This window comes from Enterovibrio litoreus (assembly GCF_045679545.1).
In the GTDB taxonomy this organism is placed as follows: Bacteria; Pseudomonadota; Gammaproteobacteria; order Enterobacterales; family Vibrionaceae; genus Enterovibrio.
Window position 1 is genome coordinate 1,381,630 of the sequence record NZ_CP166195.1, and the last position, 101,102, is coordinate 1,482,731.

Consider the following 101,102-nt stretch of genomic DNA (forward strand, 5'->3'; position numbering starts at 1 on the left):
TAAGTGATTGATGGCCACCCGGTTGATTGCTATAACCTGCAGCTATAAGGATTTATTCAGAGGCATTACCATGGCGATTGAACTTACTCCCTACGAAGCGCGTGTTATCGGTTGCTTACTTGAGAAAGAAGTAACGACACCCGAACTTTATCCACTCACGCTGAATAGCTTAACCACAGCGGCGAATCAGAAAAGTAATCGTGACCCTGTTTATTCGCTCACTGATGCAGAAGTGATGGATACGGTTGAGCAGTTGAAAACCAAACGTATGGTCAGTGATGTGGAAGGCTTTGGAAGCCGAGTTACCAAGTATCAACATCGATTCTGCAATACAGAATTTGGCACCCTGCAATTTACAGATCAGCAGAAGGGCATCATTTGTGTCCTTTTGCTTCGAGGTCCACAAACGCCTGGTGAGCTGCGCACTCGTACTAATCGATTGTGTGAATTCTCTGATATGAAAGACGTTGAATCAGCGCTGGTAAGCTTGATTGAAAAAGGGTACGTTGCGCAGCTTCCGCGCGAACCGGGTAAACGTGAAAGCCGCTATACCCATCTTTTCGGGTCTGACACTCCAGAGACAACTACGTTTGTTGCCCCTAGTGACGCAGCCGTAGACTCGTCACTTACTGCTCGTGTTGATGAGTTGGAGCGTGAAGTGGCGGAGTTGAAAGCACTGGTTAATGAACTGCTTCAATAGCTGCCAAAAGATGGCGAACAGCGAACTCATTTAATCTGATGGAATCATCACTGACAGATCAAACGCCGGACACTCTGCCTACTTGGTCTGTTTACCTCATCCGCACTCGAGATAATGCGCTCTACTGTGGGGTAACCACTGATGTAGAGCGTCGATTCAACGAGCACCAAAAAAACGGCACGAAAACTGCTAAGTATTTAAGAGGTAAACAACCTCTCACGCTTGCTTGGTCTTACGAAGTAGGGGACAAACAAAAGGCCATGTCGCTTGAGTGGAAGATAAAGCGGCTGACCAAGCGAGAGAAGGAGCGCCTTTGCAAAGAAAGCGACCTTATCACGGTCTTATTTAACGACAGCATTTAATAATCTAGGAAATACCATGGCACTTAAAGCAACGGTGTATAAAGCGTCAATTAACGTAGCAGATATGTCGAGAGGGGTTTACCTCGACCACGCTGTTACCTTGGCGCAGCACCCGTCCGAAACGGATAAGCGTATGATGCTTCGTCTTCTAGCGTGGACCTTATATGCGGATGAGCGTTTGCAGTTCACCAAAGGCCTGTGTGACGAATCAGAACCCGAGCTGTGGATTAAAAACTACAGCGATGAGATTGAACTTTGGGTTGAACTCGGTTTGCCTGATGAAAAGCGCTTGAAGAAAGCCTGTTCTTTGGCGAAAGAAGTGGTGTTGTTCACCTATGATGATCACGCTGCGAGAGTTTGGAAAACACAAATGCTCAACAAGTTACATCCATTTAAGAACTTAACCATTATTAATGTCATGGATGAAGTGTTGGATGCGGCGGCAGCGAGTTTGTCTCGAACTATGTCTATTCAAGCGACGATCGAAGATGGCCAGGTATGGTTTTCTATTGGTGACACGGTAGTGGCAATCCAGCCTGAAATTTGGAAAACCGCATCAAAATAACCAGAATGCTTTGCATTTTGCGACTAAATAATCAGACAGCCAATTAAGAAGCCGGGTAGAGGCGCCCGGCTCTCTGTTTTTTGAGCAACACCATCAAATCATCTGTGCTCATTGGCTCATAGTAAAAATGGCCTTGGGCAAAATTACAGCCAATATTTCTCAGCAATTCTTGCTGATCTATTGTTTCCACTCCCTCCGCCACCACTTTCAGTTGAAGTAGATTCGCCATGCTAACTACTGCCTGGCATATGACCAAGTCATCTTTTGACTGAGGCAGATCTTTGATGAATCCGCGGTCTATCTTAACGGTGTTGACTGGGAAGTGTTTTAGGTAGGCCAAGGAAGAATACCCTGTACCAAAATCATCAATGGCGAGACTGATACCAGACGCTGTGAGTCTATTCAGAATATGCTGATTGCGTTCAAGGTTTTCGATAAATACCTGTTCGGTGAGTTCGATTTGCACCCGTGAGGCAGGAATGTCATAGCGATTAACCGAACGTATGACGTAGTCTGCCAGATACCCATCTTGAAACTCATGACCAGACACATTGATGGCGATGCATTTTGGTGCGCAACGTTCATCTAGCATGCGAGAGAATTCCTTGAGTGCGGTATCAACCACCCAATGGCCAAGCCGCTGCATTAATCCCGTTTCTTCAGCGGTTTTGATGATGATGTCAGGGCTAATTGCAATCCCATTTTTAGATTCCCAACGCACTAAGGCTTCAGCACCGACAATTTGCCGTGTTCGGAGATCCACTTGAGGTTGGAAATGTAGCTTTAACTCATCGTTATTGATCGCTTGTCGAATAGCGCGCTCAAGCTCTTTCTTTTGATTGAGTTGCTCTTGCATGGTTCGGTTGTAAGCAACGACCTTTCGGCTGCCCAATGCTTTTGCTTTGTTGGCTGCGGTGTCAGCGTGGCGTAGCATGTCATCGGCCCGCAGGTCATTGCTGTATCGGTAAGCGATACCGATAGCGCATGACGTGAGAATGTCGTTGTCTTCAATGTAGAATTCTTCCTCAAGACACATTCTCAGCTGGTTGGCTTGCATTTCCGCTTCCAACTGCGACATGCCGGCACAGGCAACCATGAATTGGTCATTGGTGATCCGAGCAAGGATGGCATGTGGCGGCAATACGGACTTAAAACGCTTAGCGGCACCGAACAAAAGTTGATCCGCGACCAAATGGCCATACATGTCATTAATTTCTTGGAATTTATCTAGAGAAACACACATCAATACCATGTCGTGGTCTGAACGAAGGTTTCTATCTAAATACTGCTCCATGGCAAAGCGGTTTGGCAGATGCGTTTGTGGGTCGTGATTGGCGGTAAATTTGAGCTGTGCCTCGGCTTCTCTGCGCTGTGTGATTTCCTCTTTAAGCATCGACACCATGCTCGATTCAGCACGTCTTCCTATGATATTGACTTCAAGTAAATAAAGAGCCATCGCAACTAACGTCGTGACGACTATACCCGCAATGAAAATCAACATGGGCAGAGTAAAGTAACTGTGTTCTGTGTCGTTGCGCTGCCAAACAGTCAGTTGCCACTGGCCATCGAGGGCATTGAGTTCAACGGTGTTTACCATTGCATCAACACCATTGGGAAGCTCGCCAATAAAGGGTTTGGTTTCATCACTTAGCACTAAGTGTTGCCCAGGGCGAAGGAACTCAGTTGCGATGGCTTCAACCATCATCTTGATGTTGTAACTGGCACCGAGATGACCTGCGATTTCACCATTAAATATAACCGGATGAAGCATTTCAATCGCCAATCTATCGTTCGGGGCAGGATGAACATTAGAAATCGATAGCTTTGAGAGAACAGGCATGGCACTGAGTTTTGCAGCGTTCGACGATTCCCAATTCGCATTTTTTGGATAAGGGGTAAAGTCGGTTGGCGTTGCCCATCGGACGGTGTCTTCAGCATCAAGCCAATACACGCCGGAGAAAAACGGAAACGTTGATTGGATGCCCGCTGTGGTTCGTCTCCACACACTGTCATCAACCTTTCCCTTATTTTGTAAGGTATTGGCCAGCCAAACTAGAAAGTAGGCTTCTTTTTGTAGATTGACTTCAATAGCACGTTGCACACGATTTATTTCAACGTTGAGCATTTGATTTTGAAGTTCATATTGTCGCGTTTGTGCGCTGTTAAATAGTGTGAAAGTTGATATCAATATGAGCACGCAAACCAACGAAATTGCCGCTAAGGAGGATAAGCGAGGAGAGTAAGGGGATTGCTCGGAGGCTTGCTCAGTATGGCGCATTGCTGTTTGCAAAAGTCATAACCTTAATTAGGAGTCAATGGTCTCATTAATAAGTCTATGTCAAAACAGTCAAACCGCAACGTAGATAGCCGAAAAGTCCTTTATTTTGAAGATGTTTATCTGTGTAGTGACTCAAATAATGACGGGACGAAAATGAACCACCTTTATCTTGCTCATTTACTCCCTAAAATGTTGCAAGGGCCCATGGCCTTTACCTAGTTTGAGCTGGCTTGCATCCGCGATTGCACGCGTGACATAGTCTTTTCCAAGCTCTACCGCTTTTGGCATTGGTGCCCCTTTGGCGAGAAAGGTGGCAATCGCTGAAGATAGCGTGCAACCCGTACCGTGTGTGTTGCGTGATTGGATGCGTGGCGTGGAGAAGCAATGAGTGCTGTTATGTCCGATCAGTTTATCGGTTGATTGTGCAGCGTCGACGCTGTGTCCACCCTTTATCAGCAACCATTCACAGCCCAAATGCGCTCTGGCTATTTCGAATGCATGGTGATTATCGGGTGTACCTTGCCCTTCAACGCCATTGCCGTAACCCGTTAGAGCCTCGAACTCGGGCAGGTTGGGAGTCAGCAGGGTCGTCAGAGGGTACAAGTGCGCTTTGCAATAGGATACTGCTTGTTCGCACAGTAATCTCTTGCCACTGGTGGAAAGCATAACAGGGTCGACAATGATATTGTTTGGCTGGTAGTGCAGCAGTTTTTCAACGACAACTTTCACTATGTCTATGTTCGCTAGCATGCCAATTTTGACCGCCGCAATATCAAAATCATCAAAAATAGCATCGATCTGCGCTGAAACGATGGTAGGTGAAAGCGGGAGCACATCTTTAACACCTTGTGTATTTTGCGCCGTAATTGCCGTAATTACAGTACATGCGTAGCCGCCAATTGCAGAAATGGTTTTGAGGTCAGCTTGAATACCTGCGCCTGCAGAGCTGTCTGATCCGGCAATGGAAAGAACAATGGGTGGAGAATGTCGGTTATGGCTCATGGTCGCTATTCATCTTATTTGTTGAGCATATGTATGTGAAAAATGAAGGCATATAAACAGATTTGATATTACCACACGCTCGCCGGTTAAATATCACCTAAAAATGGGCTGTCAGATGGGAAACTTATCCGTTAGTCTCGATTATTTGCATATTCAGTTGTGTCAATTGTCCTATTCTTAGAGTCAACGCATAGGGATTAAACGGTAGCCTCAGTGGATTGGCTTAAAAAACACAGCAAAGCGCTAACTATAATATTTGTATCGATACTTTTTGCATACTTTTCGCAAGCTGCGGTTTCCAACTGGCTTGTGCAAAAAAAAATACGAGAAGATGTTTCTGTTCTTTCGCAGCTATACACAGAGCTATATCGACAAAGCTTCGAACAAATGCGCACGTTATCTGACCAATTGCTTTTTCGTTGTGATAATGACGATATTGAGTTGATGAGTCAGGTGAAAACGAGCAATATTTTTATCGAATATGTCGATCTGCACCTGAAAAATGGACGATCCTGCTCAATTTACAACAATGAAAAAGCAGGGCGCGCCTTAATGGATTTTTCACCGGAAAATCAAATCGCCTTCGAAAAAGTCTCCCTTATTTTACGTGACAGCCAATTTGAAGAAATGCGCATGCAGAATGAGAAGGGGGTGTTGAGGTTTGTTTTCCAACAGCCCAGAAACTTCTTGTCAAATTGTGATAAGTGCCTGTTTATGGTCACTAATGTCAATGGTCGTGACATTACACTTTATGAACGAAATTCGTTGCCGTATAGAGAGATATTTGAAGGGGATCTAGGCAATAACGTTGGCGTGAAGCTTTTTATTAATAAAGATGGCGTGGAGTATCTAGTTGGTCATCTCGTTGACTTGTTTTCCATTCTTGTCGTTTTGATCGGTGCTTTGATTGCCATTGGTGTGGAGCTTAATCAATCAGACAGGAAAGGGCTGAGTGGTTTGCTTAACGAGGCCATTGAATCTAATGCGTTGATCCCGTTTTACCAACCTATAGTACGCCCCGTCGATGGTGGCTATCGTATTGTGGGGGCAGAAGTGCTGGTGCGCTGGCGATCGAGCAATGGTGAATACATACCTCCAGATACCTTTATTCCGCTGGCTGAACAGAATGGTTCGATTGATAAAATCACGGATCAGCTGGTAGACAATGTTTTGCATCATATTAAGACATTGAAATTGCCAAAATCCTTTTTCGTCAGTGTTAATGTGTCACCCAGTTATCTTGAAAAAACGGACACGGCCGCCAAGCTACTAGACAAAATGGCGGAAAATGGATTGGACCCACATTTACTATCGCTTGAAATCACGGAACGAACTAAATTTGGTGATCTTAGCAAAGCCGCTATTTGTATCGAAACGCTGACTGAAAAAGGTATTTCGATTAAGTTAGATGATTGTGGCACGGGTTATGGTGCTTTTTCGTATTTGCATATTCTGAATATCGACACCATCAAAATTGATCGAATGTTTGTTGATGGTATTGGGTTAGAAGAGTTTAAAAATACCATTTTGGATTCGATATTAGCCTTTGCTCGAGAGTCAAAATTGCATGTGGTCGCTGAAGGCATTGAAACCAAAGTGCAGGCAGATTACTTGATTCGTGCTGGTGTTGAAATGCTACAAGGCTCTTATTTCGGTGACCCAGTGCCGTTTGATGTGTTTAAGAAACGCCTTACTGAAGAATCATTAGATGATGATTTTCCTTTCAGCACTAACGCTTCTATATCTTAAGTACCATCCAAGAGACTGACTCTAATCTGTGTCCTTTCCTGCCACTACCAGTGCGGTAAATTACTTGCATTTGATAGTTTAATCAATAAAATCAATTCGTTATCTTTCAGTAAAATTCTGTTTATGTGACTAGACTTAAAACACCTTAGTACAACGCGGATGTATAAATAAACTCTTTTTGGATTGAGCACTCAAAGAGCTGTATGAACAAAATCTTGAGGATATGTTTTCATGTTTAAATCTTTTTTTCTAGATAGACGTTGGCTACCCTGGTCTATCTTGGGGACCGCTTTGATCCTTTACGTCACTTGGTACAAAGTTCAAATTGATGTTCAAGTGAATGAGTGGTTTGGTTCTTTCTATAACCTTGTTCAGAAGGCGCTAGCTACGCCTAATGCGGTTCAGTTTGACGAGTTTCTCGCGGGTTGTATCGAATTTTTCAACATCGTTTCCATCTATATCATTATCGCTGTTGCGCTGGAATTCTTTGTTCGTCACTACGTCTTTCGCTGGCGCACCGCGATGAACAACTACTACATGTCTCACTGGAGCAAGATCCACCACATAGAGGGTGCGTCACAACGTGTTCAAGAAGACACGATGCGCTTTGCTCGCATCGTTGAAGGCTTGGGTGTCAGTTTTATGCGCTCCCTCATGACGTTAGTTGCATTTCTACCCATTCTTTGGACTTTGAGCGAGAATGTTACTGAACTCCCTTGGATTGGGGCGGTGGATCACTCTTTGGTGTATCTTGCTCTTATGTCGGCCATTTTTGGTACTGTGCTATTGGCCGTCGTTGGAATTAAGCTTCCGGGTTTAGAGTTTAAAAACCAAAAAGTTGAAGCAGCCTACCGAAAAGAACTCGTGCTCGGTGAAGACCACGAATCTCGCGCTGAGCCTGAAACGGTCAAAGAACTTTTTATCAACGTACGTCGAAACTACTTCAATCTTTATCGTCACTACCTTTATTTCGACGTCGCCAAATGGTCATACATTCAGTACACGGTGATTATGCCGTATATCTTTATGGGCCCAACTATCGTCTCCGGCGCAATCACGTTGGGTGTGTTGCAGCAGATTCTGCGTGCGTTCGGCAAGGTGGAAGAATCCTTTCAGTTCTTGGTCCATTCGTGGAGCACCATTGTTGAGTTGTTGTCGATTTACAAACGCCTTAAAGGTTTTGAAGTGCAAATCGAAGTGGCGATTGCCGCAGAGAAAGCCGCGGTGACCGATCAATAAACTACTGAATTATCAATAAACACATGGCGCACCGTCAATTTCATGATGGTGCGCCTTTTTTTTAACTTGTACGTAAAAAAATATTTGTACAACTGTGATCCTTTCTTATAGTTAGGTTGTACAAACAATAAAGAATGTACAACAGGGAGAAAGCCATGAGCATAAAATTGGGTGTTAGTGCGTGTGTCATTGGAGACAATGTCCGTTTCGATAGCGGTCATAAGCGCAATCATTTCATTTGTGAAGAATTGTCACCGTTCATCGAATTTGTACCTGTTTGTCCTGAAGTAGGTATCGGCCTGCCAGTTCCTCGTCCTACGATTCGGTTGTTGGATCGTGGTGAAGAAATTGGAGTGCGTTTGGTTGAAACCAAAAACGCCGATGTCGATTACACCGAGAAAATGGACGCATTTAGCCGCAAGAAAGTCGATCACCTTGCCACGATGGATCTTTGTGGATATGTGGTTTGTGCAAAATCGCCAACTTGTGGCATGGAGCGTGTGAAGGTTTATCGCGAAAATGGCTACGTGTCGGCAGAAAAGATTGGCGTTGGTTTGTACACCAAACACTTGATGGAACGAATGCCATGGTTGCCGATTGAAGAGGATGGCAGACTTCATGATCCTGTTTTACGTGAAAATTTCGTATTCCGAATCTTTGCTTTAAGAGATTTGTACGATTCGATGGCAGAAGGCATTACTCGCCGTGCCATTGTTGAATTCCATTCGCGCTACAAACTTGTGCTTATGGCACACAGTCCGTTGGATTATAAAGCTCTCGGCAAGTTTGTCGCCGGTATTGCCGACCATGACATCGAGGAGTTTTACCTCGAATATCGCACCCGCTTTATGCAGGCCATCGCAAACCGCGCTAGCCGAAAAAACAACACCAATGTGCTTATGCATTTACAAGGCTATTTCAAGCGTGATTTGGATAAAAAAGAAAAGGAAGAGCTGTCGGATCTTATCCACTCCTACCGCCAAGGCATCATGCCATTGCTTGTGCCCTTAACCCTAATAAATCACCATCTTCAACAACACCCGGATGACTACTTGCTACAACAAAGCTATTTGAATCCGTACCCGAAAACATTGAGGTTGCGTTATGGCCTCTGACGAAGCGCTATTGGCGATCGGTGAGGTTTCAGATCGTACAGGCGTGAACACTGTAACACTGCGCGCTTGGCAAAGACGTTACGGGCTACTTAAGCCTCAGAGAACGCCGAAAGGGCATCGTTTATACAGCGAGCAGGATGTCCAGCGCATTAAAGAAATCTTGTCTTGGCTGGACAAAGGCGTTGCTGTTAGCCAAGTGAAGCAATTGCTTGGGCAGGGTGATGTGGTTGATGCGGCAAGCGTACAAAATCTGCCGGAAGTGGCAGCGCTAAAAGATGCCGTGATGCGTTTTGATGCCCGAGCGGTGAAAAGTCGCCTAGCTGAGTTAACGAAAAACTACCCAATATCGACGCTTGAAATGACCGTCATTAACCCGTTAAGTGATTGGTTTCGTAGCCAGAATACGGATGTGATGAAAGTGTGCGATAGCTTTTGGCATACCACGTTGGCACACGAGTTGGTGCATCGTTTGCATAACAACTCAAAAGTCCCCTCGAAAAAGCAGTGCTGGTTAGTCGCAATGCAAGGTGACCAACCACACCGTGCGTACTTACAAGCGTTGTTGCTTCAATCTGAAGGTTACAACGTCACGATTATTGAAGGGCTAGATTCAGGTTTGGGCATTCTCCATAAAGCGCTAACGGATCAGCACGTAGAGAAGCTTGTTATTTATTCTGACTCGTCATTCTCCGCATCCGTAAAACGTGAAGTCGAAAACTTGTTATCAAAGACAGAGCTGAACACTGACTTATTGGGACAGTGTAGATTGATCCACCCTGAATTGGTGAACTCAGCAACACCATCAGTCAATGCAAATCTGGAGCGTCAACAATGAAACTAGTTTGGTTCAGAAGAGACCTTCGAGTGAAGGACAATATTGCACTTTCTGAAGCGTGCAAAAGTGGTGAGCCTGTTATGGCAATCTACTATGAAACGCCCATTCAGTGGAAAGCTCATGGTATGGCACCTATTCAGGCGGATTTAATCCGACGTCGACTACAGGTGCTGCAACAGGAGTTGGAGGCGCTCAATATTCCGCTGCTGTTTCGTACCGTGAATACTTTTAGTGATATTAATCCGTCATTGGCACAGCTTTGTCAGCAATATCAAATCGCAGATATTTATTGCATCCGTGATCATGAACTCGATGAAGTTAACCGAGATAACTCGATTTCAGGTTTGCTTAGTTTGACCAGCACTAAGCTGAATGTCTTTGACTATAAATGCGTTTTCTCGCCAGGGTCAATCACCAATGGTGCGGGTAATATCTATCGTGTATTCACACCGTTCAAGAAGGCTTGGTTAGCGAGACTGCAGCGTGAGAATGTATCACCAATAGGCACTCCCCAGCCTGTGCAAATTAATGCCACAGTGCAAGCTTTGTTAAGGCAACCAAGTACCATCGAATTTCATTATCCCCAAGACGATTCTGTTGGTTGGCCCATCGATGACAGTGCCATTATTCAGCGAATGCGAGATTTCTGTCGCTATCGTGTAGAGCAGTACGAAGCCTCACGAGATTTTCCGGCTATTCCAGCAACAAGTCAGCTTTCTCCCTACTTGGCAATCGGCGCGATATCACCTCGTCAGTGTCTAGCTAGGCTAATTACCGAAAGCGAAAACTGCCTCGACAAAAGCGGTGGTGGTGCGCATGTGTGGTTATCAGAGCTTATTTGGCGCGAGTTCTACCAACATATTACGGCTTCGTATCCAGAGCTCAGTAAAGGGAAAAGTTTCCTCAGCTGGACAGACTCCATCACATGGAATGGCGACGAGTTGCAGTTTGAACGTTGGAAGCAAGGGCGCACAGGGTTTCCTATCGTTGATGCGGCTATGCGCCAGCTGAACGAAACAGGCTGGATGCACAATCGACTAAGGATGATTGTGGCGAGTTTCCTCGTGAAAGATTTACACATCGACTGGCGCTGGGGTGAAAAATACTTCATGTCCAAGCTCATTGATGGGGATTTTGCCGCGAACAATGGTGGTTGGCAGTGGTCTGCATCAGTAGGCACGGATGCCCAACCTTATTTTCGTGTTTTTAATCCCACTGCGCAGAGCAAAAAGTTTGATCCTAACGTGCGATTTATTCGTAGATGGTTGAAAGAATTAGAATCAGTTCCTGATGAAGCATTGCATGAGCCTTATCGTTGGGCAGAGAAACAGGGAATTGATTTAGCGTACCCGCGCCCGATTGTTGATCATAAGGCCGCACGAGAGACTGCCATCTCTATGTTTGAAATGGCGAAGTCGCAACAGAATACCCAAAGGGCCGAATCATGATGCACACTGCAGAGACCCCACAGCAACACACCCTTGAGCGATTTATTTCGATATATACGTCGTTACGAAAAGACAATTTGCACTCGTTAAACACAATTTACAGCCCTGATGTCGTTTTTGAAGACCCTGCGCACCGTATCGAAGGGTATGACAACTTGGCGCGTTACTTTGAATCTATGTACACCAATGTGACAGATTGTCGCTTTGAGATTCACCAACACGCAGTGAATGGCGATGCTGCTTTCATCAGTTGGACCATGACCCTGTCTCACCCAAAGCTCTCTGGTGGTGCAGAGAGATCGGTAGAGGGCTGTTCAAGGTTAATTCTGAAAGAAGGCCGAGTTGCGCTACACAGAGATTATTTTGACCTTGGTGAAATGCTGTATGAAGCGCTGCCTGTATTGGGCGCCGCTGTGAAAATGATCAAAAAGAGATTAGGGCAATGAAGCGCGTATTGATTACTGGTGCCTCGTCAGGTATTGGATTTCAGCTTGCAAAAGACTACGCGGATGATGGCTGGCATGTGGTGGCGTGTGGACGCAATGTCGAACAGCTAAAAAGCTGGTCAAAAGGTCGTGACACTGTCACAATACTGAGCTTTGATGCAACGAATGATTCTGAAACTAAAGAAGTTTTAGGAAAAATCGAATCCCCTTGTGATTTGATCATTCTCAATGCAGGAACGTGTGAATACATAGACAATGGCCATATCGATGTGGCGCTGTTCAAGCGTGTATTTGATATCAACTTTTTTGGTCTTCTTAATTGTATTCAAGCATTACAGGACACTTTTTCAGCGCAAACGCATTTGGCATTAATGGGTTCAACGGCGGCGTATTTGGGCTTACCTCGCGCCGAAGCCTATGGGGCATCTAAGGCCGCGGTTGCTTATCTAGCTAAGTCTCTGACGGTTGATCTTGAGTATAAGGGTGTGACAGTGTCACTTGTTTCACCTGGTTTCGTAAAAACACCGCTCACAGACAAGAACGATTTCCCGATGCCGATGCTTATCACACCTGAAGAGGCGTCGTTGGCTATTCGTCAGGGGTTAGAAAAGAAGAAAGCTGAAGTTCATTTCCCTAAGAAGTTCACCTATTTCCTCAAGCTAATCGCATCGTTGCCAATGGCATTTCAACTTGCGCTGGTAAGAAAAATAACAAGGAAAGCACAATGAAAATTGCAATTATAGGTTCTGGAATTTCGGGCCTGACGTGTGCGCATTATTTGCACAAAGAGCATGACATCACGTTATTTGAAGCTAATGACTACATAGGCGGTCATACCGCGACGGTTGATGTGGAAGTTGCCAGCGGCAAATATGCGATTGATACGGGTTTTATCGTCTTCAACGACCGTACCTATCCAAACTTCCGAAATCTGATGGCAGACATAGGCATGGGCGCGCAGGAATCAGAAATGAGCTTTAGCGTGCGCAATGAAGACAATGGCCTTGAGTATAATGGCCACAGTGTAGGTTCTTTGTTCGCTCAAAAGCGAAATCTGCTGAATCCAAAGTTCTATAAATTCATTTCAGAAATCCTGCGATTCAACAAAGAAGCGCGCGAGGCATATACCATTGCCACGCATGGCGATCCCTTGATTGAGCAAACGCTGGGTGATTTTCTGTCACGTCGCCAATTCAGCGAATATTTTTGCCAAAACTATATATTACCAATGGGCGCAGCGATTTGGTCATCGACCTTGTCTGACATGCGCGCATTCCCGTTGAAGTTCTTTCTCCGTTTCTTCCAAAACCACGGACTGCTGGACGTCACAAATCGCCCGCAGTGGTATGTGATTCCAGGTGGCTCACGTGAATACGTACGTAAGATGGTTCCTGCTTTTGAAGATCGTATCAAACTCAATGCTGGCATCAAACATGTTGAACGCTACTCGAACCATGTCGTGGTCGTCACTGAAGATGGCGATTACACCTTTGATCAGGTGATTTTTGCATGCCACAGTGATCAAGCCTTGGCCCTGTTGAATAACCCGACCAAAGACGAGCAGGCTGTCTTAGGCAGTATTGATTATCAAGACAATGATGTGGTTCTTCATACTGATATCAGTGTGTTACCGCGTCGAAAAGCGGCGTGGGCGAGTTGGAACTATCACCTTGGTGAAAGCACAGGTCGAGAAGAGCGACCAGCAGCTCTGAGCTATAACATGAACATTTTGCAAGGTATTGATGCGCCAGAAACCTTCTGCGTGACCTTGAACCAGTCGGACCATATTGACCCTTCAAAGATCTTGCGCAAATTCGTTTATGCCCATCCCGTGTTTGACCAAAAATGCATTGATGCTCAGAAGCAACGTGAGCTTATTTCGGGCGACAACTTGAGCTGGTTCTGTGGTGCTTACTGGTACAACGGCTTCCATGAAGACGGCGTGCGAAGTGCATTGGATGTAGTGAAGGGTATCCACGCGATGCCGATTCCGCTGCGGAGCGCTTCATGAGTCCCGAATCACTCAGTGGCTTGTATGTGGGCAGTGTTCGCCACCGTCGATTCACGCCGGTAAAACATGGGTTTACGTATCCTATGTTCATGCCTTTGATTGATTTGGATGAAATTGAAGAACTGTCTCAGACAGTGAGAGGCTTTTCCCTAAAGAAATGGGGGGTCGCGAGCTTCCATCGTCCTGACTATATGGAAGGGCGAACAGACACACAAAAAGCGGTGCAGGACAAAGTGTTCGCACTGACGGGTAGTAGGTATACCGGAAAAGTATTGGCCTTGTGCCACTTACGTTATTTCGGATTGTATTTCAGTCCCGTCAATTTCTATTACTTGTACGACGAAGACGGCAACTGGTGTTACATGCTGGCGGAAGTCAGCAACACACCTTGGAATCAGCGCCATTACTATGCGATTCCTGCCGGTAAACATTGGGAGAATGATAAGGCATTCCACGTTTCTCCCTTTAACCCTATTGAACAGAAATATGTTTGGAAACTGCGTCCGATTAATAAAGTCGCGTTTATTCATCTCGAAACGCATCGAGATGACCGCGAATTTGACGCCACGCTCGCGATGTCGAAGAAGCCTTTTTCTTCCTCAGAGCTTGCCAAACTTATCGTGAAAACGCCCGTGATGACGGTAAAAGTTGTCGCCTCAATCTATTGGCAAGCTTTAAAGCTATGGATCAAAGGCACGCCATTATATACCCATCCCGCGCAAGCAAAGGAGTGACTATGTATTCCAGCGAAATCGAATCGACAACGTGGCCTGTAACGAAAAAAGACACGTTCGCCCGCAGTATGCTTTTGTCCACGTTTGGGCACATAGAAGGCGTGGCCCTGACATTGGTTGATTATGATGGGCAAACACAGCAGCTTGGCGACATGAATGCTGAGCTGCATGCAGAGATCATAGTGCGCCACCCAGGATTTTACCGTCGTGTGTTGAGCGGCGGAAGCATTGCAGCCTCTGAGGCTTATGTTGATGGCTGGTGGGACTCTCCAGATCTCACCAATGTGATTCGTGCCGTGTGCCGTAACTTGCCTGCACTAGATCGTCTAGAGAGCAAAGTGGGCTGGATAGCGAATATTGCGCAAAAGTTTGGCCATTGGAAAAACAGAAACACGAAAGAAAATTCTCGCAATAACATTTCCGCGCATTACGACCTTGGTAACGATCTATACGAACGCTTCCTTGATAAAGAGATGCTCTATTCCGCTGCTATCTATGAAAACGATTCAGATACGCTGGAAAGTGCGCAGTTTGAAAAAATGGACAGACTGTGTCGTGAGCTCAGGTTGCAGCCAAGCGATCATCTTGTCGAAATCGGCACGGGTTGGGGTGGCATGGCCATTCATGCTGCTAAGCATTACGGATGTAAAGTGACGACGACGACGATCTCTAATGAGCAATACGAATGGGCAAAGAGTCGTGTTGAGCAGGAAGGGTTATCTGATCAAATCACGCTGCTTAAAGAAGATTATCGTGACCTCGAAGGGCAGTACGACAAACTGGTGTCCATTGAGATGATTGAAGCGGTGGGGAAAGCCTACCTGACGACGTATATCAAAAAGTGTCAGTCCTTGTTAAAGCCGAATGGCTTGATGGCGATTCAGGCCATTACCATTGCTGATCAACGCTATGACTACTACAGCAGCAATGTGGATTTTATCCAGAAGCATATTTTCCCCGGTGGCTTTCTTCCGTCCGTCAATGTACTTCTCGATCACTTTACCCGTGAGAGCGATTTGGTCGCGCGTGATCTAAAAGACATTGGCTTGGATTACGCACGCACGCTGCAGGATTGGCACGAGAGATTTAACGACAAGCAGGCCGAGCTTGCAGAACTTGGCTATGACGAGCGTTTCTCTCGGCTTTGGCGTTACTACTTCTGTTATTGCGAAGGTGGTTTTCGTGAGCGCACCATCAGTACGGTACAGCTTGTATTGAGCCGTCCTGACTGGCGAGATTAGTTCAACAAAGTTAATTCAACAACACGGGGCGGGACGAGGTAGAAAGTATGCGAATTATTCTGATTTCACTGGCATTCAACCTGTATTGGTTCGCTGCTGTCGTAGGGCAAAACAGCTTTCTTCCCCTCCTTGTGTTGGCTTTGATTGCATCGATGTTTATCGACCGTGGCGTGATCATTGCCATTCCTCTGTTTGCATTGATCGGCATCTCGGGCGACGCAGTATTGATGTCTAACCAAATATTGATGTTCAACACGCCCTTCTTGCCATTGTGGCTTTGTTTACTGTGGGCAGGTTTTGGTGCGTATCTATGGCTGATCAAAGATTGGGTATTGGAAAAGAACATTGGCTTACTGATTGTGGCTGGTGCTTTCGGTGGCGCAATGAGTTATCTCGGCGGTGAACGTTTAGGCGCTGTGTCATTTGGACAGCCCTATTGGGTCACGGCTGCCGTGTTAGCGGTGGGTTGGGCAATGTACAGCGTGGTGTTTCTGGCATTGTTGAAGTACTTTCAGTCTAAGGGGGGAGCATGGCTACCTACGCGTTCGGTTTCAGTAAAAAAATGACGATTCAACGCTTCGCTGGCGCTGTGGCATTGCTGACATCGTTGTCGTCTTTTGCCTTCACTGGTGCTAGCACTGGTCAGCCTGTCAGCGTCGCTGCGCCTGTTGCGGGAGCCGTGACGAATGCCTTATCGCAAGAATCTTCGGAAAAACTGTCAGAAACAAAAGACCAGTGGATGTGGTGGAAGCCTGTTGGATCGGCATCACTCACGTGGGGGTTTTGGAAAATTTACGACAGCGAATTGCGCACCCCAAGCGGTGTATACAACGCCGATTCCCCGTTGCCTTTAGCCCTGGTGATAACCTACGACCGAGACATTGATGCGGATGATCTCCTCGATGCAACCGTTGAGCAATGGGAGCATTTAGGGTTCAGTGCCGACATCATAGCGAGCTGGAAGCCTCAGATGAAAAATGCTTGGCCGGATGTCAAAGAAGGGGATCGACTGATTTATGTGTTGGACAGAAAAGATGGGGCTTTCTTTTACCAACCTAAACAAGGTCAGCTCACCGCTTATGCAGCGTTGACCAATATGCCTTTGGCTACAGCGTTTGCTGATATATGGCTCTCACCAAAAACCGCTTACCCGTCGCTTCGTTTAGCTCTCATTGGAGGAAAATAAGTGTGAGAAAACTTGCCATTATAGGAGCATTTTTACTGGCTCTCGTCGGCTGCTCAAGTTCAATTGACGATTACAAAAATACCACCCCGACTTTTAATCTCTTTGAGTATTTTGAAGGAGACGTAAAAGCATGGGGTATGGTGCAAGACTACACCGGTAAGCAAACGCGCCGATTTGATGTGGATATCAAAGGCACGGTTGAAGGCAACGTGATCACCCTTGATGAAGACTTTTTGTTTGATGATGGTGAGATCCAAAAGCGTATTTGGAGCATTACTCGGTTAGAGGATGGCACGTATCAAGGGGCTGCGGGTGATGTGGTTGGCATGGCCTCTGGGCGTGAAGAAGGGAATGCACTCAACTGGGTGTATGATCTTAGCGTGGAAGTGGGCGACAGCACCTATGTACTGACACTCGATGATTGGCTATTCCGCCAAGATGAGAAAAGGGCATTTAACCTGACATCAATGAAGAAATTTGGTGTAGAAGTAGGGCGACTTTCGATATTTTTTGAAAAGCAGGACTAAGTTTTAGGTTTTGTTGATAGGTTTCACAACGAAAAAGCAGGATTAGTCCTGCTTTTTTGGTTCTTCTATCCGTCTTCCAGTGCCAGTGGTCAGCCTGCACCTCTCGCCATGCCGATCACGCGTTGCAGTATCCGACGTAATAGCAGAGGAATATCATCGTCATGATGCTGCTCGGTGTAAGCAATGATAGCGAGGGCTGCATCTGGTTTTGCATACTTTTTCAGCGCCTTTGTGATGATTTTCTTCGGCGATATATGGTGTGTCGCCTCATCAATGTTCGCCATCTCTCTAAACAAGGGCTCGTAGCCATGATGGAATAGGTAATGCTCAATGTCGCGATCAGGTAACATGGTTAATCGGTGACTCTCTTGGTCGCCTTTGAGCATTTTTCGTGCGGCATAGGCATACTTTTGTCCGGCCATATCGCCATCGGCAATTAAGTGCCATTCAATGCCCAATATGGTGGCGAGTTTTATTAGGGGTTTAAGGCCACTTTGCGCAAATTCAATCAGCTGAACCCCTTCAGCCGACAAATCGTAACCTTGGATACGAGCCAACTCACTGAATAGCCATATCTCGGTTTCACCTTCTACCAAAAGCCAGCAGCGGGCAAACAGCGCGCTGGGGCGATGAAAGCGAACATGAAAAGAGACCCTACGCTCTTCGTCTTTGCTCAAACATCCTTTAGGGACTTGGAATGTTTCTGTATGTGCGGAACCACGCTCCAAACGCCGAATACTTGTCAAAGGCACGGCTGACAGTAAATCACCGCTGTTAGTTGTTATGATTTTCTGCATCGGCATTAATGCAATGAGACGCCATGCTTGATTGAGTAAAGTAGGGTGCAACCGACTTTCTGGATCTTCAAATATCACAATGGGTCGCGCATTCGGCTTGAGTTGTTTTGGCCCGCGAGCGCGGACAAAGGTGCTGAGTAATCCCATGAGTAGCAAACGACTTTGATTGGACGTGTTACGAGCAACAAGCTCTAGTGGGTGGATATAGTTAGTTCGCATGTTGAGGTGACGAGCAGGCTCAATGTTGAATGGGGAGCGATTATGGCTATCGAAAGCGAAGTAGTGGTCTAGCAAAGTTCGCATCGCTTTAATGCCGCTGCGCACTTCACCCTTGTTAACGTGACCAGGCATTTGCTGCAATCGCTTAACGGTGTTTTCTAGCCGCTTCTCAAGTCGCGTTTTGTTGCCATTCACCGCGAGTTCGACATCGCGTAAACGGCGGGCGTCCTGCATTCGGATAATGGGGTGAAGCAGCGCGAGCTGTTTAGCGAGATGTTCTTGGTTTTCCAGTTCAATGACATTGCCGCATTCGTCTAGAAAATCTCGCGTGACGGTTATTTTCCCGTCGTCATGCAGGGCGTTGATATGGAAATCGAGCTGTCGAAGGCCTTCTTCGTTTGTTTTGTTCCACACCTGACTGAATTGGCGATAACGCCGGGCGCGATGTTCACCAGAGAAGCTTTCAGACCAGCGTAGGATGATCTGGATTTGGTTGGTTTGCGCGTTGCCTAGGGTATGGTCAATATGGAAATCTGTTCGCTCGAATTCGTAGGTTTCACCCGAGGAGGGCAAACTGAGCGATAGTGCATCCAGCAAGGAGCTTTTGCCCCATGCATTTTCGCCAATAAGTACCGTTACCTTGTCAAGACTGAGCGAAAGGCGTCGAATACCGCGAAAACCTGATATTTCAATACGATCTAACTTCATAGCCACCTCATTCCTAAGCGTAAGACAGATGAGGACACAGTGGCGATGTATTCATCACGATTTTGCGGATCAGCGAAAAATTTCTGTTCTCTTTCAGTGGATTGTGCAAGATTGAGAGACGATCAATATTGACACGCTATGTTAAGACGAATACGTAGTGAAAGAAGTTAGGTCATGTACTTATGGCTGCAAGGAGCTTATCTGCAATAAATCTAGTCGAGTATTGATTGTGTTTTCGTTGTTATTCTAAGAGCAAGATGAATCACTGTTTGCCACTGACACTGACTCTATAAAAGGAACGAGTACCCTTATGTTATCTTTCGAAGCATTGCAGGTTTTAGATGCTATTGACCGTAAAGGAAGTTTTGCTGCTGCCGCTGATTCGCTCAATCGTGCGCCATCATCCTTGAGTTATCAGGTTCAAAAACTAGAACAAGAATTGGATTTGGTGATCTTTGATCGTTCTGGACATAAAGCCGTGTTTACTGATGCAGGGAAACTGTTGTTAGAGCGAGGCCGCATACTGATCAATGCTGCAGATGAAATGGTGGCAGATGCCAAATCCCTTGCCCACGGTTGGGAGCTAGATATCACCATTGCGTTTGATGGTTTGTTAACCGCTCGACAATTCTTTCCGCTGGTGGAGCAACTGGGGCATGAATCCAATACACGTGTGCGGCTTCAAGAAGAAATACTCGCTGGGGCGTGGGAAGCATTACATGAAGATCGTGCTGACATCCTTATTAGCCCTAAACCACCCACCATCCCGTTAGGGGTTAAGGTGAAAGAGCTGGGCTATTCTGAAGGCTACTGGATAGCAGCCTCTGATCACCCTATCCATAAGCACAAAAACCCGTATGACCCTGAAACGCGACGTTTATATCGCAGTATTTCTGTGGCGGATACCGCAAGGAGTGCTAAGACTTTCACCTTCAATATTTTAGATGAGCAGCCAAGATTGACGGTGAGTTCTATGACAGAGAAGTATCACGCGATTCTTGATGGCTATGGTATTGGCACTATGCCTTTATCGTGGATAGAAAAAGACATTGAGGAAGGCCGCTTAAAAGTCATTGAAGGGAGTGAGATCTACCAGCTTCATTGGGTAATGGCATGGAAGAGAAATCGAATGGGAAATGCGAAAGGCTGGTTGGTCAGGCATCTGCCGAAAGTACTAAAAATGATTCAACCTGTAGTTCAAGAAAACGTAGATTAGACTCTTAGTGAGAATTGATGGAGTAACAACACAATGATCAGACACATCCTGCTGGTAAAGTTTAAGCCCGAGTCTAATGAAGCTGACTTTGGCGAGATCCGTGAAGAGTTCGCATCAATGACAGATCGTGTTGAAGGTGTGGAATCTGTCGAATGGGGTGAGAACGACAGCCCTGAGGGAAAGAATCAAGGATTCACGCATGTGATTCTCATGACCTTGAAAGATGAAGCCGCCCGCCAGCGTTACTTGGTTGACCCAGAGCATGAAGCACTTAAAGCAGTGTTTGGCCCACACATAGAAGATATTATTGTGGTGGACTACACCCTCACGTCCGAATTAAGAGATTAGTCTCAAAGGTTTCAGTATGTTCCGAAGTTTCTACCGCCGTTTTTGGGTGCTTTTCTCTATTGGTTTGATGCTTCTAAATGTCGCGACAGTGCTGAACGCAAAGGTGTATGATTTAATGCATGGTGCATTCTCTTCGCTGCCTTTCAGCAGCATTGTGTCCAAAAGTAAGGCCACACAGCTAGCCAGTTTAAAGAAAGAAAACATCAAATTAGCGCGTAATAATTCTGAATATGAATTACTTAAAAAGTCCAGAAAGAGTCGTGCTCTTAAGGCGAAGACAATATCGAAGCGAATATCGCGTCGAGTGGTAAGGAACATAACCTTAAACACATCTTCAGTTGTTGGACAATCCATCCCTTACTTGGGCGTTGCAGCAATATTATCTGTAACTGCGGCCGATATCTACGATGGTTGCCAGACAGTAAAAGATACGAATGAATTACTTCAGCTTTTTGATGAAGTACCTGATGTCGAGAAAGAAGATGAGATCTGCGGTGTTACACTGCCGACGATTGAAGAGATTCAATATAGCTTTTCGAACTATCAAGAAGATACCTTGTCAACGTTAAGTGAATATTTTCAATAAAGGTCAAGTCAACCGGAATCAAAATTGGCGCACAATAATGCGCGCCAAAACGCTAAAGCATCATATCCATATCAACGATCCCATCTTGTATTTGGACATCAATACTGAACCCGACTTTTTGTGCCAGTGCAATCATCCCTGAGTTAGAAGGCATGGTCATACCGTTGATACGTTTTAAGCCGCTTTGGCGTCCGTATTCAATGACCTTGTCCATTAAAATCCTGCCTAATCCCATGCCTTTCAGATCCGAGCGTACCAATACCGCAAACTCAGCATCTGTATGTGATGGATTTGCTAGCGCACGAACTACGCCAAGAATCTCATCTTCGCCATTGGGTGCGCGGAATACCGCTACGAAGGCCATTTCACGGTCGTAATCAATCTGTGTGAGATTGGCTAGTGCTTCATGGTTGAGTTCTCCGACATCAGAGAAAAATCGCTTATACAGGTCTTCCACAGATACCCGTTCCACAAAGGATTTATGGTTAGGCTCGTCTTCAGGAAGAATAGGGCGCAGTAGTATTTTTCGCCCGTCCTTGAGGGTTGCGGTTTGTTCCAACTCTTTAGGATAAGGCCGAATCGCGAGACGGGTATTGGCGTCTCCTTCAAACGGAGAAAGCTTTATGGAGGCATCCAGAACGGTAAAGCTGTCACCAGTAACAAGCAAAGGATGGATGTCCAACTCGGTGATTTCGGGGTAATCAATCACGACTTGTGACAGTGTCACTAAAAAGTGACAAAGTGAATTCACATCAATGTTATAGGGATGACCACGTTGGCGTAATTTGCCGGTTTTGAGCGCACCAATAACAAGATAACGTGCCAATGCCATGTTTAGCGGTGGAATTGCCACTGCAGCATCGCGATTCACATTCCATTCACTGCCGCCTTCACCCAGTAAAATCACAGGGCCAAACACAGGATCGTGTCGTACACACACTCTGAGTTCTTGTGAGCCAGCGCGGTTTGCCATGGCTTGAATTTGTAACCCTTCGATACGTGCTGTTGGATAAGAAAGTGACACGCGGTTAAGCATCAGCTGGGCGGCATTGGCCACCTCTGTGGCATTGTTTAGATCTAGCATCACGCCGTTAACATCAGATTTATGTGCGATGTCAGGGGAGCGGAGTTTAACAGCAACTGGATAACCCACTTGTTCCGTAATTTGTGCCGCTTCTGCAGCGTCTGCTGCTAGCCATGTCGACATGACATTGATGCCGTATTTTGAGAGAAACGGCCTCGCTTCATGAGTGGTCAGGGAAGTTAATTGGTTGTCCAGCGCTTGTTGAATGAATGCACGGCCACCTTCTATGTCGTATTCGATCTGACCAATCGAGGTCGGTGTCTCCATAAGTTGTTTCTGGTTTCGACGGTATTCGACCAAGTGCATGAAGGCGGTTACGGCGCTTTCTGGTGTGCGATAAGCAGGGAAGCCAGCATGTGCAAATGCCAAACGCGCAACGGTTGCGTCATCACTTTCGCCTTGCCAGTTGGTCAAAATGTTAAAACGTTTGGCGCGGGGGTTTTTCTTCAGCATTTCTGCCAACGCTTTAGCGGTTTTTAACCCTGGAGCAGTGACAGACGGTGAATGGAGTATTAACAGTGCATCGGCTTCATCACTTTCTAGTAAGATCTCCGTGGCTTTTTTATAGCGCTCGATATCCGCGTCCCCAACAATATCGAGTGGATTACCTTGTGACCAACTAACAGGAAGCACTTTGCTTAGTTTGTCTATGGTTTCTTCGCTTAACACGGCCAATTTACCGCCCATTTCCATCAATGTATCCACCGCCATGACGGCTGGGCCACCGCCGTTAGAAATGATCGCCAATCGCTCACCGCGGAGTGGCACAGAGTGGGAAAGTGTTTCTACTGCGGCGAACAGTTCGTGAGTTGTATTTACGCGAAGCATACCTGAGCGTCTAATTGCCGCATCGTAAGCGCCATCAAGTCCCGGCAAGGTTTCTGACAAGTGGGGTAGTGCAGCTGCACCTTCCGGCGTTCGGCCACTCTTTAGCACCAGTACACGGCGGTTACGAGACGCAGCTCGGGCAGCTGAAATGAATGCCCTCGCGTCTTGAATATTGTCGATATAAAGCAAGATCGCATCGGTTTTACTTTCACGACTCAGGTAATCCAGTAATTCAGGGAAATCAATATCACTTGCTTCACCTAAAGAGATAAAGGTAGAAAAACCAATACGTCTGTTTCTTGCCCAGTCCAAAATTGTGGTACACACAGCGGCTGATTGAGAAACGAATGCAATGTTGCCACGGTTAGCAGGGATGGGAGAGAACGACGCATTTAAGTTCAACCAAGGTAGGATTAAACCAAGGCTGTTTGGTCCAATCACACGCATGTCATACTGCGATGCAATATCACGCATGATGTCGAATTCAGTGCGCCCGTCTTGGTTAATGCATTTTTTCATGCCAGCCGCCAAAATGATCGCGACTTTCACGCCTTTTTCCCCGAGTTGACGGATAAGCTCACTGTTTTTATCGGCTTGAGTACAGAGCACTGCCATGTCAGGAACAAGCGGCAAGGCGTCTATGGTTGGATAGGCGAGAATACCGGCGACGGCTTGGTACTTCGGCGTAACAGGCATGATTGGGCCTTGAAAACCACCCGATTGTAGGTTGCGGATAATCACATTGCCAGCGCGGCCAGGTGTATCTGAAGCGCCGACGACAGCGATGGATTTTGGTTTAAAAAGCATATCTAGGCCAAGCATTTGCGTCTCCCGAGGCATCAAGCAAGTAGAAATATATTACCGTGTTTCTGTTCGCGCATCTTGACCCATTAAGTCTGGCTGTGATCCGTAGCGAAAAGACATGCACGAAAAGCGAAACCCTTGTCACCTCGATCATTTTTGTAAAATGATGTGTGACACGTGGCAGATACTTATTAGCGTGCGCATCGTTTAAGTTGAATGAATGGTTAGGTGCGTTCAGAATAGAAGACAGTGGCTCCTAAAAGTAGAATAATCATGAAGAAAATCCTTTCTATCGCGTTTACCTTTGTGCTTGCTGGTTGTGCTGGTGGAACCAGTACAACACAAATTTTGACGCAGTCTGTCGAAGAAGAAGTCTTTCCGGCTACACAGTCAGCATCTATTCCTGCGCCTGCAAAAAAAGCAGAGGTGAGTGCTGTAAAACCAATGCCGAAACCAGCGCCTAAACTGGCAATGACAGAAAAGTCGATGAAAGTGGCTGCGGCGAAACCGGCCGCCAAAAAGCAACCGACAAAAAAATCGGCCGCAACCAGCGGGCATCAATACACGATTCAGGTCATCGCACTCAGCCACAACAAAGGCTTTAGCGAATACATGAATAAGCTACCGTCAGATAAGCCTGTTTGGTCGAACAAGAAAATGGTCGATGGTTTGCCTTGGTATACCTTGTTGTATGGTGATTTTACTTCAAAAACTGACGCGCAGAAGGCACTAAGCGCCTTACCAAAAGACATCAAACAATATGGGCCTTTCATACGTTCGCTTGCATCGATCAAATCATCAGCAAATCCCGAGATGAAACCCCTTAACTAGCGTGTCCAAGCAACGGAAAAGAGAGCAAAGGCTCTCTTTTTTCTTATAAAATTCGCGTAACGAAGAGCAGATATGCCTTTACCTGCATGAATGCGATGAGTTTTTGCGCGATCACACAAAAATAGGCTGATATTTGCTTTTCATTGGATGAAAGGCGTTAGGTGATTGTCTACTATAGGTGTCTCACCTTCCATGCGATGCACCGGATTGTGCAATTGAATTATGTTATCCCTGAGCAACGCATCAGGGCGAAGTAGGAATGGTCATGAACCCAACACAAGTATTGCTACTTTGTGGCGGCGGCAGCGCTGAACATGAAGTGTCTCTGGTATCTGCGAATTATCTGGAATCTCAACTCAAATCACTGCCATCAGTGTTAGTTGTTCGCGTCGAAATCACAAAAGATGATGGCTGGAAAGACAGCGAAGGCCGAGACTGCAGGCTGAACTTAGACAAAACACTCAAGGTTGGCGATGAACTGATTGCCATCGATTACGTGGTTCCTTGCATTCACGGCTACCCTGGTGAAACGGGGGATATTCAATCACTATTAGAATTGGCTGGTTTGCCTTACATGGGTTGTGACCCATCAGCAAGCATTGTTTGCTTCAACAAAATCACGTCAAAACTTTGGTTTGACGCGATTGGTATTCCCAACACGCCGTACGTATTTTTAACCGAGAATAACGCTGACAGCGTATTGAAAGCGGAAGAGGCATTTGACCGCTGGGGCGCAATCTTCGTTAAAGCCGCCTGTCAGGGTTCGTCAGTGGGTTGCTTTAAGGTGTCAGATAAAAATGCAATCAAAGATGCCATCGAGGAAGCATTTAGGTTTTCTAATCAGGTATTGGTTGAGAAGGCGGTTCGTCCTCGCGAATTAGAAATTGCGGCTTATCATTTTAACGGTGAAGTCGTCGTTACCAATCCTGGCGAGATTCGCTGCCCTGAAGACACTTTCTACACCTATGATGAAAAATACAGCACAACAAGCCACAGCTTAACGACGCTAGAACCGGACAATTTAACAGAAGAACAGATCGCTAAGATGCGTGACTACGCAGAAAAAGCATTTGTGCACTTAAAGTTGAAAGACCTATCACGCATCGATTTTTTTCTGACGGCTGATGGTGAAGTGCTATTGAATGAAATCAATACGTTTCCGGGAATGACGCCAATTTCAATGTTTCCGAAATTGGTTGAGCACAATGGACACACCTTCTCAGATTATCTGGAAAGCTGCATCCAAACGGGTGTTAATGCCAATTAGTCTTTGTCTATTTTACGTTTAAACTGATCCATCGCCTCGTTCATTGCCTGCTTATTTCCCACATACTGTGCAGGCATGGCGGGGCTTTTCCATCTGCCTTGCTGTTGAATTTCCTTAATCGACTTTCCCGAATCTGACAAATCCACACTCGCCCCAACGCGTGGTGATTGCCCCGAAAATGTTAGCGTATTATCTAACCCAAGCTCAGTGGCGGCTCGTCGAAAAACGCGGTAAATAGAAGAATGATCCATGGGTAAATCCCCCAGTTGTTCATGCTTGTTAATTCGCCGCAGCAAAGGGCCATCGATAATGCAGGAGACGAATAGCCATTGGTCAATCAGCTCGCCAGCTTGTGGGCTTAGTTCGATGCGCTGATCATCAACCACCAGTAAATATCTCTCCGATTCTTTCTGTACTGAGGCACAAGTTAGTGACGCGAGTTCACTTCTTTTTAGCATACCTTCAAAACAGAGTGTCCAAATCAGAAGGTCGCGGATATCTTTGAGGCGATCACTGCTTCCCAGTTTTTGATGTAACGCATTTAAATGTGAAAGGTGAAATGCATTGGCCTGCGCGGAATCATCCGATTTTTCTGAATACAGACGATTAAGGGTAAATCGTACTTCGCGGTGGCGAGTAGGATCTGGCTGGCTATGAACACGGTGCAGCAGAGATATGGTGATCACGTAGCGCTTAATGCTCGATATCTTGCGCGTCTTTGATGTGTGCTCAATAAAGCGACGAACTGCAGTGACGGCAGAAGGCAGGGGCGAAACATTGACCTGTTTGCAATAGTCGACAAAGGTTTGCCAGTCATTTTGGAAACTTAGTAGGGAGTTATGACTGTACAGATTCATTGTCAGCGATTTCCAGCTCTCTAAATCTACCTGACCAAGCTTGAACAACGCCATGCTGCGTTTAATCATGTCTGGATCTGCAATGGGTTCAATCTTTTTCATTACTTAATGCACTATAACTTATAGTTGTTGCCCATGATTATTCCACTAAATAGAGGAATAAAGAAGAGGAAAGATCACATAAGCCACTAATGCTATGTCAATTTTTCTAGTTATCCAAAGGTCGGAAATTTGGCACTTGCTGTTAATCTGGTCTAATTTACATAGTGAAACTCATTTTTGTTGCAGTTGTTTCTATTTAATATCAACGAACAGAGGTATCGCTAGTGAAAAAGCGCCTATACCATCGTGGTTATAACGTCGAATTGAACGACGAGAGCATCGAAGAGTACAGCGCCCGAGTCGGAGGGAAGCGAATACTCGGCACACTTTTAGGCGTCAAACAATCGATTGATTGGTGGTGCGATACCAATATTTTGCGGATGCCTGATGAATTTGATAAGCAAGACTTCGTTGATGCCAAAGAGAAAAAAATCGAAGAGTACAAAGGCATCCAAATCATGAATGACTCGGAAGATGACGACAAAGCCTGGTACATGATCATCAAAGGAAATCTGTTAAAAGGCTCACTTCCGGCGCTCAAGCAGTTTGTGGATAAGAAAGTCGTTACTAAGACTTAACCAACTCGCTATCAAGGCGTTAGCGTTTCGTGTAAAAATTAAAATTTTGGGTCGAACTCACAATTATTGTCGTCAAATTCTTCTGTATTTATTATTATCCCCTCCATAAGAAAAGTATTGATAGATACAGGAAGCCAATGAAAAAGCGGTATTCACATCGTGGACATTCTATTGAATGTAAAGGTGAAGTTTATACATCTCTTGTAGGTGGCCGAACCGTTTCGGGAAGCATGCTCGGTATTAGGCAGTGCATTGATTGGTGGTGCGATACGCGCATTTTTCGTCGCCCAGAAGAGTTTGAGCGTCAGTCTTTCAACTCCGCGCAATCACGGTCAGCGGAAACGTATCGCGGCATACAAATCATGAGTGATGAAAAGCAACCTGGCCTTTGGTATATCCTTGTACGTGGTCAACTTCTTAAAGGCCCATTACCTAAAATTAAGCAATACATCGACACTAACGCACTATCTCGTTGATTGCGAAATCACTTACGTGTTCAATCCCACCACTTTTGATACCATACGCGCATTGTGACGCGTCAAAGAGTGAAATATGAAAAACGATAATAGCCGTTTGGTGTATTCGACAGAAACCGGACGAATTAAGGAAGAAGAACAAGCGCCACAGCGCGAAAAAGGTGACGGTATTGTACGTATTCAGCGTCAAACTAAAGGCCGAAAAGGAAAGGGGGTTTGTTTGATCACTGGGTTAGACATGGATGATGCCCAATTGAAGTTAGTAGCGGCGGATTTGAAAAAAGTGTGCGGCTGCGGTGGATCAGTAAAAGATGGCATCATCGAAATTCAAGGTGACAAGCGCGATCAAATCAAAGCTTACCTTGAGAAAAAAGGCCACACAGTAAAACTTGCTGGCGGTTAAATTGTGATTGCTTAGCTGCTTAGCGAGCGACGAGAGTCAGTAACATATACCGAACAAAAGAAAAGAGATGCCAATTGGCATCTCTTTTTACGTTGTAGCGTGTCGTTATTGTGACATTACTAAGCCATATAACGACAAACGGAAAACGAATTATGCTTTGTGACGAACGATTGCACCGCTTTGCAGGCGAGCAAGGTAATCGTTCATGTCTGTTTTGATTTCAGGAACCAAACGGTACAGACCGATGATATTTACCAGTGCCATCGCGAAGATCATTGCATCAGAGAAGTCGATAACTGGACCGAGGTTCATAGAAGCACCAATCACAACGAATGCACAGAACATCACTTTGAAGATCATTTCCGCGCGCTTGCTTTCACCAAACAGGTAAGTCCAAGCTTTCAGACCGTAGTAAGACCAAGAAATCATGGTAGAGAAAGCGAACAGAATAACGGCAATAGCAAGAACATATGGGAACCAAGAAATGGCACTTTCAAATGCTGCTGAAGTCAGTGCAACGCCTGTCAAGCTCTGTCCTTCATGCAGTTGACCAGTGATGATAATCACTAGGGCAGTCATGGTACAGATAACAACGGTATCGATGAACGGTTCAAGCAGGGATACGAAACCCTCTGACATATGTTCATTGGTTTTTACCGCTGAGTGAGCAATTGCTGCAGAACCAACACCCGCTTCGTTCGAAAACGCCGCACGTTTAAAGCCCTGAATCATCGCACCGATAACACCGCCGGCAACACCTTCACCAGTAAATGCGCCGTTGAAGATTGCTGCAAATGCATCACCAACATGGTTGAAGTTGAGTAGAATGATAACCAGAGCAGCACCCACATAGACAACAGCCATTAGTGGAACGACTTTCTCAGTCACTTTCGCAATTGACTTGATACCACCGATGATGACCACACCGACGATAATTGCCATGATTAAGCCAAACAACCAGCCTTTATCTGCGAAGAATGACATGTCGCCGCCAGTGACACCAACCACTTGTTTGAATGCTTGGTTTGCTTGGAACATGTTACCGCCACCCAAAGCACCGCCGACCGCACAAACTGAGAACAAAACGGCGAGGGTACGACCTAGTGCTGGGTTGCCACGGTTAGCTAGACCCTTACTCAGGTAGTACATTGGACCACCGGATACAGAGCCATCAGGGTTTGTATTACGGTATTTTACACCGAGCGCACATTCCACAAACTTGGTTGACATGCCGAGTAAACCAGCAAGAATCATCCAGAATGTCGCGCCTGCACCACCAATGGAAATGGCCACTGCCACACCGGCGATGTTACCTAGACCAACAGTACCCGACAGGGCGGTGGTAAGTGCCTGGAAGTGGGATACCTCACCTGGTTCATTAGGGTTGGTGTAATCACCTTTGACAAGGCGGACGGCGTGAGCGAAGCCTCGAAAGTTGATGAAGCCAAGATAGAGGGTGAATACGATTGCAGCTACTACAAGCCAAAGAACAATCCATGGCGCTTCTGCATCTAAAAATGGGAGGGGAATGGTGGAGAAAATCATACCCACGAATGGGTTTACAATTGGCGCAACTATTTCATTGATTGCTTCGTCGATCCCTGCCGCAGAGGCTGAGCTCGCAAACAACGAAAGTCCAGCAGTCGTCATTATACGTTTCATTACCGAGTCCTTTTCTTATTTTATATTGCTTTCAGTATTACCTGTCAGCAAGTGTGTTGCATACTTGTTAAAAAGTATTACGCTGCGGATTATTTCACGTATAAACATATTTGCAATATATTTCGGGTCCCACTTTTTGGCTTTTGTAATTGGTTTTATAGGGCTCACACTTTTCTACTTTTATAATTATCAAATATTTTTTGGCGCGAATTTTGTTGCTGTGCATCTTATTGGGCAAAATATGCACCACAATGTATGCATGCCTATTTTCTCATTTTCATGAACTTCCTTAATGCCTTGCTGTGTATGGGATTAAAGAGTTTTACTGTGAAAGTGTAAAATTGTACGAGAGGTCTTCTATTTTATATTTGAAATATAAGGACTAATTTCTCGCACCATTACTGTGCATCATGTATTGATATTGAGACCGATCGTAAATGATAAGAAATTAGCACTGTAATTAGAAAAGTACCACGAGGTTATTAATTATTTATTTCTCATAAATGAGTCAAATGAAGCGTGGGGTTTTAGTCTGACGCAAGTAAACTAATATTCACTACAGTGTGTTTGATATAGGCATGTTCGCTCGGCTTATAGATATACATGACAATAAGAATATAAATCTAACATTAAGCTCACTCTAAGCATATTTAGTCAGTCGGTGGCATTCCTTTAATCATGACATTAATTGAAAAACTGAACTCGACATCCACACTATCAAAAGCGGCAATTGTGCTGGCTTTTATCGTTGCTGCGCTTGCTATTCGCGATAACACGGCCTCCAATGACGACCAACTCCATAAGTATCTGCAAATGCTTCCCTCTGTGGCGCTCGCAATGGTTAAAACACAAAGCTCGTTAGAAGCCTCTGATGGAAAAGTGTTGCTTGAGACTCAAATAACGATGCTTGAAAATTCATTTTCTAAGCTTCTTGCAAGACAATCATCCAGTTTTGAACAACGCCGATTAGCAATGAAAATAGAGATTATCCGGAAAAGGACTCTCGTCGATGGTGCATTCGATAGCGAGCTACATCGTTTTGGCTACATTGAATGCGAGCCCGACGTCGTTTTGGGTTCGCCGATGATGGCTCTGATGGAAACAAACCTTTCGATCCCGAATCACTACCCAAAATACCAAGTCACACTTTGTTATCTAAATCGTGACGGCTCAATTCTTAAAACCAGTGCATCATCAGCAGTGAAACAATAGCGCCGACTCTGTATGTAATATGTATGGCTATGGGCGGATCGCAGAGATAGGCAAAGGTACGACATCTAAATATCTACAAGTTGCTGAGCGACAAATGACGCTTTACAATACGAAAAATGGCGCACATACTTTAACCATTGTCGATGGAGGTGTTTATGTACGCACAACAGTTGATGTCGCTCGGCCTTGTAAAAAAAGGGCAGGTGGTTAACCAAGACACTGAGTTGGAAATAATCCGACACGGTTTAACAGTGAAGCAAGCGCGTAAAGTCATGACTGAAATGGCGATGACCAGCGGTGAGTGGGTATCATTAATTGGTTTAAGTCCTCGTAGTCTTCAGCGTAAAAGTGACACCGATTTATTGACTCCCTCTCAATCTGAAAAGACCCTGGCCATTAGACGTGTTGTTGATCTTGCTATCGACTATTACGGCGACAAGCAAACCGCACTGGATTGGCTCAAAACACCTCAAGTCGCATTTGGTGGTAATGCCGCAGTTGATTATTTGGATACCAACACGGGTATTCAATATGTAGAAACCATACTAAATCGACTCATGCATGGCATGACGGCGTAATGGAAGTCTATCGATTATCGGTCAAGAAATTTGCTGATTTGAGTGGGATGGGGGGCATGTTTGGTTCTGGTCGCTGGCATCATAAAGGTCAGCCAATCCTCTATACAGCAGGTTCACGATCATTGTCAGCACTCGAGCGTTTTGTGCATGAAAGTCCAGTACAAATGCCAAACCTTGTCATGATGACTATCTATATTCCCGATGACATGGCCATTAAACGCGTCAGCGAACAAGAGCTACCAACCGGTTGGGATGCCGTTCCCGATGCGGATATCTCTCGAAACTACGGAACAGAATGGCTGCGCGAAGGTGACACTGGTGTCATTCAACTTCCGTCAGCCATCATTGCCAGCGAATACAACTTCCTCATCAATCCCACACATCCAGATTGCACCAAAATCAAGGTTATCGACCAGCGTGATTTTTACTACGACAGTAGACTCAAGCGAATGATGCGATAAACAATGGTCACATAAATTTCAATGCTAAGCGATTGAATTTATTTGGTTAGTACGAAGAAGCAAGAGCAGAATGTCGAGTCATGAATTCAACGGATTCTGCCCTTAAACCTGACTGCTTATCTGTTGTAAAACCCAGTGAAGTGCATGAATGTTACTTCTTCAACATATCCTTTAAATTGGCAAAAGGGTTATGAGTCGCCACTTGGTGGTCGTCTTGTCCCGCTTTTATCTCTGTGCCGAATTGGTCATGATCGGTGTACTTTGAATGCTCGTGATCATGACAAAATAGGCACAACAACTCCCAGTTACTGCCGTCTGGTGGGTTGTTCGTATGGTCGTGGTCAATGTGATGAACCGTGAGTTCACGCAAATTTGAATAAACAAACTCACGCGCACAATGCCCACAAACCCATGGGTAAAGCTTTAGCGCTTTTTCACGATAGCCACTTTCTTGACGAGCGTAACTGGCGCTGGTTCCGTAATAATCTGATGACATCTTGATATCTTCTTATCTGTTTTAAAGCTTGCGCTCAATATACCAAACCGGCATCAAGTTACCAATTTCGAAATCTAGGTTTTGTATGCAATACATCACAGCATCAAAACACAGAAGGTTACGCAAGACGCTTGGCGCAGAGCATCGCGCAATAATTCACAGAGTAAGAAGAAGCACCAGGAAATCCATTTCGTGGGAGGCTTCTTAATACGCTAGTAATTATATACTTTATGGTAAATAGACAATTACGTTCAATAGACTGAATCTAATGAGAAAAGAGAGGACTTGGTGGCATGAGAGGACAACATTTCAATCTCACGCATACCTTATTTAACATAAGATAGATAATGCGCACTGAGTGTGCGGGCGCAAAGTTGTCATGTCCTCTCGCACTGTGATGAGTTATTGAGCGAACATTCGAATCTACTTACTCGGACGCATCATCTCAAGAATTTTGGTGGCCTTCTCAAAGTGATCGAGTTTGTGATCCTGTATCCACCAGGTGGCGGCTTCCATCAGTAGTTCTGGGTTTTCATTTTTGTTGGCAAAGAATGCGTAGAAAGAAACGTTGACGTTCTCACCTTTGGTTTGAATTTTCTTGTTGCACACGTCAATGACTTTTTGGCGTAGTGAATCTCTCATGGTGTCTCCCGTGATACATGGCTAATGATTAGCGTGACAAAGGATAAAAACTGTATATAAACACAGTGCCATGTAAAAGACCATTGTGTAAAGTTCGCTAGTGCGTGGTTAAGAGCAATAACCTTGTGCTTTTACACTTTAGTGCCATGTAAAAGCACGCTTTTGAAATGATTAATGGTTATTGAGGATCATAATGATGTCATCCAACATTTCTTTTTCGCCACGCTTGCTCTGTGGGTAATCCAGATCAACATCAATATCTTTGGCAAATTTTCGATAGTATTTGGGGAGATGAGATCGTATGTAATCAGAACACTCTGGGTGTTTATTGTGGATGAAGTTGCTAATAATACGCTCGTAGCCGCCATCAACATCACTGCCTACAACATTCTGAACAAAGTATTCATTTTTGCTTTCTTCGAGAAAACGAACATACCGGTTTTCCGTTAGATACTTGTCAAGAAGCGCTTGTCGAAGACAGGACAGCACGATCTTTGATGCACGCTTGGGTTTAATATCCCCACTGTCGCGCAACGAATCTAGAATTCTGGGCTCTAAGTAGTTGTGATACTTCTCGTTATTAAAGAAATCACTCTCAACACGATCGAAGAATTTCTCGTACTTTTTTTTCTGAATCCAGCTCGTTAGAATCCATTTCATAGTCTTATCAACGTAGTTATCAACCGTCGCTAACCTATCATTAATCTGATTTATTGCATCACTTCGATAGAAAAAATTGCGTTTTACACAGCATTTTTTTGATGATGCGAACTATGAGTGTACACATCATCACCAAAACATGTGCGATTCAATTTTTCGCTCCATTTCCAGTAGTCAACAGGATATGTGCCTAATTGAGTATATTTGCGATCGCTATCATGTGAATGGAGAAGGTTTTACTGTCTAATAGTTCTGACATATTTCTGAAACATTCGTGAAATTTGGCAGTAAGGAGAAACTATGAGTACATTCACTCTCGCTCGCAGAACGATCATCAATGAGTCCTCACTAGAATATAATTGGGTGCGTCAGCAAGTGGCAGAAGGCACAACAAAGGTTCAGGTTGTATCAGCGATACAACACTGTTTTGGCGGCGATGAAGAAACAGCGAGATTGTTCTTTGATATTGCGATCGGGGAAAGCTCGCCTGGGATATTACTGGCTCACCTCTGCATTACGGATTGGACGTCGCGTGTTGAATATGACGCTTATGGAGAACTACGTGATGGTTATCCAGCATAATTGATAGAAGAATTAACGGCAGCAATCAGTTTTTTGGTGTTGATGCTTAAAAGGAATTGTGGACAGCACATTGCGCCCTGCCCACAGATTTTTAGTTTCAATGGATGATCGTGTGGTCTCAATTACTGCTTGAACAGTGCCATCACCATAGGCACAACTTCGATCCACACAAATGCACCTATACCTACCCAAACAGCCAACCAGAACAAGCGGACTAACCATGTGTTACGTGAATGGTAACGAGCGGGATCTGGCTCTCCACATCCTGTACAAGCGAGTGCGCGCTTCGATACTTGTTTCTCACAGACAGGGCAAGCGATTAATGGCATGGTAACTCTCTTCCTTTGGTAGTTATTTTATTTTCTGCAATGGTATTACGTCGTGGTCGTTCGCTCTAGCGCTTTTAGCATTAAATATTGTGGCAAACTAACCATGGTGGAATGAAAATTTAATATGTTGCACGCATGAGATAGAAAGGGAGCACAAAGATCACCCTGTTCGTTATCGTACGTTAACGCTAATCGAAAGTGCTGTTTACTGATGGACTCATAGATTTTGGTACGTGCTAGCTAAAAATGAGTGTTTAGACCTGTATTTATCCGTCGTAACTGTTGTTTTTTCTGCCTCTTATGTAGAGATTAATAGAATGATTGACTATAAGTTATAGTGCGTTATGTGCTATAAAAAAGAGCAGTACACTGCTCTCTTGATGTAGGCTTGTGATATTAATCTCCAAAATCATGGACGCCTAATTTAAGAACGTCAGAAGCGTCAACCCACGCAACTTGTCCGCAAACAGTGCAGGTGCACTCCGATGCCTCAGCAAAGCGCTCATCCATCGGAGGGGCTGTTAAGGCACGAATAGTTGGATCATGGTGTGCTTGCTCACGCACTTCATGCCCTGTCTCCGCTTCACAATTTTCGCAATACCACATATGTACACTCATCGCTTTCTCCTTGGGTGTTATCTCCTTTATGGCGGTGAGTGTAATTTCATATTGGTTCTGATTTTTGAAGCATTTTTGAGACAAATGAAAATTCGTTTTTTACGTGACAATTCCAACGCACTCTCACTTTCAAAGTGAGCGAATACATTGATACTTACATTGGAAAAGAACAATAGAGAGCGGCATTAGTGACGAAATGTTTTTGGGCCTTTTACTTGGGATGAGGGGCAACTTACCGAGCCATACGCACAGAACACGCAGCAGCAAGCATCTTGCGCGACCAATGACTCGTGACAGTTTTCACACTCATAAAGCTTCTTAGGAGCGTCAATTGGCATCATTTCGGTTTTCACATGCCCACAAAAAGGGCATGTGACATCTGACTTTAGAATGACTTTCATCTTATGTGTCTATCCTTTACCTCAATGCACTCGTCATTGTTTAAGCGTGGAACACGCATCCAATGATTGCCAGCCAATATGGCAATATTCAGGCGATTAATTGGCAGATTACCGCCTGAATAAGAAAAAGCCCCGCGAGTGCGAGGCTTTAGAAACATCATCCGACCTGTAAATTTCCGTAGAGAGTTTGATAAACGCCCTCTTCTTTGACCAGGTCTTGGTGATTACCACTTTGTGCGACTTTACCATCTTCTAGCACGTAAATCAGATCAGCCTGTTTCACTGCAGATAAGCGGTGAGCCACAATCAAGGTCGTGCGACCTTGCAGGAAGTTATTCAAAGCATCATGCAATGCTGCTTCTGTTGCGGTATCCAATGCTGATGTGGCTTCATCCAGAATCACGAGCTTTGGATTGGTGAGTATCATTCGAGCGATAGCCAAACGCTGACGTTGACCGCCAGACAATTTCAGCCCTTGTCGTCCAAGTTGAGACGATAGCCCATCATCTAATCGTTCGACCACATCGCTTAGTTGCGCAATTTCTAGTGACTTCCATAGCTGCTCATCGGAGAAATCTGTACGTCCTAACGTCAGGTTCTCTCGTAACGTATCATTGAATATCACCGGCTGCTGCAGCACCACTGCCGTATGTTGACGCAAGGTTTCGTAACCCACGTCTTCGACGCGCAGACCATTGATCATAATGTCGCCGTCGGTTTTTCGGTAGAGACCGAGCAACAGCTGTATTAACGTGGATTTACCGCCGCCTGACGCGCCCACTAATGCAACACGTTTACCAGCAGGAATCGCCAACGACAATCCATTCAGAACGGTTTTTTCACTGTTGTAACCGAACGTCAGATCACGACATTCCACACCAAAAGTGTCAAGACCGACCAAAGGGTCCTTCTCTGATGCGCTTTTGGGTTCTTCTTCCAGCGCTAGCAAGCCATTGAGTCGCTTCATTGCGGCTGATGCACTAAACCACGCGTACTGAATGCCTAACAGTTCTTGAATCGGACCCAGCATAAACCACAGGTAACCGAATACTGCGAAGATTTGACCAATAGACAGATCACTAAACAGCACCATGAGCATGGCAGCTGCTCGAAACAGCTCAAAGCCAATCAAGAACATCAGGAAAGACACACGGCTCGCCGCTTCTGATTGCCACGCATATTTATCGGCGTCATGACGAATAGACTCAGCATCGCCTTTCAGTACATCCAGATACGCTCGCTCACGGTTAGCGGCGCGAAGCTGATAGATGCCATCCAATGTTTCCACTAGGCGTGACTGAAAACGCTCAAAAGATTGGTTTTCGGCTTTTTTAAGATGCTTAACGCGCTGACCCATTTTGCGTGACAAGAAAATAACCAACGGATTCACAAGAAGAATGAAAAGGCCCAGCGCCCAATCAAGCCACAATAGAATCACAGCCGTGCCGAATACCGTCAGTACGCCAACCACAAATCGACTCAAGCTGTTTCCAATGAAGGAATCGATGGTTTCGATATCCGTGACCAGGTGCGAACTTACCCCGCCGCTGCCACGTTCTTCGAACTCTTTCATGCTGACCCGACCGAGCTTATCGAGTAGCTGCTGTCGAATGAAACAAGTGATGGATTTGGACACCAAAGTAAACTGACGACTTTGCCAGATGTTCAACGCTTGGCTCACCACTCGCATGACAATGACCAATAGCAACACCATGACGATATAGCTAGCGGGCTGCTGCAAAGACTCAGGCAATAAGTTGTTGAAAAATGCGACACCTTGAGCGGGCTTGTTAAGCAGAACTTCATCAACCATCAGTGGCATAAACAGCGGAATAGGCACACTGATCAATGTGGCGCATACCGCGATCAAATTGGCTGCAATAAGTTGCTTCTTATGCTGTTTCGCTTGGTCAATTAACCATTGCGTCGACAGCGTTGTTAAAACTCCATTACTCACTGTATCTCCAAACTTTTCATTTTTGTTGTTCTTTTGTGGTTTCTGTTTGAGTGTAACCGAAAACACCCCGTCAATGGCGGGGTGTTTTATCTTTGAATACTTACCAGTGTTGTTAGAAAACGTATTCGGCTTCTAACCCCCAATTACGTCCTGGTTGGCTACGGCGATCAATTCCTGACTCATCTTTATCGAAGCCTGCAAGATCTTCATAGTCCCAATACTCTTTATCAAAGACGTTAAAGATACCGGCACGTACCGTTAAATCAGACATAGGACGATAAAACGCCGTGACATCCGTGACACCGTAACCTGCAGCATTGACGTTATCTACGTTGTTGGCATTACTCCAATCTGAGCCAGATTTGCCCGCTACCGTTTTAAGTGAAACCTTACCACCATAAGTGTCTTCAGGGTTCGAATAACCCAACGCAATGTACGCGGTTAAAGGTGCGACCGTGTCTATTGCTTCGCCATTGGATTTGTTTTCACCCTTAGCGTAAGCAATGCTCATGTCTGAATACATCCCCATAGGTGCGCCCACTAAGTAGTCCAACGCAAGTTGCGCTTTGAACTCAGCACCGTAGATTTCAGCACGACCAATATTTTCAGTCGTCCACACTTCTTTTCCGTCTGGCCCGTTGGCGTCAACCAATCGGTTTTCAATAAAGTTCTTGTAGTCATTGAAGAACACAGCAGCATCGAAGCGTCCATAAGGCTGTTTCAGGCGCAGACCAGTTTCGTATGAAATACTTTTTTCTGCTTCAAGATCCTGATTAGGAATGAAGGTGGCACCTGTGTCGTAGAAGTAATAGAGATCTTGTAGCGTTGGCGCTTTGAATCCCTGACTGATTTGCGCAAAGGTGCTGAACGACTCCGTCCAGTGGTAAACCGTACCTAGACGTCCCGTAAATGCGTGGTTATCCGCGTCGGCATAGGTGCTGTTACCTTTCGGACTCGCGCTGAAACTGTCATAACGAAGGCCAGCATTAAGAACCAGAGCCTCATTCATCAGGAACATCTGATCTTGCACAAACACACCCCATTTACGAGATTCAGCATTCGGCACTTCTGGTGTGGCATCCGTGACCAAACCGGTATCAAGATCGATGTTGTTGTAGTTCAGGTTAAATTCATTGGCGACATAATTCGCGCCGTATACGACTTCGTGATAGCTGCTTTCAAGTTCAAAGGCTTTATTAAACTGAATATCTGCCTGCCATGCCTCGTCTTCACCGATACGTTGACGATTTCGGTTTGAAACCGTGGTGCCAAATGGTGTGGTTTTAGTCAAGGTATCGGTATTATCGTGCTGAGATTCTGATTTTAGATACGCAACTCGCCATTCCAATGAATCAAAGCCTTGGTTATTCGCTTGCCACTGGTGCTCAACGCTATAACGCTGGCGTGAATCTTCATCAGAGGCGCGGGTATTCGAGTAAGCGTAGATATAGGGCCCAAACGCGATCACATCACCTTCATCTGAAAGTCGGTCAACGTCTTGCTCTCGGTTAAAATGCTCAACCGTCACACCAATACGGTGCGCGTCATTAAGTTGGTAATATGCTTTAGCTAACACGTTATCTGAGTTGAAATCCACCGGATCTGCCGACCCACGATCAGGACCATTAATATCTGGGCCGCCGTAAGTTTGGGTTTCATGACCATCTCGATGGGTGAATATCAGCAAGGTTTCCAGATCGCCAGTACGGTTCGCCAATGTCGCTGTGGCTTTGTAGCTTTCATCAGCACTGAAATAGCCGCCTTTGACGGAAGCATAAGAGTCATCGCCCTCACCTTCCAGTAAGTCGTCTGGATTTTTGGTACGAATGATGACGGCACCAGCCAATGCATCACTGCCATATAGGCTGGAAACTGGGCCTTTGTTGATTTCAACGCGCTGGAGGGTATCGGTTTCTAACGTGTTGTTGTATTTGCGCATGACATCTGCACCTGGGTTATAGGTACCCGGTAATTCAACGCCATCCACAATGGTTTTGACGTAGTTTTCGTCGCGACCACGAATATTGAAGCCTGTTAAACCGAATCGACCATTGCCGGCCATTGACACACCCGGTTCAGCATCAACCGCTTGCTTCATATTTTGTGACAAGCTTTCTTCGAGATCTTCGTTGGTTACCACATCGACTGAAGCAGCAATATCACCGATTTTTTGCTCACTTCGGGTTGCAGATACAACCACTTCGTCAAAGGTATACACATCCTGTGCTGATGCACTTCCGGCGCAGAATATCCCCACCAAAAGCGCCAGCTTGTTTTTCTTGATTGTCATGATATTTACTCTAAAAAAAGGCAATAGGAAGCCGCTCACACTGGCCTCAGCGCAAAATTATTATTTTTATGTGAAATTTGGCTCTATGCCCGAATAACTCAGAGCGTTAAGGTTATTCGGGTATTTACGGTCACAGAGCCTTTATCGGGAAGGCGTTACACGTTCTCTTTCATTGATTTAACGTGTCCTTCATCGAGATGGACGACAGAGAGAAGATCTTCGCCTGTCACGTCGAATGCTTGGCCGAACCCTTTTACATACCGCCCAATAACAGGGTTCAAACGGTAAAGGCGGAAATCACCCAATTGGCTGAGGTTATCGATCATCTCACCAAGACGCGTTTGCATGACATCAACGCCTTGCTTCCAATGATCAGATTCACGTTCGATCAGTTCTGCGTTAGTATCGAAAGATAAGCGACGACGGGCGAAAATAGAGCGCGCTTCACCTTCGTCTTCAATCATCATGATCGACACCGCTTTGCTGTTTTTCAGGTTCTGACCGTGAGTCGCCAAATCACTAACAAGGATGTAATAGCCTTTTTCTGAAAAGGCAAAAGGGGCATAGCTTGTGTGTGGCTTGCCATCTTTGTCTACCGTGCCCAGTTGTAACGTTTTGCGGGCATCTCGGAACGCTTGAATTTCTGGTCCCAAACGGTTTTGTAGACGTTCTGCTTTATCAATCATTTTGCCAACTCCTGCTTCATGGCGTTAAACAGTTCAATTTGCTCAGGAAATAGCTGACGCTTCTTGTCGCGTCCCAAGTAAATTTTAAATACACAGTGGCCAGTGCTATCAAAGAAACCAATGTAATGGCTTTCAGAACCACGAAATGGTTTGCTGACGAAGACGATGTCAGACACGAGATCTAGTCGAAGGTGACCGTGTAACTGACCTTCCTTGCCCATCAAGTTGTAATAGCCGTGGGCAAATTTACCTTTAGGAAACGGCGCCTTGAATTCAAAAACCGAACCGCCAGAGTGAACAATGGTGGTCACTTTTCCCCATTTAGGCATGACTTCTAAAATGCCCTGACTCAACTCACCCTCTGCGCGCGCAATCATTTCTTGTGGCAGCGCCAGGGTGATCTCGCCTTCCGTCAGTTTCAGGCTTTCGACCATATTTGAAACAGGGGTATGCACATCTTCAGCAAGATAGTCTGCGACGCGTTGTTTGGTTTCTGACGTGACGATAATCGCTTGTTGCATGGTAAATACTGCTCCTATGCCGCGACGTGTGTCGCTTCGTTCTTAATAACGTTTGAATTGCCCGTAAGCGTATTACTTTGTAAGACTTCAATCAGGTTTTGAGCCAAGGTAACTGCCCAGAACTGACCGGCTAATGTCAGGCTGACATACCCGCCACCAGCGACTGATACAACATCAACTCCCGTATCCGACGCAGATTCATCACCTCTTTCAAGGTAGACCAAGCCGTTTCGCTCCCATGCATTAAACAAAGGAATTAGCGCCTCAAAGGTACCGATGCCGGCAACACGATCAAGCCTGCTTTGTGCAAGCACACCCGCATCAAATCCGGATTTCACTTCTGCCGCGACTGCGCGATTTGAAGGTGCCATTGTCAACATAGTGACAGGGTAACGCCTCTCTGCTATTGCTGACTTATACGTGTCCATATCGCGAGTTTGCATCATTTGGCAGCCATTGACGTTGCCGCCAGCACCAGCGCCAAGCGGCATAATTTCCGCGGTGGTTTTAGCCAATGAGTTATAGATGCTTCGTTCTCGGTTATCCGACGCCCAATGGTTTACGCTAAGACGTTTTTGATGATGACGGGCCATAAATTTCACGCCCATGTCGAACATGGTCGCTTTCATTTGCGTGTCAGCGGGATGAGGTAATTTGCCTTGCTCAACCATTTTGGCCATTGGTAGACCTTGCATCTCAATCAACTGATACAAATCAACACCGTGAGCACCGGACTCCATATAGTCCTGCAAATCTTGCTGCCAAACGTCGAGTGTTTGATACGGGAGGCCGTAAAGCAGGTCCAGAACAATGGGAGCGGCGTTATAGGACACCAAGGTTTGAATGGTTTTCAGCACGTCTTCACGATCATCAAGACGTTTTGCGCTTCTGCGAACATGAGAATTAAAACTCTGAACGCCAAAAGAAAAGCGATTCACCCCTGCGTCCAATGCTGCTTCAAATTTGTCGAGACCAAACCGGTTAACGCGCCCTTCAAGAGTGATTTCACAATCAGGCGTCAGTGGAAATCGGCTGCGAATATCAGAAACGATCGTGTGAATCTGCTTAGCGGATAAATCGGTTGGTGTTCCACCACCAATATATACCGCCTGAAACGGAGCTGCTTGTGTCCACGTTTGCGATGCTTTCCATCGAATTTCTTCGCGCAGCGCAGCAACGTAGCCTTCAATCAATGACGAACTGGAAGCATATTGGAAGAAATTGCAGTACGTGCAACGTACACGACAAAATGGAATATGGATATACAGGCAACGTGGTGCAAAGGTATTGGCTGGCGCTAAGGCGTGCGCCCCTTCAAGGGAAATTTGAATGTCTTCCCCTTTCACTGAGTTCATCATGCCACCAGCATGAGGACTTTTTTTGCGTGAGAATGCAAAACGGAGCGGATCTGGGGTTTGTTGCCCAACCAGTTCTACATTGTGTAAATCAAAATTCATCGCCAGAAACGACCTTCTAAAGACAACAGCACCACACAACGGCCTGTTTTCAATTCGAATACATCATATTCATATCAAATGATAATGCAACTGATAATTGATCTCATTGGTATTTCATGCATAATGCACTCAGATTTAGTCGTTTTCACGAATCAGGAGAAAAGTGTGAACGTTCGACGGTACGTTGTGTGTGGTGTCGTTTCAGTTGCGCTGCATAGTTTGGCCCTTTCGGCTCAGCAACCTCCACCACCCCAGTTTGCAATTAGCGATGCCCATGCAGGTAATCGTGTCGCTATCCAACTTGTTGCTGCCCACGTGCCACCGCCAGAGCCTATCGCGGAAAAAAGCACTGATGAGAAAGCAGAAAAGGTAACCGAACCGAAAACAGAGAAATCTCCCACAGAGAAACCCTCTATCGAGGAGAAGCCGAGGATTGAAAAGCCAAAGATTGAAAAACCAGTTCTCGATAAGCCGATCGCTAAAAAGACCAAGACGAAAGAGCACAAGCCGGTTCAAAAGAAAACACCGAAGCCTACCGAAAAAGCTAATCCCTTGGAGAAAACTCATCCTCAGGAGAAAGCCAAACCATTGGATAAGGCTAAGCCAATAGAGAAGCCAGTAGACACTGTCTCGAATTCAGCGATGAATCAAGCCAAAGACAGTGCGCCAGTGATGGTTGAACGCCCGCAGTTTAAAGTGCGCCCTTCTCAGCCTACCTATCCACGTATGGCTATGCGAAAAGGCATGCAAGGTAATGTATTAATTGAAGTATGGCTCGATGAGAGCGGCAATCAAATCAAACAAGCACTGGTGAAAAGCTCGGGCTTTGACCTGCTTGATAGTGCCGCCATAAGCGCGGTGAAAAAGTGGCGATTTCAAAGCCACACAGTTAACGGTGTTGCATTAGCACACCGAGTCAGAATTCCTGTTCGTTTTAATTTGGATTAACCATGTTGGATTTACACTTTTTCTCATCCATTCACGCTCAGCTAGGCATCATGACTTGGCCGTTGACCATTCTCTCCACGCTGATGCTGATGTTGATTGTCGAGCGCTTAATTTTCGTCGCGCTCAACACAAAAACCCACAGTCGAACTCTTCAAAAAGAGATCTACACCCTTTCACTGACAAACGACGACGAGCTGAATCGCTACGTCGATAACCATCAACAAGAGAAAAGCACGTTATCACAAGGGCTTTGTATGTTGATTAGCCATCGTCAATTCACTAAATCGCTTCGCGAAGAAGCCGTTAGCATTTGGCTTCAGAAAAAGCGCCGGCAATTTACCTCGGGCCTCAAATTACTGAACGTGATTGGCGTACTTAGCCCTTTGATTGGCCTTTTGGGTACCGTTATCGGTTTGATTGAGATGTTCAAAGGCCTTTCCGCTACGCAAGGCGGCATATCTCCCGCAGAGCTTGCAGATGGTCTAGGTTTGGCCATGTCCACCACAGCGGCTGGTCTCCTGATCGCCCTTCCTGCCATAGCGGCATCTCAGTTATTTAGCCTGTGGGCAGACCGCACTTTAGCGAAAATCGAATACGTACTAAACCACTTCAATTTACACCTAGCAGGCGTGTCTTTTGATGAAAGTGACACCTGCTGTGTGAAGGCAACGCAGTGTCCACCGTGCACGAATCAAGTCGCGCCTTGTCAATCGGCACAAGGCGGAGAAGCATGATCCAATCACGTCCTGACAACGAAATCAGCACCTTTACGCCCGACCTTACGCCGCTGCTCGACATCATTTTTATTGTGATGGTGTTTCTATTGCTGACCGCCAACGTGGAATTCAAAAGCATGGAAATTGCTATTCCACAAACCAACGACAGCGCCGTGTTGGATTCCCCTAACCAAAATGTCATTGCCATCAATATATTAGCGGGATCTCCCGCGTGGGCAATTCAAGGCATACCAATGGATAACTGGGAAGCGTTCACGAGCGCCTTATTAGACGCAATAAAGGCAAATCCAGATAAAACCGTGGTCATAGCCGCAGATAAAACGGCAGATGTCCAAAGCATGCTCAAAGTGCTGGCCTTTATGCAAAACAACAAAATCACTGCCACTAACATTGTGATGGAAGAAGAATGAAAACGAATAAATCAATTAAAGCGCTCTCATTAACTCTTTGTATGTTGATCAGCCCGCTCTCTATGGCAGCAGACACAGAGACGCGCATTATTAGCGCAGGTTCAACCGTGACAGAATTGCTCTTCGCACTCGGTGCTGACAATAAAGTGATCGCTGTCGATTTAACCAGTCGCCACTATCTCGATCAACGAGACATTCCAGTGTTGGGCTATCACAGACAACTCGCCGCGGAAGGTCTTCTTGCTCTCAGCCCTACTCACTTACTCGGTTCACCAGACATGGGACCTGATTCAACATTGCAACTGCTTAAGCAAGCAGGTGTCACCGTTGAAGCCTTGCCAACAGGCAATTCCATTGACGCATTTCATGACCGTGTCGATACCATTGCGCAAATCACCGATACAGAGCAACAAGGTGAGCTTATTAAAAAGCAGGTTGAAGAAAGAATCGGCGCGTTGAATGCACAACAACCCGTTAACGCACCTTCGGTTCTATTCATGATGCTCTCGGATGGGAGGCCAATGACAGTGGCTGGCGATCAAACCACCGTCAATACCGTGATTAAACTGGCTGGCGGCAACAATCCAGCAGCAAAAGAGAGCACCAGCTACAAGCCCCTTTCAGCGGAAGCCATTGTGACGCTGCAACCCGACTACATATTGGTGTCAGATCGCACATTGGAACAAGTTGGTGGCATGGACGGCATGCTAAGGCAACAACCTCTGCTTGCCGCTACCCCGGCGTTTCAAAACAACAAGGTGATACCTATCCGTGGTCACTCGATTTTAGGCGGGTTTGGATTAGCAAGCCTTGAGTTGGCAACGTCGCTTAATACCCGTTTTAACAACGATAACTAACACGCAGCGGAAATAACGGAATACAGAATGAACGAGTTAATGACGCGTCGCGTACCTGTTCGATGGATGCTGCTATTTGCGACCATCTTGCTATACACCGCCATGGTGAGTTCCATCACACTGGGCCCAATGGACATCAGTATCACAGATAGCCTAAAAGCCTTACTCCCAATAAAAGCAGACCTGCCAAATTATGTCAGCGTTATCATTCAGCAAGTGCGATTACCTAGAACCCTGTTAGCCATTGCCATTGGTGGCATTTTGGCTATCTGTGGCGCTGTGATGCAGGGGCTTTTCAGAAACCCACTGGCTGACCCAGGTATTATTGGCGTGTCCGCCGGTGCTTCATTGGGCGCAGCGATTGCCATCGTGTTGTTTGGTGGAGTCATTGGACACACCGCCTTTCTAACGTTGGGGACGGTTCCTCTGTTTGCTTTTCTCGGCGGCGCGGCGGCCACTTTCGCCATTTACTACTTAGGCACAAACAGCAACGGCACATCTGTCACTATCATGTTGTTAGCTGGCGTAGCGCTTGGCGCAATTGCTGGTGCGGGAATGGGGCTGCTTAACTATTTTGCTGATGATCAGGCGCTGCGTGATTTATCACTATGGACCATGGGATCATTAGCAGGCGCATCGTGGGATGCGATAGTTCTGGCCTATGTTTCGTTATTTGTACTGGCATTTTTCTATCAACGAAACGCCAAAAAACTCAACGCTTTATTACTCGGTGAAGCAGAAGCGCGTCACATGGGCATCAATGTACAGGCATTAAAGCGCCAGCTGATCCTACTAACCGCTGCTGGCGTCGGTATCACCGTCGCGCTGTCAGGGATGATTGGTTTTATCGGCCTCGTCGTGCCGCATATCGCACGCATGCTCACAGGGCCCGACCATCGAACCTTGCTGCCTGTTTCGCTTGTGCTTGGTGGGCTTATATTGCTGGTCTCAGACATGATCGCACGAACCATTGTGGCACCTTTAGAAATCCCCGTGGGGATTATCACAGCAGCCATCGGGGCACCTTTCTTCTTGGCGCTATTGATAAAACAACGGGGACGATTAGCATAATGAGTATTGAGATCAAACACGCTTCGCTTTCCATGGGCAACAAAGTCCTACTTAATGATGTTAGCGTTCGGTTTAACAGCGGCGAACTGACCATCATTCTAGGTCCCAATGGCACCGGCAAAAGCAGCTTACTGAAACTGCTCAGTCGAGAGTGGCCGTGCCATGGCGAGCTCAATTTCTATGACAAACCCGCGCCTGAATGGAAACCCGAAACACTGGCGCAGTCTGTCGGCATCTTGCCGCAATCGAGCAGCTTAACGTTTGGGTTTACCGTAAGAGAAGTCGTTGAACTCGGTGGGTTAGCATTGAGCGTATCGCAGCGAGAGATAAATGACATTGCGACTACCAACATGACGCAAACCGATGTGATTCATCTAGCAGAGAGGCTTTATCCAAGCCTCTCTGGCGGTGAAAAGCAACGGGTGCATCTTGCGCGGGTGCTCACTCAAGTATCCAGAGCAACGAGAAACACAGTGCTGATGTTAGATGAGCCAACTTCTGCGTTGGACATTGGCCACCAACACAAGACGTTGCGTCTGGCTAAGCAACTAGCCAGCGAGGGATCTACCGTGATCGCCGTGATCCACGACCTTAATCTGGCATCACAGTACGCTGACCGGGTCATCATGCTAAATAATGGCAAAATAGTGGCGGACGGAGCGCCTGAATCGGTTCTAACATCTGAAAACATTGAAGCGGTTTATGGTTGGCCTGTACAGGTGATCTCCCACCCTGCTAAGTGCTATCCCGTCATCTTGGCGTAAACAAGGAATTTCACGCTAACACCAAGCATCGCCAGGCTTTGCCACACATAGCCTCGACTACCAGAAACGCTCGTTTAAAGAGCGTTTTTGTTTCCTACGCACGCTGGCTCACAAAGACAGGCAAAACATATCTAATATTTTGGTATGGCGCAGTTTTGCTACGACATCACTGTTTAACGATACTAGGCTGTAGAAAAATCGGTAGAACACTTAGAGTGATTCTATCTAAAATTGTTTAATCAGCTTGGCTAAAACAGTCTTACACTCTGAGCATCAACGAAAACAAGGATCTCATAATGATTCGTACGGGTATTGTTGGCTTTGGCTTTTCTGCACAAACCTTTCATCTGCCGTTTCTCTCTGTCCTGCCCGATTTCGAGCCTGTCGCGGTTGTGTCTTCTCAACGTGATCTCGTCGGTCAAAAACTCCCAAACGCGAGCTATTATTCGAACATTGAAGAAATGCTGCGAGACGCCGAGATAGACCTCGTTGTGATTACCACACCGAATGACACCCACTATGATTTTGCCAAACAAGCACTTGAAGCAGATTGCCACGTGTTGTTGGAAAAACCTTTCGTGGTTAACAGCGGGCAAGGGCTTGATCTTCTTCACCTCGCAAATAAGCGCGGAAAAATATTGTGTCCCTACCAGAATCGTCGCTGGGACGGAGATTTTTTAACCACCAAATCACTTATAGAATCAGGGGAACTGGGTAACGTTCGTGTGTTTGAATCAAATTTTGACCGATTTCGCCCTGAAGTTAAGCAACGCTGGCGCGAACAGCCTGGTGATGGTGCGGGTATTTTGTATGATTTAGGTTCACACCTCGTTGATCAGGCGCTTTTTCTATTTGGTGAGCCTTTGGCTATTACTGCTCATTGCAAAGCGATGCGCAATCAATCCAAAGCCACTGATTACTTTCACATGACTCTTCACTATTCAGACAAAGAAGTCATTCTTAATTCCAGCCCATTCCGATCAGGCAAAGGCGCGCGATTTGTTGTGCAAGGTGACAAAGCCACCTTCTCTTGCAACGGTTTAGACGTACAAGAACAGCAATTACGTGACGGTGTCACAGTGACATATTCTGAATTTGGTCGTCAGCAGCACCAAGGCAAGCTAGAAATTGGTGACAACGTCACTGAAAAAGATATCGAACTAGAATATGGCTGCTATTCGGATCTCTTTGCTCAACTCGCAAGCGCAATTCTAAACGGCACACCTCCGCCTGTTGATACCTATGATGCAGTGAAGGTCATATACGCCTTGGAGCTTGCACAGCACTCATCTCAGGCTGGCAGAACAGAGCGCTGGGAGTTCTAACCCGCTTCATTGTCTTACTAATCTTCATTAATGCCAGTATGTTAACTGGCATTAATGAATCAATAAATCCCTAACCACTCCCCCACATTCCGGATGTCGATTTCTTGTCTTACTGATTTATTTAGTACTAAAACTCAGGCTTTCTTCTTTCTTCTTTCTTCTTTCTTCTTTCTTCTTTCTCTTTTAGCCTTTCTCGCACCATATAAAGCTATAAAGCTATAAAGCTATAAAGCTATAAAGCTATAAAGCTATAAAGATTAGAGGCAATACGGCGGGTGATTCAAACACTCAAAGAATCAGAACAACCAGTGTAAACTCATCAATCGTGAACAGAACACTAAAGTTATAGTGCGTTTAAGTGACAGACATTTAACAGATCAGAAAAATGCATCAGATACAAAAAAGCCTGCACAAGGCAGGCTCTTCAGCACTCAATCAAACATGTCTCAACAGAAGTTTACATCACGCTCTTTGCAATGACGTAAACGAGCATGCCCGCGAGCAGCCAGAACACAGACAGGTTAAACTTACGTAATACAACAAAGCCAACCACCACTGCCACTATGTCTGCAATGCCATGAACCGCTGACACCCAAACGGGCTGATAGAAAGCAGCAACAAGCAAGCCGACCACTGCGGCATTGATCAATACCACCGACCCTGCGAACTTATTGTGATTCATGACTTTTTGCCAAACTGGGATGGCGGCAAACAGGAGCAACGCACCCGGCAAGAAAATGGCAACTGTTGCAATGACACTGCCGATAACAGGGTGAATACCCTCCATCGATGCGCCAACGTAACTCGCAATCGTAAACATGGGCCCTGGAACGAGCTGAGCAGCTGCATAGCCTTCGACAAGTGCATCACCTGTTACGGCATCACCAATAAGGGGCTGCAGCAATGGCAACACGACATGGCCACCACCAAACACAAAACTTCCCGCTTGATAGAAATGGCTAAACATACTCACTAAGGGCGCACTACTTAGGGTCGGCAATATTAGAAGCGCTGCAAAGAATCCAAATAGAACCCATGTTTGCGTGAGACTCGTATCTTTGTTCGCTTTAGCCTCAGTAGGCACTGGTTTGCGGATAAACAACCAACCGAGTAAACCAGCAACAGCGATGGGCAGTAACTGTGCGATCAACCCTGACTGCCACAGAATCCAACACGCAGAACCAGTGCACACAACAAACGTGACAGCGTCACTGATAAACTTACGGGCCATTGTCCATATAGCATCAGCCACAACGACGACGGCTAACAATTTTGCCGCAGCAATGAGTATGGTCAACCACGTTGCATCACCAAGGCTAGCGCTGTATATGGCCGCGACCGTTAGCAATAAGAAAGAAGGAAACGTAAAACCAACGAATGCGGCAATCGCACCCAGATACCCTGCTCGGTGATAACCAATGAACATACCTAACTGACTGCTCGCTGGACCAGGTAAAAACTGGCACAAGCTCAGCGCCATTGAGAACTTCTCTTCTTCAATCCATTTACGCTTATCCACGAATTCACGTTGGAAATAGCCAATGTGCGCGACAGGGCCACCAAAACTCATACAACCAAGAACTAAGAAACGAATAAAAACGTCAAGCATTACAGATGTACCTCCATGATTGAAGGCGATTTTATCGAATTTTTCTGCATTTGTAGAAGCAATTCAGGCCAATGATCACTATTACCAGTATCTATTCTATCTGTCACGCTCATGCCCATTCGCTGATTTTCTGTCATATAGATCAGCGAGATCTGTTCTTTTTCTACATTTGTATGTAAGCACCCACTAACTTAGTCTCTGATTGTTTCCTAAAGAAAACAATCTGGAGTTTAACGATTAAAAACAGTGAGTTGAAATAGATACACGTATCGAAACCCCTCCCTGTAAGTAGGTGAAAGCAAATTACAAATGGCGATCTTAGGTCATTTTCTTGGTCTATACGGATCTGTGAGCCCTACTAAGGATGACGCCATGTTGTGAGGCCGGATCATTAGTCAAAGTAATGATGTGAGTTAATCGATATGGGGGTTGTTTATGGGTTTGCGCCAAGTGACCATAGAGAGATTTGTTCACGTTTTACCGTTATTGAAGCATCCAGATTTATCGGTCACCCTCGAGCGTCAGATTCAATCAATTCTTGACGCTATCTACATTAACAACCTAAACATCATCCTGTGACACTGTCACTCGTTCAGTTCTTGTCAGTTGTGATACGCTATACCCTTCTTCTCACTGATGAAATTTCACATGTTAGATAATCTCCAACAAATGGTTATCCTCGCTACCGTTGCGCATGAACAACATTTCACGCGTGCGGCTGAATTTTTGGGTATCTCAAAGTCTCAAGTCAGCAAACAGATCCGTTATCTTGAGGAGCGTCTCGGCGTTCAACTTGTGCAACGGAATACACGTTCGGTCGCGCTGACAGAAGCAGGCAAACAATACGCAGCATTTGGACGACAGATTGTCGAAACCATGCAAGATGCGGAAGCCATGGTGGCAGGCTATCGAAACGAGATATCAGGCCGTTTAAAGATTGGCATTGCGCAGTCTTTCGGTAATGCGCAGATCACCCGCCTGCTCTCTGCATTTCAAGAGAAGTATCCCGCATTGGAGTTGGAAGTCCATTTGTTCGATCATCGCCCAAACCTGGTTGAAGATGGTTTCGATTGCTGGCTGGCTATTCATGAACATCCACCTGAAGGGATGGTGGCTCGAAAGCTTGGAGATTGTCAGTTTAAGATCGTCGCCGCTTCCTCGTATTTGAATGAACATGGCGAACCCAAAAACCCTGCCGATCTGAGAGAACACAACTGCATTACTTATCAGAGCGTGCAGCGAACTTATGATCAGTGGCTATTCCAAAAGGATGGCAGTGAACAATCGGTCACTATTCGCGGTAGCTATCGAATTAATAACGCTCCTGCTGTTTTAGAAGCAGCAAAGTCAGGTGTCGGAATCGCCTATATCGCGACGTATCTGCTGAGTGACGAGATTGAATCTGGCCAACTCAAAGTCTTGATGCCAAGCTGGAAGCCGACACTGAAATTGCCCGTTTATGTGGTATACCCGCGACGTGAGTTTTTAGCGCCCAAAGTCAGACACTTTGTTGATTTTCTTGCAGAGAACATCGACGTAGCGAATCGCTACCAACCCGCCGTTGAATCCATGTAGTCATCTGACACGAGCAGCTCATTGGTTCTCATATCCAATTGGGCCCAAACGTTGCATTTTAATGTTGGACAAACAAAAAAGGGAGTGACAACGTCACTCCCTTTTTTTACGCCAATTAATCGAGTGGCCACAATAGCCTACTGTTTTATCGGGAAATCTGATTTCTTTGCGGTTGGCATCGCGTACATAGATTTCACTATCTGCGCTACGCCCTCTGGTAAAGAAGAGATCTTACTGTCAAAGAGCACGCGATCAGTATCAGTGATCGATGCATGATCTTCCCCTGCCGCGATATAGTTCGATGGGAATAAGTGATAGTTTTTATATATCTGGCGATCAATTTCAACAGCTAGTGCATCTGGCGTTTCAAATTCGTTGCCAATCACATCACCAAACGCGACATGAATTCTGCGTTTTTGTCCGACAATGCCTTGAACAATACTCTCGATATCTTCAAATTCACCTTTCTCATAAGCACCATCTTCTTGTTTGCGGTAAAGCTCGTTGGCTTTTGCTGCATCACAAGGATCGTTTTCATATGAAATAGTGACGGGAACAATGCGAAGTGAAGCAATGTACTCAGCAAAAGGAATTTTTTCACGACGCCCTTCTACATAAAACATTTTCAGAATCGCTGGATCGGTTTTATCGTTACCGTCTTTGGCGCGCCCTTCTTTTTGCGCAATCCACACTGATTGTTTTTCATCTATAGAATGCTTTATGTAAGCAGACAGCTGACCCAAAGCCTTCATCATTTCGCGCGGCCCTTTGACTGAGCGCTTAACGATAAAGCTCTTATTTAACTTCATCAGTTCAGTCGCACAGGGCTTTTTGAGCAGGTTATCGCCAATTGCAATTCTGACGGTGTCAAAGCCATGGGTATGAAGGCACCAATTCACCATGGCCGGGTCCATTGCAATGTCACGATGGTTTGAGACGAATAGATAGCTTTGGTTTGGATCAAGTTTTTCCAAACCGCTCGTAGTAAAACCTTCCGACGTATTTTTGATCATGGATTGCATATAGCTTGCTACATTCATCTGAACGTCACGCACTGTTTTAATTTTGCTCCATTTCGCACGAAGGTATTGTTTCAAAAGCGGTTTAAACAACCAGCGGAAAGAACCTGATAATTTTGGGAAGCGATATTTTAGGATAGCCGATATGAATTCGTCATCACTAACCAGACGCTCAATAGCAGCTGGGACTTCTTCATCATGGTAAGGACGAATTTCTAAGAACGGATCATTAGTTTGAGGCACGAGAATCTACTTACTCCGATAAAAACTGCGACATTTTACGCGCTTATAAGATTTCTAACATTGTTTTGATCGTCATTCATGACAGGTTGGAGGTCTTACCTCACTATCAATTGCTTAAATCGTAACAAATTGACTATTTCTCGCTCGATAAGATTTGCACCGCTTGATCTAGTTAACAAAACAAAAGAGTATGTGCGCGTCAGAACAAGAGAAATCACTATGAAACAAGCCGTCGAGTTTAATCACCATCACGCAGACACCATGATTATTGGTGCGCGCAAGAAGCAACACTATGCCAGCTATCTGCATGTACATAAAGGTGCTGCATTAATACGCCTTGGAAAAGTCGAATTACCCGTATGCGCAAACCAAGGATTCTGGCTGCCGATTGAATGCCTGAATGCCGTGACTGTCATGAAAGGCTCTCAGGTTTCTACGCTAAATTTCTCTGTGCGCACAATCGCTTTGCTTCCAAACAAAGCGGGTTACATTGAAAGTTCTCCAATTATGACTGGCATTATCGAACAGTTGCACATGCGCAAACAAAATGACGGTGTGCAGTGGGACGGTGCATATGGACGATTACTCCGCTGTGCTCGTGACTATTTAACGACAGTGTCACCTCATGATTCGAACAATGATCAATTTCGTCAATTAGTGGCTTCCATTGAGGCTTTGGCGAAAGGTCATGCCTTGCCAGAGGGAATAGGTCGAGCATTGGAAAGCGCGCTTGGCTTCTCTACCGAAGATATTGCGATTCAATTGCGTGTGCGCGAGTGGGTTCGTCTGTATAAATCAGGACGTTCAGCTAAGAAAATCGCGCTAGCGGTGTCCCTTTCAGAGTCTGAGGTTGAGCAATTGCTTAGCCAAGTGGCGGGTATTAATTAAACGGCAACTGCATTTGAAGTAAAAACTCGGTATCGCTATCTTCATGCCAACGCATATCAAAACGATACCGAGCATCACTAACATTTGATTGAGTGCTAAAACTGAAGTTTAAACCATGGTTCATAATCCAATCTTCGGTTGAGCTTTCTTTGAATGAGATTCCTTGATATTCCTCTGGCTTCCATACACCAAAACCATAGAAAGTGTTCCCTTTAGAGGTGGTTAGGTATTGTGGTACATTCAAGTCATACTTCCAACCATCCCATATTGATGGCAAAGCTGTATCTTCTACGGTCCATTCCAGTACGCTTCTTTCATATGATTGGGTGAATTTGATTTTGTATGCCCCGCCGTCTTCCAGCGTATCGGGTTTTGGCGCTTGCTGTTCAAGAAATGCCGCATGCAAAAGTGACGGCGTCACCATAAATCCTATTGCGACACTTATCTGTTTTATTCTCTGAGTCACAGTCAACACATAATCCTACAAGCTAAATAGTCCGGAGATTAACGACAATCCTCTCCAAATCAGAACGTCTTTGTTATTTCTTTATAGCCAGCGACAACAATTGGCTATCTGGTCATCATCTTACATCACACTAAAATCAGTGTTAGACAGACTAGCAGCAACACTTGGGGTTGTGAGATCTGAAATATCCAACCCTTTCTCGAGTCGCTTTCTTATCTCAGTACTTCTCACTGGAATAGTTTCAGGGCATGCCAGCACATTCCAGCGGTTTAAAATATCCTGAGCGCGATAGAACTTACTGAAGCTTAAAAAATTATCTGGCCCCAGTACGAACGTGAGTTCAGATTTGGGATATTGGTTCTGAATATGACACAGCAATGCCCAGGTCGTTACAGCACCGTCTTCTCCCAACATTTCTTCATCCAAACAGATTGCTAAGTTTGTGCAATTCGCGTCATTAATGAACCCTTTGACCCATTGGCAACGTTTTGTGAAATCGGCCATTTTCTTTCCCCAAGCATGCGAATAGCTTGGAACGAGTAGCACGCTGTCGAAATGGGCTAAGCGTTGAACCACACTAAGATGACCAAGACTGGGGGGGTTAAATGCACTACCAAAAATGGCGATTTTTTGAGGAAGTTTGACGTTGCTCATTTTTATTCGTTTTTCGACAAGGGTTTACATATAGATACTTAATCGCGGTTCAAGGTTCAATCTATTTCTTACAAATCCAATACCAAATGAGCAATAAAGCGACTTCAACACCCAATGGCTCTATCTTTCCCATTCAGTTGGCGTCATCTCACGGCGAAAATGTGTGAATTTCACGCAATAGATCGTCATATCAATGAATGATCATGATTTTAGTATCGAGATATTGCAGAATAGAAAAAAAGAAACAACGAGGAATCCCACGCAATGGAACAAGCTATCCGCGCAGAAATGCGAGTACTTCCAACTATCGATGCTGAATTCGAAGTACAACGTCGTATTAACTTCATCAAGAAGCGTCTGATCGACGCAAGAACCCAATCTTTGGTCCTTGGGATCAGCGGCGGTGTTGATTCTTCTACCTGTGGGCGTTTGGCACAACTTGCTGTCGATCAGCTAAATGAGGAAACAGGCACAACTAACTATCAGTTTATTGCTGTTCGTCTGCCGTACGGGATCCAAAAAGATGAAGATGAAGCCCAACTTGCGCTGAGTTTCATTCGCCCCACTCATTCTGTCAGCGTGAATATCAAGGATGGCGTAGATGGCATGCATGGTGCCACATTAGCAGCATTAGAAGGAACGGGGCTCATCCCCGCTGATGATGCAAAAATCGACTTCGTCAAAGGCAATGTGAAAGCCCGCGCCCGCATGGTTGCACAATATGAAATAGCCGGTATGGTTGGTGGACTCGTATTGGGTACTGACCATTCAGCAGAAAACATCACGGGTTTTTATACCAAATTCGGTGACGGTGCCTGCGATCTCGCTCCGCTGTTTGGCTTGAGCAAACGCCAAGTTCGTCAACTCGCTGCACATCTTGGTGCACCTGATTTATTGGTGCTGAAAACACCAACAGCCGATTTAGAAGAGTTGGCCCCCCAAAAAGCTGACGAAGATGCGCTTGAACTTACTTACGATGAGATCGATGATTTCCTTGAAGGCAAAGACGTATCCAATCGCGTCAAAGAAAGGCTTGTTCATATCTATACGGTGACGCAACACAAACGTAAGCCTATCCCAACGATTTACGACGACGAGTAATTTGTCGTTTTTCTGTGATAAAAAACGCGCCTATCTTGGGCGCGTTTCTGTTTTTACAGATAGAAACCAAAAAACGAAATTCGGTATAACGTGTTTTTAGTACCTTCCTATTTTGTCTCCAACTTCAATCAACATATCCAGCTCCCACCAGATCATTTCGCACAGCCCATGACGATATGTCGCTTTACGAAATTCAGAATGCTCAGATTGATACATTTTGTACTTTTCGTGATGAAAGAGTCGACACGCCTTGACGTTTGAAAGCCTGTCACATGCTTTTACAATAAGAGCATGACGCCCGGCTTCTTCAGACTCATCCAACTGAACGAGCCGTTGATGGAGTAAACGCTTTTTTGTTTTGCGATCGCCACCGATGGGATCGGTGACATAGCTGACCGACAGTGCAATCAGTTCTCCAAAATCCAAGACCAGTTCATCGAAACTCGTGGTGGTGTCTTCGAGTACATCATGCAACTGGGCAATGATCATGGCATTGATACCGAAAGGCTGCGCCAGCTTTTCAACATCGTCCAAGTGGACATAGTAAGGAAATTCACCGTACCTTTGGCCTTCATGACGTGCCCTGGCGAATGTTCTTGCTAGCAGTAAACGGTCGTTCAAAGCGATACCTAATACGTTTTCTCAAACCTCTTATAGATTACCGCCAGAGAACAAAAAGAAAACGGCCAATTATTGGCCGCTTTCACATTAATCATCTTTTTTTGCAGCTTCTTTTGCAGCTTCGCGCTCTCTGATCTCATTCGCCACAATCATTATGGCTTCTCCGCTGCTCATGCCTTGCGCCATCAGTGCGTGGATACGATCAGCAGCAACTTGCTGCTCTGCGTGCGTTAGTGTTGGCGAAATGTTCATGCGCGACCTCAAATTCTTACGATCAGAAGTCGCGTATTCTACTGCCCCACTGAACTAATGTCACCTTAGAAGGTGAAAGCAAGCTGTGCCGATGCGCCATAACTGTTGGCATCAATAATTTGTGCGGCAATATCGAAGTGAACAGTATTAAATGGTGATAAACCCAAACCTAAGGTCACCGTGCCATCTAGGGTATCTTCGAGGTCTTGAATGTAACCCGCACGCAACTGAGCCCAGCCCCACGCATTGAATTCTGTACCTAGGCGAACCAACTGCGTGTTATCTTTAATTTCAGGCCCACTCGGTGCAGAAAAGCGTTTTTGTTCATTCAAATCAACATCGATGGCAAGGGTAAGAAGATCCGTCACAAATGCCCCACCTAGCGTATAAAGTGGTGCAACTTCGTAGGTATATTCTCGGGTATACAGCACGGTTTTAATATCTTGTGAAATCAGGTTCTTTGCTGCAAAACCCAAACGAAAAGGCCCTGTTTGCCATGCTGCCCCTAAATCAACGTTAAACGCACTTTCCTCAGTTTGGTTCGCATCTGAGTCCCAATCGTCCGCGTCAAAATCATCGATAGAGACTTGGTAATGATACGTATAATATTTCTGTGATTTAGGTGTAATGCCTAACGCGATACGTTGACCTGCAAATTCAATGTTGCCCGCTAGCGCAAGGCCTACATCAACCACCGCAAATGCCAAAACGCGCGCTTTAGACGTCAGTGTGGGTGCAGGCCCTAAACCCACATTCTCTATGGCCGTGATATCAGCATCTTCCACTTCTGGCATTATCACCGCTTCGGTGTAGCCTTTCACATAGAAGTTACCTGAAATGGTCGATGTGGGTACCGCTATTGCGCCCCCAAAACCACCGCTCACATAAGCCACTTTATTTTGTAGGTTTTCAAGGGCATTAGCCGTTGCGGTTACATTGTCTGGATTTTGAGGATCGTTTGAAAAGCTATCAAATACACCACCAAAGTTTTCCAACGCATCGACTAAATCATCAGGATCACGATACTGAATACCTATAACGGGAAACAGCACACCAAATCTATGATCGGGCTCTAATGCCACCAGCGCGGGATTATGGAAACCCGCAGTGAGGTAACTTGCTGCTGCGGTGCCTGCGCCCCCCATTGCATCAATGCGTGTATCAATGCTGTAATTTGCGGCAAGTGAAGGTAAAGAAACCATGGCCAAACTTGCTGCGACTAAGCTCTTCTTCATAACGTGAATTCCATCTCTATTTATCAAAGGACGGGAGATTCAAACTCGTGTTGTTAACACGCTATCTCTCTGTTTGTTTACAACAATGATATTAGTAGACGAAATGTATCAACACAGATACGTGCCTTTAAGGTGTGACATTACTCATACGCATGAGCATAAACCGATATGAAATAGAGGAATGAAAGAAAAATAAACGTGAGAAAGGGCTACTTATCTTCACTCTTCAATGAAAGAGCCTTTAAATCAACGTCTGGTAAATCAATTGACCTTGCTATGCGCTGAACATCTTCAAACAAAATCGCCCCCTGCCAGCGTCTTTCAATTAACGCTACTGAAAACCAATATTGTCCGTTTGGTACGTCAATCACGGGTAAAGAAGTGGGCAAGTTTTTGTCTTTGTCTTCCGACCAAATGGGAGCATCTTCTACTCCCGTTTGCTGGTAGAGATTCATAGACAAAAATGGACGAGGGCAAGTGCTCTTGAGATCTGTTGTTGGAGCAATTCGCCAGCTTCTGCTGTCTTTCCAACTGATTTTTTGAATAGGTTCAGGCTGTGCAATCAGGACCCAAGAAGACCAATCCTCCCCTTCTAGCGACTTAACATCAAGCTTGTAGAGTCCCGCCGGAACAGCACCCGAAATGGCGTCAAATTCAAGTTTGAATTGATTGGCATTGTCCAAGCCTAACTCGGAGGCTATTAATGTTCTATCAGGCCACTTGGCGAAAGAGAGTTTGTCGATGCCCTCCTTTGAATTGCCATAGATTGAGAATTGATAATAAACACGGTTAGGGGTTTGGACCGTCTCACGACGAATCACAACACTTTGCAGCCAACTGGGTAACGACAAAGTGCTTAGGCTTCTACCACAATCTTCACTGATCGCTAGAGCAAGCAACTCAGTAAGATGGCGATATTCCGTCTCTGTTTTTTCTTGCTGCCAAGCTTCAACCATGGCATCAAAACTGTCGGCGGTATTTCCTTCCAATAGGCGTTGATGCGCCGAAGTCAGCGCATCAGAACCACTAAACCAAGCGCTCATCCCTTTGAGGGGCAGCAGTGCTACTAGGAGGATAAATACCGCACGAACCATTATTGCACTTTCATCCTATATCCTACGCCTCTTAGCGTTTCGATATCAATTTCCGGTAACTTTTGACGAAGTTGCAGAACATGCGTGTCAACCGTGCGGGTTGTTGGGTAGTGGTTGTATCCCCACACCTGATCCAACAATTCGTCACGCGTAAATACTCTCCCTGCATTTCGAGCTAGAAACGCCAAAAGATCGAATTCCGTTCTCGTTAGAATCACTTCACTTTGAGAGCAAATTACGCCGCGCGTCGACAGGTTGATTCTGAGTGTACCAACAACGATATCGTCAGAATCTACATCTTCTTCCGATACTGGCTTTCGCAAATGAACACGAATGCGTGCCAATAGTTCAGCCTCAGCAAATGGCTTGGTCATATAATCCGTGGCACCAGAATCCAATCCACCCACTCTATCTCTAACTGACACCATCGCGGTTAACATGATCACAGGAACGTCTTTGATTTTCTTCCAAGTAGGAAGCCAATCCATTGAATCGCCTTCTGGCAATTGGCGGTCTAATACGACCAGATCGGCATCTGCCCACAATGCTTCGACTTTGCCTGCACAATCAGCGTACAAACATTTATATCCGTTCTGCTCAAGACTAGCCAACAAGCCATCTGCTAGGTTTGCGTCATCCTCAACGAGCAACAGAGTCGTTTGGGTCACAAGGTATCTCCAAAATAAACGTCGTTGGAGGGCCAACAAGTGTTAACTTGCCCCCCATTCTTTCAATCATAGATTCAACAATCGTCAGCCCTAGCCCTAGGCCTTTTTCACTGACGAAAGGTTTACGTATTGTTTTCCAGTCCTTCGCGGTTAACTGCCCCTGATCCTGCACTTGGATCTTCAGTAAACCGTGATTGACCCCGGCTAACACCTTAACAGGTGCGACACCATATTTCTGAGCGTTGCTTATAAGGTTGTCTAGCGATGTCGTCAACCAATAAATGTTAACCGCAACCACTCCATCTTCTTCGACAAGCAATTCCACATCACGTTCTTCGCAAATGTACCCCAGCCATTCTGAAAGCGACGGGATCTCTTCTCGAACCAACTGCTGCTGATTCGACTGCAGGTAATCTTTACTCGCTTCTGCCAATTGCTTTAAGCGCATTGAGTCTTCACACAACCGACGAAATTCGTCATAAAGTGGTTCCGGCAGGCTATCAAATTTACGCCTAAAGCCTTCTACCGTCATGGACAAGCTTGCTATTGGGGTGCGAAGTTCATGAGTCAGTATCTGCAGTACTAACATACGCTCTTCCATCAAGCGCCTTCGCACCGCCCAACGGTTAAATACCCAACCTGCCATCCACAGTAAGTTAATAATGGCCAGCGCGATGACAAGATTCGACCAATATGATGGCACCTGCTCTTGGTTCCAACACACATTCCCGATCCGCGACAAGCAGTAGGCGTCGTCGTCCGTTGGTGATGCCAACAAATCGCGCTTCTCAAGCATTGGAAGCCATACGTCTGAGCTATAAACCTTGTACTCGCCACCTTGACGAAGCCAAAGGTCTGAACCAGACAAAATGGATTCAGCCCCATCATTTAGGGCGCTAACGCCACTTTCTGGCATACGTTGCAGACGGCCCAACAGGGTATCTGGCGGTGCAAGAAGACGCTCTTTTATGTGAAAAAAGCGAAGAAGTTCGTCTTTGCGCTCAGGAAATTTCTCAACATACTTGGCCGCATAACTCCCACCGCCTGGATGAATAAGATTCGAACGCGAAAACCAAACAGGGGGTAACCGCGTGTTAAAACACAGCGCGCGCGTGAAAACTAAAGGATCAGTCACCAATGGACTCACTGGCCAAGCGCCTTTGCATTTCTCGGAAGCTTGGTACAACCGCTTTAAATCTTTCAAGGGATAGTTTGCAGACTGAGGCAACAAACTCTCGGCAATCAAAAGCGGCTTCGGATATTCGCTATGAATGGCATTTAACGCATACGTAGCCGCCGGTCGCTCCAGTAATAGTAACGACCTGAAAGCACTGAGTTGCTCAGGGAAAGAGATGTCGGCCAGTGTGTATGGGCTGACCAAGGTTAAAATGATAAGTAGAAACGTACGCATTTCGAAAGAGTATCACCAAAATATTACTAATTGTCAGTACTTTGTCAGAGTAAGCATCGGCAACGCGTTTCGTGACCAAACAAAAAAGGCCAGCTTTCGCTGACCTTTCCATTAAAACGGCAACTTACATATGTAACCTGAAATTAAAGTGCTTTAGCTATCGCTTCTACGCTTTCTTTCGCATCGCCAAACAGCATTGCCGTGTTCTCTTTGAAGAACAGTGGGTTTTGAACACCCGCATAACCTGTATTCATTGAGCGCTTGAACACGATAACATTTTTCGCATTCCACACTTCAAGAACCGGCATACCCGCGATTGGACTATTCGGATCTTCCATCGCTGCTGGGTTAACTGTGTCATTCGCACCGATAACCAGCACCGTGTCCGTCTCTGGGAAATCATCATTGATCTCATCCATTTCCAACACGATGTCATACGGTACTTTCGCTTCAGCAAGCAAAACGTTCATGTGACCCGGCAGACGACCCGCGACAGGGTGAATACCGAAGCGAACATTGATGCCCTTTGCACGAAGCTTATCAGTGATGTCCTGAACAGGATATTGCGCCTGAGCAACCGCCATACCATATCCAGGTGTGATGATAACTGAACGCGAGTCTTTCAACATTTCCGCCACTTCTTCAGCAGAGATTTCGCGGTGCTCACCGTACTCAACATCACTTGCGACTGAAACTTCTTGACCAAAACCACCCGCGATGACGCTAATGAAAGAGCGGTTCATGGCCTTACACATGATGTAAGAAAGAATCGCACCTGACGAACCAACCAGCGCGCCGGTCACGATCAACAGGTCGTTTGCCAGCATGAAACCCGCAGCCGCTGCTGCCCAACCCGAGTACGAGTTCAGCATTGAAACCACAACTGGCATATCCGCGCCGCCAATCGACGCCACCAAGTGGTAACCGAACGCGAACGCGATCAACGTCATGATGATCAACGCGAAAAGACTGCCGTCAGCTTTCACGAAATAAACCATCAAAAGTGCTGATGCGACGATCGCCGCCAAGTTAAGCTTGTGCTTGTGTGGAAGGTTCAGCGCAGAAGAAGAAATCACACCACGAAGCTTACCAAAGGCAACAATAGAACCGGTAAAGGTAACTGCACCAATGAATACGCCAAGGAACACTTCCACCATGTGGATTACGTGCTCTGTGTGCGCAAACTCGCCGCTGTATTCTGGTGGTGCTAAGAAGCTGTTAAAGCCAACCAATACCGCTGCCATACCCACAAAGCTGTGAAGCACGGCAACCAGTTCCGGCATTTCAGTCATTTCAACTTTCTTGGCGTAGTAAATACCAATCGCGCCACCGATGATCATTGCAAGAATGATCCAAGTAATACCTTGTGAGTATGGGCCGAAGATGGTTGCAATCAATGCAATCGCCATACCGGCGATACCGTAATAGTTACCGGCTCTCGCTGACTCTTGCTTTGACAACCCCGCCAAACTCAGGATAAAAAATAGTGCAGCAACAATATATGCCGCTTGTGCTAGTCCTGCAGACATTCCTTGCTACTCCTACTAATCTTTACGGAACATTTCAAGCATGCGCTTGGTAACGGTAAAACCGCCAAAAATGTTAATGCTTGCAATAAGAACCGCAATGAATGCGAGGAAGGAAACCACACCATTACCTTGTCCAATTTGCAGCAATGCACCAACAACGATAATGCCTGAGATGGCATTTGTTACTGACATTAGCGGCGTATGCAGCGCATGGGTAACGTTCCAAACCACGTAGTAGCCCACAACACACGCCAAAACGAACACCGTAAAGTGAGACAAAAACGCAGGTGGCGCGACAGAAGCGATCCAACCAAAGCCACCCAAAGCAACAGCCAGACCCGCTAGTTTCTTCTTCGTTGAAACCGGCTCGTCAACTTTCTTCTTGGCAACAGGTTGAGCGTCTACTTTGGCTTGTGGTTGAGCAGAAACTTGAATGGGTGGCGCAGGCCAAGTGATTTCGCCGTCTTTGACCACGGTTACACCGCGAAGGACAACATCATCGAAATCAATGTTGATATTGCCGTCTTTTTCTTTGCAAAGAAGCTTCATCAAGTTAACAAGGTTAGTACCGTATAGCTGAGAAGATTGCGTAGGAAGACGGCTTACCATATCGGTATAACCGATCACTTTCACGCCGTTTTCAGTCACAATGACTTTATCAGCTTCTGTGTATTCGCAGTTACCGCCATTAGCCGCTGCAAGGTCGACAATCACGCTACCCGCACTCATCGAATCAACCATTTCTTTGGTGATAAGTGTTGGCGCAGGACGACCAGGAATAAGCGCGGTCGTGATAATGATATCTACGTCTTTCGCTTGTTCTGCATAAAGCTCAGCCGCTTTGCGATTAAAATCATCAGACATTTCTTTCGCATAACCATCGCCACTGCCCGCTTGTTCTTCGAAAGCGACTTCGAGGAACTGCGCACCCATACTTTCGACCTGCTCTTTTACTTCAGGACGAACGTCAAAGGCACGAACAATTGCGCCAAGGCTACCCGCAGCACCAATCGCAGCGAGACCTGCAACGCCAGCACCCGCGACAAAGACTTTCGCTGGCGGCACTTTACCCGCAGCGGTGATTTGACCCGTAAAGAAACGACCGAATTCGTGGGCAGCTTCAACCACGGCACGATAGCCCGCGATGTTCGCCATAGAGCTCAACGCATCTAGCGCCTGTGCACGTGAAATACGTGGAACCGCATCCATTGCCAGTACGTTGATTTTTTTAGAGGTAAGTTGCTGCATCAATTCTTCGTTCTGGGCAGGCCAGATGAAGCTTACAAGGGTTGCACCCTCTTTGATTCGTGCAATTTCGTCAACGCCAGTCTCTGCGCTTTTCACAGGTGCGTTAACTTTAAAGATGATATCTGACTGCCATACGGAATCGGCATCAGCGATTTTTGCTCCAGCCTGCTCGAAAGCAGCATTGTCGAAACTTGCTAGTAATCCAGCATTGCTTTCAACAACAACTTCGAAGCCCATTTTAATCAGCTGCTCAACCGTTTTAGGCGTAGCAGCCACTCGCGCTTCATGCGCAAGTATTTCTTTTGGAACACCAATTTGCATAGTTAGTCCCTGACTATTGGCAGTATGAGTAATTTGTTTGTAGCGAACTGAAAAGGCTTAATCAAGCATTTTTGTAGTAAAAACACCAAAATAATCAATGACCAGCTTAAAAACGAGTAAATCTTAATGACTTTTAGTAATAAAATAACGCCATTTGTTTGTGGACAGAGGTCTTACCTCCAAACACTCACAGCGATTAAATTATTGATTAAATGCTAATTTAGCCATCAAACTCACTAGGCCACTTTTCGATTCCGCATCCATTTGAATCCTTGGTGTACTATTTGACCTAAAACACAAACATTTGCGTTGATCTCGGTCACCTAGCTAAACATTCTTTCACCCATTTGATCGATAAAAAGTTGAGACTTTTTCATCATAAGGTCTGTTGCACCCGCTGCACTCGGAAGCAGATCCGACCGAATAAATTGATGTGTGCGGATTTCGCCATCGATCTCTTTGCAAATGCGACCACTGATGCGAAATTGACCGCCTTCAGCCTTCGGCTCTGGATAAATGAGAAAACCTTTGTATTCGGTTGGCTCTACCTCTTTGCTAGGCTTATCTTTATCGCCAAACAACCAGTTAAACAATCCCACGCAATCTCACCTTCTATGGTTCTTCAATACTAATCAATCATACTGACGAACTGCGTCTGGCTTGTCTATACCCAAGCAACACACAGTAAACACCGCGAAAAAACAAAATAACAACGCGAACTAAAACTTGCGCTTATGGAGAGAAAATCAATGGTGATGAGGCTGAGTGTATCGATGAGTAAATTTGATGTTCAGAAGGGAAAAACAAAAAACGCCGGTTCGTCACCAGCGTTTTGTCTATTTCTTTTCAAGTGGTCATGAAAAAATTAGCGGATCAGCCCGATATCGCGCTTGATGTGTTCAGGCAAATCATTCGTTGAATGAAAGGCTTTGTTCGCATCGTTGTTGCGCAGTACGTCCATCACATGGGCAATCAATCCTTTGAAAGAAACCGCATAGTTTTTTTGCACTTTATCTACAGAAGTCATGGCTGGGCCAAGGTTTACTAGCTGTGTCATGTTTGCCTCACTATGTGATTGTCTTTACTGCACAAATTCTATTCGCATTCCCATACTTTATGAAATGACATTATTTTCTCTTTCAAATTAGTTTTTCTAATATCAAAAATAGAAATTGTCACCTTCAATTGTCAAAAATACGCATAATACTGGGATTCTACGATTGGTTACCTAAAAATCACGCATTATTAGATTTTATTTATCAATGTATTTTCATTCTGATAACATCTCGCTTTAACAATGAAGGTCGAGACTCTCTTGCTGACATTTCTTAGTAAACACTCATCAATACTTCTTATTGTCGCCGCACTTTTAGGTTTTACCTTTCCTACTGTGTCAGCGGCCAGTATTCCTTACCTGCCGTATATACTGTTTACACTCATGCTGTTTACTCTGATTGGGATTAATCAACGTGCGTTAGTTCAGGCTATCTTTAATCGCGCAGCATGGCTCTATGCACTCGCCCACGGCGGCGTAACTACCCTGTTTGTTTCCAGTATTGCTTTGCTGTTTGGTGCCAGCACTGAATTACTGATGGCAGCAACTGCCGTGTGTGCAACCGGGAGTCTTTTTGCCACCCCTGCCATCGTAAGGTCAGTGGGATTTGATCCATTAGTAGCGATGGCATATACCATTTCCAGTACCCTGATGATGCCCGTCATTTTATACATCAACCTTGCTGTGTTTAGCGGGGATGAATTCTCTCTCGATCTACAAAGTTATTGTTTAAGACTGATTATTTTCATCCTCGGCCCCATGGTGATTGCCTCCCTCATTCATAAATATGCTCCCCAAAAACACCTGTCTCGCATCCACGGTAAATTGGCCCAGTTCACCATATTGCTGGTGTTCAGCTTTCCGTTTGGTTTAACCGGCCAATACCGAATGCTTTGGAACGACGACAGATCCTTTGCTATTTCTATGTTTTTCATGGCTTTCGCAATTTGCGTTTTATTTTTCATGATTGGATTGGCATTGTATTGGAGAAAGGGGCGTGAAGCGGCTTATGTCGCAGCGATTACATCGGGAAATCGAAATGTTCTCTTGACCTACTCGGTGGCAGGCGCATTTTTGGGGCCGCTATATTTGCCGCTGGTCGGGGCATTGCAGTTTCCCATTTTCTTGCAGCCTATTATGGTGAAGTTTCTATTGAGAAGACGAAATATAAAGGGGCAAAGAGTAGAGGTGAATAAACGAAAAACTGAGTGATAAGATAAACGACAAACACCAACACGACGAACGTGCTGTCTATATTTTTCTTTTAAAACAAAATTTTAGTCTGATGGGCCCCTGCCTCAGACTCCCTTTCGCTACGCTTTGGCTATTTGTGGTTAACCACCAGCGCCTGGCACGAAATACACCAACGATAGCCATGCCGCCACCCAAAAAGCTATTAATCCGAAGTCAAACCAATCGCGTTTTTCTACCATGATTTATTCCTCTCTTAAATACATCACTCACTATATCGACACGGTATCCGGCTTCTTTAGGCCTTTCGGATATACCTAATTCATAGACGGCAAAAGTTCGCCTTGTTTCCAAAGGCTTGCAAGTTTTGGGCACAAATGTGAAGGAGAACGATAAATAATTAACTTATTGAAAAATAGCGGCATAAATTACCGCTATTTCAATGTATTACCGCACAGTTTCGAAGCAGAGTTACATGGGGGAATCAAACATTCATTTGTGAGTCACATGACGGACAAGGGATATAATTTGCCATCACGATAGATGGTGCAATCAGCGCTTCCTTGGTTCGCGCATACTCAATAAAGCTTTCTGAAAGCGTCACGTCAATAGAACGAGGAGGCTCTTTGAGATGCTTCAGTGAGTCATACCCTTCTTTACCTTGCGACGTATAAGCGGAGGAAACCGCAGTATAAGTTTTATCCAGTTCAATGTTCAGCCACTCGCCATTAAGGCTTTGGTACTCAAGCGTTGTAATACGATCACCTTTCGGCTTTTGGCATTCATACACATATTTGAGCCCAGCAGCATAAGGAAAACTGCCGTCGCCTGTACCTTCCCTGCCATTGTTGATTGCGTTGTCTATGGCTCCTTCAAGCGCTTGCTTAATTTGCAGCCCCGTGGGTTTGTATAGCATCAAATCAATAGCAAACGGCAAAAGCCTGCCTGCAATTTCTGCTGCGGTCAGCTTGCCTTGTTCAAGGCTGACGCGAACACCACCAGCGTTATGAATAGCAAAATCTACCTGATGACCTCTTTGACGAGCCGCATACAGAAAGCCTTCACAAACGAGGGGGGCAATGTCGCTTCCCCCTTTTTGATCCGGCACACGCAGATGCCGCAATTTTGCGGGCAAGCGCGTGACAACGTCACTTCTTAGCTTTTCAACCGCTGGCTTATAACGCGCATTCAGAACCTCTTTGATGGATTCATCACCGCGACAATGCAGCACATTGGGTTGTTGTTCGAGATATTCTTTCGCTGTCTTAAATGCTTCTTCAGGAAGGCTTTGATCCCAAGATGCATCCATAGCAAGGCTTCTACCCAACATGAGATAGTTACTGCCACTGTATTCGCTGACTTGACCCTGCTCATCAAGCGTCACGACTAACTGACCCAACGCGAAAGAATGGCAACCCGCCTGCACCACCAGCGTATTATTGATCAATCGACCATATGGGCCCATATCGCCTAGGCCAAGATTACTGAAGTCGCCCTGTAACACATGGCTGTGCCCACCCACGATGACAGAAACACCCTCCACTTCTTCCGCCACTTTTAAGTCCGGCTCATAGCCCAAGTGACTCAGTAAAATGATGTGGTGAATTCCGAGATCGCGTTTGATGTAAGAGACAGTATTGATGATCGTCTGTTTGGCATTCACAAACGGCGTATCGGCATCCGGCATGGCAATATCGGCCATCTTATCCAACGCCACACTAAAGATGGCGACCTTCTGATCACCAAATACTTTTACTAGTACGTTCGCTATTTTTTTGTCTGGGTCATACGGCAGCAACTGCTTTTTACCCTTAACCGGGCAGCGCTTAAGATCTGACTCATTACTCACGTCCCAATTACCAGCAAGCAAAGGAAATTCTATTTGATCAAGAAAGCGCGAAACCGCGCTATTACCGAGGTCAAGTTCATGATTCCCCAAAGCCATGGCATCGGGTTTGAGCAAATTGAGCAAGGTGGCATTCGCTTCGCCTTTAAACAAACTGTAATAAAGCGTGCCTTGGAAGCAATCACCCGCATGAAGAAACAGGAAACCGTCTGTATTGGCCTGTGTTTTCTCTTTAAAAGATTTAACAACGGAAGATATGCGAGCAAACCCACCTACATTGGCATAAATACGCTCTTCAAGTCCTTTCACAGCCAGTGACATCGGTGTTGGTTCGAAGTGAGAGTGGGTATCGTTGATATGCGCGATGGCGAGCGTTATTGGCGTGACGGTAGGCATGATTTCCTTTTACGCGTTTCACAAAATCTGAGTGTATCAAACTATAAGTCTAGTTCACATATATCACAGTTTTGTTGCAAGGAAATTCATGGCTTCATTTTGATGGGGGCACTAAGTCACAATCGTTCAAGGTGTTATCAGTGCGATAAAGGACAAAAGCTTTATTGAAGCGCCAAGGCTTAGGCTAATCATAGCGGCATACCACCACTTCATTTCGTCCGAAGAAAGGCTTTGAATATTAAACAGTACCACATTGAGTCTATGCCACTTTTCCGTTCGATAAGCATATTGGAAAGCACAACGCACCAGCATCACCACTCCGGTAACTAAGAAAACCGTTTCAATCGCGTGTGCAATCACTGGCAGCAAACCATTCACTCCATGTTTTTTGTCAACAGACAAAATAATACAAATGCGCAATCAAGATTCAATGTTTTATTTACATAGAGGTAAGAGTTCGTGAAGTGGGAAGTAAAAGGCAAAGTCTCTTAAGCGGTTCAAGGCTATGTATTCGAAGCTATGTCTTCCAAGCTATGTATTCGAGGCTCAGCTCAATCTGTCATTAGCGCCCAGAATCAAACAGGAAGAGAGCATGGCTCCCTTCTGGTTAAGTTAGTCGGTTAAAACACCATTCTGATAATCTTGAATCGCTTGGTTAATTTCATCCATTGAGTTCATGACGAATGGTCCGTAATGCACGACAGGCTCATCGATGGGCAATCCCGCCAAGATCAACACACCGGAATCGTCAAGCGCAGTCATAGAGAGCTGCTCACCCACTGAAAGCTGAACCAAATGGCCCTGCGCGGTCTGCTTACCCGCAATCTCAATCGCGCCTTTATACACATACAGGTTTACTTGATAGTCCGGCGAAATTTCAATGTCTCGCGTCTCACCTGACTGGGCCTGCCAGTCGGCAACCAGTGTTTCTATGCCCGTTTTTTGTAAAGGTCCAGTGATAGCCTCACCGTTTTCGGTCGCATTACCTGCGATCATTCTAAGTAGGTTTTGCGCTGACCCAAACTCGTTGATCTCGGGGGCTTGGAAATCATGATATTGCGCCGGAAGCATTTTCTTGGCCGCGGGCAAATTAATCCAGATTTGAAAACCGTGCAATTCCCCATCGCTCATAATCGGCATTTCGCTGTGAATCACTCCTTTCCCTGCTGACATCCACTGTGCACCACCGCTACGCAACTCACCTACATTACCCATATGGTCGCGATGTTGGAAATGCCCTTTCAGCATATAAGTCAAGGTTTCAATCCCGCGGTGCGGATGCGGTGGAAAGCCACCAATGTAGTCATTCGGATTATCGCTTTTTAGCTCATCAACCATCAAAAACGGACTTAGCTTCGTGTCATTGAAACCATGAACGCGATTAATTTTTACGCCATCGCCATCTTTAGAAGGGTGAGACTGAATAACACGAGTGACAGTTCTTAATTTCATAACAAGCTCCTTTGTTGTAAACAGTCTAAGCCAGAGTGGCTAGAGGAAAAACCGATCAAACAGGAACAAGTTGTTCTATTTATTCGAACAATCGATTTTGGTGATCACGAGCAAAAAGATTTTCTGTTACAGCGCGTGCATCTCTGATATTTATACCCAAGTTCTACTCATTCACGGATGAATTTCAATGATCGAATGGCAGGCAAACCACCTTTGGCACCACAGCGAAACGTATCGCTGTTTTGGGGTCGATATCGGTCAACGAATGACGATTATTCGGCTAGATGATGAAAGTTTGTTAGTTCACAACCCGTGTGAACTCACTGAAGAGATAAGAACGCAGATTGCCACACTTGGCAAAGTGAGCTGCGTGACCACGGTTAACCAGAGATTGCACCATCCTCTTTCTGACTGGTGGCTTGTTTATCCTAATGCCTATTTCTATTCAGCACCGGGACTTGCAACAAAGCGAACCGATATCGGTTTTGATGGCGAGCTCACGTCCACAAGCTCGCCTAGATGGCGCAACCAGCTTTACCAAACCGTGCTGCGTGGCAATGACCAACATGAAGAAGTGATTTTTTGTGACCCCGCCAGTCGCACACTTGTCGTGGGAGAAAGCCTGATCTTATTGAATGACGGTTCAATGTTGCGCCGTACAGCAGGCAAGGCGAGTGGATGCAGCAAACACGCGCTAGTTCCTTTCAACCAACGCTTTCGCATCAAAGAACCCAAATTGCTCCGGCGATCGTTACAAGAAATACTCACTTGGCCGTTTGATCACATACTGCCTGTGCATGGTGATCCTATCTATGATGACGGAAAGAAGAAACTTGCCGCCGCCTACAACTGGATGTTGCACAATTAAGGACTGTGTCGTGTCTTACGACGAATTGATAGCCCTTTACATTCAAGTCGCTATAATTGGCCGATAATTTTTCCTCGTCCCCACAGAAGCAGTTCATGAAACAAAATATTTTGACCTTTTTGAAAGGAATGGCGATGGGCGCGGCTGATGTCGTACCCGGCGTTTCCGGTGGCACTATCGCATTTATCACCGGCATCTATGACACCCTTTTGGAAAGTATCCGTCGCGTCAATCCTTCGATATTTTCTCGTTGGCGTAAAGAGGGTTTCACCGCTGTATGGACACATGTCAATGGCACCTTCCTCTGCGCTTTGCTAGCCGGCATACTCACGGCAATTTTAACGCTGGCAAAAGCCGTGTCTTATGCCCTAACTGAACACCCGGTCGTCATTTGGTCGTTTTTCTTCGGCCTTATCGTGGCGTCGGCAATTCACATGATTAAGCAAGTGGAACGCTGGTCGATGGGTGAAATTGTTCTCGCCATTGCAGGTGCCGTGTTTGCTTATGGCATTACCGTGGCGAATCCTATTTCACTAGAGTTCAACATGCTAACCGTTTTCATTGCGGGTTCAATTGCCATCTGCGCCATGATCTTACCGGGTATTTCAGGCAGTTTTATTCTTCTACTACTTGGTATGTATGGGCCAGTATTGGACGCAGTAAAAGGCCTAAATATCCCTATTCTTGCCTTATTCGCTTTAGGCTGTTTAGCTGGGTTGTTGACCTTCTCGCATGTCCTATCTTGGTTGCTTCGAAGCTATCGCAGCCTCACCATCGCTTTTCTAACTGGCCTGCTGATTGGCGCATTAGGAAAAGTGTGGCCTTGGAAAGAAGCGATAAGTTTCCGCATTAATTCTTCTGGCGAGCAAGTGCCGTTGATGGAGAAAGCCTTGTCTCCTTCTGCCTTCGAAGCAGCAACGGGACAGCCTTCTCAACTTGCGATTGCACTAGTCATGATGATCGTCGGGTTTGGGTTGGTACTCGGTCTAGAGAAAGTCTCACAAAAGCTGGCTGACTAATCCCCCCATCACGTCCACATTAGTACATCAAATGAAAGGGTTGCTTCGTGGCAGCCCTTTTCATTTGCACTATTTCAAGACCTTACTCACATAGCCCCTCGCGAAAAAGTGATACGCTTCCCGTGTCTAATCCTTACTATTCCTCTTTATGAAAAACAGCCGTAATCCACTTCGTCGTCTGGTTGACGTTTTATTCATTATTGTATTTTTGTGCGCCGGTTACTGGCTTGCTGATCGTTTTCTCTTTGCAAACACTGAGGAAACGAGCGATCGCGCTCCCGACTGCACGCTTAGCACATCACCTTGCGTGTTTTCGTCAGCAACCGCATCACTTGTCAGCGATACCGTTGCCCCCTTGAACCCTACAACATTGAATGTCACAGTCACAGATGCCGATGCTCCCTATTTGCTTTTGGAGCTTGAAGGCGTAGAAATGAACATGGGTATTTACAAGTTAAAGCTAACAAGAACCCAGGCCAATCAATATCGTGGTGATGTTATGCTACCCATTTGTATGGATGCTGAAATGACATGGCGCGGCGCAATTAGCAGCCCTGAAAAAGATATTTTGCTGCCTGTAGACATAAGGATGATGAGATGAAAACAAAGATCATCGTGTTAGCTCTGGCTTTGCTTGCCGGGCTAGGCGCGAGATACATGGTTCAGCAAAGTGAACCCACCTCGCCCAGCGTTCAACTTGGCCAATTACACAGTGGCAAACAAACGGTTGATCTTTTTGACAATAAAGACGAACGATTACGCGTGGTCTATTTTGGCTATACGCACTGCCCTGATGTGTGCCCAACCTCATTGGCCATTCTTTCCGCCGCGCTCAAATCGCTCCCTGAAGACACATTAGCCAATGTGCGGCCGATGTTCGTTACGCTCGATCCCAAAAGAGACAATGCAGACGCGGCGAAAGAATATGCGGGATATTTTCACCCGATGATTGAAGGTGCAAGTGGCAGTGAACAAGAAATTGCAGCATTAGCGCGCAAATATGGTGTGCTTTATCAGTTTACCGAACTCGAAAACTCTGCCATGGAATACGCGGTTGACCACAGCTCCTATTTTTATTTTTTACAACCTGATGGCACCTTGGTTGAAAAAGTCCCGCATACGCTGAATCCAAACATGGTGTCTGATGCCATCTTGCGACTTACTACCGTCACGCGGTAACTTGCAGCCGTAGAATATCAACCGTTATATCAACGCGCTCATTGCGCGTTGTACTCACAATTAGTCAATATCTACAAATAAAGGAACTTTTGATGAAAGCCCCGTCTTGCCTATGCGCTGCACTCTTTGGTTTACTCACGTTTTCTGCACAAGCAGCGATTGATGTTCATGACCCCTACGCACGTGCAACGCCGCCAAGAGCACCTAATAGCGCCGCATTTATGGTTCTCACTAACTCAGGTAACGAAGCCATCAACCTCATCAGCGCCGCCTCGCCCGCAGCAGGAAAAGTCGAACTACACAATCATGTCATGGCTGATGGCATGATGAAGATGCGACAAGTCGAAACCATCGTTATTCCTAGCCAAGGTAAAGCAACGTTAGAGCCCGGTGGTTTTCACATTATGCTTCTCGATCTGACGGCGCCATTGAAAGAAGGTGAGGCACTTTCACTCACACTTCGCTTCTCAGACGGTACAGAAATCACACAATCACTACCTATAAGAAAGACAATGGTTGAATCAAAAATGAAACACAGTCACGATAACGGCTAGAAATCTGCCAAAGTTCTAAACATTTATGCTGACGTGTGACTTAGATTTTTAGGCTGTATCAACATTGAGGCGGATATCAAAGGGCAACAGGCGGCAGAATAGACAATGGCAGTCTATGGTTATAATGCAGCCAGTTATTCAACAGGTAAAAGCAGTAAAGTAATGCAACCCAACAAAAACAATGAGGTTTTAACTATGAAAATTCGTCTTCTAGCGTTAGCAGCAGTTGCATCCAGCGCACTACTTGCTGGTTGTTCTGGTAATTCAGCGCTTGAGCAAAGTGTTGCAGATATGTCATCTAAAGTAGATTCTCTTTCAAACCAAGTTTCAGCTCTACAAGGTGATGTTGCTGACGTAGCAGCTGCATCAGCATTGGCTTATGACGAAGCTGCTCGTGCAAATGAGCGTATCGACAACATGGCGCAGTCTTACACCAAGTAAGTTTACTGCACCATATATATCCTATAATTCTGCGGCATCTTCGGATGCCGCATCATTTCCTAGCTCTATCGGCAATCCAGATTGCACCGCTAACGCCGCTCTGTAACGATTCACATTCATTCTGTTATTTTCTAGCCATTGAGCGGTACGTGCGTCAGGATGTGTCAAAATTCGAGAACCTGCTTCGGTTTCATCTTGTGAAAGCGGACGGTGAACTTCAACATACACCGCACCATCAGGTTCGTAGCTGGTTTTTACCGGCTCATTGATTACACGCACTTTCTCACCAACCGCCACTTCATTAAACAACCAGTTAATATCCTCCGGACGCATACGAATACAGCCTGAGCTGACACGCAATCCAATGCCGAAGTCTTTATTCGTACCATGAATCAGATAGCTACCTGAGCCATACGCAAGCCTTAACGCATGAGTGCCCAATGGGTTCTCAGGCCCTGCTGGTACCACTTCGGGCAACACAATATTACGTTCTTCAAGGTATTCTTTTCGAATACTGGCTGGTGGAGTCCATGTTGGATTTTCGCGTTTTTGGCTGATTTTGGTTTTCATAATCGGCGTGTCACGGCCAATACGACCGATACCAATCGGGAAAACATTTACTTTGCCGATTTCTGGCTCAAAGTAGTAAAGGCGAAGCTCGGCTAGGTTTATCACGATGCCATCGTAATCGACTTCGGGCAGGATAAGTTGCTGAGGAATGGTTACGAATGTGCCAGGTTCTGGGAGATAAGGGTCAACACCAGGGTTAGCGGAAAGCAGTGCAAGAAAGCCTACGTTGTATTCTTTTGCAATCAATTCAAGGTGTTCACCAGATTTAACGACATGCACGGTGTTTTCACCAATCAGACGCGTGTCCTTCTCTGGCCATTCGTATTGATTTGCCTGAAGTGCAAAAGGTGTCAGAAGAGCACACAGAATTGATAGTCGCTTTAGCGTTAAACTCATTGATGAAATTTCTCGTCGATATTTTATCTAGAACCGTCTTCAGTTTTTTATCCCAGCTCAAACACACTCGCTAAACGTGAGGTGCTTTGAAACGGTTAATAGACCTTAGCCCCATAGAGTATAAGATATCACGTCACGACGCCCATTCTCGAAGCCAACCGCATCTATTAACCAAGCAATTAATCCATTTTTCTCGCGGCTGAAACAAAACGTAAAAAGCGCCCAACGGCGCTTTTCAAACTGTTCATTTCGTCTAGCGCTTGCTTGGTGTTCACCTTCTGGACTCAGTGCTCAGTGTTAGAAGAACATGCGCAACCCAAACGAGCCTTCAAATTTGAAAGCGGCGTCCTCTTGCCAATACCAAGCGGTTCCTGCCTCGCCATAGAGCTCAACATTGCCATGCCCCATAGGCAATGCAACACCTAAGCCTGCTCTTGGTCCCCACTTGTGTTTAGGATCATCCACCCATTGCATTCCCGCATAGCTATACAACGGTGCGTATTCTGGCCTTGCGAGCCACTCCCCCAAATTCCATAAACCATCAACCGCAGCGCCTTTCTCTTGAATACCCAAAGAAACACGGACAATATCTTGTGACACTGTCACGCCAGACATGGGCGAACCAAAGAATACCCCAGCAGACAATCCTTGCGCGGATACAGAGACTGAAGGCAGTGCCAAAGCAAACAAAAAGAGAATACGTTTCATCTTAACTTCCATTTTAATTCAACTGAAAGAGTGCATCTTTCAGGTACACAACTATGCACTAAATGTGGTCGGGCATATCGAGATAGTGGGCTTACTGAAAAGTGGGGCGAGTCATGGCTCAAAATCCATACTGCTTATAAAACAAACACTTCACCATATGCATCGACAACATCTCCACTCTACATGCCAATGATCACATCTACCATCATCCAAGACGTATTTTTCTACGTAAGACATAAACTAGTGAAAGAAATTTGTCGTTATAAAGGTCTATTAGAATCAATACATAGGCTTTTGATTAAAATCTGACTTAACGTCACAGCCGGAGAGCATCAATGCTGATTCGTGTACCTAAGAAATCCGAAATAAAAGAGAATGAACTCACACCTGAATCCGTGTATCACTCACGCAGGGAGGTTTTGAAAAAGCTGGGCATCGTGACAGCAACCCTGCCTTTTGCGGCTCAGAGTCATGCTAACCTCTTTGACATATTTAGCAGCGGAGAAGATAAGGCTGAACCGGCAGCCCTTTTCCAACGATCCCCACTTACAACCACAAAAAGCCCTTATGGGAGCGGTCTGGCGTTGACGCCTGAATCTAAAGTGCTTACCTACAATAACTTCTATGAGTTTGGTACGGGCAAAGGCGATCCTGTCGAGAACAGCCAGTCTTTTCGTGTTGACCCATGGAAACTTGAAGTCACAGGATTGGTTAATAACCCCATCTCGTTGAGTTATGACGATTTGCTCAAGCGCTTTCCATTGGAAGAACGTCTTTACCGTATGCGCTGTGTGGAAGCATGGTCGATGAACATTCCTTGGATTGGTTTTTCGCTCGCCGCTCTGTTAAAAGCTGCCGACCCTCTTGGCAGTGCCAAATACGTCGCGTTTGAAACCTTACACGATCCTAAACAGATGCCAGGGCAAGCTTCTCAATTTGTCGGTGGCGGTATTGATTACCCGTATGTCGAAGGCTTGCGTCTTGACGAGGCGATGAATCCATTAACACTATTAAGCGTTGGCCTGTATGGCCAAACTCTCGCGCCTCAAAACGGTGCACCAGTACGTTTGGTGGTGCCATGGAAATATGGCTTCAAGAGCATCAAATCGATCGTTAAGATTCATCTGTTAGAGTCGCAGCCAGCAACCACGTGGAATCTACTCGCTCGTCACGAATACGGTTTCTATGCCAATGTGAACCCACAAGTGGATCACCCTCGTTGGAGCCAAGGCTCTGAACGCTTCATTGGTGAAGGGTCAATTTTTAGCTCTCGACGCCAGCCTACTCTTATGTTCAACGGCTATGAAGATGAAGTTGCAAGCTTGTACAAAGGGATGGATTTGAGGTCTAGTTTTTGATGCCATTAACTGCAAATCGTATTGTTTGGCTGAAAACGCTGATTCATTTGGTCAGTCTCGGCTTCGCGGCAAATATGGTTTGGTTAGTACTGAGTAACAAGTTTGGTGCCGACCCCGTAGATGGCATTACCCACTACACTGGCCTCGCAGCCCTCAATACCTTGATTGTGACCATGCTGGTCAGCCCCATAGCAAAATATACACGTCAGGGATTGTTGATCCGCTGCCGAAGAGTGCTCGGGCTATATAGCTTTTTCTGGGCAAGCTTGCATCTACTTACCTATCTTGCGCTGGATTTGACGTTCAACTTTTCACTATTGGGCACAGAGATCCTCAGTCGCCCATACCTTACCGTGGGCGCAGTTTGTTGGTTGCTACTGTTTGCATTAAGCGTGACCTCGTTTGCGCGCATCCAGCGAAAAATGGGGGCAAAATGGCAGAAACTGCATAATTGGGTATATTTGGTGCTGGTTCTGGCTCCGATTCATTTTTATTGGTCATCAAAGTCCGAATTGCTTGAGCCTTCCCTCTATTTTTTACTGGCAATATCACTTCTACTAATTCGCTGGAAAACCCTAAAAAGAATCGTATTAAACCCGATACTTAAACGCGGATAGCCTCACTTTTGAACGCTTCACCACATTTAGCTCCCTGAGTTAGTGCAAATTTTTATTTTTTGCCATACTTTAGGAACCTTCTGTCGTGAAGCTTCTTTTTGGAGTAGGCATTTTTGCTGGATGAACTTATTTCACAAAGCTTACGAGATTTCCAATCGGACTGTCTCAATTTCTGTGAACGCCATTATCCGACGATTCATAATCGCGGCATGAACGAAAGCCATCTGGGTAAAGCCATGGCTCGCCGTATCGTGCACTCTTACGACAAACTCGATATCGATGCGTACCTCTATCAACTGGATGAGTCACCGGCGCTCAAGCAACCCGTGTTCCGCGTCGAGACAGACAAACATCAAATCTACATCGTGGCGCATCGCCTCATAAGTGCAAATGTTGCTTGTCGTAAAGGCATTGTAAAAGACATGCAATGGACGCTCGACCACCTTGATACCACCAGCGAAAAAGAGAAACGTGTGATTTTGGTTGCAGATCACTGGATCGATAGATCTTCAGCCAGTAAATCTATACCCAGCTGGTGGTTAGGGCATCAACCCATTCATCAAACAGATTTTGCCGCACAAGGTGTCAGACTTCTTGAAGCTGAACACTCTCTTGCCGGCGATATTGAACTAGAATGCTCGATATCAGGCGGGTTGCACCGGATATTCCATCCTTTCCATCGTCAGCGTGACGGGCTCCCTCTTTATAAGTATCTGCTGTTAACGGCCACATACCCGTTATAGCTCTGCGCTCATAAATCAAGGCTCGAGCCACTTAAGGAGCATGGATGCTCGAAAAAGTTATTAGTATTCTCTTTCCCGTTTTCGCCGTGGTCGCGGCCGGTTTTTTTGTTGGGAAGAGTTTTCGCCCAGATATGCGGCACGTTAATCGAATCAATATCGATTTGATGGTGCCTTGCTTAGTCTTTACCACACTGTCCGTGATGCCGATGGGCGGCGAACAAAACGCCCTGTTTATTGCAGCGGTCATTGCAGTATTGCTGCCCGGCGTATTGATGCTCCCTATCTGTAAAGCACTTTCCCTGCCTTATAAAACATGGGCACCGCCGCAAATGTTTCGAAACAGCGGCAACCTCGCGATTCCCTTGTTTGGCTATGCGTTTGGTGTGATCGGGGAAGCACCCGCCATATTGCTGTTTGTGGTTTCAATGATGCTTCACATCACGGTGGGCTTGGCCATGCTAAGCAACCATGAATATCGATTTCGGCAAATATTCAAAATGCCGATATTGATCGCTTCCATCCTCGCCCTGATTTTTAATTTCGGTGGAATCACTGTATGGGAACCGTTAAACGAAGGGATGATACTGATTGGCAATGCAGCCGTGCCCGTGATGCTGATTTCTCTTGGGGTGCAATTGACCGCGATCAAATGGTCAGGATTGGGTGTTGGCTTTCTGAGTACCTTTTTGAGCCTAGCAACGGGCGCAGTGAGTTTCGCTGTGATTTACTTTTTCGTGCCCCTGCCACCCGAGCATCTTCGCATGATGTTATTATTTGCCATGCTGCCACCCGCCGTGATGAATTACTTGTTTGCCGAGCGCTTCAATGTCGGCCCAGATAAGGTCGCGTCCATGGTGTTGTTTGGTAATTTCCTCACCATCGTGACCTTACCTGCGTTGCTCGTGGCAGCGTTTGCGCTGTTTTAAGCAAGATTTAAACGACGTTTGATCAAGTGAGATGAAGTTTGAACCTGCTAGATCACAGGCTTTTTCCACACAGATTTAAAGTCAAACCAACCTACTTTGTTAGAAGAGACATCTTCTAGTTCACGCCCATCCACCACGCCTAGCCAAATGTGAAACAACGGAATAATCTGCGTCGATCCCACCAGCATTTTGCCGATGGTTTCCGCATCAAAATGTGCTTGTTCCTTTTGACGCCACGTCGCCATCTTTTCAACGACAATGTTAAATTCGTCTTTAGGCATGGCGGCGGAAAGATGCTCATAGTTCAAGAGCCAAGGCAGGATTGCGTCGCTGCGCTTGTTCCCTAAGCTCATGCCACAAAGCCAAATATCCACTTTCTTCGCTTGTTTAGGCTCCATCATGTCTTCATATGACACGACATCGATATCTAACATCACCCCTTCTTTAGCCAGCAACGCCTTCAGGGCTTTAGCCATCAAAGGAAACAACGGATTGTCCGATTGATGCGCTAGTCTCAGTGTTGTTTTTGAAGATGGAACAGCAATGTCAGAATGGGACACATTGGTATGGATCCAGCCCGGCAACAAACCATACGCATTGGTCAGGCGGTATTCCCCAATGCCACTTTCCGCCAAGTACGGCAACAAACGCAATGACGACAGCCTATCGCTTAGATATGCTGCCCAACGCGGATCTTTCGCCACGCCACTGTGGCGATTCAGCATCAGATAATTACAGCCTTCATCCAGGGCCAATCGCTGCTTGGAGCCGCTTTGTAAAATACCCTGACGTGAATCCAACGCCGTCGGATCCAATGTTGCCGTAGGCTGCAAATAACACATCGCCGCACTGTCTAAGACCCAAATTTCGATTTCGTCCGTCAAGGCACGAAAGCCAAAGTACTGATCATGTGCTTTCAACACGAGTTGATGGCTATTGTTCTCGACGACACGATACGGCCCTGTACCAACTGGAAACTGCTCGACGTTTTTAGACATGGCCGCTTTCTTAGATTGAATCGACGCCATAGGCACCGCCAAGGTATCGGGCAAACGGCGATCGGGACGATTCAAATAGAAATCAATAACATTATCTTCGGGCGCTTCAATGTGATCGATATGAGAAAAATAGACATGGTCGCTCAGGGCTTGAAGTGACCAAATCACATCCTCCGCCTGCAACGAGCTCCCATCATGAAAGCGGACTGCGGGGCGAAGATAGAATCGCCAATGCTTATCAGACAAGGCTTCCCAGTGATGGGCAAGATCGGCTTCAACTTCTTCAGTCGATTCGTTGAATCGAGTGAGTCCATTGAAGATTTGCGTAATCAGATGCTGCTCAGAACGTCGAAGGGGTTTAGCCGGATTCAAACACGGAAAAGCGCGATAATAAGGAAGACGAATGATCTGCTTACCTTCTTGCGTTGATACCCCGAGTTGCTCTTGAATCAAATGCGCCAATTTAGCCGCGTCGTTACCCAATTCTTCCAGTGCTGCATCAAGCTTGCCTTCTTGCACCCGCTTTCTCACACGCTTCATCTGCAGATCAGAGTCAGTACGGTGGAAGGTCAGTCTGCTTTGCTTACCTCGCCCTACCGCAGGATCCCAGGTCAGCCAGCCGTTCTCCGCCATTTTACCCAGTACCATGCGTGCATTGCGGCGTGTACAACTGAAAATCTCAGCCATGTCTTGCAGGTTTGTATCACTGTCTTTACCACCAAAATGGGAGAAGACCTTTGAAAATTGAGTTTGGAGACGCTGTCCGGACATAAAAGAGGAACCTAATTTCAAAGCACGCGGCATCATAATTTCCTATTTTAACCAATATTTTGGAAATGCCTACCGTTAGTCGATTTTTATCAATTGGTTAAGATGCGCGCAGTTACCAAAATAGTTTCCTCATTCTTTGGATTGAGCATTGTTATTTAACGCCATGGAGCTATTATCGAAGCTCAACTGCAAGATGCCTAGCCGGCACAGGAGCCACCATGAGCGACGCCGCTGTTCTTTCTCACTTCCGCAAAAAGCATTTTTGGATGGCAAGCCATGTTGAAAACGCTCAATACCCAACGCCTGAGAGCCTGCAAGGCCTGAAGTGCTATCAAGCAGCAGAAACAGAACCTAAGCAAGTCGAACGAACGGCTGTTTCAGCGCGAGTTGAAGGATATTCGTTTTATGCGGTAGATTGCCATCCATTGATGGTTCGCTACGCACGCACCTTAGCGCAAAAGTGGCCAGAAGCTGAACGTGCTGCACTGCTTGAATACTTGACGCAATTATCGCTTACAGACATCCCAACACCTGATGGCATCAATGTGTCATTGTATGTGGCAATGCAAGAAGGCAAGCCCGTTGCGACAGGTATGATTTTCAGCACCCTTGAAGACAATGGCACTTCTGTGGTTGGCATCTATGATGTTTACGGTTTGACAGAAGAAGCAGAAAAAGCCATGCGTGGGCATTTGGCGACACTGACAGAGTGCGAGATCCTCGTCAGCGAGTAACACTTAACCACCAACGCCTTATTGCAGTTGATGCTCATCCTCAGATTCTTTCGATTCAGAGCATTTCGACATCAGAATATGTCAGATTGAAACAAATAAAAAAGCAGAGCCAAGTGGCTCTGCTTTTTTATTTGTTTCTCGCATATCTACCGAACGCTAAGCTATTGAAATAAAGCGTTGGTTTAGTTCACGCTGACAAAATTGGAAGTAAAAAGTGTACTTACTCAGCGTGTTCCAAATTTATGCACGTGATGCGCGTTCTTTCTTCACAATCACGAATGCTGCACAGATGAATGCGATGACCAAGATAGTTTCCACGGGGTTCTCCAAAATGATTTATGCGCAGCATTAAGCCACAGTGCTAAAGGGTTGCAACCTACTGGTTGTTTTTTCGGCTGCGAGTATAACCAAAACTCGTAACCAAATCTCGCCAAATGTTAAAAATTATCCATCTTATTTTAATGTCGAGTTGAGGTTGATTATTTAGCTCAATTCAACCAATCAGAGTCTATAGGGACATTGGATTTGAAATCCTTGATTTACCGCAGATATAACAAAAAACCACCTCATCTAGAGGTGGCCAAAATTGATTTTTGCGTGTTGGATTAATGTTTTGTAACAGCACTACTGAATGGCAGCACCCGAAGCCGCCCATTGCCCGATCAATTCTCGCTCTTCTTGCGTCATCTTCGTTAAGTTACCCAAAGGCATGATATTTGTGGAAACCGATTGTGCGACTATTCTCGTCACTTCGAGCTGTATTTGCTCAGGCGTATCTAACATCACACCAGCAGGAGCAACCGCAAATGCGGGATGTGTCGGCGCTTGGGAGTGGCATACCGTGCAACGTTCCGAAATAATGGTTTTCACTTCAACAAACGCAAGCGAATTTTCAAATTGGGCTGACGTATCTGCCGCTTGTGGCGTTTCAGCTGAAGGAGCAACCGGTGAAGAAGCGGGTGCAGACACATACGCTAAACAAATCATTCCCAGCGCAGCTGCTGGTAGTGTCCATGCATATTTTTGGCTCGCATGTCGTGTGTTGAAATAGTGGCGAACCAAAACACTGAGCAACGAAACACCCGCCAATACCGCCCAATTGAACTCATGGCCATAAGTGCTGGGGAAATGGTTGCTGATCATGATAAACAACACTGGCAAAGTCAGATAGTTATTGTGTCGCGAACGCAGTAACGCTTTGGCTGGCAGGCTTGGATCAGGCGCTCTCTGTTCCTCAATCGCTTTCACCAAAGCGCGCTGCCCTGGCATGATCACACGGAACACGTTACCCACCATGATGGTACCGATAATGGCACCGACATGAATGTATGCACCACGACCGCTAAACACTAAGCTTAGGGCCCACGCTGCGAACACCAAACCAACGAACAGCGCCACACCCAATAGCATGGGCTTTTTGCCCAGTGCCGAATCACAGAGAAAGTCATAAACAAACCATCCTGCAACGAGTGAAGCGATACCGATCATGACTGTCGTGCTTGCGCTAAATTCTGACCCCGGTTTTACCAAGTAAATGTCGGCATTTGCGTAGAACACGATGAAAAGCAATGTCATGCCCGTGATCCACGTGAAATACGCTTCCCATTTAAACCAATGTAAGGTTTCAGGCATTTTGTCTGGGGCGAGTTTGTATTTTTCTAAGTGATAAATTCCGCCACCATGAATGGCCCACAAATCACCCGACAAACCATCGCGCGGGTTTTGTCGATTTAAGTTATTTTCCAACCATACAAAGTAAAACGACGCACCAATCCATGCCACGCCAGTGATCATGTGCATCCAGCGAACCGCTATATTGAGCCATTCCGTGATATAAGGATCCATTACACTCTCCTTTTTGGAGGCCGTAGCTCGTACCCATTCAATACGCACTCAATGCTCACTGAGATAGCGCATCTTGGCATTGCTTGGGTAAATTATCGGCTACGTCATCCCTTTCAATTTTTCTCAGATATTGGCTATTGCATTAAGCCAAGCATGGATCGCTTGGCTTTGATAAGCTCAATTCACAAATCAGGTGCCAATATCACACGTGTTTGTTCTGAAAAGAAAAACTCGTCACAGTTATTCCCCGCACCTTCTCGGTCAACCACCAAAAACTTATCGTTTGGTGTCAACGCCAGTACAGGGTGATGCCACACGCTGCGGTGATAGTTCACCCCTTGCGTGCCTTTGGCATAGAAAGCGCGGATCGAGAGAAGATCCGGCTCATCCCCCACAGGCGCGACTAACACTAAATAGTCGTTACCCAACAGCGGCATAAATGCCTGTGAGCCTTTCGGATGACGCTCCATCATCTTGACGGAAAGTGGATAGGAAAGCGGTGTTGCCTCAAAAATGTTGATGATTACACCACTTCCTTCATCTACCTGTGTGGTAGCTAGTTTGTGGTAACGCCGAGTAGAGCCGTTGTTGATCATGAAGAACTCTCGGTCTTCCGCTTCAATCACATCACCAAATGGCGCAAAGCTATATTGCGTCAGAGGTTCCGGTTTCAGCGTAATGATATTGTCGAAGGCAATCTGTTTTTCCATATCCTTTGTCATCCTTGGACGGTCTGCAACGAGTCAGCTTCTCAGCCAGATTTACGACCAAATAAGCGCACACGGCTAATGCCGCCATCGGGAAAGATATTCACCCTGACGTGAGAAATCATACCCAATGGGTTTAGTTGATCGGCAAACTCATGAATGTTGTCCGCAGACAACTTCTGACTTGGCAGCAGTTCACGCCAGAATAAGCTTTGCGTGGCGATTTGATCGTCCGTACCGCCTTCAACAAATGCGGCTTGAATAGACATGCTATCAGGGTAGTTACCTTTAAAGTGCGCGGTATCAACAACAATACGATCAACCAAACCTGCATGGCCCAACGACAAGATAACCCAATCGTTACCGGGTACACGTCGACGCGCCGTCTCCCAGCCGTCACCCATATTTACGCCACGACCCGGCATGATGAGATTACTCATATGACCAAAGTGTTGATCGTTACACGTCAGCGCCCTGCCGCCATTTTCGACAGCAAGCAGATCCAATTCTTGTTCAGGACTAACGCGATCCCAGTCCATTTCGGGATGACCATACACACGTAGTCGAGCGACCCCCCCATCGGGATAAATGTGGAATCTAACGTGGGTACAAGGCTTCTGAGAGGAGATGTCAGCAAAATGATGGCTATCGCCATTGAGGCTTAAAGCGGGTAACAGTGCATCCCATTTTTGATCTGAGGCTGGATCGCCATCCGGGCAATAACACCCTTCTAATGACGCGGACGGCGGGTAGTTTCCCGTGAAGTGAGACGTATCAATATCCACACCAATCACTTTGCCCGGCAGACCTAATTTGACGACACAGTAATCATGGCCTTCTTCACGCTTACGGCGTGATTCCCAGCCATCCATCCATTTGCCGTTATCGTCATAAACATCTGCTTTCCATTGCGCAGGGGCGTCGTCAACAAGACGTTGCTTATCCGCGAAGAAGTCGTCCGTTGCATAAATGACCTGCGTGCCTAGCCTGCTGCTGGCGAGATTGACGAGTTTGGTGAAATCAGGACGATTATCCATTTTCGTTGCTTCCTTCAAGAGTAAGAAGCGTCTTTTTCCCTTTCACTTTAGCAAGAAACCAATAACCGATTTCCAGCGAGCTTCAATTTGCGAGACGCTGTATTCGCCGTCAACATGGATCGTTAATAGACGGCGGCCAGAGAGCTACAAATCACGTAGCCTAAACAAAGCGATTTTGTTGATTTCCGCAATCGCTGTGTTGAATTCAGTGATAACGTCATTTTCCAAACGACGTTCAAACGCTTCCAAGATCAAATGCCGATTGGCCCCCTTCACCGCCATGATAAAAGGGAATTGAAACTTGTTTTTGTAGCGTTGGTTAAAATCCGTAAAACGCACAAATTCCTCGGTCGAGCATTGATCGATTCCCGCACTGGCCTGCTCAGTCGTGGACTCGGCAGTCAGTTCACCTGCTTGCGCAGCGCGTCCGGCTAAATCAGGGTGAGCCAGAATCACCTGCAATTTCGACGCATCATCGGCATTGTTCAGAACATGTGCCATTCGAGCATGAAGAACATCCTGATCATTGAAGGCTTGATCCAGCCCATCGCCATAAGCTTGCTCGGCGACCCAAGGGCTGTGTTCATAGACACCGCCAAAGGTTTGAACAAACTGATCTTTCGTTTGTTCACTCGGGCGACAAGACGAAAATAATCCCATTGTGCTACCTACTCCTTGGTCATGGTTGGATGTGGGTGGTTTTTGTGCCAGTGCTTAGCGATATCAACACGACGCGTTATCCATACACTGTCATGCTGTTTCACATATTCAATGAAGCGCTTCAACGACGCGAGTCGACCGGGCCGACCAATCAAACGGCAATGTAACCCGATAGACAGCATCTTTGGGGCGTCTTGCCCTTCTTCATATAAGACATCGAAACTGTCTTTCAAATACTGGAAAAACTGCTCACCCGAGTTAAAGCCTTGTACCGTTGAAAAACGCATATCATTGGCATCTAACGAATAAGGAATCACCAGCTGAGGCTTGCCCGGCGGCGTACCCTCTTCATGCCAGTAAGGTAAGTCATCGTCATAAGCATCTGAATCATAAAGAAAGCCGCCTTCCTCAGCCACCAGCCTACGCGTATTCGGGCTGGTTCTGCCTGTGTACCAACCCACTGGGCGCTCACCTGCCACTTTCTCAATCGCGTCGATAGCTTTTGTCATGTCTGCGCGTTCGTCTTCCTCGCGCACATATTGGTAATCAATCCAACGATATCCATGGCTACAAATTTCATGGCCTTCGCTCACCATGGATTTAATCACCTCAGGATTTCGCTCAGCCGCCATGCCCACAGCAAAAATAGTCAGTGGAATTTCATGTTGTCGGAACAAGCGAAGCACGCGCCACACACCTGCACGCGAGCCGTACTCATACATAGATTCCATGCTGATGTGACGAACGCCGGCAAGAGGTTGCGCGGAGGGGATTTCAGACAAAAACGCTTCTGATTCCCTGTCGCCATGTAGAACGCAGCGCTCACCGCCTTCTTCAAAATTGAGTACAAATGAAACCGCAATTCGCGCCTCTCCTGGCCATCTAGGATGAGGAGGATGGGCACCATAGCCTTTCAAATCTCGAGGATAGTCACTACTCATCGCGCCATTCCTATCATTTATATGGGCCAAACTATTAGTCTCTCAGTCAAAGTCTTATTGGCTTTGCCACTGCGCTTTATCTATTTGTCATGCCAATGCAAGTAAAGCTCATTCAAAGCGCACTTATCTTTCGAGCGACGATTGCAATTTTAGTATTGCATTTTGTATACAATTTACAAGAACAAGTTAACTAAATGTTGCCGCGTTCATGTTTTCGCAAATTCAATTCTGAACGAATTACAGGCTATTTCTTCCTCTTCACCCTGTCACCGTATGGTTTCTTTGCTGATTCTCAAAATTAGCACTGCGTATTTTTTGACCTTTACAAGACTTAACTATTGTGTACATTTTAGTTTCTAGATGTGCACACAAGGTGGAATATTTGACACTGAGAATGCGTAGATCTTGGCAGCGAACCCTTCAAAACTTGGGCTTGCTAGGATTCATGTCACGAGTAAGCAAGCCCGTGCACAAGGGAATATCGATTCATAAAAGGACTAGGTGAAAATGGGAAAACTGACAACACATGTGTTGGATACCAGCAAAGGCAAACCCGGTTCAGAAATAGAAGTCACGCTATTTAGAGTCACGGGCAATAGCTTGGTGCATGTTGTGACTACAACGACAAACCATGATGGAAGAACCGATGAACCTCTGCTCCAAGGCGAGGATTTCCTAAAGGGAAAATATCAGTTGCAGTTCAATACGGCAGGATATTTTTACAAAACAGGCGTCACGTTAAGTGATGTGCCTTTTCTTGATGACGTGGTAATAAGGTTTGGCATTGACGACCCGAGCGCGCACTTCCACGTCCCTCTGCTGGTTTCGCCATACAGCTTTTCGACTTACCGAGGAAGCTAACACACGCTTCTCGAAATGACTCTCTGAACTCCAGCGACGCAAGACAAAGAAATACTACCAAGCAATCGCCCACGTTCTTAGTGTAAATGGACAGATAAAGTGCAAATGGACAGACGTAACAGGATGGAAATGATGGACAAAAATAGCACGGCTGAACAAACATCAGTGAAAAGTGGCTTTCTAGAGCGGTACTTTAAACTCAGTCAGCACGGTACATCAGTAAAGAATGAGTTTATCGGCGGGATCACCACCTTTGCCACCATGGCATACATCATTTTCGTGAACCCCAATATCATGGCAGCGTCTGGCATGGATCCCGGTGCACTTTTTGTTGCCACCTGCATCGGTGCGGCTATAGGCACGTTAATGATGGGGCTGTTTGCGAATTGGCCTGTTGGTCTTGCGCCAGGGATGGGGCTGAATGCATTTTTTGCCTTCACCGTTGTTGGCGAAATGGGTTACAGCTGGCAAGTCGCGCTCGGTGCAGTGTTTATTTCTGGTGTCATTTTTGTGGGTCTCAGCGTGTCACGCGTCCGTGAGTGGGTTATCGAAAGTATTCCCACCAGTTTGCGTTATGGCATGACAGCGGGTGTCGGTCTTTTCCTCGGGATTATCGGGTTAAAAAGCGCAGGCATCGTGGTTGGCAGCAATGCCACTCTTGTCACCTTAGGCGATTTCACTCAGCCCCCTGCCATTCTTGCCGCCGTCTGCTTCTTCATTATTTCCGTATTGTCCGTCAAAAAAGTATTTGGCTCCGTGCTCATCGGCATATTCAGCGTGACGCTCATTGGCCTTGGGCTCGGTCTTTTCGAGTACAACGGTATTTTTTCCGCACCACCAAGCATTGCACCCACCTTTATGGCCATGGATATCGCAGGCGCGTTAAATGTCGGGATGATCAGTATCATTCTCGCTTTCCTTTTCGTGAACATGTTCGATACCGCGGGTACGCTAATGGGCGTGGCTGAGCGCGCAAAGTTAGTCAACAAAGAAACAGGCAAAATAGATGGGCTACCAAAGGCGCTCAAAGCAGACAGTCTGTCGAGCGTCATCGGCGCTTGCTTTGGTTGTCCTCCTGTCACCAGTTATGTTGAAAGTGCGGCAGGTGTTTCTGCTGGTGCACGTACTGGCTTATCTGCGGTTGTGGTTAGCTTGTTGTTTCTGGCCGCTATTTTCCTCGCACCGCTGGCAGGAATGATCCCGGCCTACGCCACGGCCGGTGCACTGATTTATGTCGCATTTCTCATGATGAGCAGCATCAAAAACGTCAACTGGGACGACTTTACCGATTCCGTCCCCGCTGCTGTCACCGCACTCATGATGCCACTGACTTTTTCAATCTCAAACGGCATCGCATTGGGTTTCATCACTTACACCGTACTCAAGGCAGGCACCGGAAAGTTCTCAGATATTTCCATTGCTATGTATGCATTGAGCATTCTTTTTGTATTCAAACTCATCATTCTTGGATAACAAAAACATAGGGACCCGCAGAGGTCCCTTTTTCAATTTTAGACTTTTCAATCGGCATCAAGGGTAAACGGAATTTCACTATCATCGCTGTCAAAGGGAACCGAGACAGCAAGAGGAAAAAACTATGAAGTTGCTTTACGAATTAAACGACAGGCCCTCAGCAGGCTCAACATTCCTGCTAGCTCTGCAACATATGCTTGCTTCCATCGGCGGCATTATTGCTGTTCCTCTCATCGTCGGCGGCGCCATTGGATTGCCCGCAGGTGATATCGTCACGCTCATCAATGCTGCATTATTCGTTTCTGGCGCATTTACCATCGTGCAATGCCTTGGCGTCGGCCCTGTGGGTATTCGATTGCCCGTGGTCATGGGGTCAAGCTTCGCCTTCTTGGGGATAGCGATCGGCATAGGTAAAGCGGACGGCGTATCAGGCATTATGGGGGCAGCCCTCGTGGGTGCGTGTATGGTTATCGTTTCCGCTTTCTTCATGGAACAGATTAGAAAGCTATTTCCTCCCGTTGTCAGTGGTGTCGTGGTTACCTTGATTGGTTTAACCATTTTACCTGTCGCCATGAACTGGATTGGCGATGCCCCCGCTGGAAGTGACCAATTCGCCACACTGCCCAAGCTGTTTCTTGCTGCCATTTCTCTGTTGGTTGTTCTTTTAGTGTCTACCTATGCCAAAGGTGGCGTCGCAGCATCAGCCATTGTGATTGGCTTAGCAGGCGGCTACCTTGTCGCGCTTAGCATGGGCATGGTCAATCTCGAACAACTCCATAAATCCAGCTGGTTTGCCGCACCAGAGCCGTTCAAATTTGGGCTCAGTTTCTCGTGGCCCGCCATCATAGGGATGTGTCTCGCTTACATCGTGGTGATTGCCGAAGCAACAGGGGATTTCCTCGCGCTCGCCAATAACTGCCATCGCACCATTTCCGGCAAAGACCTCAAACGTGGCCTATTAGGTGATGGCATCGGCAGTGCCGTTGGTTCCTTCTTTGGTGCCATGCCTTTGGCGTCATTTAGTCAGAACGTCGGCATTGTTGGCATTACTGGCGTCGCAAGTCGGTTCGTTGTCGGTACAACGGGCGCTCTGCTGATCCTTGCTGGTTTATTCCCTAAATTCGGTGCGTTGGCCGTTTCCGTGCCCAAACCGGTACTAGGCGGCGTCGGTTTCATCATGTTCGGAATGATCGCTTACGCCGGTATTCGTATGTTAGTAAAAGCTGCCGACACACGCCGAAATGCCTTGGTGATTTGCGTCTCGTTAGCAGCAGGTTTAGCCGTCACCATTAAGCCTTCACTGCTTCAACACTTACATCACGACATTGCTCAGCTTCTGCACTCAGGCATCACCACGGGCACGATTGTTGCCGTGATGTTGAACCTTGTATTGCCGAAATCGAAAGAAGACGTGACTGCTGAACGTGAGGCCGAAGAGGAAGAAATGAACAGCGAACACACTCAGCCATTGAACGAAGACACTGCTGATCCCGTGATAGTTCGCGCTGCTCCGCCAAAAGACGCGCCATTGGATGAAGATTCCAAGCCGACGCCCTAATCCTCACCTAGCACGTTATCGCCCCGTTCATTCGGGGCGATTGTCTTCCAAAACGCTGTTCGCAATCACACTGAATTCAACGTCAAAGGATCTTCACTCATGGCGACAATCTGGCTTAAAACACCTCTCGCAATTTGGACGGGCACTAACGAAGACGCTTCCGGTGGTGTGGTGATTGATGGTAATACCATCATTGAACTGGTCGCGAAGAACGCCCTACCATCCGTCAATATCGATCAGATTGTGGATGCCTCAGAACATGTGGTGTTACCGGGCTTGATTAACGCGCACCACCACTTCTACCAAACCCTTACTCGCGCCTATCCTGATGCACTGGACAAAGAGCTGTTTCATTGGCTCAAAGCGCTGTATCCAGTGTGGGCAGGGTTGGATGAAGACATGATGCGTTTAGGCACAGAACTCGCATCAGCAGAGCTATTACTTTCAGGGTGTACAACCGCTTCCGATCACCATTATTTGATACCGGTTGGCCTCGAACACGCGATCGACATTCAGGTGGAAGCGACCCGAGCTCTAGGACTAAGAACGGTGCTAACCCGGGGTTCGATGAGCCTTGGTGAAGATCAAGGCGGCCTACCACCAAGGCACACCATTCAAACCGAACAATCCATTATTGATGACAGCCTTCGTTTGATCCGCGATTACCATCAAGCGGAATATGGCGGAATGACACACATTGCCCTCGCCCCGTGTTCGCCATTTTCAGTCACCACAGAGTTGATGAAAGAAACCGCTCACGTCGCCAAGCAGCACAATGTCATGCTTCACACGCACCTCTGTGAAACCATCGACGAAGAAGCCTTTTGCTTAGAAAAATTCGGTCTGCGACCCGTCGATTACCTCGAAGATGTCGGCTGGCTTCACAACCGAACATGGCTCGCACACGGAATCCACTTTAATGATGAAGAGATCAAACGATTGGGTCAGGCCGGTATTGGCATTTGCCATTGCCCGAGCTCAAACATGATGCTGGCTTCAGGTATTTGTCGGAATTTGGAGCTCGAAGCAGCAGGCGCGTCTGTCGGGTTAGGCGTGGATGGTTCCGCCTCCAACGACGGTTCAAACCTCGTCAATGAACTTCGAATGGCCACCTATATTCAGCGTCTACGATACGGTTCCGCCAAGGTTAGTCATCTCGATGCGTTCCGCTGGGCAACCCAAGGCTCTGCTAAAAACATCGGGCGCAGTGACATCGGGACTCTGTCCAAAGGCATGCTGGCAGACATCGCGATGTTCAAACTCGATGAAATCCAATTCTCCGGCAGTCACGATCCACTTGCCGCTCTCGTGCTGTGTGGCGCACACCGTGCAGACAACGTCATGGTGAATGGAGAATGGCGCGTGAAAGATGGTGAACTTATTGATGTCGATACACAAGAGTTGATGGTGAAGCATCGCGCCGCAGCGCGGAGATTGGCGGAAAAGGCACAACAGTTAACACGCTGAGTGTGGCTTTCTAAGTAGCTTCAAATCACATGATGATTTGATAAACCGCCTTATTCGAATCATCTGGTGATTAGAATAAAACGTTAGTCACCTTAAAACGTGGCAATGAAAACACGCTACCACGTGCAGCATTTCACTTGGTAGAACCACGGCTCTCTGGCATCATGCGCCCAAGACCGCCGTGGTCAGTGACGGCGCAGTAAATGTGAAGGTAATCAGTGTTAGAAAACAGCCAACAATTAAGCAACCGTTACGATGAACACGGTTACTTTGTTCTGAGAAATTATTTCGATGAAGCTCAAATTGCTTCACTAAGAAAAGTCATACTCAAATTCCACGAACTGTGGAAAGACGACAACAGAAGATTTTATCGAGAAGAAGCATTTAACTCATCGCTGATCACTGGCAGTGAATATCTGCCCGATGAAGACAGAGCCCAACTTTTTGAGTTCATCAGTTCCAAGAAAATCATGAATGTGGTGGATGCGGTGATACCGGAAAATCCCACGTTCATGAACACGCAATTGTTCTTCAACCCCGTGAATCCCGAACAAAAAGATTTCTGGCATCGCGACTGTCAATACGACTATGACATAGAAGATCAAATGAGAGTGATACAGGAAACCCAAGTGTTGCATCTTCGTGTGCCATTGTTTGATGAACTCGGCATGGAGATCATCCCTGGTACGCACAAGCGCTGGGACAATGAAGAAGAATACAACGTTCGCCAAGAAGTGAACGGTAAAGTCAGCAATGACCCCATCTCTGGAGGCATAAAAATCCCATTAGCGGCGGGTGATTTGTTGGTGTTTTCAGCAGATATGATCCACCGTGGCCTATACGGGCTGGATCGCTTGGCATTGGATATCTTGATTTTTGATTCAGCGGCAGATTATATCGATTACATTGATGACGACTGCTTGCCCACCCCATCGATACTGAACAAACTCGCCGACCCAAGGTTGTTTATTAACACGATGAACCTGAAATCATTGGCGTGTGCATAGAAAATATCCAGTCACGGCCCGCAGACGACTCCCCTTGTTAGGACAGTCAGTATTAACGCAGCCTCTACGATGTTCGTAGGAATGTTGTGCATGTTCGTCGTAGCCACAGAGAAAGGAGCGACGAACAAAGCGCGAAACGCAGTGATAATAAGATCTGGCGTCGACACTGATGAGAGAAGTGCGGGCTTTTGTCATTAACAGTAAAGTTGCTATCAATTAAACGATACAGAAATAATAACGTTCAACAGTTAACCATCCATCTTTTAGCATGGCCTCTGAACCTGAAAGCACAAAGCCATGAAACTGACAAATCTTTGCCTTTCTAGATGCGCCTGTCCCTCCTTATTTGCCCTTATTTTGCTCCTCCCTGCGGTTTTTAGTCATTTATTCCCAGATTCATATAACAAAAAGCGCCAACTATTCAAGTTGCGTCAGACTAGTGTTCAAGGACAAGAGATTGGCAATCAAAGACTACTTTATAAATTAATTTTTCGACAACAATTCAAAACATTGAAAAAGAGCTCAAGCACAAAAACAACACACCACACTTTGGAGAAAGATTAATGAACAAAAGGATTTTGCTCGTCGTTTATATCTCATTGCTGCTTCCATTTTTCGGACAAGCCGATGTTCAGTTTCCACAACCGCCTTCGCCACCACCACCGGAAAGTGAAATTCCAACGCCGGAAATTACGCTACAAACAGGTCGCCCAAATGTAGAGTGGGTCTCTGGCGCGTTTAAACCGTATGTCGACTTTCAAACAGCTCGAGAAAGGGCCGAGGCACTTGTTCAACAAATGACAGTTGATGAAAAGATTGAGCTTGTTGGTGGGTACACCTACTTTGGAACCGTCCCTATTCCTCGGCTCGGTATCCCAATGATCACCATGTCAGATGCAACCGCTGGAATAAGTCAAGCCAACTGGATGCAAGGCAATGAGTCATCGTATTTACATAACAAGGTTACGCAATTCCCTGCTCCTATTATGTGGGCTTCTACATTTGATGAACGCATTGCAGGTTTAGTTGGAAAAGCTGTTGCAAAGGAAATGAAACAAGTCGGTATTGATGTTCTCCTTGGCCCGGGCATGAATATGTATCGCGTAGCGGAAAATGGCCGAAATTTCGAATATTTTGGCGAAGATCCTTTTCTTGTATCTCGGTTAGTTGAAAATTATGTTCCCGCCGCACAAAATCAAGGCCTAATGACGACACTCAAGCACTTTGTTGGTAATGAGTCTGATTTTTATAGAAAAACACATAACTCTATTATTGATGAACGCACACTACATGAAATTTATTTCCCTCCGTTTAAAGCAGGTATAGATGCGGGCGCATTAGGCGTCATGATGGCATACAATTTGTTAAACGATCACTACACTGCTGAGAGTTCTGAAGTCTTTGATTACTTGTTAAGTGACCTAAATTTTAAAGGCTTTACCGTCAGTGATTGGTGGTCTGTTTGGAATGGCAAAAAAGCTTTTGAAGCAGGTCTTAATCTAGAGATGCCTTGGGGCGGCCAGGTTCAAAACTATCTCCGCAGCCTCAAGGATGATCTAGACACCTTCCCCATGAAAGAATTGGAGAGAACCATCCTGCCGCTCCTAACCTCAATGATCCAAATGGGCTTTCTTGATGGCAAAGACAAACCCTCAGGTCTTGACCAAAGCATGATGAACGAACATGCAGAGATCGTAAGAACCATTGCAGCTGAAGGCACCGTTTTATTGAGAAATAACAACAATGTTTTGCCTTTGAAAACCAATGAAAGCATTTTGGTCGTCGGTAAGTTCGCAAATGTCGTCCCTAAAGGTATAGGTTCAGCAGGCGTCGGTGGCTTCGGACACATTCCGTTGATCCGTTCATTGGAGAAGCGCCTCCTTCGAAATGTCTCATATGTACAAGATCCAACAGACGAGCAACTGCGTAATGCCGACAAAGTGGTTGTCGCGACAGGACGGGAAGTGGGTGAAGCTCTCGATTACTCATTTGAATTACCCACAGAAGACGAAAGCTTCATCCAACGCGTCATTAATGCTAACAGCAATACCGTGGTACTCGTTACTTCAGGTAATGGCGTTGACATGAGTCACTGGGATCGCGCAGCGGCAATCATGTGGTCTTCATATCCTGGCTTTGTGGGGTCCGATGCAATCGCCGATCTTCTCGTCGGAAACCTCAATCCTTCTGGTAAACTCCCATTTACTATTGCTAAAGATATCACTCGCTCACCTGGGTATGGATATCGTGACGATTTCGACTCATCTTTATCAATTGCTTCATCGGCTTTCGAGCAGCTACTCGATACTATTTGCGGTCCCAATTGCAGAAAGATCTCTAACAATGAATATAAAGAAGGGATCTATACGGGTTATCGCTGGTATGACAAATACAATGAAAAACCACAATTTCCTTTTGGGTTTGGCCTCTCCTACTCAACGTTTGAGTTAAGTAACCTGAGAATAACCCCTGGAAATGAACATGGTAGCTACTCAATACGCGTGGATGTGAGTAACGTCAAGGGAAATGGCGGTTCCGAAGTTGTCCAGCTTTATATTGGACAAAATAACCCAAGTGTTCACCGTCCATCAAAGGAACTGAAAGGGTTTAAGAAAATCTTTGTAGAAGCAGGAAAAACAGAAACTGTAACCATAGAGATTAACAAGGAAGACTTTTCTTTCTGGCATCCATCGAAGAAAAAATGGGTAACTGAAAGTGATGTCTTTACTATTATGGTCGGCAACGCTTCTGACAACCTAGATTTGGTGCAAACGCTTTCCTTGTAACGTAATAGAGGGTATAGCAATAAGAGCTGGTTAAGCCAGCTCTTATCGTTTTTCAACTAACCATTTCCCTCCTCTCGCGCCATTCGGTATTTCATTCTCCTGACATACCAAATACGGTTGACACTTATCTTGATAACAATAGGGATAACAATCGGACAGTCACATTAAAAATCGTCACTTTGGAAAAGAAGAATACATCTCTCATGTCTGTGTTCTGTTGTTCAAAAGGGTGTTTTTGGAGATGGATAAAAGGGATTCAAACTAGATTTCAAAGGAGATCTACATATAACAGGTATGCGAAAATCACCAATGTGGTGATTGTTAGAGCTTGCAGGAAGTGTGATAACAATAGGACAGTTGTGATAACAATAGGACAGTCACATTAAAAATCGTCACTTTGGAAAAGAAGAATACATCTCTCATGTCTGTGTTCTGTTGTTCAAAAGGGTGTTTTTGGAGATGGATAAAAGGGGTTCAAACTAGATTTCAAAGGAGATCTACATATAACAGGTATGCGAAAATCACCAATGTGGTGATTGTTAGAGCTTGCAGGAAGTGTTGCCGACGCTAGCTCGTCGCGATGCGAAACCCGCAAAGTCGTTTTCGTCCAAGCAAGGGCAGCGCTGTTTTGATGGATGATTCAGAGCCAATCAAGGTTCCCCTTTCAACTTGCGCGTAGGTACTAAGCCACTCATCTGAATCAAACCCTAGGCGGTTGAGTATCTCAGGTTCATGATGATCAATATGACCGCGCTTATCCTCTCGGCATTGACGCCCTGTCCAATCAACCAACTCTAAATAATCCATCAAGCGAAAAGGTATACCATCAGGCATATTTTTTCTGGGGTTTCCCGCAAAAGGCAGCAACCCAACAGCGCCCGGTTTATCAGTCTCTACCGCTTCAATTCTCGCTTTCACACTCGTGAAATCAGACGTTTCCGGCGTGTCGGCAATCGCAGCACGTACTGGATTTAAATCCACATAAGCCATCGCTGCCGCTAAAGCTTTTTCATCTAACAGCGCCTGACTTTTAAACCGTCCTTCCCAGAAGTGGCCGGTACATTTATCTTCTTTGTTGGCCTCTGACGCAATATGTTGATTGAGTAACCGCATGAACCAGCTAATCGAAGCAAGCCTCTCCCGCCACACTTCAATGATCTCACTGCATCGTTCAGCTTCCGCCTCTGACAGCTTATCGCCTTGAATAAAACGTTGGATAAGTGAAGGCCCTCGATGAAACGCCAACCAGCGCTCAACAACATCACTTTGAGCCAGCTCTTTGGCCTTTTCCATATTGATATGAAGAACCACATGGTAATGATTGCTCATAATGGCGTAAGCACAAATATCGACACAGAATGCATTTGCCAACGCTAACAACCGTTTTTCAATCCAGCCTCTACGATGTTCGTAGGATTGCTGTGCGTGTTCGTCGTAGCCACAGAGAAAGGAGCGACGAACACAGCGCGAAACGCAGTGATAATAAGGAGTGGCGTCGACACTGATGAGAGAGGCGCGGGCTTTTGTCATTGGCAGTAAAGTGGCTATCAATTAAACGATACAGAGATAATATCGTTCGTCAGTTAACCATTCATCTTTGAGCATTGCCTTTGAGTCTGAAAGCACAAAGCCATGAAACTGATAAATCTATGCCTTTCTAAATGTGCCTGTCCCGTTTTATTTAACCATTCATCATTGAGCATTGTCTTTGAGCCTGAAGCACAAAGCCATGAAACTGATAAATCTATGCCTTTCTAAATGTGCCTGTCCCCTTTATTTCCCTCTGTCCCACTTTATTCTTTAAATGTGCCTGTCCCGCTTTATTCAACGTGCCTGTCCCGCTTTATTTTGAGGTATTGATGTGGTGGAACGGTCTCATTGCGACAAAAGCTAAATGGCAATACGACTTTCAAGCCAACACCATTAAGCATCGGCGTGTTCTCTCTATTCCACGCTTGGGACGAGAGGTAAGAAAGCATCGACGGTATTGCATCAATGAACAGCAATATCAATGGGCTATGCTCGAATACCAGAGGCTGACTCATTCATCAGGGTTGGGCGAATTATGAGGGGATCCTTCAGCGCCGCATTAAGCGGACAAAAATAGTGGGTTAAAATGTGTAACGAAGCGAAACGTAACCCACTGTTTTTTGTCCGCTTAATGCCTTGTTATAGCGCGTTCATATCACTGTAATGCTTCAAAAGACCTACATAAGTCGACACCGTCATTTTAGTGCCCAATCCACTGTAACCTGATTGGGGCCAATGTATACCAGAGTGTTTTAAAGACCACTCTTTAAATGCAGAGTCACTGGATAATTTAGTTAACGCTTCGAACTCAGAGTGACTAATATCAAATTCAGAGAGAGTTAATTCAATTTTCGCCATTAGTCGCTTTAAATAACTCTGCTTCGCCATCCACTGAAACATAATGTCAGGAATGGTAGTATTAGGAGCCAAGTCATGACATTCCTTACACATTAAAACTAAATTTTTTGGGTGATCTTCACCACCTAATGACTTTGGAACTATGTGACAAATTTGAAGTGGAGCCTTACGCCATCCTCTTTTATATGAGCCTCTAATAACATCATGGCGACCTTCCCAGCCCTGCCCACAAGCCCAACAAGTAGGTTCATTTACATCAATATACATAGAGAATGAGTTTTCTTCACTCGCCCAGTAATCAACGACTTCAATAATATCAATGAGTTTACGATTCATAATTTCTCAGCGCTATAACAGTATATTCAAACCCAAACGGGGCATTTAAACACCACACTTTTTCCGATAACAACAGCACGCCAAAAGGTAAATTCTTTTAACATAAAAATTTTTTGATAATTTTAATCACATCTAAAAATAAATACTCGGATAAACACCCACCTAGCCCAACATCACTGCCTACTTTACCAGCCCAAAACTACCACAAAGTGCATAAATCTCGGCATGATTTAGGTCGCAGTTGAGCGCGGGTGATGAGTTTTCAATCAATAAATCGAGTAGGTTGTGAAGTGAGGCTATCTTTGCAGCTATTTCAAAGAGTTAAAGGGATATCAGCAACATCAATCCGCATGCTTCACACCACACCCTTTCAGTACCAGATTGACCAAAAACTCTGCGGCTTGTTCGAAGTCTTCGTCGTCGAGTTCATATTGCCCGCTCACTTGGCAAATCTGCCAGTTGAAGTCAGCGTAGGTTTGGGTGGAAGACCAAAGCATAAACATCAGATGCTTGGCGGGAACAGGGTCCATCCAACCTTGGGCAATCCAATAGTCGAACTTGTTGAGGATCATTCTGGACTGATCCATCAAGGCTTCTGCAATGTCTTTTGGCAAATGTGGCGCACCCGCCATCACTTCTGCGGCAAAGGTTTTTGATGCGGAGGCGTGGTCACGGGAAATTCGGAGTTTGGTGCGAATGTATTGAGTCAGCGCTTCTCTTGGGTCATCCAGCTGCTCAATCGGCAATGAGGCTTCGATCAACGGTAAGGTGACACTCTCCAATACCGCGCGGTAGAGGTTATCTTTGGTGTTGAAGTAGTAATAGAGGTTGGGCTTGGGGATTTCTGCGCGTTGTGCAATTTCGGCGGTTGTTGTGGCGGCATAGCCTTTTTCAGCAAACAGTTGGCTGGCAACGTCGATGATCTTTTCCTGATTTTTCGCCCTGATGCGTGACATTACCCGTCCATAGATTCATTAAGTGCTTAGCTCAACTCTAATGAATCAACGGCAAATCATCCAGTCGCACTGGCGGAATTCACGATAAATGAAACAAAAAAAAGCCCGTCGTGAAAGAA

Annotated in this window: 101 protein-coding genes and 2 pseudogenes; 57 read left to right on the forward strand and 46 right to left on the reverse strand. The window is 45.9% G+C overall.

Going from position 1 to position 101,102, the window contains the following annotated elements:
* Nucleotides 1–70 precede the first annotated feature (70 nt).
* The 3 genes from AB8599_RS21565 to AB8599_RS21575 are packed head-to-tail and all read left to right on the forward strand — an operon-like array spanning nt 71 to nt 1,627.
* Nucleotides 71–700, forward strand: coding sequence for a YceH family protein (locus AB8599_RS21565; RefSeq protein WP_407333781.1), 630 nt, complete (start codon nt 71–73; stop codon nt 698–700).
* 38 nt (nt 701–738) lie between these two features.
* Nucleotides 739–1,062 (forward strand): GIY-YIG nuclease family protein, encoded by a 324-nt coding sequence (locus AB8599_RS21570; protein ID WP_407333782.1) that lies wholly within the window; start codon nt 739–741, stop codon nt 1,060–1,062.
* Between the two features lie 16 nt (nt 1,063–1,078).
* Nucleotides 1,079–1,627, forward strand: a complete 549-nt coding sequence (locus AB8599_RS21575; protein WP_407333783.1) for a YaeQ family protein — start codon at nt 1,079–1,081, stop codon at nt 1,625–1,627.
* 43 nt (nt 1,628–1,670) lie between these two features.
* Here AB8599_RS21575 and AB8599_RS21580 read toward each other — a convergent pair whose 3' ends face one another.
* The gene (locus tag AB8599_RS21580; protein WP_407333784.1) at nt 1,671–3,917 is read right to left on the reverse strand and encodes a putative bifunctional diguanylate cyclase/phosphodiesterase; all 2,247 of its coding nucleotides are present in this window, start codon (nt 3,915–3,917) and stop codon (nt 1,671–1,673) included.
* Between the two features lie 165 nt (nt 3,918–4,082).
* Nucleotides 4,083–4,907, reverse strand: coding sequence for a bifunctional hydroxymethylpyrimidine kinase/phosphomethylpyrimidine kinase (gene thiD, locus AB8599_RS21585; RefSeq protein ID WP_407333785.1), 825 nt, complete (start codon nt 4,905–4,907; stop codon nt 4,083–4,085).
* A 213-nt stretch (nt 4,908–5,120) separates the two neighbouring features.
* On the opposite strand from thiD, the gene AB8599_RS21590 reads away from it, so the two are divergent.
* The 13 genes from AB8599_RS21590 (at nt 5,121) to AB8599_RS21650 (ending at nt 17,438) form a co-directional block, all read left to right on the forward strand.
* Nucleotides 5,121–6,656, forward strand: coding sequence for an EAL domain-containing protein (locus AB8599_RS21590; RefSeq protein ID WP_407333786.1), 1,536 nt, complete (start codon nt 5,121–5,123; stop codon nt 6,654–6,656).
* A gap of 231 nt (nt 6,657–6,887) precedes the next feature.
* Nucleotides 6,888–7,895, forward strand: a complete 1,008-nt coding sequence (gene sbmA, locus AB8599_RS21595; protein WP_407333787.1) for a peptide antibiotic transporter SbmA — start codon at nt 6,888–6,890, stop codon at nt 7,893–7,895.
* A gap of 155 nt (nt 7,896–8,050) precedes the next feature.
* Nucleotides 8,051–9,010 (forward strand): YbgA family protein, encoded by a 960-nt coding sequence (locus AB8599_RS21600; protein ID WP_407333788.1) that lies wholly within the window; start codon nt 8,051–8,053, stop codon nt 9,008–9,010.
* Nucleotides 9,000–9,845 carry a MerR family transcriptional regulator gene (locus AB8599_RS21605; RefSeq protein WP_407333789.1) on the forward strand — a complete coding sequence of 282 codons (846 nt, stop codon included), beginning with the start codon at nt 9,000–9,002 and terminating at the stop codon, nt 9,843–9,845. The genes AB8599_RS21600 and AB8599_RS21605 overlap by 11 nt, the downstream gene beginning before the upstream one ends.
* Complete coding sequence (gene phrB / locus AB8599_RS21610; protein WP_407333790.1) at nt 9,842–11,293, forward strand: deoxyribodipyrimidine photo-lyase; 1,452 nt, start codon at nt 9,842–9,844, stop codon at nt 11,291–11,293. Before AB8599_RS21605 ends, phrB begins: the two co-directional genes overlap by 4 nt.
* Nucleotides 11,290–11,739, forward strand: a complete 450-nt coding sequence (locus AB8599_RS21615) for a nuclear transport factor 2 family protein (RefSeq protein WP_407333791.1) — start codon at nt 11,290–11,292, stop codon at nt 11,737–11,739. Before phrB ends, AB8599_RS21615 begins: the two co-directional genes overlap by 4 nt.
* Complete coding sequence (locus tag AB8599_RS21620; protein WP_407333792.1) at nt 11,736–12,467, forward strand: SDR family NAD(P)-dependent oxidoreductase; 732 nt, start codon at nt 11,736–11,738, stop codon at nt 12,465–12,467. The genes AB8599_RS21615 and AB8599_RS21620 overlap by 4 nt, the downstream gene beginning before the upstream one ends.
* Nucleotides 12,464–13,750 carry an NAD(P)/FAD-dependent oxidoreductase gene (locus AB8599_RS21625; protein WP_407333793.1) on the forward strand — a complete coding sequence of 429 codons (1,287 nt, stop codon included), beginning with the start codon at nt 12,464–12,466 and terminating at the stop codon, nt 13,748–13,750. The genes AB8599_RS21620 and AB8599_RS21625 overlap by 4 nt, the downstream gene beginning before the upstream one ends.
* Entirely contained in the window at nt 13,747–14,484 is a 738-nt protein-coding gene (locus tag AB8599_RS21630; RefSeq protein WP_407333794.1) for a DUF1365 domain-containing protein, read from the forward strand. Before AB8599_RS21625 ends, AB8599_RS21630 begins: the two co-directional genes overlap by 4 nt.
* Before the next feature lie 2 nt (nt 14,485–14,486).
* The gene (locus AB8599_RS21635) at nt 14,487–15,725 is read left to right on the forward strand and encodes a class I SAM-dependent methyltransferase (protein WP_407333795.1); all 1,239 of its coding nucleotides are present in this window, start codon (nt 14,487–14,489) and stop codon (nt 15,723–15,725) included.
* A gap of 47 nt (nt 15,726–15,772) precedes the next feature.
* Nucleotides 15,773–16,291 carry a DUF2878 domain-containing protein gene (locus tag AB8599_RS21640; RefSeq protein WP_407333796.1) on the forward strand — a complete coding sequence of 173 codons (519 nt, stop codon included), beginning with the start codon at nt 15,773–15,775 and terminating at the stop codon, nt 16,289–16,291.
* Complete coding sequence (locus AB8599_RS21645) at nt 16,255–16,911, forward strand: hypothetical protein (protein WP_407333797.1); 657 nt, start codon at nt 16,255–16,257, stop codon at nt 16,909–16,911. The genes AB8599_RS21640 and AB8599_RS21645 overlap by 37 nt, the downstream gene beginning before the upstream one ends.
* A gap of 2 nt (nt 16,912–16,913) precedes the next feature.
* Nucleotides 16,914–17,438: a DUF3833 domain-containing protein gene (locus AB8599_RS21650; RefSeq protein WP_407333798.1), complete on the forward strand. Its 525-nt coding sequence runs from the start codon at nt 16,914–16,916 to the stop codon at nt 17,436–17,438.
* 89 nt (nt 17,439–17,527) lie between these two features.
* Here the strand turns inward: AB8599_RS21650 and AB8599_RS21655 are convergent, their stop codons facing one another.
* Entirely contained in the window at nt 17,528–19,162 is a 1,635-nt protein-coding gene (locus AB8599_RS21655; protein ID WP_407333799.1) for a DUF2813 domain-containing protein, read from the reverse strand.
* A gap of 310 nt (nt 19,163–19,472) precedes the next feature.
* On the opposite strand from AB8599_RS21655, the gene AB8599_RS21660 reads away from it, so the two are divergent.
* From AB8599_RS21660 to AB8599_RS21670, 3 genes are read left to right on the forward strand one after another with little or no spacing between them, the layout of a single operon-like run.
* On the forward strand, nt 19,473–20,378 hold the full coding sequence (locus AB8599_RS21660) for a LysR family transcriptional regulator (RefSeq protein WP_407333800.1): 906 nt from the start codon (nt 19,473–19,475) through the stop codon (nt 20,376–20,378).
* Between the two features lie 33 nt (nt 20,379–20,411).
* Nucleotides 20,412–20,726, forward strand: a complete 315-nt coding sequence (locus AB8599_RS21665; RefSeq protein WP_407333801.1) for a Dabb family protein — start codon at nt 20,412–20,414, stop codon at nt 20,724–20,726.
* 16 nt (nt 20,727–20,742) lie between these two features.
* Nucleotides 20,743–21,312 (forward strand): hypothetical protein, encoded by a 570-nt coding sequence (locus AB8599_RS21670; protein WP_407333802.1) that lies wholly within the window; start codon nt 20,743–20,745, stop codon nt 21,310–21,312.
* Nucleotides 21,313–21,364: 52 nt separating this feature from the next.
* Here AB8599_RS21670 and AB8599_RS21675 read toward each other — a convergent pair whose 3' ends face one another.
* Nucleotides 21,365–24,046: a bifunctional acetate--CoA ligase family protein/GNAT family N-acetyltransferase gene (locus AB8599_RS21675; protein ID WP_407333803.1), complete on the reverse strand. Its 2,682-nt coding sequence runs from the start codon at nt 24,044–24,046 to the stop codon at nt 21,365–21,367.
* Nucleotides 24,047–24,301: 255 nt separating this feature from the next.
* Between AB8599_RS21675 and AB8599_RS21680 the strand changes: the two genes are divergently transcribed.
* Both AB8599_RS21680 and AB8599_RS21685 read left to right on the forward strand, forming a co-directional pair.
* Entirely contained in the window at nt 24,302–24,859 is a 558-nt protein-coding gene (locus AB8599_RS21680; protein ID WP_407333804.1) for an SPOR domain-containing protein, read from the forward strand.
* Nucleotides 24,860–25,124: 265 nt separating this feature from the next.
* A complete protein-coding gene (locus tag AB8599_RS21685) occupies nt 25,125–26,126 on the forward strand; it encodes a D-alanine--D-alanine ligase (protein WP_407333805.1) in 1,002 nt (333 codons plus the stop codon).
* Here AB8599_RS21685 and AB8599_RS21690 read toward each other — a convergent pair.
* Nucleotides 26,123–27,085: a tyrosine-type recombinase/integrase gene (locus tag AB8599_RS21690; RefSeq protein ID WP_407333806.1), complete on the reverse strand. Its 963-nt coding sequence runs from the start codon at nt 27,083–27,085 to the stop codon at nt 26,123–26,125. The genes AB8599_RS21685 and AB8599_RS21690 overlap by 4 nt on opposite strands.
* 224 nt (nt 27,086–27,309) lie before the next feature.
* Here AB8599_RS21690 and AB8599_RS21695 point away from each other — a divergent pair, with 224 nt between their 5' ends.
* The 3 genes from AB8599_RS21695 to yciH all read left to right on the forward strand — a co-directional run bounded on the left by AB8599_RS21695 (nt 27,310) and on the right by yciH (nt 28,542).
* The gene (locus AB8599_RS21695) at nt 27,310–27,663 is read left to right on the forward strand and encodes a DUF3319 domain-containing protein (protein WP_407333807.1); all 354 of its coding nucleotides are present in this window, start codon (nt 27,310–27,312) and stop codon (nt 27,661–27,663) included.
* Nucleotides 27,664–27,800: 137 nt separating this feature from the next.
* Nucleotides 27,801–28,139, forward strand: a complete 339-nt coding sequence (locus tag AB8599_RS21700; RefSeq protein WP_407333808.1) for a DUF3319 domain-containing protein — start codon at nt 27,801–27,803, stop codon at nt 28,137–28,139.
* A 76-nt stretch (nt 28,140–28,215) separates the two neighbouring features.
* Entirely contained in the window at nt 28,216–28,542 is a 327-nt protein-coding gene (gene yciH, locus AB8599_RS21705; RefSeq protein ID WP_407333809.1) for a stress response translation initiation inhibitor YciH, read from the forward strand.
* Nucleotides 28,543–28,692: 150 nt separating this feature from the next.
* Here the strand turns inward: yciH and AB8599_RS21710 are convergent, their stop codons facing one another.
* Entirely contained in the window at nt 28,693–30,204 is a 1,512-nt protein-coding gene (locus tag AB8599_RS21710) for an alanine/glycine:cation symporter family protein (RefSeq protein ID WP_407333810.1), read from the reverse strand.
* 678 nt (nt 30,205–30,882) lie between these two features.
* On the opposite strand from AB8599_RS21710, the gene AB8599_RS21715 reads away from it, so the two are divergent.
* The 3 genes from AB8599_RS21715 to AB8599_RS21725 all read left to right on the forward strand — a co-directional run bounded on the left by AB8599_RS21715 (nt 30,883) and on the right by AB8599_RS21725 (nt 32,455).
* Nucleotides 30,883–31,416 carry a hypothetical protein gene (locus AB8599_RS21715; RefSeq protein WP_407333811.1) on the forward strand — a complete coding sequence of 178 codons (534 nt, stop codon included), beginning with the start codon at nt 30,883–30,885 and terminating at the stop codon, nt 31,414–31,416.
* Nucleotides 31,417–31,571: 155 nt separating this feature from the next.
* A complete protein-coding gene (locus tag AB8599_RS21720; RefSeq protein ID WP_407333812.1) occupies nt 31,572–31,994 on the forward strand; it encodes an antitoxin Xre/MbcA/ParS toxin-binding domain-containing protein in 423 nt (140 codons plus the stop codon).
* Nucleotides 31,994–32,455: an RES family NAD+ phosphorylase gene (locus AB8599_RS21725; protein ID WP_407333813.1), complete on the forward strand. Its 462-nt coding sequence runs from the start codon at nt 31,994–31,996 to the stop codon at nt 32,453–32,455. Before AB8599_RS21720 ends, AB8599_RS21725 begins: the two co-directional genes overlap by 1 nt.
* 151 nt (nt 32,456–32,606) lie before the next feature.
* Here AB8599_RS21725 and AB8599_RS21730 read toward each other — a convergent pair whose 3' ends face one another.
* The 3 genes from AB8599_RS21730 to AB8599_RS21740 all read right to left on the reverse strand — a co-directional run bounded on the left by AB8599_RS21730 (nt 32,607) and on the right by AB8599_RS21740 (nt 34,253).
* Nucleotides 32,607–32,951 (reverse strand): YajD family HNH nuclease, encoded by a 345-nt coding sequence (locus AB8599_RS21730; RefSeq protein ID WP_407333814.1) that lies wholly within the window; start codon nt 32,949–32,951, stop codon nt 32,607–32,609.
* Nucleotides 32,952–33,374: 423 nt separating this feature from the next.
* Nucleotides 33,375–33,593, reverse strand: a complete 219-nt coding sequence (locus AB8599_RS21735; RefSeq protein ID WP_407333815.1) for a DUF6500 family protein — start codon at nt 33,591–33,593, stop codon at nt 33,375–33,377.
* A 171-nt stretch (nt 33,594–33,764) separates the two neighbouring features.
* On the reverse strand, nt 33,765–34,253 hold the full coding sequence (locus AB8599_RS21740) for a hypothetical protein (protein WP_407333816.1): 489 nt from the start codon (nt 34,251–34,253) through the stop codon (nt 33,765–33,767).
* Between the two features lie 300 nt (nt 34,254–34,553).
* Between AB8599_RS21740 and AB8599_RS21745 the strand changes: the two genes are divergently transcribed.
* Nucleotides 34,554–34,835 (forward strand): hypothetical protein, encoded by a 282-nt coding sequence (locus tag AB8599_RS21745; protein WP_407333817.1) that lies wholly within the window; start codon nt 34,554–34,556, stop codon nt 34,833–34,835.
* A 122-nt stretch (nt 34,836–34,957) separates the two neighbouring features.
* Here AB8599_RS21745 and AB8599_RS21750 read toward each other — a convergent pair whose 3' ends face one another.
* The 8 genes from AB8599_RS21750 to hutW all read right to left on the reverse strand — a co-directional run bounded on the left by AB8599_RS21750 (nt 34,958) and on the right by hutW (nt 43,094).
* On the reverse strand, nt 34,958–35,164 hold the full coding sequence (locus AB8599_RS21750) for a hypothetical protein (RefSeq protein ID WP_407333818.1): 207 nt from the start codon (nt 35,162–35,164) through the stop codon (nt 34,958–34,960).
* Between the two features lie 396 nt (nt 35,165–35,560).
* The gene (locus AB8599_RS21755) at nt 35,561–35,782 is read right to left on the reverse strand and encodes a hypothetical protein (protein WP_407333819.1); all 222 of its coding nucleotides are present in this window, start codon (nt 35,780–35,782) and stop codon (nt 35,561–35,563) included.
* A 185-nt stretch (nt 35,783–35,967) separates the two neighbouring features.
* On the reverse strand, nt 35,968–36,183 hold the full coding sequence (locus AB8599_RS21760) for a GDCCVxC domain-containing (seleno)protein (protein WP_407333820.1): 216 nt from the start codon (nt 36,181–36,183) through the stop codon (nt 35,968–35,970).
* Between the two features lie 157 nt (nt 36,184–36,340).
* Nucleotides 36,341–38,140: an ABC transporter ATP-binding protein gene (locus tag AB8599_RS21765; protein ID WP_407333821.1), complete on the reverse strand. Its 1,800-nt coding sequence runs from the start codon at nt 38,138–38,140 to the stop codon at nt 36,341–36,343.
* A 112-nt stretch (nt 38,141–38,252) separates the two neighbouring features.
* Nucleotides 38,253–40,430, reverse strand: a complete 2,178-nt coding sequence (locus tag AB8599_RS21770) for a TonB-dependent hemoglobin/transferrin/lactoferrin family receptor (RefSeq protein ID WP_407333822.1) — start codon at nt 40,428–40,430, stop codon at nt 38,253–38,255.
* A 155-nt stretch (nt 40,431–40,585) separates the two neighbouring features.
* On the reverse strand, nt 40,586–41,116 hold the full coding sequence (gene hutZ, locus AB8599_RS21775) for a heme utilization protein HutZ (RefSeq protein WP_016958732.1): 531 nt from the start codon (nt 41,114–41,116) through the stop codon (nt 40,586–40,588).
* Entirely contained in the window at nt 41,113–41,637 is a 525-nt protein-coding gene (gene hutX, locus AB8599_RS21780; protein WP_407333823.1) for a heme utilization cystosolic carrier protein HutX, read from the reverse strand. The genes hutZ and hutX overlap by 4 nt, the downstream gene beginning before the upstream one ends.
* A 14-nt stretch (nt 41,638–41,651) precedes the next feature.
* A complete protein-coding gene (gene hutW / locus AB8599_RS21785; RefSeq protein ID WP_407333824.1) occupies nt 41,652–43,094 on the reverse strand; it encodes a heme anaerobic degradation radical SAM methyltransferase ChuW/HutW in 1,443 nt (480 codons plus the stop codon).
* A gap of 165 nt (nt 43,095–43,259) precedes the next feature.
* Here hutW and AB8599_RS21790 point away from each other — a divergent pair, with 165 nt between their 5' ends.
* The 7 genes from AB8599_RS21790 to AB8599_RS21820 all read left to right on the forward strand — a co-directional run bounded on the left by AB8599_RS21790 (nt 43,260) and on the right by AB8599_RS21820 (nt 49,206).
* A complete protein-coding gene (locus AB8599_RS21790; RefSeq protein ID WP_407333825.1) occupies nt 43,260–44,042 on the forward strand; it encodes a TonB family protein in 783 nt (260 codons plus the stop codon).
* A 2-nt stretch (nt 44,043–44,044) separates the two neighbouring features.
* Nucleotides 44,045–44,776: a MotA/TolQ/ExbB proton channel family protein gene (locus AB8599_RS21795; protein ID WP_407333826.1), complete on the forward strand. Its 732-nt coding sequence runs from the start codon at nt 44,045–44,047 to the stop codon at nt 44,774–44,776.
* Nucleotides 44,773–45,189: a biopolymer transporter ExbD gene (locus AB8599_RS21800; RefSeq protein WP_016958737.1), complete on the forward strand. Its 417-nt coding sequence runs from the start codon at nt 44,773–44,775 to the stop codon at nt 45,187–45,189. Before AB8599_RS21795 ends, AB8599_RS21800 begins: the two co-directional genes overlap by 4 nt.
* Nucleotides 45,186–46,046, forward strand: a complete 861-nt coding sequence (locus tag AB8599_RS21805) for a hemin ABC transporter substrate-binding protein (protein WP_407333827.1) — start codon at nt 45,186–45,188, stop codon at nt 46,044–46,046. The genes AB8599_RS21800 and AB8599_RS21805 overlap by 4 nt, the downstream gene beginning before the upstream one ends.
* A gap of 27 nt (nt 46,047–46,073) precedes the next feature.
* Nucleotides 46,074–47,117 carry a FecCD family ABC transporter permease gene (locus AB8599_RS21810; protein WP_407333828.1) on the forward strand — a complete coding sequence of 348 codons (1,044 nt, stop codon included), beginning with the start codon at nt 46,074–46,076 and terminating at the stop codon, nt 47,115–47,117.
* The gene (locus AB8599_RS21815; RefSeq protein WP_407333829.1) at nt 47,117–47,881 is read left to right on the forward strand and encodes a heme ABC transporter ATP-binding protein; all 765 of its coding nucleotides are present in this window, start codon (nt 47,117–47,119) and stop codon (nt 47,879–47,881) included. Before AB8599_RS21810 ends, AB8599_RS21815 begins: the two co-directional genes overlap by 1 nt.
* 296 nt (nt 47,882–48,177) lie before the next feature.
* The gene (locus AB8599_RS21820) at nt 48,178–49,206 is read left to right on the forward strand and encodes a Gfo/Idh/MocA family oxidoreductase (RefSeq protein ID WP_407333830.1); all 1,029 of its coding nucleotides are present in this window, start codon (nt 48,178–48,180) and stop codon (nt 49,204–49,206) included.
* A 457-nt stretch (nt 49,207–49,663) separates the two neighbouring features.
* Here AB8599_RS21820 and chrA read toward each other — a convergent pair whose 3' ends face one another.
* Nucleotides 49,664–50,815 carry a chromate efflux transporter gene (gene chrA / locus AB8599_RS21825; protein ID WP_407333831.1) on the reverse strand — a complete coding sequence of 384 codons (1,152 nt, stop codon included), beginning with the start codon at nt 50,813–50,815 and terminating at the stop codon, nt 49,664–49,666.
* Between the two features lie 648 nt (nt 50,816–51,463).
* Between chrA and AB8599_RS21830 the strand changes: the two genes are divergently transcribed.
* Nucleotides 51,464–52,390, forward strand: coding sequence for a LysR family transcriptional regulator (locus tag AB8599_RS21830; RefSeq protein WP_407333832.1), 927 nt, complete (start codon nt 51,464–51,466; stop codon nt 52,388–52,390).
* A gap of 137 nt (nt 52,391–52,527) precedes the next feature.
* Here the strand turns inward: AB8599_RS21830 and AB8599_RS21835 are convergent, their stop codons facing one another.
* Entirely contained in the window at nt 52,528–53,652 is a 1,125-nt protein-coding gene (locus tag AB8599_RS21835) for a 1-acyl-sn-glycerol-3-phosphate acyltransferase (RefSeq protein WP_407333833.1), read from the reverse strand.
* 219 nt (nt 53,653–53,871) lie between these two features.
* Between AB8599_RS21835 and AB8599_RS21840 the strand changes: the two genes are divergently transcribed.
* Entirely contained in the window at nt 53,872–54,540 is a 669-nt protein-coding gene (locus AB8599_RS21840) for a hypothetical protein (RefSeq protein ID WP_407333834.1), read from the forward strand.
* Here the strand turns inward: AB8599_RS21840 and AB8599_RS21845 are convergent.
* A complete protein-coding gene (locus tag AB8599_RS21845) occupies nt 54,533–55,006 on the reverse strand; it encodes a hypothetical protein (protein ID WP_407334449.1) in 474 nt (157 codons plus the stop codon). The two genes, AB8599_RS21840 and AB8599_RS21845, sit on opposite strands and share 8 nt — an antisense overlap.
* Nucleotides 55,007–55,126: 120 nt before the next feature.
* Nucleotides 55,127–55,660 (reverse strand): nicotinate-nicotinamide nucleotide adenylyltransferase, encoded by a 534-nt coding sequence (locus AB8599_RS21850; protein WP_407333835.1) that lies wholly within the window; start codon nt 55,658–55,660, stop codon nt 55,127–55,129.
* A gap of 264 nt (nt 55,661–55,924) precedes the next feature.
* On the opposite strand from AB8599_RS21850, the gene nadE reads away from it, so the two are divergent.
* Nucleotides 55,925–56,761: an ammonia-dependent NAD(+) synthetase gene (nadE, locus tag AB8599_RS21855; protein ID WP_407333836.1), complete on the forward strand. Its 837-nt coding sequence runs from the start codon at nt 55,925–55,927 to the stop codon at nt 56,759–56,761.
* 96 nt (nt 56,762–56,857) lie between these two features.
* On the opposite strand, the gene AB8599_RS21860 is transcribed toward nadE, so the two are convergent.
* The 10 genes from AB8599_RS21860 to AB8599_RS21905 all read right to left on the reverse strand — a co-directional run bounded on the left by AB8599_RS21860 (nt 56,858) and on the right by AB8599_RS21905 (nt 66,197).
* The gene (locus tag AB8599_RS21860) at nt 56,858–57,382 is read right to left on the reverse strand and encodes a phosphohydrolase (RefSeq protein ID WP_407333837.1); all 525 of its coding nucleotides are present in this window, start codon (nt 57,380–57,382) and stop codon (nt 56,858–56,860) included.
* Between the two features lie 87 nt (nt 57,383–57,469).
* The gene (locus tag AB8599_RS21865) at nt 57,470–57,634 is read right to left on the reverse strand and encodes a YoaH family protein (protein ID WP_407333838.1); all 165 of its coding nucleotides are present in this window, start codon (nt 57,632–57,634) and stop codon (nt 57,470–57,472) included.
* 65 nt (nt 57,635–57,699) lie between these two features.
* Nucleotides 57,700–58,869 (reverse strand): conjugal transfer protein TraF, encoded by a 1,170-nt coding sequence (gene traF, locus AB8599_RS21870; RefSeq protein WP_407333839.1) that lies wholly within the window; start codon nt 58,867–58,869, stop codon nt 57,700–57,702.
* A gap of 209 nt (nt 58,870–59,078) precedes the next feature.
* The gene (locus AB8599_RS21875) at nt 59,079–59,963 is read right to left on the reverse strand and encodes a DUF2861 family protein (RefSeq protein WP_407333840.1); all 885 of its coding nucleotides are present in this window, start codon (nt 59,961–59,963) and stop codon (nt 59,079–59,081) included.
* Entirely contained in the window at nt 59,963–60,631 is a 669-nt protein-coding gene (locus tag AB8599_RS21880; RefSeq protein ID WP_407333841.1) for a response regulator transcription factor, read from the reverse strand. The genes AB8599_RS21875 and AB8599_RS21880 overlap by 1 nt, the downstream gene beginning before the upstream one ends.
* Nucleotides 60,603–62,042 carry a DUF3404 domain-containing protein gene (locus AB8599_RS21885; protein WP_407333842.1) on the reverse strand — a complete coding sequence of 480 codons (1,440 nt, stop codon included), beginning with the start codon at nt 62,040–62,042 and terminating at the stop codon, nt 60,603–60,605. The genes AB8599_RS21880 and AB8599_RS21885 overlap by 29 nt, the downstream gene beginning before the upstream one ends.
* A 143-nt stretch (nt 62,043–62,185) precedes the next feature.
* Nucleotides 62,186–63,571: a Re/Si-specific NAD(P)(+) transhydrogenase subunit beta gene (gene pntB / locus AB8599_RS21890; RefSeq protein ID WP_407333843.1), complete on the reverse strand. Its 1,386-nt coding sequence runs from the start codon at nt 63,569–63,571 to the stop codon at nt 62,186–62,188.
* Between the two features lie 15 nt (nt 63,572–63,586).
* Nucleotides 63,587–65,140, reverse strand: coding sequence for a Re/Si-specific NAD(P)(+) transhydrogenase subunit alpha (gene pntA / locus AB8599_RS21895; RefSeq protein ID WP_407333844.1), 1,554 nt, complete (start codon nt 65,138–65,140; stop codon nt 63,587–63,589).
* A 323-nt stretch (nt 65,141–65,463) separates the two neighbouring features.
* Entirely contained in the window at nt 65,464–65,739 is a 276-nt protein-coding gene (locus AB8599_RS21900; protein WP_407333845.1) for an HlyU family transcriptional regulator, read from the reverse strand.
* A 266-nt stretch (nt 65,740–66,005) separates the two neighbouring features.
* The gene (locus tag AB8599_RS21905) at nt 66,006–66,197 is read right to left on the reverse strand and encodes a hypothetical protein (protein WP_407333846.1); all 192 of its coding nucleotides are present in this window, start codon (nt 66,195–66,197) and stop codon (nt 66,006–66,008) included.
* Between the two features lie 381 nt (nt 66,198–66,578).
* Between AB8599_RS21905 and AB8599_RS21910 the strand changes: the two genes are divergently transcribed.
* Nucleotides 66,579–67,406 carry a hypothetical protein gene (locus AB8599_RS21910; RefSeq protein ID WP_407334450.1) on the forward strand — a complete coding sequence of 276 codons (828 nt, stop codon included), beginning with the start codon at nt 66,579–66,581 and terminating at the stop codon, nt 67,404–67,406.
* Nucleotides 67,407–67,869: 463 nt separating this feature from the next.
* Here the strand turns inward: AB8599_RS21910 and AB8599_RS21915 are convergent, their stop codons facing one another.
* The 3 genes from AB8599_RS21915 to AB8599_RS21925 all read right to left on the reverse strand — a co-directional run bounded on the left by AB8599_RS21915 (nt 67,870) and on the right by AB8599_RS21925 (nt 71,079).
* Complete coding sequence (locus tag AB8599_RS21915; RefSeq protein WP_407333847.1) at nt 67,870–69,627, reverse strand: bifunctional metallophosphatase/5'-nucleotidase; 1,758 nt, start codon at nt 69,625–69,627, stop codon at nt 67,870–67,872.
* 126 nt (nt 69,628–69,753) lie between these two features.
* Nucleotides 69,754–69,987: a hypothetical protein gene (locus AB8599_RS21920; RefSeq protein ID WP_407334451.1), complete on the reverse strand. Its 234-nt coding sequence runs from the start codon at nt 69,985–69,987 to the stop codon at nt 69,754–69,756.
* Nucleotides 69,988–70,239: 252 nt separating this feature from the next.
* Entirely contained in the window at nt 70,240–71,079 is an 840-nt protein-coding gene (locus tag AB8599_RS21925) for a pirin family protein (RefSeq protein WP_407333848.1), read from the reverse strand.
* Nucleotides 71,080–71,266: 187 nt separating this feature from the next.
* Between AB8599_RS21925 and AB8599_RS21930 the strand changes: the two genes are divergently transcribed.
* The 6 genes from AB8599_RS21930 (at nt 71,267) to AB8599_RS21955 (ending at nt 75,140) form a co-directional block, all read left to right on the forward strand.
* Nucleotides 71,267–71,947 carry a DUF4336 domain-containing protein gene (locus tag AB8599_RS21930; protein ID WP_407333849.1) on the forward strand — a complete coding sequence of 227 codons (681 nt, stop codon included), beginning with the start codon at nt 71,267–71,269 and terminating at the stop codon, nt 71,945–71,947.
* A gap of 95 nt (nt 71,948–72,042) precedes the next feature.
* The gene (locus AB8599_RS21935; protein WP_407333850.1) at nt 72,043–72,966 is read left to right on the forward strand and encodes a DUF368 domain-containing protein; all 924 of its coding nucleotides are present in this window, start codon (nt 72,043–72,045) and stop codon (nt 72,964–72,966) included.
* Between the two features lie 148 nt (nt 72,967–73,114).
* Complete coding sequence (locus AB8599_RS21940) at nt 73,115–73,567, forward strand: hypothetical protein (RefSeq protein WP_407333851.1); 453 nt, start codon at nt 73,115–73,117, stop codon at nt 73,565–73,567.
* A complete protein-coding gene (locus tag AB8599_RS21945; protein ID WP_407333852.1) occupies nt 73,564–74,145 on the forward strand; it encodes an SCO family protein in 582 nt (193 codons plus the stop codon). Before AB8599_RS21940 ends, AB8599_RS21945 begins: the two co-directional genes overlap by 4 nt.
* A 92-nt stretch (nt 74,146–74,237) precedes the next feature.
* A complete protein-coding gene (locus AB8599_RS21950) occupies nt 74,238–74,699 on the forward strand; it encodes a copper chaperone PCu(A)C (protein WP_407333853.1) in 462 nt (153 codons plus the stop codon).
* Between the two features lie 195 nt (nt 74,700–74,894).
* The gene (locus AB8599_RS21955) at nt 74,895–75,140 is read left to right on the forward strand and encodes an LPP leucine zipper domain-containing protein (protein WP_016958769.1); all 246 of its coding nucleotides are present in this window, start codon (nt 74,895–74,897) and stop codon (nt 75,138–75,140) included.
* A gap of 21 nt (nt 75,141–75,161) precedes the next feature.
* Here AB8599_RS21955 and AB8599_RS21960 read toward each other — a convergent pair whose 3' ends face one another.
* Both AB8599_RS21960 and AB8599_RS21965 read right to left on the reverse strand, forming a co-directional pair.
* The gene (locus AB8599_RS21960; RefSeq protein ID WP_407333854.1) at nt 75,162–76,106 is read right to left on the reverse strand and encodes a L,D-transpeptidase family protein; all 945 of its coding nucleotides are present in this window, start codon (nt 76,104–76,106) and stop codon (nt 75,162–75,164) included.
* Between the two features lie 297 nt (nt 76,107–76,403).
* Nucleotides 76,404–76,814: a hypothetical protein gene (locus AB8599_RS21965; protein ID WP_407333855.1), complete on the reverse strand. Its 411-nt coding sequence runs from the start codon at nt 76,812–76,814 to the stop codon at nt 76,404–76,406.
* 335 nt (nt 76,815–77,149) lie between these two features.
* Between AB8599_RS21965 and msrP the strand changes: the two genes are divergently transcribed.
* The 4 genes from msrP (at nt 77,150) to AB8599_RS21985 (ending at nt 80,458) form a co-directional block, all read left to right on the forward strand.
* The gene (gene msrP, locus AB8599_RS21970) at nt 77,150–78,172 is read left to right on the forward strand and encodes a protein-methionine-sulfoxide reductase catalytic subunit MsrP (protein WP_407333856.1); all 1,023 of its coding nucleotides are present in this window, start codon (nt 77,150–77,152) and stop codon (nt 78,170–78,172) included.
* Nucleotides 78,172–78,789, forward strand: coding sequence for a protein-methionine-sulfoxide reductase heme-binding subunit MsrQ (gene msrQ, locus AB8599_RS21975; protein WP_407333857.1), 618 nt, complete (start codon nt 78,172–78,174; stop codon nt 78,787–78,789). Before msrP ends, msrQ begins: the two co-directional genes overlap by 1 nt.
* Nucleotides 78,790–78,902: 113 nt before the next feature.
* Nucleotides 78,903–79,532 (forward strand): hypothetical protein, encoded by a 630-nt coding sequence (locus AB8599_RS21980; protein WP_407333858.1) that lies wholly within the window; start codon nt 78,903–78,905, stop codon nt 79,530–79,532.
* Nucleotides 79,533–79,576: 44 nt separating this feature from the next.
* Nucleotides 79,577–80,458 carry an AEC family transporter gene (locus AB8599_RS21985; RefSeq protein WP_407333859.1) on the forward strand — a complete coding sequence of 294 codons (882 nt, stop codon included), beginning with the start codon at nt 79,577–79,579 and terminating at the stop codon, nt 80,456–80,458.
* Nucleotides 80,459–80,505: 47 nt separating this feature from the next.
* On the opposite strand, the gene AB8599_RS21990 is transcribed toward AB8599_RS21985, so the two are convergent.
* Entirely contained in the window at nt 80,506–82,227 is a 1,722-nt protein-coding gene (locus AB8599_RS21990) for an SgrR family transcriptional regulator (RefSeq protein ID WP_407333860.1), read from the reverse strand.
* A gap of 218 nt (nt 82,228–82,445) precedes the next feature.
* Here AB8599_RS21990 and AB8599_RS21995 point away from each other — a divergent pair, with 218 nt between their 5' ends.
* Nucleotides 82,446–82,961 carry a hypothetical protein gene (locus AB8599_RS21995; protein ID WP_407333861.1) on the forward strand — a complete coding sequence of 172 codons (516 nt, stop codon included), beginning with the start codon at nt 82,446–82,448 and terminating at the stop codon, nt 82,959–82,961.
* Between the two features lie 624 nt (nt 82,962–83,585).
* Here AB8599_RS21995 and AB8599_RS22000 read toward each other — a convergent pair.
* From AB8599_RS22000 to puuE, 5 genes are all read right to left on the reverse strand, one after another.
* Nucleotides 83,586–84,806: a urate hydroxylase PuuD gene (locus AB8599_RS22000; protein ID WP_407333862.1), complete on the reverse strand. Its 1,221-nt coding sequence runs from the start codon at nt 84,804–84,806 to the stop codon at nt 83,586–83,588.
* 182 nt (nt 84,807–84,988) lie between these two features.
* Nucleotides 84,989–85,516 carry an ureidoglycolate lyase gene (locus AB8599_RS22005; RefSeq protein ID WP_407333863.1) on the reverse strand — a complete coding sequence of 176 codons (528 nt, stop codon included), beginning with the start codon at nt 85,514–85,516 and terminating at the stop codon, nt 84,989–84,991.
* Nucleotides 85,517–85,557: 41 nt separating this feature from the next.
* A complete protein-coding gene (alc, locus tag AB8599_RS22010; RefSeq protein ID WP_407333864.1) occupies nt 85,558–86,550 on the reverse strand; it encodes an allantoicase in 993 nt (330 codons plus the stop codon).
* A 144-nt stretch (nt 86,551–86,694) separates the two neighbouring features.
* Nucleotides 86,695–87,210 carry a 2-oxo-4-hydroxy-4-carboxy-5-ureidoimidazoline decarboxylase gene (uraD, locus tag AB8599_RS22015; protein ID WP_407333865.1) on the reverse strand — a complete coding sequence of 172 codons (516 nt, stop codon included), beginning with the start codon at nt 87,208–87,210 and terminating at the stop codon, nt 86,695–86,697.
* 8 nt (nt 87,211–87,218) lie between these two features.
* On the reverse strand, nt 87,219–88,151 hold the full coding sequence (gene puuE / locus AB8599_RS22020) for an allantoinase PuuE (protein ID WP_407333866.1): 933 nt from the start codon (nt 88,149–88,151) through the stop codon (nt 87,219–87,221).
* Between the two features lie 507 nt (nt 88,152–88,658).
* Here puuE and uraH point away from each other — a divergent pair.
* From uraH to AB8599_RS22045, 5 genes are all read left to right on the forward strand, one after another.
* Entirely contained in the window at nt 88,659–89,012 is a 354-nt protein-coding gene (gene uraH / locus AB8599_RS22025; protein WP_407333867.1) for a hydroxyisourate hydrolase, read from the forward strand.
* 132 nt (nt 89,013–89,144) lie between these two features.
* The gene (locus AB8599_RS22030; protein WP_407334452.1) at nt 89,145–90,485 is read left to right on the forward strand and encodes an NCS2 family permease; all 1,341 of its coding nucleotides are present in this window, start codon (nt 89,145–89,147) and stop codon (nt 90,483–90,485) included.
* 124 nt (nt 90,486–90,609) lie between these two features.
* On the forward strand, nt 90,610–92,043 hold the full coding sequence (locus AB8599_RS22035; protein WP_407333868.1) for a nucleobase:cation symporter-2 family protein: 1,434 nt from the start codon (nt 90,610–90,612) through the stop codon (nt 92,041–92,043).
* Nucleotides 92,044–92,142: 99 nt separating this feature from the next.
* The gene (locus tag AB8599_RS22040) at nt 92,143–93,510 is read left to right on the forward strand and encodes an 8-oxoguanine deaminase (protein WP_407333869.1); all 1,368 of its coding nucleotides are present in this window, start codon (nt 92,143–92,145) and stop codon (nt 93,508–93,510) included.
* Nucleotides 93,511–93,728: 218 nt separating this feature from the next.
* Nucleotides 93,729–94,517, forward strand: coding sequence for a phytanoyl-CoA dioxygenase family protein (locus AB8599_RS22045; RefSeq protein ID WP_407333870.1), 789 nt, complete (start codon nt 93,729–93,731; stop codon nt 94,515–94,517).
* A 54-nt stretch (nt 94,518–94,571) separates the two neighbouring features.
* Here the strand turns inward: AB8599_RS22045 and AB8599_RS22050 are convergent.
* Nucleotides 94,572–94,712 (reverse strand): annotated as a pseudogene (locus AB8599_RS22050) (alpha-amylase family glycosyl hydrolase); the annotation flags it as partial.
* A gap of 368 nt (nt 94,713–95,080) precedes the next feature.
* Between AB8599_RS22050 and AB8599_RS22055 the strand changes: the two are divergent.
* Nucleotides 95,081–97,303, forward strand: coding sequence for a beta-glucosidase family protein (locus tag AB8599_RS22055; protein ID WP_407333871.1), 2,223 nt, complete (start codon nt 95,081–95,083; stop codon nt 97,301–97,303).
* A gap of 567 nt (nt 97,304–97,870) precedes the next feature.
* Here AB8599_RS22055 and AB8599_RS22060 read toward each other — a convergent pair.
* Nucleotides 97,871–98,833 carry a transposase gene (locus tag AB8599_RS22060; protein ID WP_407333872.1) on the reverse strand — a complete coding sequence of 321 codons (963 nt, stop codon included), beginning with the start codon at nt 98,831–98,833 and terminating at the stop codon, nt 97,871–97,873.
* Nucleotides 98,834–99,144: 311 nt separating this feature from the next.
* Between AB8599_RS22060 and AB8599_RS22065 the strand changes: the two are divergent.
* Nucleotides 99,145–99,372, forward strand: a pseudogene (locus AB8599_RS22065) (transposase); the annotation flags it as partial.
* Nucleotides 99,373–99,472: 100 nt separating this feature from the next.
* Here the strand turns inward: AB8599_RS22065 and AB8599_RS22070 are convergent.
* Together AB8599_RS22070 and AB8599_RS22075 are read right to left on the reverse strand one after the other, a co-directional pair.
* Nucleotides 99,473–100,027: an HNH endonuclease gene (locus AB8599_RS22070; RefSeq protein WP_407333873.1), complete on the reverse strand. Its 555-nt coding sequence runs from the start codon at nt 100,025–100,027 to the stop codon at nt 99,473–99,475.
* 341 nt (nt 100,028–100,368) lie between these two features.
* On the reverse strand, nt 100,369–100,983 hold the full coding sequence (locus AB8599_RS22075) for a TetR/AcrR family transcriptional regulator (protein ID WP_407333874.1): 615 nt from the start codon (nt 100,981–100,983) through the stop codon (nt 100,369–100,371).
* Between the last annotated feature and the right edge of the window lie 119 nt (nt 100,984–101,102).

Bases quoted from the DNA above. Each gene is read 5' to 3' on its own strand.
- AB8599_RS21565 (WP_407333781.1), top strand. From the start codon at position 71: ATGGCGATTGAACTTACTCCCTACGAAGCGCGTGTTATCGGTTGCTTA.
- AB8599_RS21570 (WP_407333782.1), top strand. From the start codon at position 739: ATGGAATCATCACTGACAGATCAAACGCCGGACACTCTGCCTACTTGG.
- AB8599_RS21575 (WP_407333783.1), top strand. From the start codon at position 1,079: ATGGCACTTAAAGCAACGGTGTATAAAGCGTCAATTAACGTAGCAGAT.
- thiD (WP_407333785.1), bottom strand. From the start codon at position 4,907: ATGAGCCATAACCGACATTCTCCACCCATTGTTCTTTCCATTGCCGGA.
- sbmA (WP_407333787.1), top strand. From the start codon at position 6,888: ATGTTTAAATCTTTTTTTCTAGATAGACGTTGGCTACCCTGGTCTATC.
- AB8599_RS21600 (WP_407333788.1), top strand. From the start codon at position 8,051: ATGAGCATAAAATTGGGTGTTAGTGCGTGTGTCATTGGAGACAATGTC.
- AB8599_RS21605 (WP_407333789.1), top strand. From the start codon at position 9,000: ATGGCCTCTGACGAAGCGCTATTGGCGATCGGTGAGGTTTCAGATCGT.
- phrB (WP_407333790.1), top strand. From the start codon at position 9,842: ATGAAACTAGTTTGGTTCAGAAGAGACCTTCGAGTGAAGGACAATATT.
- AB8599_RS21615 (WP_407333791.1), top strand. From the start codon at position 11,290: ATGATGCACACTGCAGAGACCCCACAGCAACACACCCTTGAGCGATTT.
- AB8599_RS21620 (WP_407333792.1), top strand. From the start codon at position 11,736: ATGAAGCGCGTATTGATTACTGGTGCCTCGTCAGGTATTGGATTTCAG.
- AB8599_RS21625 (WP_407333793.1), top strand. From the start codon at position 12,464: ATGAAAATTGCAATTATAGGTTCTGGAATTTCGGGCCTGACGTGTGCG.
- AB8599_RS21630 (WP_407333794.1), top strand. From the start codon at position 13,747: ATGAGTCCCGAATCACTCAGTGGCTTGTATGTGGGCAGTGTTCGCCAC.
- AB8599_RS21635 (WP_407333795.1), top strand. From the start codon at position 14,487: ATGTATTCCAGCGAAATCGAATCGACAACGTGGCCTGTAACGAAAAAA.
- AB8599_RS21640 (WP_407333796.1), top strand. From the start codon at position 15,773: ATGCGAATTATTCTGATTTCACTGGCATTCAACCTGTATTGGTTCGCT.
- AB8599_RS21645 (WP_407333797.1), top strand. From the start codon at position 16,255: ATGGCTACCTACGCGTTCGGTTTCAGTAAAAAAATGACGATTCAACGC.
- AB8599_RS21655 (WP_407333799.1), bottom strand. From the start codon at position 19,162: ATGAAGTTAGATCGTATTGAAATATCAGGTTTTCGCGGTATTCGACGC.
- AB8599_RS21660 (WP_407333800.1), top strand. From the start codon at position 19,473: ATGTTATCTTTCGAAGCATTGCAGGTTTTAGATGCTATTGACCGTAAA.
- AB8599_RS21665 (WP_407333801.1), top strand. From the start codon at position 20,412: ATGATCAGACACATCCTGCTGGTAAAGTTTAAGCCCGAGTCTAATGAA.
- AB8599_RS21670 (WP_407333802.1), top strand. From the start codon at position 20,743: ATGTTCCGAAGTTTCTACCGCCGTTTTTGGGTGCTTTTCTCTATTGGT.
- AB8599_RS21675 (WP_407333803.1), bottom strand. From the start codon at position 24,046: ATGCTTGGCCTAGATATGCTTTTTAAACCAAAATCCATCGCTGTCGTC.
- AB8599_RS21680 (WP_407333804.1), top strand. From the start codon at position 24,302: ATGAAGAAAATCCTTTCTATCGCGTTTACCTTTGTGCTTGCTGGTTGT.
- AB8599_RS21685 (WP_407333805.1), top strand. From the start codon at position 25,125: ATGAACCCAACACAAGTATTGCTACTTTGTGGCGGCGGCAGCGCTGAA.
- AB8599_RS21690 (WP_407333806.1), bottom strand. From the start codon at position 27,085: ATGAAAAAGATTGAACCCATTGCAGATCCAGACATGATTAAACGCAGC.
- AB8599_RS21700 (WP_407333808.1), top strand. From the start codon at position 27,801: ATGAAAAAGCGGTATTCACATCGTGGACATTCTATTGAATGTAAAGGT.
- yciH (WP_407333809.1), top strand. From the start codon at position 28,216: ATGAAAAACGATAATAGCCGTTTGGTGTATTCGACAGAAACCGGACGA.
- AB8599_RS21710 (WP_407333810.1), bottom strand. From the start codon at position 30,204: ATGAAACGTATAATGACGACTGCTGGACTTTCGTTGTTTGCGAGCTCA.
- AB8599_RS21715 (WP_407333811.1), top strand. From the start codon at position 30,883: ATGACATTAATTGAAAAACTGAACTCGACATCCACACTATCAAAAGCG.
- AB8599_RS21720 (WP_407333812.1), top strand. From the start codon at position 31,572: ATGTACGCACAACAGTTGATGTCGCTCGGCCTTGTAAAAAAAGGGCAG.
- AB8599_RS21725 (WP_407333813.1), top strand. From the start codon at position 31,994: ATGGAAGTCTATCGATTATCGGTCAAGAAATTTGCTGATTTGAGTGGG.
- AB8599_RS21730 (WP_407333814.1), bottom strand. From the start codon at position 32,951: ATGTCATCAGATTATTACGGAACCAGCGCCAGTTACGCTCGTCAAGAA.
- AB8599_RS21735 (WP_407333815.1), bottom strand. From the start codon at position 33,593: ATGAGAGATTCACTACGCCAAAAAGTCATTGACGTGTGCAACAAGAAA.
- AB8599_RS21740 (WP_407333816.1), bottom strand. From the start codon at position 34,253: ATGAAATGGATTCTAACGAGCTGGATTCAGAAAAAAAAGTACGAGAAA.
- AB8599_RS21745 (WP_407333817.1), top strand. From the start codon at position 34,554: ATGAGTACATTCACTCTCGCTCGCAGAACGATCATCAATGAGTCCTCA.
- AB8599_RS21750 (WP_407333818.1), bottom strand. From the start codon at position 35,164: ATGCCATTAATCGCTTGCCCTGTCTGTGAGAAACAAGTATCGAAGCGC.
- AB8599_RS21755 (WP_407333819.1), bottom strand. From the start codon at position 35,782: ATGAGTGTACATATGTGGTATTGCGAAAATTGTGAAGCGGAGACAGGG.
- AB8599_RS21760 (WP_407333820.1), bottom strand. From the start codon at position 36,183: ATGAAAGTCATTCTAAAGTCAGATGTCACATGCCCTTTTTGTGGGCAT.
- AB8599_RS21770 (WP_407333822.1), bottom strand. From the start codon at position 40,430: ATGACAATCAAGAAAAACAAGCTGGCGCTTTTGGTGGGGATATTCTGC.
- hutZ (WP_016958732.1), bottom strand. From the start codon at position 41,116: ATGATTGATAAAGCAGAACGTCTACAAAACCGTTTGGGACCAGAAATT.
- hutX (WP_407333823.1), bottom strand. From the start codon at position 41,637: ATGCAACAAGCGATTATCGTCACGTCAGAAACCAAACAACGCGTCGCA.
- hutW (WP_407333824.1), bottom strand. From the start codon at position 43,094: ATGAATTTTGATTTACACAATGTAGAACTGGTTGGGCAACAAACCCCA.
- AB8599_RS21795 (WP_407333826.1), top strand. From the start codon at position 44,045: ATGTTGGATTTACACTTTTTCTCATCCATTCACGCTCAGCTAGGCATC.
- AB8599_RS21800 (WP_016958737.1), top strand. From the start codon at position 44,773: ATGATCCAATCACGTCCTGACAACGAAATCAGCACCTTTACGCCCGAC.
- AB8599_RS21805 (WP_407333827.1), top strand. From the start codon at position 45,186: ATGAAAACGAATAAATCAATTAAAGCGCTCTCATTAACTCTTTGTATG.
- AB8599_RS21810 (WP_407333828.1), top strand. From the start codon at position 46,074: ATGAACGAGTTAATGACGCGTCGCGTACCTGTTCGATGGATGCTGCTA.
- AB8599_RS21815 (WP_407333829.1), top strand. From the start codon at position 47,117: ATGAGTATTGAGATCAAACACGCTTCGCTTTCCATGGGCAACAAAGTC.
- AB8599_RS21820 (WP_407333830.1), top strand. From the start codon at position 48,178: ATGATTCGTACGGGTATTGTTGGCTTTGGCTTTTCTGCACAAACCTTT.
- chrA (WP_407333831.1), bottom strand. From the start codon at position 50,815: ATGCTTGACGTTTTTATTCGTTTCTTAGTTCTTGGTTGTATGAGTTTT.
- AB8599_RS21830 (WP_407333832.1), top strand. From the start codon at position 51,464: ATGTTAGATAATCTCCAACAAATGGTTATCCTCGCTACCGTTGCGCAT.
- AB8599_RS21840 (WP_407333834.1), top strand. From the start codon at position 53,872: ATGAAACAAGCCGTCGAGTTTAATCACCATCACGCAGACACCATGATT.
- AB8599_RS21850 (WP_407333835.1), bottom strand. From the start codon at position 55,660: ATGAGCAACGTCAAACTTCCTCAAAAAATCGCCATTTTTGGTAGTGCA.
- nadE (WP_407333836.1), top strand. From the start codon at position 55,925: ATGGAACAAGCTATCCGCGCAGAAATGCGAGTACTTCCAACTATCGAT.
- AB8599_RS21865 (WP_407333838.1), bottom strand. From the start codon at position 57,634: ATGAACATTTCGCCAACACTAACGCACGCAGAGCAGCAAGTTGCTGCT.
- traF (WP_407333839.1), bottom strand. From the start codon at position 58,869: ATGAAGAAGAGCTTAGTCGCAGCAAGTTTGGCCATGGTTTCTTTACCT.
- AB8599_RS21875 (WP_407333840.1), bottom strand. From the start codon at position 59,963: ATGGTTCGTGCGGTATTTATCCTCCTAGTAGCACTGCTGCCCCTCAAA.
- AB8599_RS21885 (WP_407333842.1), bottom strand. From the start codon at position 62,042: ATGCGTACGTTTCTACTTATCATTTTAACCTTGGTCAGCCCATACACA.
- pntB (WP_407333843.1), bottom strand. From the start codon at position 63,571: ATGTCTGCAGGACTAGCACAAGCGGCATATATTGTTGCTGCACTATTT.
- pntA (WP_407333844.1), bottom strand. From the start codon at position 65,140: ATGCAAATTGGTGTTCCAAAAGAAATACTTGCGCATGAAGCGCGAGTG.
- AB8599_RS21905 (WP_407333846.1), bottom strand. From the start codon at position 66,197: ATGACACAGCTAGTAAACCTTGGCCCAGCCATGACTTCTGTAGATAAA.
- AB8599_RS21910 (WP_407334450.1), top strand. From the start codon at position 66,579: ATGCTGTTTACTCTGATTGGGATTAATCAACGTGCGTTAGTTCAGGCT.
- AB8599_RS21915 (WP_407333847.1), bottom strand. From the start codon at position 69,627: ATGCCTACCGTCACGCCAATAACGCTCGCCATCGCGCATATCAACGAT.
- AB8599_RS21925 (WP_407333848.1), bottom strand. From the start codon at position 71,079: ATGAAATTAAGAACTGTCACTCGTGTTATTCAGTCTCACCCTTCTAAA.
- AB8599_RS21930 (WP_407333849.1), top strand. From the start codon at position 71,267: ATGATCGAATGGCAGGCAAACCACCTTTGGCACCACAGCGAAACGTAT.
- AB8599_RS21935 (WP_407333850.1), top strand. From the start codon at position 72,043: ATGAAACAAAATATTTTGACCTTTTTGAAAGGAATGGCGATGGGCGCG.
- AB8599_RS21940 (WP_407333851.1), top strand. From the start codon at position 73,115: ATGAAAAACAGCCGTAATCCACTTCGTCGTCTGGTTGACGTTTTATTC.
- AB8599_RS21945 (WP_407333852.1), top strand. From the start codon at position 73,564: ATGAAAACAAAGATCATCGTGTTAGCTCTGGCTTTGCTTGCCGGGCTA.
- AB8599_RS21950 (WP_407333853.1), top strand. From the start codon at position 74,238: ATGAAAGCCCCGTCTTGCCTATGCGCTGCACTCTTTGGTTTACTCACG.
- AB8599_RS21955 (WP_016958769.1), top strand. From the start codon at position 74,895: ATGAAAATTCGTCTTCTAGCGTTAGCAGCAGTTGCATCCAGCGCACTA.
- AB8599_RS21960 (WP_407333854.1), bottom strand. From the start codon at position 76,106: ATGAGTTTAACGCTAAAGCGACTATCAATTCTGTGTGCTCTTCTGACA.
- AB8599_RS21965 (WP_407333855.1), bottom strand. From the start codon at position 76,814: ATGAAACGTATTCTCTTTTTGTTTGCTTTGGCACTGCCTTCAGTCTCT.
- msrP (WP_407333856.1), top strand. From the start codon at position 77,150: ATGCTGATTCGTGTACCTAAGAAATCCGAAATAAAAGAGAATGAACTC.
- msrQ (WP_407333857.1), top strand. From the start codon at position 78,172: ATGCCATTAACTGCAAATCGTATTGTTTGGCTGAAAACGCTGATTCAT.
- AB8599_RS21985 (WP_407333859.1), top strand. From the start codon at position 79,577: ATGCTCGAAAAAGTTATTAGTATTCTCTTTCCCGTTTTCGCCGTGGTC.
- AB8599_RS21990 (WP_407333860.1), bottom strand. From the start codon at position 82,227: ATGTCCGGACAGCGTCTCCAAACTCAATTTTCAAAGGTCTTCTCCCAT.
- AB8599_RS21995 (WP_407333861.1), top strand. From the start codon at position 82,446: ATGAGCGACGCCGCTGTTCTTTCTCACTTCCGCAAAAAGCATTTTTGG.
- AB8599_RS22000 (WP_407333862.1), bottom strand. From the start codon at position 84,806: ATGGATCCTTATATCACGGAATGGCTCAATATAGCGGTTCGCTGGATG.
- AB8599_RS22005 (WP_407333863.1), bottom strand. From the start codon at position 85,516: ATGGAAAAACAGATTGCCTTCGACAATATCATTACGCTGAAACCGGAA.
- alc (WP_407333864.1), bottom strand. From the start codon at position 86,550: ATGGATAATCGTCCTGATTTCACCAAACTCGTCAATCTCGCCAGCAGC.
- uraD (WP_407333865.1), bottom strand. From the start codon at position 87,210: ATGGGATTATTTTCGTCTTGTCGCCCGAGTGAACAAACGAAAGATCAG.
- puuE (WP_407333866.1), bottom strand. From the start codon at position 88,151: ATGAGTAGTGACTATCCTCGAGATTTGAAAGGCTATGGTGCCCATCCT.
- uraH (WP_407333867.1), top strand. From the start codon at position 88,659: ATGGGAAAACTGACAACACATGTGTTGGATACCAGCAAAGGCAAACCC.
- AB8599_RS22030 (WP_407334452.1), top strand. From the start codon at position 89,145: ATGGACAAAAATAGCACGGCTGAACAAACATCAGTGAAAAGTGGCTTT.
- AB8599_RS22035 (WP_407333868.1), top strand. From the start codon at position 90,610: ATGAAGTTGCTTTACGAATTAAACGACAGGCCCTCAGCAGGCTCAACA.
- AB8599_RS22040 (WP_407333869.1), top strand. From the start codon at position 92,143: ATGGCGACAATCTGGCTTAAAACACCTCTCGCAATTTGGACGGGCACT.
- AB8599_RS22055 (WP_407333871.1), top strand. From the start codon at position 95,081: ATGAACAAAAGGATTTTGCTCGTCGTTTATATCTCATTGCTGCTTCCA.
- AB8599_RS22060 (WP_407333872.1), bottom strand. From the start codon at position 98,833: ATGACAAAAGCCCGCGCCTCTCTCATCAGTGTCGACGCCACTCCTTAT.
- AB8599_RS22070 (WP_407333873.1), bottom strand. From the start codon at position 100,027: ATGAATCGTAAACTCATTGATATTATTGAAGTCGTTGATTACTGGGCG.
- AB8599_RS22075 (WP_407333874.1), bottom strand. From the start codon at position 100,983: ATGTCACGCATCAGGGCGAAAAATCAGGAAAAGATCATCGACGTTGCC.